Annotated in this window: 110 protein-coding genes, 4 pseudogenes and 1 other annotated feature (1 of these 115 only partly in view); of the genes and pseudogenes, 57 read left to right on the top strand and 57 right to left on the bottom strand. The window is 61.1% G+C overall.

The annotated features are described in order from the left end of the window. The 3 genes from HJB83_RS26070 to HJB83_RS34790 form a co-directional block, all read left to right on the top strand. On the top strand, window positions 1-12 hold the final stretch of the coding sequence (locus tag HJB83_RS26070) for a helix-turn-helix transcriptional regulator (protein WP_259671412.1). The gene continues 504 nt to the left of window position 1, outside the view; only the last 12 of its 516 coding nucleotides appear in the window; its start codon lies off the left edge, out of view; it ends in the stop codon at window positions 10-12. Window positions 13-1,028: 1,016 nt separating this feature from the next. Continuing rightward, window positions 1,029-1,229 carry a hypothetical protein gene (locus HJB83_RS26065; protein WP_207580823.1) on the top strand — a complete coding sequence of 67 codons (201 nt, stop codon included), beginning with the start codon at window positions 1,029-1,031 and terminating at the stop codon, window positions 1,227-1,229. Between the two features lie 294 nt (window positions 1,230-1,523). After that, a complete protein-coding gene (locus tag HJB83_RS34790) occupies window positions 1,524-2,546 on the top strand; it encodes a GlxA family transcriptional regulator (RefSeq protein WP_207580824.1) in 1,023 nt (340 codons plus the stop codon). 62 nt (window positions 2,547-2,608) lie between these two features. Here HJB83_RS34790 and HJB83_RS26055 read toward each other — a convergent pair whose 3' ends face one another. Both HJB83_RS26055 and HJB83_RS26050 read right to left on the bottom strand, forming a co-directional pair. Then, entirely contained in the window at window positions 2,609-3,940 is a 1,332-nt protein-coding gene (locus tag HJB83_RS26055; protein ID WP_207580825.1) for a diguanylate cyclase, read from the bottom strand. A gap of 183 nt (window positions 3,941-4,123) precedes the next feature. After that, a complete protein-coding gene (locus tag HJB83_RS26050) occupies window positions 4,124-4,954 on the bottom strand; it encodes a response regulator (protein WP_037078243.1) in 831 nt (276 codons plus the stop codon). Window positions 4,955-5,357: 403 nt separating this feature from the next. Here HJB83_RS26050 and HJB83_RS26045 point away from each other — a divergent pair, with 403 nt between their 5' ends. Beyond that, window positions 5,358-6,338 carry a squalene cyclase gene (locus HJB83_RS26045; RefSeq protein ID WP_221117617.1) on the top strand — a complete coding sequence of 327 codons (981 nt, stop codon included), beginning with the start codon at window positions 5,358-5,360 and terminating at the stop codon, window positions 6,336-6,338. Between the two features lie 49 nt (window positions 6,339-6,387). On the opposite strand, the gene HJB83_RS26040 is transcribed toward HJB83_RS26045, so the two are convergent. Continuing rightward, window positions 6,388-6,912, bottom strand: a complete 525-nt coding sequence (locus HJB83_RS26040; RefSeq protein WP_221132862.1) for a DUF6428 family protein — start codon at window positions 6,910-6,912, stop codon at window positions 6,388-6,390. 42 nt (window positions 6,913-6,954) lie between these two features. Between HJB83_RS26040 and HJB83_RS26035 the strand changes: the two genes are divergently transcribed. From HJB83_RS26035 to arsC, 3 genes are read left to right on the top strand one after another with little or no spacing between them, the layout of a single operon-like run. Beyond that, entirely contained in the window at window positions 6,955-7,311 is a 357-nt protein-coding gene (locus HJB83_RS26035) for a helix-turn-helix transcriptional regulator (RefSeq protein WP_207580828.1), read from the top strand. 37 nt (window positions 7,312-7,348) lie between these two features. After that, on the top strand, window positions 7,349-8,047 hold the full coding sequence (locus HJB83_RS26030) for an MIP/aquaporin family protein (RefSeq protein ID WP_221132861.1): 699 nt from the start codon (window positions 7,349-7,351) through the stop codon (window positions 8,045-8,047). After that, window positions 8,044-8,466: an arsenate reductase (glutaredoxin) gene (gene arsC / locus HJB83_RS26025; protein ID WP_207580830.1), complete on the top strand. Its 423-nt coding sequence runs from the start codon at window positions 8,044-8,046 to the stop codon at window positions 8,464-8,466. The genes HJB83_RS26030 and arsC overlap by 4 nt, the downstream gene beginning before the upstream one ends. Window positions 8,467-8,475: 9 nt before the next feature. On the opposite strand, the gene HJB83_RS26020 is transcribed toward arsC, so the two are convergent. From HJB83_RS26020 to HJB83_RS26000, 5 genes are all read right to left on the bottom strand, one after another. Further along, on the bottom strand, window positions 8,476-8,742 hold the full coding sequence (locus tag HJB83_RS26020; RefSeq protein WP_017994411.1) for a hypothetical protein: 267 nt from the start codon (window positions 8,740-8,742) through the stop codon (window positions 8,476-8,478). Between the two features lie 112 nt (window positions 8,743-8,854). After that, on the bottom strand, window positions 8,855-11,389 hold the full coding sequence (locus HJB83_RS26015; RefSeq protein ID WP_221132860.1) for a mechanosensitive ion channel family protein: 2,535 nt from the start codon (window positions 11,387-11,389) through the stop codon (window positions 8,855-8,857). A 178-nt stretch (window positions 11,390-11,567) separates the two neighbouring features. Then, window positions 11,568-12,119: a DUF924 family protein gene (locus HJB83_RS26010; protein ID WP_221117615.1), complete on the bottom strand. Its 552-nt coding sequence runs from the start codon at window positions 12,117-12,119 to the stop codon at window positions 11,568-11,570. A 302-nt stretch (window positions 12,120-12,421) separates the two neighbouring features. Then, window positions 12,422-13,486: a histidine kinase dimerization/phosphoacceptor domain -containing protein gene (locus HJB83_RS26005; protein ID WP_207580833.1), complete on the bottom strand. Its 1,065-nt coding sequence runs from the start codon at window positions 13,484-13,486 to the stop codon at window positions 12,422-12,424. A gap of 166 nt (window positions 13,487-13,652) precedes the next feature. Beyond that, a complete protein-coding gene (locus HJB83_RS26000; RefSeq protein WP_221117614.1) occupies window positions 13,653-15,098 on the bottom strand; it encodes an MFS transporter in 1,446 nt (481 codons plus the stop codon). Window positions 15,099-15,639: 541 nt separating this feature from the next. On the opposite strand from HJB83_RS26000, the gene HJB83_RS25995 reads away from it, so the two are divergent. From HJB83_RS25995 to HJB83_RS25935, 13 genes are all read left to right on the top strand, one after another. Continuing rightward, window positions 15,640-16,965 (top strand): ABC transporter substrate-binding protein, encoded by a 1,326-nt coding sequence (locus HJB83_RS25995; RefSeq protein WP_207580835.1) that lies wholly within the window; start codon window positions 15,640-15,642, stop codon window positions 16,963-16,965. 134 nt (window positions 16,966-17,099) lie between these two features. Continuing rightward, on the top strand, window positions 17,100-18,068 hold the full coding sequence (locus HJB83_RS25990; protein WP_007629705.1) for a carbohydrate ABC transporter permease: 969 nt from the start codon (window positions 17,100-17,102) through the stop codon (window positions 18,066-18,068). Next, entirely contained in the window at window positions 18,065-19,018 is a 954-nt protein-coding gene (locus tag HJB83_RS25985) for a carbohydrate ABC transporter permease (protein WP_221117613.1), read from the top strand. Before HJB83_RS25990 ends, HJB83_RS25985 begins: the two co-directional genes overlap by 4 nt. Then, window positions 19,015-19,227, top strand: coding sequence for a hypothetical protein (locus HJB83_RS25980; RefSeq protein ID WP_162117324.1), 213 nt, complete (start codon window positions 19,015-19,017; stop codon window positions 19,225-19,227). The genes HJB83_RS25985 and HJB83_RS25980 overlap by 4 nt, the downstream gene beginning before the upstream one ends. Window positions 19,228-19,230: 3 nt before the next feature. Next, window positions 19,231-20,328 carry an ABC transporter ATP-binding protein gene (locus tag HJB83_RS25975; protein ID WP_221132859.1) on the top strand — a complete coding sequence of 366 codons (1,098 nt, stop codon included), beginning with the start codon at window positions 19,231-19,233 and terminating at the stop codon, window positions 20,326-20,328. Then, the gene (locus tag HJB83_RS25970; protein WP_207580838.1) at window positions 20,321-21,349 is read left to right on the top strand and encodes an ABC transporter ATP-binding protein; all 1,029 of its coding nucleotides are present in this window, start codon (window positions 20,321-20,323) and stop codon (window positions 21,347-21,349) included. The genes HJB83_RS25975 and HJB83_RS25970 overlap by 8 nt, the downstream gene beginning before the upstream one ends. A 53-nt stretch (window positions 21,350-21,402) precedes the next feature. Further along, window positions 21,403-23,043 (top strand): dihydroxyacetone kinase subunit DhaK, encoded by a 1,641-nt coding sequence (locus HJB83_RS25965; RefSeq protein ID WP_207580839.1) that lies wholly within the window; start codon window positions 21,403-21,405, stop codon window positions 23,041-23,043. A 47-nt stretch (window positions 23,044-23,090) separates the two neighbouring features. Then, window positions 23,091-23,711, top strand: a complete 621-nt coding sequence (gene dhaL, locus HJB83_RS25960) for a dihydroxyacetone kinase subunit DhaL (RefSeq protein ID WP_207580840.1) — start codon at window positions 23,091-23,093, stop codon at window positions 23,709-23,711. Continuing rightward, window positions 23,708-24,106: a dihydroxyacetone kinase phosphoryl donor subunit DhaM gene (gene dhaM, locus HJB83_RS25955; RefSeq protein WP_207580841.1), complete on the top strand. Its 399-nt coding sequence runs from the start codon at window positions 23,708-23,710 to the stop codon at window positions 24,104-24,106. The genes dhaL and dhaM overlap by 4 nt, the downstream gene beginning before the upstream one ends. Next, a complete protein-coding gene (locus HJB83_RS25950) occupies window positions 24,106-24,462 on the top strand; it encodes an HPr family phosphocarrier protein (RefSeq protein WP_207580842.1) in 357 nt (118 codons plus the stop codon). Before dhaM ends, HJB83_RS25950 begins: the two co-directional genes overlap by 1 nt. Then, window positions 24,446-26,023 (top strand): putative PEP-binding protein, encoded by a 1,578-nt coding sequence (locus HJB83_RS25945; protein WP_207580843.1) that lies wholly within the window; start codon window positions 24,446-24,448, stop codon window positions 26,021-26,023. The genes HJB83_RS25950 and HJB83_RS25945 overlap by 17 nt, the downstream gene beginning before the upstream one ends. A 1-nt stretch (window position 26,024) precedes the next feature. Then, window positions 26,025-26,432, top strand: coding sequence for a hypothetical protein (locus HJB83_RS25940; RefSeq protein ID WP_221132858.1), 408 nt, complete (start codon window positions 26,025-26,027; stop codon window positions 26,430-26,432). 48 nt (window positions 26,433-26,480) lie between these two features. Then, window positions 26,481-27,473, top strand: a complete 993-nt coding sequence (locus HJB83_RS25935) for a dihydroxyacetone kinase subunit DhaK (RefSeq protein WP_221117607.1) — start codon at window positions 26,481-26,483, stop codon at window positions 27,471-27,473. 16 nt (window positions 27,474-27,489) lie between these two features. On the opposite strand, the gene HJB83_RS25930 is transcribed toward HJB83_RS25935, so the two are convergent. The 4 genes from HJB83_RS25930 to HJB83_RS25915 all read right to left on the bottom strand — a co-directional run bounded on the left by HJB83_RS25930 (window position 27,490) and on the right by HJB83_RS25915 (window position 30,948). Continuing rightward, the gene (locus HJB83_RS25930; protein ID WP_207580846.1) at window positions 27,490-28,218 is read right to left on the bottom strand and encodes an esterase family protein; all 729 of its coding nucleotides are present in this window, start codon (window positions 28,216-28,218) and stop codon (window positions 27,490-27,492) included. Then, window positions 28,215-29,174, bottom strand: coding sequence for an acetylxylan esterase (locus HJB83_RS25925; protein WP_221132857.1), 960 nt, complete (start codon window positions 29,172-29,174; stop codon window positions 28,215-28,217). The genes HJB83_RS25930 and HJB83_RS25925 overlap by 4 nt, the downstream gene beginning before the upstream one ends. Before the next feature lie 198 nt (window positions 29,175-29,372). Then, window positions 29,373-30,146, bottom strand: a complete 774-nt coding sequence (locus tag HJB83_RS25920; protein WP_207580847.1) for an alpha/beta fold hydrolase — start codon at window positions 30,144-30,146, stop codon at window positions 29,373-29,375. Between the two features lie 190 nt (window positions 30,147-30,336). Further along, a complete protein-coding gene (locus HJB83_RS25915; RefSeq protein WP_207580848.1) occupies window positions 30,337-30,948 on the bottom strand; it encodes an O-methyltransferase in 612 nt (203 codons plus the stop codon). A gap of 267 nt (window positions 30,949-31,215) precedes the next feature. Between HJB83_RS25915 and HJB83_RS25910 the strand changes: the two genes are divergently transcribed. From HJB83_RS25910 to HJB83_RS25900, 3 genes are all read left to right on the top strand, one after another. Next, the gene (locus HJB83_RS25910; RefSeq protein WP_221132856.1) at window positions 31,216-31,989 is read left to right on the top strand and encodes a siderophore-interacting protein; all 774 of its coding nucleotides are present in this window, start codon (window positions 31,216-31,218) and stop codon (window positions 31,987-31,989) included. 133 nt (window positions 31,990-32,122) lie between these two features. Next, window positions 32,123-32,614, top strand: a complete 492-nt coding sequence (locus tag HJB83_RS25905) for a MarR family winged helix-turn-helix transcriptional regulator (RefSeq protein WP_221132855.1) — start codon at window positions 32,123-32,125, stop codon at window positions 32,612-32,614. Window positions 32,615-32,641: 27 nt separating this feature from the next. Then, window positions 32,642-33,055 carry an NUDIX hydrolase gene (locus HJB83_RS25900; protein WP_221132889.1) on the top strand — a complete coding sequence of 138 codons (414 nt, stop codon included), beginning with the start codon at window positions 32,642-32,644 and terminating at the stop codon, window positions 33,053-33,055. Window positions 33,056-33,100: 45 nt separating this feature from the next. Here the strand turns inward: HJB83_RS25900 and HJB83_RS25895 are convergent, their stop codons facing one another. The 3 genes from HJB83_RS25895 to HJB83_RS25885 form a co-directional block, all read right to left on the bottom strand. Next, window positions 33,101-34,399, bottom strand: a complete 1,299-nt coding sequence (locus HJB83_RS25895; RefSeq protein WP_221132854.1) for an epoxide hydrolase family protein — start codon at window positions 34,397-34,399, stop codon at window positions 33,101-33,103. A 126-nt stretch (window positions 34,400-34,525) separates the two neighbouring features. Next, window positions 34,526-35,599, bottom strand: coding sequence for a DUF3095 family protein (locus HJB83_RS25890; protein ID WP_221132853.1), 1,074 nt, complete (start codon window positions 35,597-35,599; stop codon window positions 34,526-34,528). Window positions 35,600-35,704: 105 nt separating this feature from the next. After that, complete coding sequence (locus HJB83_RS25885) at window positions 35,705-36,100, bottom strand: Ohr family peroxiredoxin (RefSeq protein ID WP_221132852.1); 396 nt, start codon at window positions 36,098-36,100, stop codon at window positions 35,705-35,707. Window positions 36,101-36,356: 256 nt separating this feature from the next. On the opposite strand from HJB83_RS25885, the gene HJB83_RS25880 reads away from it, so the two are divergent. Further along, entirely contained in the window at window positions 36,357-37,154 is a 798-nt protein-coding gene (locus HJB83_RS25880; protein WP_221132851.1) for a class I SAM-dependent methyltransferase, read from the top strand. Between the two features lie 15 nt (window positions 37,155-37,169). On the opposite strand, the gene HJB83_RS25875 is transcribed toward HJB83_RS25880, so the two are convergent. Beyond that, entirely contained in the window at window positions 37,170-37,793 is a 624-nt protein-coding gene (locus tag HJB83_RS25875) for a hypothetical protein (RefSeq protein ID WP_221132850.1), read from the bottom strand. A gap of 166 nt (window positions 37,794-37,959) precedes the next feature. Between HJB83_RS25875 and HJB83_RS25870 the strand changes: the two are divergent. Further along, a pseudogene (locus HJB83_RS25870) lies at window positions 37,960-38,704 on the top strand (M20/M25/M40 family metallo-hydrolase). A 104-nt stretch (window positions 38,705-38,808) separates the two neighbouring features. Here the strand turns inward: HJB83_RS25870 and HJB83_RS25865 are convergent. From HJB83_RS25865 to HJB83_RS25850, 4 genes are all read right to left on the bottom strand, one after another. Further along, the gene (locus tag HJB83_RS25865) at window positions 38,809-39,156 is read right to left on the bottom strand and encodes a CAP-Gly domain protein (protein WP_221132849.1); all 348 of its coding nucleotides are present in this window, start codon (window positions 39,154-39,156) and stop codon (window positions 38,809-38,811) included. Window positions 39,157-39,292: 136 nt separating this feature from the next. Then, the gene (locus HJB83_RS25860) at window positions 39,293-40,606 is read right to left on the bottom strand and encodes an extensin family protein (RefSeq protein WP_221132848.1); all 1,314 of its coding nucleotides are present in this window, start codon (window positions 40,604-40,606) and stop codon (window positions 39,293-39,295) included. A 206-nt stretch (window positions 40,607-40,812) separates the two neighbouring features. Beyond that, window positions 40,813-42,381 (bottom strand): heme peroxidase family protein, encoded by a 1,569-nt coding sequence (locus tag HJB83_RS25855; protein ID WP_259669670.1) that lies wholly within the window; start codon window positions 42,379-42,381, stop codon window positions 40,813-40,815. 496 nt (window positions 42,382-42,877) lie between these two features. Beyond that, the gene (locus HJB83_RS25850; protein WP_221132847.1) at window positions 42,878-44,695 is read right to left on the bottom strand and encodes a methyl-accepting chemotaxis protein; all 1,818 of its coding nucleotides are present in this window, start codon (window positions 44,693-44,695) and stop codon (window positions 42,878-42,880) included. A 289-nt stretch (window positions 44,696-44,984) separates the two neighbouring features. Between HJB83_RS25850 and HJB83_RS25845 the strand changes: the two genes are divergently transcribed. Further along, the gene (locus tag HJB83_RS25845; RefSeq protein ID WP_164012065.1) at window positions 44,985-45,371 is read left to right on the top strand and encodes an acyl-CoA thioesterase; all 387 of its coding nucleotides are present in this window, start codon (window positions 44,985-44,987) and stop codon (window positions 45,369-45,371) included. Between the two features lie 19 nt (window positions 45,372-45,390). Beyond that, window positions 45,391-45,975: pseudogene (locus tag HJB83_RS25840) on the top strand (hypothetical protein); the annotation flags it as partial. A 133-nt stretch (window positions 45,976-46,108) separates the two neighbouring features. Here HJB83_RS25840 and HJB83_RS25835 read toward each other — a convergent pair. From HJB83_RS25835 to HJB83_RS25795, 9 genes and pseudogenes are all read right to left on the bottom strand, one after another. After that, window positions 46,109-47,293, bottom strand: coding sequence for a DUF1501 domain-containing protein (locus tag HJB83_RS25835; protein WP_221132846.1), 1,185 nt, complete (start codon window positions 47,291-47,293; stop codon window positions 46,109-46,111). Window positions 47,294-47,304: 11 nt separating this feature from the next. Beyond that, window positions 47,305-48,816 (bottom strand): DUF1800 family protein, encoded by a 1,512-nt coding sequence (locus HJB83_RS25830; protein WP_221132845.1) that lies wholly within the window; start codon window positions 48,814-48,816, stop codon window positions 47,305-47,307. Between the two features lie 121 nt (window positions 48,817-48,937). Continuing rightward, window positions 48,938-49,285, bottom strand: coding sequence for a DMT family protein (locus tag HJB83_RS25825; RefSeq protein ID WP_164012071.1), 348 nt, complete (start codon window positions 49,283-49,285; stop codon window positions 48,938-48,940). A 391-nt stretch (window positions 49,286-49,676) separates the two neighbouring features. Beyond that, window positions 49,677-50,486: a class I SAM-dependent methyltransferase gene (locus HJB83_RS25820; protein WP_221132844.1), complete on the bottom strand. Its 810-nt coding sequence runs from the start codon at window positions 50,484-50,486 to the stop codon at window positions 49,677-49,679. Window positions 50,487-50,633: 147 nt separating this feature from the next. Beyond that, the gene (locus HJB83_RS25815; RefSeq protein WP_221132843.1) at window positions 50,634-52,100 is read right to left on the bottom strand and encodes a SulP family inorganic anion transporter; all 1,467 of its coding nucleotides are present in this window, start codon (window positions 52,098-52,100) and stop codon (window positions 50,634-50,636) included. A gap of 69 nt (window positions 52,101-52,169) precedes the next feature. Then, window positions 52,170-52,225, bottom strand: a sequence feature (sul1 is cis-regulatory element that is thought to sense ions involved in sulfur or methionine metabolism; They are found in Alphaproteobacteria). A 178-nt stretch (window positions 52,226-52,403) separates the two neighbouring features. Beyond that, on the bottom strand, window positions 52,404-52,655 hold the full coding sequence (locus HJB83_RS25810; protein WP_207580864.1) for a hypothetical protein: 252 nt from the start codon (window positions 52,653-52,655) through the stop codon (window positions 52,404-52,406). A 55-nt stretch (window positions 52,656-52,710) separates the two neighbouring features. Continuing rightward, window positions 52,711-53,091 carry a response regulator gene (locus tag HJB83_RS25805; RefSeq protein ID WP_221132842.1) on the bottom strand — a complete coding sequence of 127 codons (381 nt, stop codon included), beginning with the start codon at window positions 53,089-53,091 and terminating at the stop codon, window positions 52,711-52,713. A 444-nt stretch (window positions 53,092-53,535) separates the two neighbouring features. Beyond that, window positions 53,536-54,324 (bottom strand): thioredoxin family protein, encoded by a 789-nt coding sequence (locus tag HJB83_RS25800; protein WP_221117601.1) that lies wholly within the window; start codon window positions 54,322-54,324, stop codon window positions 53,536-53,538. 191 nt (window positions 54,325-54,515) lie between these two features. Beyond that, window positions 54,516-54,860 (bottom strand): annotated as a pseudogene (locus tag HJB83_RS25795) (adenylate/guanylate cyclase domain-containing protein); the annotation flags it as partial. A gap of 233 nt (window positions 54,861-55,093) precedes the next feature. Here HJB83_RS25795 and HJB83_RS25790 point away from each other — a divergent pair. Next, window positions 55,094-55,861, top strand: a complete 768-nt coding sequence (locus tag HJB83_RS25790; RefSeq protein WP_207580867.1) for an adenylate/guanylate cyclase domain-containing protein — start codon at window positions 55,094-55,096, stop codon at window positions 55,859-55,861. Between the two features lie 142 nt (window positions 55,862-56,003). Here the strand turns inward: HJB83_RS25790 and HJB83_RS25785 are convergent, their stop codons facing one another. The 4 genes from HJB83_RS25785 to HJB83_RS25770 form a co-directional block, all read right to left on the bottom strand. Beyond that, window positions 56,004-56,381 carry a hypothetical protein gene (locus HJB83_RS25785; RefSeq protein WP_207580868.1) on the bottom strand — a complete coding sequence of 126 codons (378 nt, stop codon included), beginning with the start codon at window positions 56,379-56,381 and terminating at the stop codon, window positions 56,004-56,006. A 137-nt stretch (window positions 56,382-56,518) separates the two neighbouring features. Next, window positions 56,519-56,908 (bottom strand): hypothetical protein, encoded by a 390-nt coding sequence (locus HJB83_RS25780; protein ID WP_207580869.1) that lies wholly within the window; start codon window positions 56,906-56,908, stop codon window positions 56,519-56,521. Window positions 56,909-57,009: 101 nt separating this feature from the next. Next, entirely contained in the window at window positions 57,010-57,234 is a 225-nt protein-coding gene (locus HJB83_RS25775) for a DUF982 domain-containing protein (protein WP_246762760.1), read from the bottom strand. Between the two features lie 422 nt (window positions 57,235-57,656). Then, complete coding sequence (locus HJB83_RS25770; protein ID WP_207580870.1) at window positions 57,657-57,998, bottom strand: hypothetical protein; 342 nt, start codon at window positions 57,996-57,998, stop codon at window positions 57,657-57,659. A gap of 228 nt (window positions 57,999-58,226) precedes the next feature. Between HJB83_RS25770 and uvrB the strand changes: the two genes are divergently transcribed. Continuing rightward, window positions 58,227-61,259 (top strand): excinuclease ABC subunit UvrB, encoded by a 3,033-nt coding sequence (gene uvrB / locus HJB83_RS25765; RefSeq protein WP_221132841.1) that lies wholly within the window; start codon window positions 58,227-58,229, stop codon window positions 61,257-61,259. 68 nt (window positions 61,260-61,327) lie between these two features. Here uvrB and HJB83_RS25760 read toward each other — a convergent pair whose 3' ends face one another. Continuing rightward, window positions 61,328-62,026: a hypothetical protein gene (locus tag HJB83_RS25760; RefSeq protein WP_207580872.1), complete on the bottom strand. Its 699-nt coding sequence runs from the start codon at window positions 62,024-62,026 to the stop codon at window positions 61,328-61,330. A 70-nt stretch (window positions 62,027-62,096) separates the two neighbouring features. Further along, a complete protein-coding gene (locus HJB83_RS25755; protein WP_207580873.1) occupies window positions 62,097-62,819 on the bottom strand; it encodes an SOS response-associated peptidase in 723 nt (240 codons plus the stop codon). A 257-nt stretch (window positions 62,820-63,076) separates the two neighbouring features. Between HJB83_RS25755 and HJB83_RS25750 the strand changes: the two genes are divergently transcribed. From HJB83_RS25750 to HJB83_RS25730, 4 genes are all read left to right on the top strand, one after another. Next, window positions 63,077-63,463: a GNAT family N-acetyltransferase gene (locus HJB83_RS25750; RefSeq protein ID WP_207580874.1), complete on the top strand. Its 387-nt coding sequence runs from the start codon at window positions 63,077-63,079 to the stop codon at window positions 63,461-63,463. Window positions 63,464-63,857: 394 nt separating this feature from the next. After that, complete coding sequence (locus tag HJB83_RS25740; protein ID WP_405049176.1) at window positions 63,858-67,769, top strand: metal-binding protein; 3,912 nt, start codon at window positions 63,858-63,860, stop codon at window positions 67,767-67,769. A gap of 75 nt (window positions 67,770-67,844) precedes the next feature. Beyond that, complete coding sequence (locus HJB83_RS25735; protein ID WP_207580875.1) at window positions 67,845-70,631, top strand: cadherin domain-containing protein; 2,787 nt, start codon at window positions 67,845-67,847, stop codon at window positions 70,629-70,631. A 230-nt stretch (window positions 70,632-70,861) separates the two neighbouring features. Next, window positions 70,862-71,329, top strand: coding sequence for a DUF3828 domain-containing protein (locus tag HJB83_RS25730; protein ID WP_164012128.1), 468 nt, complete (start codon window positions 70,862-70,864; stop codon window positions 71,327-71,329). Window positions 71,330-71,430: 101 nt separating this feature from the next. On the opposite strand, the gene HJB83_RS25725 is transcribed toward HJB83_RS25730, so the two are convergent. Then, the gene (locus tag HJB83_RS25725; protein WP_221132840.1) at window positions 71,431-72,519 is read right to left on the bottom strand and encodes a preprotein translocase subunit SecY; all 1,089 of its coding nucleotides are present in this window, start codon (window positions 72,517-72,519) and stop codon (window positions 71,431-71,433) included. 722 nt (window positions 72,520-73,241) lie between these two features. Here HJB83_RS25725 and HJB83_RS25720 point away from each other — a divergent pair. Further along, window positions 73,242-73,454, top strand: a complete 213-nt coding sequence (locus HJB83_RS25720) for a cold-shock protein (protein ID WP_003540801.1) — start codon at window positions 73,242-73,244, stop codon at window positions 73,452-73,454. 183 nt (window positions 73,455-73,637) lie between these two features. Further along, window positions 73,638-74,639 carry a tRNA dihydrouridine(20/20a) synthase DusA gene (gene dusA / locus HJB83_RS25715; protein WP_207580877.1) on the top strand — a complete coding sequence of 334 codons (1,002 nt, stop codon included), beginning with the start codon at window positions 73,638-73,640 and terminating at the stop codon, window positions 74,637-74,639. An 18-nt stretch (window positions 74,640-74,657) separates the two neighbouring features. Here the strand turns inward: dusA and HJB83_RS25710 are convergent, their stop codons facing one another. Beyond that, the gene (locus HJB83_RS25710; RefSeq protein WP_207580878.1) at window positions 74,658-75,617 is read right to left on the bottom strand and encodes a S1C family serine protease; all 960 of its coding nucleotides are present in this window, start codon (window positions 75,615-75,617) and stop codon (window positions 74,658-74,660) included. A gap of 498 nt (window positions 75,618-76,115) precedes the next feature. Between HJB83_RS25710 and HJB83_RS25705 the strand changes: the two genes are divergently transcribed. The 3 genes from HJB83_RS25705 (at window position 76,116) to HJB83_RS25695 (ending at window position 78,414) form a co-directional block, all read left to right on the top strand. Then, a complete protein-coding gene (locus tag HJB83_RS25705) occupies window positions 76,116-76,952 on the top strand; it encodes an alpha/beta fold hydrolase (RefSeq protein ID WP_207580879.1) in 837 nt (278 codons plus the stop codon). A gap of 553 nt (window positions 76,953-77,505) precedes the next feature. Then, entirely contained in the window at window positions 77,506-77,721 is a 216-nt protein-coding gene (locus HJB83_RS25700; RefSeq protein ID WP_207584331.1) for a hypothetical protein, read from the top strand. A 210-nt stretch (window positions 77,722-77,931) separates the two neighbouring features. Continuing rightward, window positions 77,932-78,414, top strand: coding sequence for a BA14K family protein (locus tag HJB83_RS25695; protein ID WP_207580880.1), 483 nt, complete (start codon window positions 77,932-77,934; stop codon window positions 78,412-78,414). 95 nt (window positions 78,415-78,509) lie between these two features. On the opposite strand, the pseudogene HJB83_RS25690 reads toward HJB83_RS25695, so the two are convergent. From HJB83_RS25690 to HJB83_RS25680, 3 genes and pseudogenes are all read right to left on the bottom strand, one after another. Beyond that, a pseudogene (locus HJB83_RS25690) lies at window positions 78,510-79,210 on the bottom strand (DUF3313 domain-containing protein). A 380-nt stretch (window positions 79,211-79,590) separates the two neighbouring features. Beyond that, window positions 79,591-80,943 (bottom strand): HAMP domain-containing sensor histidine kinase, encoded by a 1,353-nt coding sequence (locus HJB83_RS25685; protein WP_221132839.1) that lies wholly within the window; start codon window positions 80,941-80,943, stop codon window positions 79,591-79,593. Further along, complete coding sequence (locus HJB83_RS25680; RefSeq protein ID WP_207580883.1) at window positions 80,943-81,614, bottom strand: response regulator transcription factor; 672 nt, start codon at window positions 81,612-81,614, stop codon at window positions 80,943-80,945. Before HJB83_RS25680 ends, HJB83_RS25685 begins: the two co-directional genes overlap by 1 nt. Window positions 81,615-81,753: 139 nt before the next feature. On the opposite strand from HJB83_RS25680, the gene HJB83_RS25675 reads away from it, so the two are divergent. After that, the gene (locus tag HJB83_RS25675; RefSeq protein ID WP_207580884.1) at window positions 81,754-81,900 is read left to right on the top strand and encodes a hypothetical protein; all 147 of its coding nucleotides are present in this window, start codon (window positions 81,754-81,756) and stop codon (window positions 81,898-81,900) included. A gap of 20 nt (window positions 81,901-81,920) precedes the next feature. Here HJB83_RS25675 and HJB83_RS25670 read toward each other — a convergent pair whose 3' ends face one another. Further along, window positions 81,921-82,454: an NADPH-dependent FMN reductase gene (locus HJB83_RS25670; RefSeq protein ID WP_207580885.1), complete on the bottom strand. Its 534-nt coding sequence runs from the start codon at window positions 82,452-82,454 to the stop codon at window positions 81,921-81,923. 202 nt (window positions 82,455-82,656) lie between these two features. Between HJB83_RS25670 and HJB83_RS25665 the strand changes: the two genes are divergently transcribed. From HJB83_RS25665 to HJB83_RS25655, 3 genes are all read left to right on the top strand, one after another. Then, entirely contained in the window at window positions 82,657-83,658 is a 1,002-nt protein-coding gene (locus HJB83_RS25665) for an ATP-binding cassette domain-containing protein (RefSeq protein WP_207580886.1), read from the top strand. 137 nt (window positions 83,659-83,795) lie between these two features. Then, complete coding sequence (locus HJB83_RS25660) at window positions 83,796-84,596, top strand: ABC-2 family transporter protein (protein ID WP_221116788.1); 801 nt, start codon at window positions 83,796-83,798, stop codon at window positions 84,594-84,596. Between the two features lie 2 nt (window positions 84,597-84,598). Beyond that, a complete protein-coding gene (locus HJB83_RS25655; RefSeq protein ID WP_221116787.1) occupies window positions 84,599-85,402 on the top strand; it encodes an ABC transporter permease in 804 nt (267 codons plus the stop codon). Window positions 85,403-85,414: 12 nt separating this feature from the next. Here the strand turns inward: HJB83_RS25655 and HJB83_RS25650 are convergent, their stop codons facing one another. Further along, window positions 85,415-85,936 (bottom strand): helix-turn-helix domain-containing protein, encoded by a 522-nt coding sequence (locus HJB83_RS25650; RefSeq protein WP_221132837.1) that lies wholly within the window; start codon window positions 85,934-85,936, stop codon window positions 85,415-85,417. Window positions 85,937-86,026: 90 nt separating this feature from the next. On the opposite strand from HJB83_RS25650, the gene HJB83_RS25645 reads away from it, so the two are divergent. After that, a complete protein-coding gene (locus HJB83_RS25645) occupies window positions 86,027-86,668 on the top strand; it encodes a dihydrofolate reductase family protein (protein ID WP_207580890.1) in 642 nt (213 codons plus the stop codon). Between the two features lie 29 nt (window positions 86,669-86,697). On the opposite strand, the gene HJB83_RS25640 is transcribed toward HJB83_RS25645, so the two are convergent. Both HJB83_RS25640 and HJB83_RS25635 read right to left on the bottom strand, forming a co-directional pair. Beyond that, window positions 86,698-86,997, bottom strand: coding sequence for an AzlD family protein (locus HJB83_RS25640; protein WP_221116784.1), 300 nt, complete (start codon window positions 86,995-86,997; stop codon window positions 86,698-86,700). Then, the gene (locus HJB83_RS25635; RefSeq protein WP_207580892.1) at window positions 86,990-87,685 is read right to left on the bottom strand and encodes an AzlC family ABC transporter permease; all 696 of its coding nucleotides are present in this window, start codon (window positions 87,683-87,685) and stop codon (window positions 86,990-86,992) included. Before HJB83_RS25635 ends, HJB83_RS25640 begins: the two co-directional genes overlap by 8 nt. Before the next feature lie 189 nt (window positions 87,686-87,874). Here HJB83_RS25635 and HJB83_RS25630 point away from each other — a divergent pair, with 189 nt between their 5' ends. After that, entirely contained in the window at window positions 87,875-88,333 is a 459-nt protein-coding gene (locus HJB83_RS25630) for an Lrp/AsnC family transcriptional regulator (protein ID WP_207580893.1), read from the top strand. A gap of 301 nt (window positions 88,334-88,634) precedes the next feature. Further along, window positions 88,635-88,838 (top strand): hypothetical protein, encoded by a 204-nt coding sequence (locus tag HJB83_RS25625; RefSeq protein WP_207580894.1) that lies wholly within the window; start codon window positions 88,635-88,637, stop codon window positions 88,836-88,838. 26 nt (window positions 88,839-88,864) lie between these two features. On the opposite strand, the gene HJB83_RS25620 is transcribed toward HJB83_RS25625, so the two are convergent. Further along, a complete protein-coding gene (locus HJB83_RS25620) occupies window positions 88,865-89,740 on the bottom strand; it encodes a helix-turn-helix domain-containing GNAT family N-acetyltransferase (RefSeq protein WP_207580895.1) in 876 nt (291 codons plus the stop codon). Between the two features lie 141 nt (window positions 89,741-89,881). Between HJB83_RS25620 and HJB83_RS25615 the strand changes: the two genes are divergently transcribed. Together HJB83_RS25615 and HJB83_RS25610 are read left to right on the top strand one after the other, a co-directional pair. Then, window positions 89,882-90,694, top strand: coding sequence for a hypothetical protein (locus HJB83_RS25615; protein ID WP_221116783.1), 813 nt, complete (start codon window positions 89,882-89,884; stop codon window positions 90,692-90,694). 77 nt (window positions 90,695-90,771) lie between these two features. After that, window positions 90,772-91,344, top strand: coding sequence for an AAA family ATPase (locus tag HJB83_RS25610; protein WP_221116782.1), 573 nt, complete (start codon window positions 90,772-90,774; stop codon window positions 91,342-91,344). A 74-nt stretch (window positions 91,345-91,418) separates the two neighbouring features. Here HJB83_RS25610 and HJB83_RS25605 read toward each other — a convergent pair whose 3' ends face one another. Next, on the bottom strand, window positions 91,419-91,571 hold the full coding sequence (locus HJB83_RS25605; RefSeq protein ID WP_221116781.1) for a hypothetical protein: 153 nt from the start codon (window positions 91,569-91,571) through the stop codon (window positions 91,419-91,421). A gap of 248 nt (window positions 91,572-91,819) precedes the next feature. Here HJB83_RS25605 and HJB83_RS25600 point away from each other — a divergent pair, with 248 nt between their 5' ends. Beyond that, window positions 91,820-93,280 carry a YwqG family protein gene (locus HJB83_RS25600; protein WP_259671410.1) on the top strand — a complete coding sequence of 487 codons (1,461 nt, stop codon included), beginning with the start codon at window positions 91,820-91,822 and terminating at the stop codon, window positions 93,278-93,280. 37 nt (window positions 93,281-93,317) lie between these two features. On the opposite strand, the gene HJB83_RS25595 is transcribed toward HJB83_RS25600, so the two are convergent. After that, entirely contained in the window at window positions 93,318-93,476 is a 159-nt protein-coding gene (locus tag HJB83_RS25595; protein ID WP_221132836.1) for a hypothetical protein, read from the bottom strand. A 344-nt stretch (window positions 93,477-93,820) separates the two neighbouring features. Beyond that, entirely contained in the window at window positions 93,821-94,288 is a 468-nt protein-coding gene (locus HJB83_RS25590; protein WP_221132835.1) for an Lrp/AsnC family transcriptional regulator, read from the bottom strand. A gap of 124 nt (window positions 94,289-94,412) precedes the next feature. Here HJB83_RS25590 and HJB83_RS25585 point away from each other — a divergent pair, with 124 nt between their 5' ends. Continuing rightward, window positions 94,413-95,627, top strand: a complete 1,215-nt coding sequence (locus HJB83_RS25585) for an argininosuccinate synthase (protein ID WP_221132834.1) — start codon at window positions 94,413-94,415, stop codon at window positions 95,625-95,627. Window positions 95,628-96,056: 429 nt separating this feature from the next. On the opposite strand, the gene HJB83_RS25580 is transcribed toward HJB83_RS25585, so the two are convergent. Further along, complete coding sequence (locus HJB83_RS25580) at window positions 96,057-96,647, bottom strand: TetR/AcrR family transcriptional regulator (RefSeq protein WP_207580899.1); 591 nt, start codon at window positions 96,645-96,647, stop codon at window positions 96,057-96,059. Between the two features lie 111 nt (window positions 96,648-96,758). Between HJB83_RS25580 and HJB83_RS25575 the strand changes: the two genes are divergently transcribed. The 3 genes from HJB83_RS25575 to HJB83_RS25565 all read left to right on the top strand — a co-directional run bounded on the left by HJB83_RS25575 (window position 96,759) and on the right by HJB83_RS25565 (window position 99,638). Next, window positions 96,759-97,589 carry an SAM-dependent methyltransferase gene (locus tag HJB83_RS25575; RefSeq protein ID WP_207580900.1) on the top strand — a complete coding sequence of 277 codons (831 nt, stop codon included), beginning with the start codon at window positions 96,759-96,761 and terminating at the stop codon, window positions 97,587-97,589. Between the two features lie 335 nt (window positions 97,590-97,924). Beyond that, complete coding sequence (gene ubiA, locus HJB83_RS25570; protein WP_221132833.1) at window positions 97,925-98,839, top strand: 4-hydroxybenzoate octaprenyltransferase; 915 nt, start codon at window positions 97,925-97,927, stop codon at window positions 98,837-98,839. Window positions 98,840-98,861: 22 nt separating this feature from the next. Then, window positions 98,862-99,638 carry a phosphodiester glycosidase family protein gene (locus tag HJB83_RS25565; RefSeq protein ID WP_207580902.1) on the top strand — a complete coding sequence of 259 codons (777 nt, stop codon included), beginning with the start codon at window positions 98,862-98,864 and terminating at the stop codon, window positions 99,636-99,638. A gap of 38 nt (window positions 99,639-99,676) precedes the next feature. Here HJB83_RS25565 and HJB83_RS25560 read toward each other — a convergent pair whose 3' ends face one another. The 3 genes from HJB83_RS25560 to HJB83_RS25550 form a co-directional block, all read right to left on the bottom strand. Further along, window positions 99,677-100,492, bottom strand: coding sequence for an alpha/beta hydrolase (locus tag HJB83_RS25560; RefSeq protein WP_221132832.1), 816 nt, complete (start codon window positions 100,490-100,492; stop codon window positions 99,677-99,679). Between the two features lie 28 nt (window positions 100,493-100,520). Continuing rightward, the gene (locus tag HJB83_RS25555; protein WP_221132831.1) at window positions 100,521-101,117 is read right to left on the bottom strand and encodes a demethoxyubiquinone hydroxylase family protein; all 597 of its coding nucleotides are present in this window, start codon (window positions 101,115-101,117) and stop codon (window positions 100,521-100,523) included. Between the two features lie 101 nt (window positions 101,118-101,218). Beyond that, entirely contained in the window at window positions 101,219-103,102 is a 1,884-nt protein-coding gene (locus HJB83_RS25550) for an ABC transporter ATP-binding protein (protein WP_221132830.1), read from the bottom strand. A 237-nt stretch (window positions 103,103-103,339) separates the two neighbouring features. Here HJB83_RS25550 and HJB83_RS25545 point away from each other — a divergent pair, with 237 nt between their 5' ends. Then, on the top strand, window positions 103,340-103,741 hold the full coding sequence (locus tag HJB83_RS25545) for a GFA family protein (RefSeq protein ID WP_207580906.1): 402 nt from the start codon (window positions 103,340-103,342) through the stop codon (window positions 103,739-103,741). Window positions 103,742-103,826: 85 nt separating this feature from the next. On the opposite strand, the gene HJB83_RS25540 is transcribed toward HJB83_RS25545, so the two are convergent. Continuing rightward, window positions 103,827-104,300, bottom strand: a complete 474-nt coding sequence (locus HJB83_RS25540) for a VOC family protein (RefSeq protein WP_207580907.1) — start codon at window positions 104,298-104,300, stop codon at window positions 103,827-103,829. Window positions 104,301-104,565: 265 nt separating this feature from the next. Between HJB83_RS25540 and HJB83_RS25535 the strand changes: the two genes are divergently transcribed. After that, window positions 104,566-105,168, top strand: coding sequence for a histidine phosphatase family protein (locus HJB83_RS25535; RefSeq protein ID WP_207580908.1), 603 nt, complete (start codon window positions 104,566-104,568; stop codon window positions 105,166-105,168). A gap of 169 nt (window positions 105,169-105,337) precedes the next feature. Here HJB83_RS25535 and HJB83_RS25530 read toward each other — a convergent pair whose 3' ends face one another. After that, complete coding sequence (locus HJB83_RS25530; protein WP_221132829.1) at window positions 105,338-106,342, bottom strand: carbon-nitrogen hydrolase family protein; 1,005 nt, start codon at window positions 106,340-106,342, stop codon at window positions 105,338-105,340. A 180-nt stretch (window positions 106,343-106,522) separates the two neighbouring features. Beyond that, window positions 106,523-106,951, bottom strand: coding sequence for a VOC family protein (locus tag HJB83_RS25525; protein WP_207580910.1), 429 nt, complete (start codon window positions 106,949-106,951; stop codon window positions 106,523-106,525). A gap of 196 nt (window positions 106,952-107,147) precedes the next feature. On the opposite strand from HJB83_RS25525, the gene HJB83_RS25520 reads away from it, so the two are divergent. Together HJB83_RS25520 and dapB are read left to right on the top strand one after the other, a co-directional pair. Further along, window positions 107,148-107,363, top strand: coding sequence for a hypothetical protein (locus HJB83_RS25520; RefSeq protein ID WP_207580911.1), 216 nt, complete (start codon window positions 107,148-107,150; stop codon window positions 107,361-107,363). 129 nt (window positions 107,364-107,492) lie between these two features. Further along, a complete protein-coding gene (dapB, locus tag HJB83_RS25515) occupies window positions 107,493-108,263 on the top strand; it encodes a 4-hydroxy-tetrahydrodipicolinate reductase (RefSeq protein WP_221132828.1) in 771 nt (256 codons plus the stop codon). A gap of 200 nt (window positions 108,264-108,463) precedes the next feature. On the opposite strand, the gene HJB83_RS25510 is transcribed toward dapB, so the two are convergent. Together HJB83_RS25510 and HJB83_RS25505 are read right to left on the bottom strand one after the other, a co-directional pair. Then, window positions 108,464-109,396, bottom strand: coding sequence for an ornithine cyclodeaminase family protein (locus tag HJB83_RS25510; protein ID WP_207580913.1), 933 nt, complete (start codon window positions 109,394-109,396; stop codon window positions 108,464-108,466). Between the two features lie 196 nt (window positions 109,397-109,592). Beyond that, complete coding sequence (locus HJB83_RS25505; protein WP_207580914.1) at window positions 109,593-110,105, bottom strand: GNAT family N-acetyltransferase; 513 nt, start codon at window positions 110,103-110,105, stop codon at window positions 109,593-109,595. A 1,229-nt stretch (window positions 110,106-111,334) separates the two neighbouring features. Here HJB83_RS25505 and HJB83_RS25500 point away from each other — a divergent pair. Beyond that, a complete protein-coding gene (locus tag HJB83_RS25500; protein WP_221132827.1) occupies window positions 111,335-112,750 on the top strand; it encodes an aspartate aminotransferase family protein in 1,416 nt (471 codons plus the stop codon). Window positions 112,751-112,965 lie beyond the last annotated feature (215 nt).

Below are 112,965 nucleotides of genomic sequence, written 5' to 3'. Positions count from 1 at the left end.
TCATCTACTTGACCACTCCCGCAGCCCGCCTATGAAAGTGGGAGAGGCGGCTGGATCAACTGTCATACGACCCGGACTTGATCCAGCGCGTCGGTGAAAAGAGCGGGATCGAAGTCGCGGCACCTCAGGCGGTGGTGGGCCGGGTGCGTGCTCAAGCACAACACCGGTGCAAACTCTCGCGGGTAGGACATGTTCAGCGACGTCGGAAAATTGGCCGAGGTCGAACAAGCGTTCTGTTTTAACTGAACCGACAACTGACGCTTACCTCGGCCCACGTGTCGACCTAGGGGAACCTCCGGGAGGGAGACCGCATACCCGAGCGTCGGTTCGAGGCCGACTCTTGCCCCCGCGACGCCCAAGTTGGACTTTGTGCTGAGCAAGTGCGCCACCAAGTACCCGACCCAGGGTGCCGGCGAACCCGGAAATCCCTTTCCTTTACAGAAAATCGCAATTAATTTTCGTGCGATTGCTCGGTTGGAACAGCGAGAGCGTCGGGATGCTCCAGGACGATGATATTTCAAGATACGCCTTAAACAAGCGCTTCAAACATCGCAATTTTGTTTGGCTACGGAGTACCAGTTCGTCGGTGCCGACATGAAGTCCGGAATTTTGCCTTTCGAGCACCAATTCGTTGATGCCTCAGTAGAAAAACGATTCACACCCGACCGGTCCGGGATTGATTGTCCTCGGGATGCAATTCAGCAAGGGTTCCAACAGGTTTAATTGGTGACAATTACGCAACAATGGAGATTTGTCCCGTGGAGAAAGAGCAATAACTGGAAATACTTACGCCATCCAAAAGTGCCATTTGAATTGTTTTTTTGATGAAATGAATAAATGTGAACTGACGCTATAGCAGCGGTCAGCTCTTCCGATCGGCGGGCGCACGGCGATCGTTCAATATCTCTGATGTTATCCATAAACTCTATTCGTTTGAATGATGAGTTCCGGGAGCCCATATTGTGATTACGGACATGGACGAAACCTCCCATCGAGACCATGCCCCTGACCCAAGAAAGGATCTGGACATGACCACGCTCATCTATCGGGGTGCTGGCAAGACCCTCACCTCCGGCGAAGGCCGCTTCGATCTGGCACATTATGCCCGCAGGCTTGTGCTCGCTTGGACGCGCTGGCAGACGGCTCGCGAAATCGAAGCCATGCCCTTCGACATCCGCAAGGACATCGGCTGGCCGAGCACGGACGACAACAAACACCGGACCGTGTAATGAATGCGACATTTCTCCCAAGATGAGGCGGCGTCTGCCTACTGCAACGCCGCCTTTCTCATGGGCTGACCGTCCATTCCCAGGCCGTTTTCGATCTTGAATTTCAGATGCCTATCAGCCTGTTCGTTGCCCTTCCCACGCCCCTTCCGGGGGTTTGACCGGCTAGATCTCAGGCGATGTCGCATATTTGCTCTTCCCGGCCGCATTTTTCCATGCCAGTGTCGCTTTCAGGACATCGGCGCGACGCAATCCGCGCAACGAATGTGTCATCGCCCCTCGAGCATGGATTTCGCGATGAACAGGATGCAGATCAAGAAGCGTTCGCTGGTCTTCTTTATGGTACCGCAATTCACCATGCTGCCCTTTTCGGCGGCCGTGGACACCTTACGCATCGCCAATCGCATGCTCGGCTATCAGGCCTATACCTGGCGGCTCGCCTCCCTCGACGGGGAGAAGGTCTATTCCTCCTGCGGCATCGGCGTCGAGGCGAATTCCTCGCTGGCCGAGGAGCGCCGCCATCTCGGCGGCGAAAACCGGCCGGGCATGGTGCTCGTCTGTTCCGGCATCGATGTCGAGCAGTTCAACAACAAGTCGGTCAATGCATGGCTGCGCGAATGCTATAATCGCGGCGTTGCCGTCGGCAGCCTCTGTACGGGCGCGCATGTGCTGGCCCAGGCCGGCCTGCTGAACGGCAAGCGCTGTGCCATCCACTGGGAAAATCTGCCGGGCTTTTCGGAAGCCTTCCCGCAGGCCGAGGTCTATGCCGATCTCTACGAGATCGACGGCAATCTCTATACCTGCGCCGGCGGCACCGCCTCGCTCGACATGATGCTCAACCTCGTCGGTGAGGATTTCGGCGAGAGCCTCGTCAACCGCATCTGCGAGCAGCACCTGACCGATCGCGTGCGCAATCCGCATGACCGCCAGCGCCTGCCGCTGCGCGCCCGTCTCGGCGTGCAGAACGCCAAGGTGCTGTCGATCATCGAACTGATGGAAGGCAATCTGGCCGAGCCGCTATCGCTGATCGAGATCGCCGATGGCGCCGGCCTCTCACGCCGCCAGATCGAGCGGCTGTTCCGCCAGGAGATGGGCCGCTCTCCGGCCCGCTACTATCTGGAAATCCGCCTCGACCGCGCCCGCCACCTGCTGGTGCAATCCTCGATGCCTGTGGTCGAGGTTGCCGTCGCCTGCGGCTTCGTCTCGGCTTCGCATTTCTCCAAGTGTTATCGCGAACTCTACCATCGCTCACCGCAACAGGAGCGTGCCGAGCGCAAGATGACCATGGCGACCGCGCGCCAGCAGCCGGTCGCGGCCTGAGAGTTTGAAAAAACAGAGACTGCCGCCTGAAATGAAACGGCGGCGGCTCGCCCAGGATGGCTCTACTGCGCCGCCTCTTCCGTCATCTTGGCGTCCGAATAGACCTGGTTGCGGCCCCGGTGTTTGGCCATGTAGAGGAATTGGTCGGCGGCGTTGAGATAATTCTCGAAGGTCTCGTAGCCGCCGATCTCGGCGATGCCGATCGAAATCGTGACACCGAGTTCCTCGTCGTCTGCCGTGACCTTCAACCGAGAAATATCCGAGCGGATCTCGTCGCAGAGCTTGGTCGCCGCAAGGGAATCCATCTGTGGGAAGAGGATGGCGAATTCTTCCCCGCCAAGCCGCGAGAGAAGATTGTCGCTGCCTTCGAAGATCGTGAACAACCTGTTTGCGACAGCCTTCAGCACCTTGTCGCCGATCTCGTGGCCATAGGTGTCGTTCAGTCGTTTGAAATGGTCGATATCGAGAATCGCCACCGAACTCGGCACTTTCAGCCGCAGGCACTCGTTCACCAGCTTCGGGCCATTGTCGTAGAAATAGCGGCGGTTATAGAGGCCGGTCAGGTAATCGCAGGCCGCCGCCGCCCTGAGTTGCCGCATCTGCGCCAGCGTTTCGGCATTGTTGGCGATGCGGCATTGCAGTTCTTCGGCGACGAAGGGCCGGTAGACGAAATCGCTGGCGCCGGCTTTGAGGAAACTCGCCGAAAGCATGCGGTCGTTGGAGGAGGAAACGCCGATGACGCGCAGCCTGTCCGAACCGAAGCGATGGCGGATACGCCGCGTCAACTCGTAGCCGCTCATATCGGGCATGTGGTGGTCGGTGACGACCAGTTCGATATCGCTGTAGGCCTCAAGTGCGGCCAGCGCCTCGAGCCCCGAATTTGCCTCGACGACGAGATATTGCTGCGCCTTCAGGAGGTCAACCAACACCTGGCGCACCGAGACGACATCATCGACGACGAGCACCCGCGTCTTGCGGTTGGAGATCGCCCGTCGGACGGTGGCAACGAGATTGTCGAGCGCGAATTCATTGTCCTTCAGCACGTAATCGATGACATTGCGCTCCATGATCCTGTTGCGCGTATTGACATCGAATGTCGCGGTGAAGACGATCGCCGGGATATCGTGCTCGATCGTACAGTCGAGCGCTTCGCCATAGGGCGAATCCGGCAGGTTGAGGTCGACCACGGCCATGGTGTAGCCGTGACCGTCCTCGGCAAGTTCTTTGCGAAGAGCCTTCAGCGACGGGCAGGATTTGACCGCAAGGCCAAGCTCGGTCTGGAACCGATGGCAAAGCACGGCGGAAAACATCCGGGAATCTTCAACCAGAAGTATTTTGAGCCCGCCGGAGCGCAGCCCGATGCCATCTCGCTGAAAATCCGCTTGAAAAGCCACAGCCGCTACTCCCCCATGCGTCCGATGGCCTCGACTCGGCCCTCTCCCCGGCGGGGCGGACGATAACCGAGAGGGCTGCGCGCGTGAAGGGGGCAAATCGCGGCGTTACTTGTAATTGCAGAAATTCGACGACGGCCTGTTTCCGTCATCTCCGCCCCTATGGCGATGATACTGGAAGGGCCTTCAGGCAACCGCCCGCTCCCTGCGCATCGACTGGATTTGCAGCAGCGTATCGAGGTTCTGGTTGACGCGGCAGTAGAACTCCTCGTCGATGAAGGGACGCAGCATGAAATCATTGCCGCCGGCCTTCAGGAAACGCGCCGAAAGCAGCCGGTTCGACGAGGAGGAAACGCCGATGATGCGCAGCTCGTGCGAGCCGATACTGGAGCGGATACGCCGCGTCAGCTCGAAGCCGTCAATGTCGGGCATATTGTAGTCGGTGATCATCAGGCCGATATCGCGGTTGGCCTTCAGGATCTCCAGCGCCTTGCCGCCGTTCTCGGCGACGCTGACACGGAAATTATACCGCTTCAACCGGCTCGACAGCAGCGCGCGGGCCGTCGCGCTATCGTCGACGATCAGCACGTGGTGACGATGATTGGTCAGGAACCGGCAGATCGATTCCGCCAGAAGGTCGACGGCGAAGATATTGTCCTTGAGGATATAGTCGACGATATCCTTGGCCATCAGCTTGTCGCGCATGCTTTCATGGAAGGTGCCGGTAAACACGATGGTCGGGATGGAAAGATCGACCAGATATTCGAGCGCTTCGCCGTTTTCGGCGCCGGGCAGGTTGATGTTCGAGATTGCCAGCGTGATCGGATCTGAAGACTTGTCATAGGAAACCTGCAACTCCTCGAAGCTGCGGCAGATCTCGACGTCGATGTCGAACAGCTCCTTGAGGCGTTTGCTGATCATCGAGGTGAATACGTTGGAATCTTCCGCGACAATAATACGCGCGCCAGCAAACATTTCCCCGGAATATTGCATCCCCGAAATACCTAGAAACGCCATAGCAAACCTTTGATGTAAATTCTGTCCCCGGATCAAATTGGTACATCAATTGATTTGAATAATTCTTAATCAGCACGGCTGGATATAAAACGAAGAAGCAGCCCGATGGGGCCGCCTCCGTTTTCTTGCAAATATGATTAAGAAAGTAGTCGCGAAGCGCCGCATTCTCGGTATCGAACGGGCTCCCGTCGCCACAGTCGCTCGGCACGCCGATCAACTCTCCAGCCATACGGCACACCGAACAGCCCTCATCCCGAGGTGCCCTGTGGGGGCCTCGAAGGACGGCGGCGGATGACTGGTCGCAGAGGTGAGACGCCCACTCCCGCGCGCCCATTGGCTGGCAGCGCCCGGCCGAAGCGATTATAAACGGGCCATCAAACCCGACCCGCCGAGAGGTTCGCCCATGACCCAATCCGACCCGGTGATCGAATGGCTTCTCGATTCCGACCCGTCGATCCGATGGCAGGTGATGCGCGATCTGCTCGACGCCCCGGATCGGAAGTGGATGGCCGAGCGGGCCAGGGTGGAGACGGAGGGCTGGGGTGCCAGACTGCTTGCCTGCCGAGACGAGGACGGGCAATGGGCGGGCGGCGCCTTCCTGCCCGCCGGTTTCGACCCTCGCGAGTGGCATGAGCACGGCCAGCCATGGATGGCAACGACCTTCTCGCTGTCGCAACTCAGGGAATTCGGTCTCGATCCCGCCTGCGCGCAGGCCAGGCACACCGTCGCATTGATCGGCGCCAATGCCCGTTGGGAAGAAGGCGGCCAGCCCTATTGGGAAGGCGAAGTCGAAGAATGCATCAACGGCCGCACCGTGGCCGACGGCGCCTATTTCGGGATCGACATCTCACCGATCGTCGACAGGCTGGCCGGCGAGCGCCTCGCCGACGGCGGCTGGAACTGCGAGCGAACCCGTGGCTCGGTTCGGTCGTCTTTCGCTACCACCATCAACGTCCTGGAAGGGCTGCTGGAATTCGAGAAATCGACCGGCGGCACGCCCCGATCCCGCGAAGCGCGCGGAACGGGCGAGGAATTCCTGCTCGAGCGCAGCCTCTTCCGTCGCCTCGGAACCGGCGAGCCCGCCGACAAAAATTTCCTGCAGTTCCTGCACCCGAACCGCTGGCGCTACGACATCCTGCGTGCGCTCGACTATTTCCGCGCCAGCGCTATCCTCACCGACACCGCTCCCGACCCGCGCCTCAGCGAGGCGATCAACCACCTTCGTACCCGACGCCTTGAAGATGGCCGCTGGCCGCTCGACCGGAGCCCGCCGGGGCGTGTGTGGTTCGAAGTCGACGACGGACAAGGTAGGCCCTCACGATGGGTGACGCTCCGGGCGCTGCGGGTGCTTAGATGGTGGGGTACCCAAGCATCAATCGCTTGACGCGGCTAGCCGCTGCCTTGCCGAGCACAATGGTGAAGTGTGAAGCTCTCTAGGCGCAGCAGCGGCTCCGTACCGTGTTGGGGCCGCAGCAGGCGACGTCCGTTTTGCTTTCCTCCTCCAGCCAACGATCGCGCGGCTTGCAGCTTGCCGGCCGCGGTAAAAGCATGACGTGGACGGCACCAGCACTGAGAACCGGCCTCGCTGCGCGATAGAGCTGCATCGGCCGCACGCCGTCGCTGACTTCGAAGGTGAGCTTGGCAGAACCGTCGAGCTGCACATGCTCCGTCACCTTGCGGACGATGGAACAGAACTTGCCGGCCGGCATGTGCTTTCGGTCGCCTTCATCGATGTCCCAGAGCTGGATGAAGATTTCGGTCCAGGCCTCGGGATTGGCGCCGCAATCGAGGCCCGCGAATTGGCCCGCCTTGACCTCGGTGACATGATAGCCTGATTTCACCGCCCGACCGTCATAATAGAAAACCAGCGGCGCGTCCTTTTCGTCGGCGAGCATATCCAGCAGGAGGCCGAGACTGATATCATTCTCTCGGATTTTTCCGTTGTCGATCGTGTCCATATCAGTTAATCCTCATTTCAACGATTCAAGGATTATTGAAATATGGATCAACGTCAAGCCCTCGCCGCTTTCAGTGCGCTTTCGCAGGAAACGCGCCTGCAGATCATCCGCATGCTTGTTGTATCCGGTCCGGACGGCATGGCGGCGGGCGCCATCGCGGAAAAGGCGGAGGTCTCGCCGTCCAACGTCTCCTTCCATCTGAAGGAGCTGGAACGTGCCGGCCTCATTGCCCAGCAGCGCGAATCCCGCTCAATCATCTACACCCCCAATTACGAGGCGCTTGGCGGCTTGATCCGTTTCCTGATGGAAGATTGCTGCGGCGGAAACCCTGAGATCTGTGCGCCGGCTGCTGCCGTCGCCGCGTGTTGTGCACCTGCGATGAAGGAGGACCTGCAATGACCACAGGCACGACCGCAAAACCGGTGACGGCCGATTGATGGCGCCGTTCGATCTGCCGCGCCGGCTGGTCGCAGAGGCCATCGGCACCGCCATGCTGGTCGCGACCGTCGTCGGCTCCGGCATCATGGCGACGTCGCTGACGCAGGATACAGGGCTTGCCCTGCTCGGCAATACGCTCGCGACCGGCGCCATTCTGGTGGTGCTGATCACCACACTCGGGCCGATCTCCGGCGCCCACTTCAATCCCGCCGTCTCGCTGGTCTTTGCAATGTCACGTTCGCTGCCGAAACGCGACCTGACCGGATATGTGCTGGCACAGATTGCCGGCGGCGTGGCCGGGACGATCGCGGCTCACCTGATGTTCGAACTCCCGCTCGTGGCACTCTCCAGCAAGATCCGCACCGGCGGCGCGCAATGGTTCTCCGAAGGTGTGGCGACCTTCGGCCTGGTCGCGGTCATTCTTGCCGGCACCCGGTTCGAGCAGAAAGCGGTGCCATGGCTGGTCGGCCTCTACATCACCGCCGCCTACTGGTTCACCGCCTCCACCTCATTTGCCAATCCGGCCATTGCGCTCGCCCGTTCCCTGACCGACACCTTCTCCGGCATCCGCCCGATCGATCTTCCCGGCTTCTGGCTCGCCGAAATCGCCGGCGCGCTCCTTGCGCTCATTCTTTTCACCTGGCTGCTGCAGCCGGCCGAAACATCGTCAACCCTATCCTCTGAGGCGAAGCTATGAACGTCACCATCTACCACAACCCGGCATGCGGCACCTCGCGCAATACGCTGGCGATGATCCGCAATGCCGGCATCGAACCGACCGTCGTCGAATACGTCAAGACTCCGCCCTTGCGGGAGGAACTGTCTCGGATGATCGCCGATTCCGGCCTCACCGTACGCCAGGCCGTTCGCCAGAAGGATACGCCCTATGCCGAACTCGGCCTCGATAATCCTGACCTCAGCGATGACCAGCTTCTCGACGCCATGCTCGCGCATCCGATCCTGATCAACCGGCCGTTCGTCGTGACACCGCTCGGCACGCGCCTGTCACGGCCCTCCGAGTTGGTTCTGGAAATCCTGCCGGAAACCCACAAGGGCGCCCTCGCCAAGGAAGACGGCGAGAAGGTGCTCGACGCCGGGGGCAAGCGGATCGTCTGATCCGCCCACCTACTTGACGACGGCCGAGCCCTTGACGATGTCGATCGTCTCGCCGCCGTCGAGCCCGATACGGTCTCCGTCGGGCGTAGTCATGAAGCAGCCGGAAGCGCAGAGGTTTTCCGAAGCGCCGGCATCGACCACGACTTCGACGCGCTGGCCGCTCTCGGTGATGACGAGCACCACGGCTGCCGGATCGGTGTTGGTGATGGATGCTGCTTCAGCCGCGGGCGCGGCGAGCAGCGGGACAAGCAAAACGGCGGCAAACCTTGCCATCATGTGCGGCGGCGCGGACGCGCCCTCCCCTCGAACGATCGGTGCTGCCCGCGGCAGCAATCCCGATGGTGGAGATCATGCACATAGACCTGTGAATGATGGCTGAATGAGCCGTTCAGCTCTTCAGGCTGCCATCCGCCGTCCGCCCGCGCAACTGCCGCACCGGCCGCTCCTCGTCCTCGATGGGCTTGTTCTTTGGATCGTCCTGGCCGTCCGTCTGCTCCTTGACGGCATTGGCAAGGACCGGCGCGGCATCGCGATGGATGGTGAGATCGCTCTGCGGCAGCGGGATCTCGATGCCCTCGGCCTTGAAGCGCCGGAGGATCTCCATCCTGAGATTGTTGCGCACCGTCATGCCGTCGCCCATGTCGGCGAGGAAGAAGCGCAGCTCGAAATCCAGGGAATAAGGGCCGAAGCGCAGGAATTCGACATGCGGCTCGGGATTGCGCATGACGAGCGGTATCTTGGCCGTCAGCTCGAGCAGGATATCCATCACCTGCTGCGGATCGGCGTTGTAGCTGACGGAAACCGGAATTTCCGATCGGCCGATCCTGTTGCGATGCGTCCAGTTGCCGACCAGGCCGTTGATCAGCTCCGAATTCGGTACGATGATCGACTGCTTGCGAAAAGTCTCGATCTCGGTGGCGCGCACCGAAATACGTTTGACGATGCCCTCGGCGGTGCCGGAAACGACATGATCGCCGACCTTGAACGGCCGCTCGACGAGCAGGATCAGGCCGGAGACGAAGTTGGAAACGATGTTCTGCAGGCCGAAACCGATGCCGACCGAAAGTGCCGACGCGACAAGCGCAAAGCTCGAGAGATCGATGCCGGCGGCGGAAACGCCGATGATCGCCGCGATGCCGACGCCCAGATAGCCGATGCCCGTTTTGACCGAATTGCGCACGCCGAGATCGACATGGCTTCGCGCCATCACATTGCCGTCGAGCCAGCGCTGCAGCCAGCGCGTCAGCAGGTAGACGCCGGCAAACAGCAGGATGCCGGTGCAGATGCCGAGCAGCGAGATGCTGATGCCGCCGAGCCTGACCTCGGTGAACAGCCTATAGGCAAGGATCTGCAGGTCCTGCACATGGAAACCCCAGAGCAGCAGGATCAGCGGGATGCCGACGAGAAGCGCCACGGCATAGATCGCAAGGCCGACGAGCAGACCGGCCTGGTCGATTGCCACCGGCCCCAGCTTGAAGCGGCGCGTCAGGAAGCGCGCGAAGAAGGTGTCGCCAAAGCTTTCCTGCCTGGATATCGCTTTGCCTGAGAGCAGGCCGATATACATGGTGACGACGACCGCGCCGGTGACGATGAGCTGCGTGGCGACGAAGCGCGCCAGCCCCACATAACCGCTCAGCGCGGTGAGGATGAGGCCCCCGCCGACGACGCGCAGGATGATCGCCATGCCGCGCGGCCAATGCCGGCCCGGCGCATCCGGATCGCCATTCTTCGCCAGCATCGGCTTGCCGAACGAGACCGAGATCAGGATCAGGCCGATGATCAACGCGGCAATCAGGCTCCTGACCACGGTCAGCACCAGCGGCGAGCCCATCGTCTCGCCGACGGTCCCGAACAGATAATCGAGCGCATTGACGACGGCCATCGCCAGCAGGCAATAGCCGATCGAGCGCGCGCCGAGATTGGAAAGATGAACGAGCCGCCAGCGCGGTTCGTTCGGCGCGAAGATGGCGTTGACGAAGCGACCAACGAAATAAACGAGCCCGATCGCTCCGAACAAGGCCCCGATGACAGGTGCGATGTCGGGCCGCAGAACGTTGAAACTGTTGAGAAAGAAGAACGAGGTGACGAGCAGCACCGAAAGCGCCAGGGTCCGGATCAGCGTCGACCAGAAAGCGATCGACAGCCGACCGATATAGGACGGGTTTTCGACAGCTTCGTCGCGGCGCAGATACGAGCCAAACAGCCGGTAGCTGCCGGAGAGCAGGATCAGGGCTGAGGCGAGCGACAGGAAGATCGCGGCAAAAAGTGGAAAACGCTTGAATTTCCAGACGAAGGTGGCCCAGCTCGACAGGGCTTGCATGAACTCGCTGGCCTCATGCACGAAGGCGCTGACGGCATCGTCGAGCACCGAGACCGAAATTTCCGTACGCCTGAGCAGCGTATCGGCAAACAACCGTCGGCGCATCTCGGTGATCTCGTTGACGAGCTTCGTCACCGTGATCGACAGGTTTTCCGCGTCGCCCGTCACCGCGTTGATCTGCGCGCGCTCACCGGCGAGCGCGTTACGCTCCTGGGTGACGATCCCGGCCTCCGGCGGCTGCCCGTCCTTCGGCGGATCGCCGATCTCGCTAAGCCGGTTCTTGATCTGGTCGAAACGCGGCCTGAGATTGACCGATATGGTGATGACGGCGCGGCTAAGTTCGTCGGCCTTGGTCGCAAGGCCGACCAGGGCATCGTCATCCTCGGCATTCTGCTTGACGCCCTCCTGGAGTGCCGTCAGTTGGACCTTGGCCTTGTCGATCTCCTTCGTCGCCTGGTCGAGCGGTGTGTCGGCAAGCGGCGCCTGCGCGGCTGCCGATGCCTGCGGCTCCTGCGCGAAGGCCGCAGCACCCTTGAAATGCGCGCCGGCCACCGCCAGCATCAGCAGAAGAATGGTGCGAAGCAGGATCGGTCTCAGCCGCAAAAGCGCCTCCGGAAAGATTATCGTCGGGATAGAATGCCAGCTTGTCATAGCAAAGAAAGGCGACAGAAAGGCGGAAGCTCCTGGAAAGGGTTAAAGCATGTCGCAGCGGTTGCGATAACGACATGCGTAGAACAAAGAACGAAAGCGCGACAAGTGAATCCGAAAGATCGCGACGCGCTTAGAAACCCGCGCCTGGCGTCGAAAGATAGTCGCGTTCCCTGGCCGTCGACTCCCGTCCTAACATGGCATTGCGGTGCGGAAAGCGGCCATAGGCGGCGATCCCGTCGCGATGGCGGATCGCATAATCCAGATATTCCGCGTCGCCGAGAGCGGTGAACAATGCCACCGACCGTTCCTGCTCGCCAAGGTCTTCGGCATGTTCGAACGGCAAATAGAAGAAGGTACGGCAGGCGATCTCGACCGCCTGATCGCCACCGGCGGCAAGCGCGAGCTTAGCCTCCCGAAGCGCCAGCCCGTCGGTCGCGAAGGCCAGCGGGGTGCCGCGATAGATGTTGCGGGGAAACTGGTCGAGCACGATAATGGCCGCCAGCCGGCTTTCCGCATCGGCCCGCCATTCGTCGCTGACACCCGCGGCAAGGGCGAGATGCGTATGGCGGAAGCCTTCGCGGATCTCCACGTCGAGTTCCGGCGGCGGGCGGAACCACAGCTCCCGGCCGCATCGGACGAACCAGAAATCGTAAACTTCCCGCGGCGTACGGATCGTCGTCATCTTCGCTCTCCCTAACGTTAGGCACCTTATGTAGCTTTAGTAAGTTATTGGAGAAGTTGGCGAACAGTGTGCCAAGCAGCCCCTCATCCGCCTGCCGGCACCTTCTCCCCGCCTGCGGGGCGAAGGGGGATAGCGGCAACCCCTCTGTTCCTCACCAGCATTTCGCAGGGCACGTCCCCTCTCCACGTCAGAACGGGGGTCCGAAGGACGGGTCGAGACCCGCGGCTCGGCCCCGGCAGTTAGGGTGAGGGGCAGGCTTCTTGAACTATGGCCGCATTGCGCAATTGCGGCTGCGCAAAACCCTACTTCCCCTCATGCAACGAAAACACCAGCGTCGCCTTCGTACCATCATGCCCGGGATCATAGGCGAAATCCGATTTCAAGCTCGCAGCCATGGCCGTCAAAATACGCGCGCCGAGCCCCGTTCCCCTCGCCGGGCTCTCCGGATCGAACCCCGCCCCATCATCCTCGACGACAACCCTCAACCCCTCGTCCGTCTGATCGACAAATACCCGGATCTCGCCCGGCACGCCGTCCCGATAGGCATATTTGAAGGCATTGGTGACGAGTTCGCTGACGATCAGCCCGAGCGTGATCACCTTGTCGGTCGCCAGATTGACCGGCTCAGCGGTCAGCACGACGCGGTGCGGCCGCTTGTCGTCGCGCATCGAGGCTTCGAGTTCGGTGAGCAGGCTGTTCAGATATTCATCCACCTGGACAGATCCGACCTGCCGGTTGGTATAGAGCCGGCGGTGCACGCTGGCGATGGCGTTGATGCGCATCTGCGTTTCGTGCAGCGCGTCGATCGCCACCTGGTCTTTGGTCATCGAGGATTGCATGCGGATCAGCGCACCGACGAGGCCGAGGCTGTTGGCAATGCGGTGATTGACTTCGGCAAGCAGCATTTCGGCAAGGTCGCGCTGCTGACGGATCACCTCCTGCGCCTGCGCCGTTTCGCGGCGAAAACGCGCCCGCTCCAGCGCCTGTTCGAGGGCAGCGGCGAGCAGGTCGAAATAATCGGCCGAGATTCCCTTGAGCATGTAATCGTCGGCGCCGGCTTTGAGCGCCGCGACCGCGATGCTGGTATCGTCCGAGCCCGTCGCATAGATGACCGGTGGATGATCCGGCAGCGCCGTGATGCAGGGCAGAATGTCGAGGCCGGTCTCGTCAGCCAGGACATGATCGAGCACGACGGCGTCGAAGCCGCCTTTGCCGAGTCTGGCAAGGCCGGCCGCACCGTTCTCAGCCCATTCGACCGAAAAGCCGCGTTGGCCAAGGTTCTTCTGCATCAAGAGGGCGAGCCCCTCGTCGTCGTCGATATAGAGGATGTGGATCAGGGCATCCGCATCGCCGCTAGAATTGCTCATTCCGTCTCCCGGCTTTTTCTCGCAGCGACGACCGCCGGCAAGCGTCCGAGTCGTCCGCATGGCAATGTCGTATTGCATTGGCCGCCCGAGGTAAACAGCGGTTATCCCTCACTCTTGTCGCAGGCGGCGCGGAACGGGACTGGGGCCGATTGTTTCACAGTGGAGGCTAATTTTTCAGGAATTTCCGGTGTCCGGATACTTCAGCTCCCGCCTCCGCCGGCAATTGCAGGAAACGCAGCACCGAGACCATGCCGATCGCGCCAACCACGACGAAAGCCCAGCGGAAATCGGCAAGAACGGGATTGTCGGCGCCTCTCAGAGCCGCGGCGATATTGAGGACGGCCGCCGCCACCGCCACGCCGAGCAGCATCGATACCTGCTGCAGCATGCTCGACAGCGTCGAGGCCGAACTTCGTTGCGCCGGGCCGATATCGGCGAAGGCGAGCGTGTTCAGCGCGGTGAATTCCATCGACCGCGACAGGCCGGCGAGGAAAAGCAGCGCATAGGTGAAAAACTGTGGCGTTTCCGGCGAGAGGAAACCGCAGGCGGCGATCGAAAGTGCCGCGATCAGCCCGTTGAACACAAGCACGAAGCGGAAGCCGAAGAAGCGCAGGAGCGGCGTCGTCACCGTCTTCATGCCGAGATTGCCGAGGAAATAGACGAGCAGATAGGCGCCGGCGGCAATCGAACTCAGCCCGAAACCGAGCTGGAACAACAGAGGCAGCAGGAACGGTGTCGCATTGATCGCCACCCTGCAGGCCGTGCCTGCCGACAGCGTCGACATCGAGAACGTCTGGATGCGGAAGGCCGAAAGCTCGAGCAGCGGATTATCGACGGTGAGGAAATGCCGTGTCGCCATGACAGACAGCACGACGCCCGCCGCCAGCATTGATATGACCGGCAAAAGCCCACCTTCCCATTTGATCGAAAGCTCCAGGGCGGCGAGAAGAAAAGTCAGCCCTGCCGCGCTCAGGATGAAGCCGACAAAATCCAGCCGGCCGGGATCGGCCTCGCGCTGCTCCGGCACGAAGCGCAGCACCAGTGCCATGCCGAGAATGCCGATCGGGATGTTGATGAGGAAGTTCCAGTGCCAGCTGGCATAGGTGGTGATGAAGCCGCCGAGCACCGGGCCGATCACCGGCGCCGTCAGCGCCGGCCAGGTGATCAACGCGATCGCCTGGACGAGTTCGGACTTGCGGGCGTTTTTCAGCACGATGATGCGCCCGACAGGCGTCATCAGTGCGCTGCCCGCCCCCTGGACGGCGCGCCACAGCACAAATTCCGCCAGGCTGCCGGACAGCCCGCAGAACAGCGAGGCGGCGGTGAAGACGGCGATCGACATCAGGAAGATACGGCGCGCACCGAACCTGTCGCCGAGCCAGCCCGACAAAGGAATGAAGGCTGCCATCGTCAGCATGTAGACGGTGATGCCGATGCTCATCGACACCGGCTGTACATTAAAGCTTGCCGCCATCTGCGGCAGCGAGGTGGCGACGATCGTGCCGTCGAGGATCTGCATGAAGAAGGAAACGGCAACAACCAGCGCCACGATCTTCGCCTGGCGGCCGCTTGCCGCCTCTTGCCGATTCTCGCTCGTCTCTGCCGTGGTCATCGATCTGCCAATGAAAAGTCTGGATGCCGCGGCAGGAAAACGGGAAGGAAGCCGATCGGAGATCTGCCGCGCGGGAGAACGCGGAAACACGCCGCGCACTGGCTGCATACGCTCGTTGCGCACGGCCGGAAAGGCTAAATCTCGCACTGCTCGGGAATATTCCCGACGCGGCGGGCGGCGCGACCTTAAGAAAAAGGCCCCGCCGGAGCGAGGCCAAGTTTGAACCGCTCCCGGGAAAACAGGAGCGGCGTCGAGGTCCATATCCTGCGGCCAATCTCGCCGCGAGGTCAGATTTCCCCGTATCGGTACGCTCGCGAACGAAATTTCCAAGAAGCGCTGAGATTGGTCCCGCAAACTCCCCGCCCGCTTGGCGAGCCACCTGTGCAGTGCAGCAACGATTGCCGCTTGCAATGTTTATATAAATTGCTATTACTAAACACATTGCTAAACATGATGATTGAGGAGTTCATGTGAGCATTCTCTGAAATGGGTGAACATGCGACGCCGGCGGGGAGCCGGCCCTTGGTTCTGGGAGGAACTTATGCAGAAAACATCGAAAGCCCTTTTGGGGCTCGCCACGGCATTCGTCATGTCGTCGGCATTGCCCAATCTCGCCAAAGCCGATGAACTGACGCTCTGCTGGGCCGCATGGGATCCCGCCAACGCGCTCGTCGAGCTGTCGAAGGATTTCACCGCCAAGACTGGCACGCAGATGAAATTCGAATTCGTTCCCTGGACGAGTTACGCCGACCGCTTCCTCAACGAGCTGAATTCCCATGGCAAGCTCTGCGATCTCATCATCGGTGACAGCCAGTGGATCGGCGGCTCGGCCGAAAACGGCCACTACGTCAAGCTCAACGACTTCTTCGACAAGGAAGGCATCAAGATGGATGACTTCGTGCCGGCGACGGTCGTCGGCTACTCGGAATGGCCGAAGAACACGCCGAACTATTGGGCGCTGCCGGCCATGGGCGATGTCGTCGGCTGGACCTACCGCAAGGACTGGTTCGAGAAACCGGAACTGCAGAAGGAGTTCAAGGGAAAATATGGCCGGGATCTGGCCGCCCCCAAGACCTATGATGAGCTGAAGCAGATCGCCGAATTCTTCCAGAAGCGCGAGATCGACGGCAAGACCGTCTACGGCGCCTCGATCTATACAGAGCGCGGCTCTGAAGGCATCACCATGGGCGTTACCAACGTCCTCTACGACTGGGGTTTCCAGTACGAGAACCCGAAGAAGCCCTACGACATGGAAGGCTTCGTCAACTCGGCCGATGCGGTGAAGGGACTGGAATTCTACAAGTCCCTTTATGATTGCTGCACACCGCCCGGCAGCTCGAACGTCTACATGGTCGAATCCGCCGATGCCTTCAAATCCGGCCAGGTTGCCATGCAGATGAACTTCGCCTTCACCTGGCCCGGTCTTTACAAGGACGAGAAGGTCGGCGGCGACAAGATCGGCTTCTTCCCCAATCCGGCTGAAAAGGCGCATTTCGCCCAGCTCGGCGGACAGGGCATTTCGGTCGTCTCCTATTCCGACAAGAAGGACGCAGCACTTCAATACATCAAGTGGTTCGCCCAGCCTGACGTTCAGGCCAAGTGGTGGGAACTCGGCGGTTATTCCTGCCTGAATTCCGTCGTCAATGCGCCAGGCTTTGCCAAGAGCCAGCCCTACGCCCAGGCCTTCCTGGACTCCATGGCGATCGTCAAGGATTTCTGGGCCGAACCAAGCTATGCCACCCTCCTGCAGGACATGCAGAAACGCGTCCATAACTACGTCGTTGCCGGCAACGGCACAGCCAAGGAAGCGCTCGACGGTCTGGTGAAGGACTGGGAAGAAGTCTTCAAGGACGACGGCAAGATTTAGTGTCCGACCACAGGACAGGCGGCACCCCTCTGCGCGCCATCCTTACCTGGATGGCGGCCCGGATCGGCAGACGAGCCGGGCCGCCAGATCTCCCATATCCCAAAAGACCCACATCCCAAAGATCGGGTGAAAACTTGACCATTTCCCATTCCTCCATAGTCGAGAATGCAGTCGATGCGACAGCAAGGGCAACGCCGGTCTCGGTCGCCCGGCGCGTCCGCGGCCTCTCCGACAGGGCGATCGCCTGGCTGTTTATCGCTCCGGCGATCATCCTGCTGCTGGCGATCAACATCTTCCCGCTGATCTGGGCAATCTATCTCTCCTTCACCAATTACCGCGCCAACCGGCCGAATGCGCCGGTTCAGGGCGTCGGCCTTGGAAATTACCAGCGCGTTCTGAACGACCCCGATATCTGGCAGGCGATGCAGACCACCGCGCATTTCGTCTTCTGGACCATCCTCCTGCAGACGGTGATCGGCTTCAGCCTTGCCTATCTGATCGACCGCAAGTTTCGCGGCCATGCCTTCTGGACAACGATCATCCTGATCCCAATGATGCTGTCGCCCGCCGTCGTCGGCAATTTCTGGCGCTTCCTCTACGAGCCGCAAATCGGCCTCTTCGCCTATGCGGTGTCGCTGGTATCAGGCATTCCAACCTCCGATATCCAGATGCTCGGCAATGTCACTCTGGCGCCCTGGGCGATTATCATCGTCGATACCTGGATGTGGACGCCTTATGTGATGCTGATCTGCCTCGCCGGCTTGCGCTCGATCCCCGACTATATCTACGAAGCGGCCGAGGTCGACCGCGCCTCGCCGTGGCGCCAGTTCTGGTCGATCACCGTGCCGATGGCCCTGCCCTTCATCATGCTCGCCGTGCTCTTCCGTGGCATCGAGAATTTCAAGATGTTCGATATGGTGACGCTGCTCACCGGCGGCGGGCCGGGCTCCGTCACCGAGGTTGCCTCGATCACGCTGAAGCGCGTCGCCTTCGAAAGCTGGGCGACCGGCCGGGCCTCGGCTTTCGCCATCGTCCTCTTCGTCGCGGTGTTCGGCCTCGCCAACATCTATGTCAAGGCATTGAACAGGGTGAAGCAACGATGACCGCCGCCAACTCAGCCCATTCGGTCGTCGAACCGAACCGTTCCAGCAAGCGCATCGCCGGCACGATCGTCATCCTCTATGCGCTGATCACCCTCATCCCGCTCGTCTGGATCTTCCTGACCAGCATCAAATCGCCGCCGGATTCGATCAGTTATCCGCCGAAGATCGTCTTCACGCCGTCGCTCGAAGGTTATTGCAACCTGTTCACCACGCGTACGCGGCAGACTCCCGACTATATCGCCTCGCTGCCGGCGCCGGTCGGCACCTGCGAGGAGGTGACGCGCAAGCGCAACATGGTGATCGCCGGCCCGTCGAATTTCCTGCCGCGTTTCATCAATTCGCTGGTAATCGCCTTCGGCTCCACCTTCCTCGCGGTCTTCCTCGGCACGCTCGCCGCCTATGGCTTCTCGCGCTTCAAGGTGCCGCTTGCCGATGACCTGCTGTTCTTCATCCTGTCGACGCGCATGATGCCGCCGATTGCCGTCGCCATCCCGATCTACCTGATGTATCGCGAGCTCGGTCTGTCGGACACGGCCGTGGGCATGATCCTGCTCTACACCGCCGTCAACGTCTCGCTCGCCGTCTGGCTGCTCAAGGGTTTCATCGACGAAATCCCGCGCGAATACGAGGAAGCGGCGATGATCGACGGCTATACGAGGCTGCAGGCCTTCCGCAAGGTGGTGCTGCCGCAGGCCACAACCGGTATCGCCGCCACCGCGATCTTCTGCCTGATCTTCGCCTGGAACGAATATGCCTTCGCCGCCCTTCTGACCTCGGGCGAGGCGCAGACCGCGCCGCCCTTCATCCCGACGATCATCGGCGAAGGCGGGCAGGACTGGCCGGCTGTTGCCGCCGGCACGACGATCTTCCTGATCCCGATCCTCGTCTTCACGATTCTTCTGCGCAAGCAGCTGCTGCGCGGCATCACCTTCGGAGCCGTCCGCAAATGACCCACCTGATCGAAACACGCACCCCTGCCCGCCCAAAACGGCCGTTCTTCCTGCGCCGCGGCCCGATGGAGACCATCGCAACCGTTCTGATCGGGCTCGGCTTCCTAATGCTGTTCCAACCATTCCTACTGGTGCTCTACACCTATTCGCTGGTCACCCTGCTTGCAGGCACGGTGATGTTCATCATCGTCTCAAAATTCCCGGAGTGAACCATGGCGGACATCCGGATCGAAAATCTCCGCAAGGAGTTCGGCAGCTTCGTCGCCGTGCAGGATTCGAGCTTTACTGTTCATGACGGCGAGTTCCTGGCGCTGCTCGGGCCTTCCGGCTGCGGCAAGACGACGACGCTTCGCATGATCGCCGGTCTCGAGCTGCCGAGCAGCGGCAAGATCTATCTCGACGGCGAGGATGTTACGTTCAACCGCGCCAGCGCCCGCGACATCGCCTTCGTCTTCCAACTCTTCGCACTCTACCCGCATATGAACGTGCGCAGGAATATCGGCTTCCCTTTGCTGTCGCAGGGCATGGCCAAGGCCGAAATCCGTCAGCGTGTCGAAGAGACCGCTCGGCTGCTGCAGATCGATCATATTCTCAACCGCTCGGTATCGGGCCTGGCCGGCGGCGACCGGCAGCGCGTGGCGCTCGGCCGTGCCATCGTCCGGCGCCCGAAATGCTTCCTGATGGACGAGCCGCTCGGCACGCTCGACGCCGAGTTCCGCGAGATCATGGTCCACGAGCTGCGTGAACTGCACAACCGAATCCACGCGACCACCGTCTACGTCACCCACGACCAGCACGAGGCGATGGCGATGGCCGACAAGATCGCCGTCATGAACCATGGCGTCATCGAGCAGTTCGGCACGCCGCAGGAGATCTATGCCAAGCCCGCAACCATGTATGTCGCCGATTTCATCGGTTCGCCGCCGATGAACTTCATGCGCTTCACCTCGGGCCTGAAAAGTGGCGACCGCTCCATCCTGCTCGACGGCGCCGATGTCGCCGTTCCCGAGATCCGAGAGGACATGGCCGAAAGCGAGCTGGCGCTCGGCGTGCGGCCGGAACATATCCGCTTCAGCGACGCCTCGGCGCTCCGCGGCGCCATCTACGGCAGCGAATATCTCGGCACCAATCAGGTCGTGGCTGTGGAAACCCCGGGCGGCCTGATCAAGGCCCGTGTTCCCGCCAATCGCAGCTTCCGGATCGGCGAAACCGTCGGCCTCGAATTCAACCCGGAAAAACTCACGCTCTTCGACTGCACGTCGGGCCGTGCGGTGGCATCCTCGCTCTATCAGGAGACCCGGCATGGCTGATGTCATCCTCAGGAACCTCGCCAAACGCTTCGGCGATACCCAGGCCTTGGCCGACCTCGATCTTTCGATCCGCGACGGCGAGTTCGTCGTGCTGCTCGGTCCCACAGGCGCCGGCAAGACCACGACGCTGCGGCTGATCGCCGGCCTTGAAAGGCCGGATGGCGGTCGCATCGAGATCGGAGGCCGCGATGTCGCCGCCGAAGCACCCGCCGAGCGCGACGTCGCCTTCGTCTTCCAGCAATATTCGCTCTATCCGCACATGACGGTTTACGAGAACCTTGCCTTCCCGCTGAAGGCGCCGGTCCGTAAGCTGAGTGCGGTGGAGATCGACCGTCGCGTCCGCGAGGTCGCGCGTATGGTCCGCATCGACCACAAGCTGGAGAACCGCTCGACCAGGCTTTCCGGCGGCGAGATGCAGCGTGTCGCGATCGGCCGCGCGTTGGTCCGCCGGCCGGCGATCTATCTGATGGACGAGCCGCTCTCCTCTCTCGACGCGAAACTGCGCGCCGAACTGCGCCTGGAGCTGAAGCGCATCCAGAAGGAACTGGGCTCGACGCTGCTCTATGTCACCCACGACCAGGTGGAAGCGATGACCATGGCCGACCGCATCGGCATCGTCGCCGAGGGGCGGCTGATGCAGGTCGGAACGCCGCGCGAGATCTACGGCAATCCCGCCAACCTGCATGTCGCCGCCCGTCTCGGCCAGCCGCACATCAACCTTCTGCCGGCGGACCTGCTCCCGGGCGGCCAGCCGCCGGCCGGCACGAAGACGGTCGGCGCCCGCACCGAACATCTCGACATCATCGTCGGCAAGGAAGCCAATGCCGCCATCGACTGGATCGAGCATCTCGGCGACCAGAACCATCTGCACATCAGGGTTGCCGATCCCAAGCAGCCCGCGCGGGATCACAAGCTCGTGACACTTGCTGATCCATATCTGGCGATTGCGCCGGGTGACCGGATCAGCCTGACGCTGCGCGATCCGCTTTATTTCGATGCGGCTGGACAGCGCCTGTCCTGACCGGCAAACAGACGTGACGATGGCATGAAAAACGAACAGACGGGTCTCGATCGATGAAACACTTCTTCAACCGCAGAGAAAGCATCGTTACCGAAGCTCTGGACGGTCTGCTCCTGACGAGCGGCAGCGGTCGTCTCGCCCGCCTCGACAGCTTTCCCGACATCAAAGTGATTCTGCGCGCGGATTGGGACAAGTCGAAGGTGGCGATCATCTCGGGCGGCGGCGCAGGCCATGAGCCCTCCCATGCCGGCTTCGTCGGCAAGGGCATGCTGACGGCGGCCGTATCCGGCGAAATCTTCGCCTCGCCGAGCGTCGATGCCGTGCTGACGGCGATCCGCGCCGTGACCGGCCCGAAGGGCGCGCTGCTGATCGTCAAAAACTACACCGGCGACCGCCTGAATTTCGGCCTCGCCGCCGAAAAAGCGCGCGCCGAAGGCTTCGACGTCGAGATGGTCATCGTCGCCGACGATATCGCCATCCCCGACATCAACCAGCCGCGCGGCGTCGCCGGCACGCTGTTCGTCCACAAGATCGCAAGCTATCACGCCGAAAGGGGCGACGACCTGAAGACCGTCGCGGCCCATGCCGCCTCAGCAGCGGGCGACATCGTCTCGCTTGGCATGTCACTCTCCACTTGCAGCGTGCCCGGCCAGGCGCATGAGGATCGTCTCGGTGCCGACGAGGGCGAACTCGGCCTCGGCATCCATGGCGAGCCGGGCGTCGAGCGCATCACGCTGCAGCCGGTTGCCGATATTGTCGCGACCATGGTGGCGCGCCTGTCACCGACATTGCGCGAAGGAGCAAGCCACGCCCTCCTCATCAACAATCTCGGCGCCGTGCCGCCGCTCGAAATGGCGGTCATTGCCAATGCCGTGCTCTCCTCGCCGCTTGGCCGCCGCGTCCGGCTGATCATCGGGCCGGCGCCGATGATGACCGCGCTCAATATGAACGGTTTCTCGCTGTCGCTGATCCGGCTGGATGCCGCTCGCGAGGCGGCGCTGACGGTGGCGGTCGAACCGCATGCCTGGATGCCTGCCGTCGAACGCCACGAGATCAACGTCATCGCCGCACCGAGGGCGGCGGCCGGCATGAATGGCGCGGCCGCAGCCGGGGAAAACACGCGCAACCGTCGCCTGATCACGGCGCTCTGCGAGCATCTGATCTCGCAGGAAAGCGAACTCAACAGGCTGGACGGCCGCGTCGGCGACGGCGATACCGGCTCGACAGTGGCGACAGGCGCCCGCAGCGTGCTTGCCCGCCTCGACACGCTGCCGCTCGACCGGCCGGCGGCAACGCTCGCCTCGCTCGGCGATATCCTCGGCACCAGCATGGGCGGGTCGAGCGGCGTGCTGCTGTCGATCTTCTTCACCGCGGCGGCAAAAGCGATGGCTGACAAAGCCGACATCGCCGCTGCCCTTCTTGCCGGGCTCGATAGGATGACGTTCTATGGCGGCGCCGGAGTCGGCGACCGGACGATGGTCGATGCCTTGGCACCCGCCTTGAAGGCCTTTGCATCCGGCGATATCGCCGCCGCAGCGAGGGCTGCGGCAGCCGGTGCCGAGTCGACGAAGACGATGATGAAGGCAAGAGCCGGACGCGCCACCTATGTCGGCGAAAGGGATCTGGCGGGCGTCGCCGATCCCGGCGCCGTCGCGGTTGCCGGCGCGTTCGGGGTGGTGGCAAGCCTCGTCTGACCGGAGTAAAGTTTGAGAGCCGCGTGGCAGGCGCGGCGACAGGGAGGATGGCAGTGCAGGCGGAACCGGTGCTAGTTGCGGGATTGATCGAGGTGTGCCGCGCGGCAATCGCGGAAAACAGCGATCACCTCTGCGCGCTTGATCGGGCCATCGGCGATGGCGACCACGGAACCAATATGCGGCGCGGCTGCGAAGCGGTGAGCGCCGAAGGCGAAAGCCTGTCCAGCCTGCCCTTCCCCGACGCCGTGGAAAAGATCGGCCTGACGCTGGTGATGAATGTCGGCGGTGCCGCCGGGCCGCTCTACGGCACGCTGCTGATGGAGATCGGCCGTGAGCTTCGCAAAAGCGAGGCGAAGGCCGATTTTTCGCTGGTGCTAAAGCAGGCGATCGACGCGGTGGCAAGGCGCGGACGGGCGCATGCCGGCGACAAGACATTGCTCGACGTGCTCTATCCCGTGCATGCGGCACTCGCCCGCCGCTCACCGCTCGGCACGATCGCCCGCAAGGCCGAACGTTCCGCCAGCCGCACGGCTGATATGAAGGCGATGCGCGGGCGCGCGGCCTATCTCGGCGACCGTTCGATCGGCCACGTCGATCCCGGCGCCTCGAGCTGCGCACTATTGACCACGGCGATCTGCCGTTATCTCGGGGAGCACCGTCCGGAATGAATGGAAAGACCGCAAATGTGGGCATCGTGATCGTCTCCCATTCGCCGCTTGTGGCACGGGGCATCGCCGACATGGTGCGGCAGATGGTCGGCGACTGCGTGCCGCTCTCCTGGTCGGGCGGCAACGTCCATGGCGAGCTCGGCACCGATGCCGGCGGCATCCTCAGAGCGATCGAGGCCGCCTGGTCCGATGCCGGGGTTGCCGTCTTCGTCGATCTCGGCGGTGCCGAAACCAACAGCGAGATGGCGATCGAAATGCTGGGCCTTCCCCGCTCGGCCCTCGTCTCCATCTGCAACGCCCCGCTGGTCGAGGGCGCCGTCATCGCCGCCGCCGAGGCGTCGGGGGGCGCGTCACTGGCCAAGGTGGTCGCCACAGCCGAGGAACTATCGCCCTGATGACGAGCGGATTGCGCATAGAGAAACAGGAGCCCGAGCGATTGCCCGAGCCATCTAAGGTGAATTGCCAGACGGAGGTCGAAGTCAAGCACGGTGTCGGGCTGCATGCCCGCCCCTCCGTCACCTTCACGCGGCTTGCCAAGTCCTTCCCTTGCTCGATCGAGGTCGCGGTCAACGGCAGCGATGTCTGGCTGAACGGCAAGAGCATCATCAAGATCATGGGCGCGAGAATCCGCAAGGGGTCGATCCTCAGGATCCGCGCCGACGGCATTCTTGCAGAAGAGGCGATCCGCGCCCTGAAGGGACTCATCGAGCGCAATTTCGATGAGGAAAAGAAACATGGCCGGACCGCTTAGACTGAAAGCGAAGAGCGCATCCCCGGGCATCGCATCCGGCCCGGCCTTTCTGGCCGAGCGGCCAGGCGCTCCCGCCGCGCCTCGGACCGCCGGCGGATACGCCGCGCTGGAAAAGGCGATCGACATCTCGATCGGCGAACTCGAGCGCCTTGCCGAGGGAGCCGACGCCGAAAGCCGCGATATCATCGATTTCCAGATCGAGGTGCTGCGCGATCCGACGATCGCGGAAGCGACCGGCGCCCGCATGGAAACCGACGCGAACGTCGTCTTTGCCTGGGTCGCCACCCTCGACGCCTATATCGGTGAACTCGAAGCGGCCGACGAGGAGCAGATGCGGGCGCGTGCCGTCGATATTCTCGACATCAAGAACCGCGTGCTCGGCGCGCTCGCCGGCACCCCGATCGCCGATTTCCCGTCCGGCTCCGTCTTTGTCGGCAAGGACATGGAGCCCAGCCGCTTTCTCGCCCATGACTGGTCGAACGGCGGCGGCATCGCGCTGTTTGCAGGCAGCACCGCCGGCCATGTCGCCCTGCTCGCCCGGGCGAAATCGGTGCCGATGGTGGTTGGCACGGGCCGCTTTTCGGCCGTGGACGGAGATCCTGTCAGCGTCGACGGAAACGCCGGTGCGGTCGTCCTGCAGGCGGGCAGCATGCTGATCCCGCCGCTCGCACCCGCACAAGCGCCTGCCGGCGACACACAAACCGCTGGCGGTGAACTGCGCACGGCGGACGGCGTGCCGATCCTGCTCTCGATCAACATCAACGAGCCCGCCGAGATCGATGCGCTCGATCCGGCAACGGCGGGCGTCGGCCTGATGCGCTCGGAATTTTCAACTGCCTCGGTCGCCGATGCAGCCAACGAGGAGCGGCAGCTGGCAATCTATCGCCGCGTGCTGGAGCAGGCGGGCGAAAGGCCGGTGACGATCCGCATGCTCGATATCGGCGGCGACAAGCCGCTCGCTGGCCTCGAAGACCTGCCGGCTCTCGCCTCGGGCTTGCGCGGCATCCGACTGCTGCTTGCCCAGCCGGAAATCGCCCGCGTCCAGGCACGCGCCCTGCTGCGCGCCGCCGTCTTCGGTAGGCTTTCGGTGATGCTGCCGATGGTGACCTTTCCCGACGAAATCGACAGGATGCGCGAGATATTCCGCGAGGAGGCCGAAAAGCTCGGCCGCCGTTCCCTGCTCCACCGCATGCCGCCGATCGGCATGATGGTGGAGGTGCCGGCGGCGGCATTGATGCTCGACACCTTCGGATCTGCGGCATTCTTCTCGTTCGGAACCAACGATCTCACCCAATATCTTGCCGCCTCCGCCCGAGAGGACGTCGACGCCGATGCCGGCAAGGCAGCACCCGCCGTGCTCCGGCTGATTGCCGAGGCGGTGAAGCTTGCCGCTGGCAAGCCGGTCAGCATCTGCGGCGACATGGCCGGCGATCCCAGCTATCTGCCTGCACTGCTCGCTGCCGGCCTCCGGCATTTTTCCGTGGCGCCGGCCCGGCGTCCCGCGATAAGATCGGCGATCATCGGCCTCAATGCCGATGGCACAAGGGCAGCCGGAGAATAGAATGGCGCGCGAAGACACCGAAGACGCCATTATCGCCTACAAGTCCATTCTGGCGCAGATCATCGACAACAGGCCATCGGGCACGCGCCAGCGCCTGGCGACGGCGCTTGGAAAGCATCGCAGCTTCGTCACCCAGATCACCAGCCCGACCTATGCGACGCCGCTGCCGGCGCGCCATCTCGCGACGATCGTCCGCGTCTGCCACTTCAGCGCCACCGAACAGGAGCGCTTTCTCGAAGCCTATCAGGCCGCCCATCCCGGAAAGCTGCCGGATGTCGGCCACACAGAGAAATTGCGGCACCTGTCGCTGATGGTGCCTGATTTCGGTGACGACAGGAAAAACCGCCTTCTTGAAGAGGCGATCTCCGATCTGGTGCAGAAGATCGTCGCAATATCGGACGCGGAATGACGAGTGAGCCGCTTGACGTAACGTAATGCTTTTGGCCTTGGGGGCTTGATGAAGAAGTTCATGAACACTGCGGAAACCATGGTCGCCGAAAGCGTCGAAGGCTTCGTGCGCGCCCATGAGGCCTTCGTGGTGTTCGGGCCCGAGCGCAGATGCATCCGCCGCCGCCATCTCACCCCTGGCAAGGTGGCGCTGATCTCCGGCGGCGGCGCCGGGCATGAACCGATGCATATCGGCTTCGTCGGCCACGGCATGCTGGATGCCGCCTGTGTCGGCCATATCTTCACCTCGCCGACGCCGAGCCAGATCATTGCCGCCATCGAAGAGGTCGATACCGGCGCCGGCTGCCTGCTCGTGGTCAAGAATTACGACGGCGACCTGATGAATTTCGAAATGGCCATCGAGATGGCAGGCGACCGCCATAACCTCGACATGGTCGTCGTCAGCGACGACATCGAGACGTCGAGAACCGGTGATGGCCGCGGCCGGCGCGGTGTTGCCGGCACGCTCATCGTCGAAAAGATCCTTGGTGCTGCGGCCGAACGCGGCATGTCGCTCGCCGAGTTGAAACAGCTTGGCGAGGGGATGAACACACGCATCCGCTCGATGGGTGTGGCGCTGAACGGCGTGACGGTGCCGCAGACCGAGCGCACGACGTTTACGCTCGGACCCGGCGAGATGGAAATGGGCGTCGGCATCCATGGCGAACCCGGCCATGCCCGGCAGCCCTTCGCTGCCTCCGACGCCATCATCGGCCATCTCTGCGAGACCATCTTTGGCGACATCTCAGTGACGCCGGACAGCAAAGCACTGCTGTTCGTCAATGGCCTCGGCGGCACGCCGCCTGCCGAACTCTACCTCGCCTATAATGGCGCCCGCCGTTTCATCGAGGAGAAAGCCATCCCGATCGAGCGCTCACTGGTCGGAACCTACGTCACCTCGCTCGACATGCAGGGACTATCGATCACCCTCGCCTTGCTGACCGACGAGGAGATCGCGCTCTGGGACGCGCCGGTGGCGACTGCAGCGCTGCATTGGCCATAAGGGTGTACCACAGACGTCAGATGTAAAGCGCCGCCATCTTCCGCCAGGCCCCGGCGCGGTGGGCGCGGCCGTCCCAGACATGCAACTGATGGCGAATATTCTTTTCGCCGAGCAGCCGGCTGAGATAGCGGTTGTTATCGAGGAAGGGATCGGCATCGCCGATGGTGAGAACGATGTCGCGCTCACGTAGCCTGTCGAGCCGCCAGTCGGAGCCGAGGCCGGGCAGGAAATGCGTCGGCGTGTGGAAATAGACGCTGTCATCGTAATAGCCGTCGAACAGGTCGCTAAAGGATTCTACCTTCATCGTGAGGTCGTAGCGTCCGGAAAAGGCGACGAGCTTGCAGAAGAGATGCGGATGGCGAAAGAAGAGGCTCGCCGCCTGGAAGGCGCCGAGGCTGCATCCATGCACGATGGTGCAGTCATGCGGGTTCTTCGCCGCCATCAGCGGCAGCACCTCGTTGAGGATATAATCCTCCAGTGCGACATGTCGGCGGATACGCTCGGCCGGATGGCGGTCAGAGCCATAAAGGCTCTCGGCGGCCAGTCCCTCGATGCAATAGAGTTGGAGTTGGCCGGCCTGCAGTTTGTCGGCTAGGCTTCCGACCAGGCCAAGCTGCTCATATTCCAGGAAGGTCCCTTCCCGCGTCGGAAACACCAGCACCTTGGCGCCGGCATGGCCGAAAACCAGCATCTCCATGTCTCGATGCAGACGCTGACTGTACCAGCGCAGGTATTCGCGGTTCATGGCACCCTGAAGAACTGTCCGATCTTGTCGCGGAGAACCGCCTCTTGCTCAGCACTTCCAGGGTAGTCGAAATGCCCGGCGTCCAGGATGAAGATTTCATTAAATTTCGGTATCGAATTGGCGACAGCGAACTGGCAGGGCGGCGCCACCGAAGGATCGAAAAGCGCCACTGCCGTCAGCATCGGCACCTCGATCCGCCGTGCTGCGGTCGCCGCATCGTAGAAGCTGAGCGTTTCGAGCACATTTCCATGCTCTGCCTGATATTCCTGCACCGATTGTGCGCTGCCGACGCTCGGCAGGTCGAGGCGCAGCGGCTGGTGCCCAAAACTCGGCAGCGCCAGATGGCCGCGATCGATGCGCTCGTCGTAGGCGATCGCTATTGCCCCGACGCCGCCGCCGAAGCTGATGCCGCTGTAGCCGATATTCCCCGAGAGCCAGGGATAGAGCGCGTCAAGCGTCGAGACGGCTAGCCAGATATCCTCGACGCAGCCGCCGATGATATAGGAGTCCAGCTTGTCGATATTGTACAGCACATGCCAGGACGGGTTTTCGGAAATCGGCGGATGGGCGCTGAGCGACAGCCCGCGGCAGCAGGGAAAGATCAATGCCGTTTCCTTGACCGGTAGGTCGAAATCCGGATGATCCCGCCCGCCGTAACCGTGCCCGACGACAAGGCCGCGCCGCACCTGCCCCTGACGCGGCAAGATGAGCCAACCGCCGATCCGGAACGCATCCGTGGAGACATAGACGAGATCGAGCACATGCCAATCTGGATGGGTGATCTCGCTGCGGGAAAGCACTGGCTGCGGATCGACCGTCAACGCCTTGCGATAACGCCCCTCCCAGAAATCGTCGAAACCATCAGGCGCTTTGGGCGGCTTGACCGCAAGAAGCTCTTCGAGCTGCATGCCGTAGGTCGGATCGAAGGAGAATGGGTGGGTTGTGGGGATACTCATCTGGACTTTGTCGCGTGAAAGCACCGGTCGCGCAAGACGATGTGACGGCTACTTTCCCACCCGCTCTCGCCAGCAGCGCTCATGCGCAGGCCAAAGGCCGGAGCCTCGAAGGGCGGGGGCGGGTGACGTGCACTACGACGGTGCATCCGCTATGCACAGAGTAACCGTCCCATAGACACCACCGCCCGGCGTCGGAAATTACTGCCCGGCCGCCTCCAGGATCAGCTGGGTGATCTCGTCGGGATGGGAAATCAGCGAGAGGTGGCTGGCCTTCACCTCGACCGTCTTTGCCCCCATGCGCTTGGCCATGAAACGTTCGAGATCGGGATTGATCGTCCGGTCTTCGGTCGAGACGGCATACCAACTCGGCTTCGAACGCCAGGCGGCCTGCGTAGTCTTGCCGGTCAGCAGCGCCTTCTGGAATGGCTGCTGCACGGCATAAAGTACTTTCGCCCTCGCCTCCGGCAGGTCCCCGGCGAAATCGCGAAGGAAGGCCGCTTCGTTCAAGCGTCCCTCGTCGCCGTCGAAGACGATGCCGGCCGAAGCCGGCGGCGTCGGGAAGGTCTTCGCAAGCGCGGTATAATCCTCACCCGCATCCGGCGCCCGCGCAGCGACATAGACGAGCGCCGAAACGTTGGGATGAACGCCAGCCTCGGTGACCATCATGCCGGAAAACGAATGCCCGACCAGAACCGTCGGGCCATCCTGCCGGTCGAGCACCCGCTTTACGGCGGCGACGGCGTCGGGCAACGTCGTCAGCGGGTTCTGTGCAGCCGTGGCGTTCAGTCCGGCAGCCTGCAGGCGCGCGATCACCTCGGTCCAACACGAGCCGTCGGCAAACAGCCCATGCACCAGCACGACATTGCGCGCCTTCACCGGAGCCGATGTCGCGGCCATGCCGCGGCTGGAGAGAAGAGTGGCGGCGGCGCCGGCAACGAGGGCGGCCGAGAAAGTCCGTCTGTTCATCATCATGATCTGGTTTCCTCACATGTTGAGACTGTCGAAGGGGCAAGAGCATGGGTTCGAGATCGGGGATCCGGACCCGGTGAAAATCGGTTAGTCGATAACACCGTGTCGGATCGCTCATCTGAGGCGCGAGGTCATCCGCCTCCCGGCATTCGACGCAGCCGGCCTGATCGCTAAAACCAACCTCGCCTCAACCTCAGTCGAAATGGCTGACCTCGAGCCCGTTGCCGACCGGCAGCAGCACACTTGATATGCCCGGCTTGGCGCGGATGGCTTCGCCGTAGCGTCCGACATCGTCGCCTCCCGGACGCAGCATATTGTCAGCGACGATGATCGCGCCCGGATTGAGTTTGGGATAGAAGGCCTCGAGGCAGGGAAGGTAGAGATCCTTCCAGAGATCCACAAGCACGAAGTCGATGCCCTGAGAAAGCGCGCCGATCATCTGGACTGCGTCCCCGACCTTGAATTCGACGTGGTCGGCAAGACCCGCCTTGACGGCCATGTCGCGCGCATAAGCCGACTTGTAATCGTGCATTTCCATGGTGATCAGCCGGCCGCCGGAGGCACGCGCGGCGTCTGCCAGCCATATCCCTGAATAGCCGAAGGAGGTGCCGAGTTCGAGAATGGTCGGCGCCCTGAGGCTCCTGGCGATGATATTGATGAACTGTCCGGTCTCTGGTCCGACCGCGCGCAGCCGCTGGTCCTGTCCGCCATCGCGGCCGCCCGGAGGCAGCTCGCGCGGGCTGTTGTGCTCCGTCTCGATCATCGCGTGATAGATGCTGAGCACTTCCTCGATCCTGCTGTCCATCGGGCCCGCCCTTCCGTCCTTGCGATTGATGGCCGACTTTGCCCGACCGAATTGGCTGCGAAAAGTTAAACTTCGGCATTCATCGGATTTCGCAGCCGCCATGCGGTTGCACGCGCCGCCACCGTCGGCTACATCAAACCCGTCAATGGCCGGGTCACCCGGCCACGTAAGCGTTAACGTCACTCAACGCGTATGATCGAACGGCTTTGCGGCTTCGATCTGCGCGACTGTGTCCTGCGGATCGAGTTTCAAAGCTCCTGAGGACACATGGACAACAATCAACCCAAAGACCAGACGTCGCCGGCCCCTGCCATCGAGCGGGTGCGCCACGACACGCCACGGCGTACGCTGACGGCCGAAAGCGTCGTCGATATCACCCCCGGCATGCGCCGCATCACGTTGACCGGCGACGATCTTGCCGATTTCATCAGCCTTGCGCCCGACGACCACATCAAGATTTTCGTACCGGCCGCCGATGGCGGAGAAGAGCGCCGTGACTACACGCCGCGCCGCTATGATAATGCCGGGCGGAAATTGACCATCGATTTCGCCTTGCACGAGGCAGGCCCGGTGACGCGGTGGGCGATCGGCGCCCGCCCCGGCGACAGGCTCGAAATCGGCGGGCCAAGAGGCTCCGCCGTGGTTTCCGCGAACGTCAAACGATGGCTGCTGATCGGCGACGAAACGGCGCTCCCGGCGATTGGCCGCCGGATCGAGGAGAGCCCCGCCGGAACTATCATCACCACAGTCGCAGCCGTCACCGGCCAGGTGGAAGAGCAGACCTTCGACACGTCAGCCGAATTGCACGTCCACTGGGCGCACCGGCCTCTCTCCAAGGCAACCGATGCCGCAGCCCTGCTGAAACTGCTGGCCACGGTCGATATCCTGCCGGAAACTTTCATCTGGGTCGCGGCGGAAGCCTCGGTGACACGCGATATCCGCGCCTATCTGCTGACGGAAAGAAGCTACCCGCTCGGCTGGATCAAAGCGTCCGGTTATTGGGTGTTCGGCAAGGCTGATGCGACGGAAAAGTTCGCTTAAGCCGTAAGACCCCGACACTGGCCGCCGCTCCGGAAATTGGGGCGACGGCCCGACAAACCCACTGCCGTCGCCATTGCGATTTAATCGGATACGATATATATTGCGTTGATAGATGCCGAAACAGGATAGACCCATGCCCGCGCCTAAAGCAAAACAGCCAGCATCAAGCTCCCCCAAGACTGACGGTGACGGCCGTAAGCTTTCGAACTTCCTGTGCTTCGCGGTCTATTCGGCCAATCTCGCCTTCGGCCGCGCCTACAAGCCGGTCCTGGACGCGATCGGCCTCACTTATACCCAGTATATCGCCATGGTCGCCCTTTCCGAGGAGGACGAACAGACGGTCAGCATGCTGGGGGAAAAACTGTTTCTCGAATCCAACACGCTGACGCCCATTCTCAAGAAGCTGGAGTCAGTCGGCTTTATCACCCGTCATCGCGATCCCGCCGACGAACGGCAGGTGCGGGTGAGCCTGACGCCGGCGGGACGCGATCTTCTCGAAACCGATCCCAGCTCGGCCCTGATCGACGCCGTCGGCCTCGGCGAAGATTTCCCCGTCGTACAGAAATCGGTCACGCGGCTGCGTGACAACCTGCTACGGGCGCAAGCCGAACCGGAAAAATCATGATCGCGTCACATGTCGGCACCTGGTGACATCCCCGAGATTGCAATCGGCGCATTGATTGAGAATGGGAGTGTTCTTCTCGCAAGGCGAAGTTCCGAACGCAAGACGCACCCGGATCGGTGGAGTTTGCCGGGCGGTCATGTCGAGAGCGGCGAAGACGCCGAGACGGCGATGCGCCGGGAATTGTTGGAAGAAATCGGCGTGACGCCGCAGCACTGGAAATTGGCAGGAAAGCTCGTTTCGGAAAGCCCGCCCGGGGCATCCGCCACCATCCACGTCTATCACGTCGATCGATGGCAGGGCTCTCCGCGACTTATCGGTGATGAACACACAGCGCTCAGATGGTTTACCGCCGCGGAAATAGAATGCGAAACCGAGCTGGCGCCGCCTAAGCTCGGTCAAATCCTCGCAAAGCTCGTTTTGCAGCAGAGCCGCAAGGAGTGAAAGCGCGTCGCGCGAAGCCGGTTCGGCACAACGCGCTTTTTTGCCTTACTGGCGCAGAGATCGGAATGCCGTCCTCAGCTCAGCCGTCATGGCCATCGGCTGTTCCCAGGCGGCAAAGTGGCCGCCCTTATCGAGCCTGTTGTAGTGAATGAGCTTCGGATAAGCCTTCTCCGCCCAGCTCTTTGGCGCCGCATATATCTCATCGGGAAAGGCACTCACGGCAACCGGAATCTTGATGCCTCTAGGGTCGAAGAAGCCTCCGCTTGGAAAATGCGCATTGTCCCAATAGAGCCGCGCCGAAGAAATTGCGGTATTCGTCAGCCAGTAGAGCGTGACGTTGTCGAGGATATCATCCTTCGTCAGCCCCTCGGACTTTCCATCGAAAACACGAGCGATCATCTGGTAGCTGCGAATGTCGTGGTCGAGCATCCAGGCGGCTAGGCCGACCGGCGAATCGACGATCCCATAGAGGGTCTGCGGCCGATTGTTCATCTCGATGGCATAGCCCAGCCCGTTCTTGTAGAAGTCGTCGAGCTGGTCCCAGGCCTGTTTTTCCTCAGCAGAAAGGCCCGCGGGCGCCGGCCCGCCGGCTGCGAGCGCCTTGGCGATATCGGCCGGAACCGTAGCCGCCATGTTCGTGTGGATGGCGAGCAATCCCGGCGGTTCCTGCAAAGCCATCAGCTCGGTGACCGCGTTCCCCCAATCGCCGCCCTGCGCCACGAACCTTGTGTAGCCGAGGCGCTGCATCAGCGTCACCCAGGTGCGGGCAATGCGAGGAGGATTCCAACCCGGCGCCGTCGGCTTGCCGGAGAAGCCATAGCCTGGCAGCGATGGGATCACCACATGAAACGCGTCCGCTTCGCCACCGCCATGCGCGGTCGGGTGGGTGAGTGGCTCGATGATCTTCAGTTGCTCGATGATCGAGCCAGGCCACCCATGGGTGACAATGATAGGCAGCGCATTTTCATGCTTGGAGCGGACGTGGATGAAGTGGATATCCAGCCCATCGATCTCGGTGACGAACTGCGGCAGCGCATTGAGCCGCGCCTCCGTCTTGCGCCAGTCGTAATCCCTCGCCCAATGGTTCGCGAGCTTCTGGATCGTCTCGTACCGTACGCCCTGGCTATCATCCATGACGGTCTCTTTGTCCGGCCAACGGGTCGCCGCGACGCGCCGGCGCAGATCGCCGAGTGCCTCCTCGGGGAAGTTGACGCTGAAGGGGCTGATCTCCTCGCCATTCGCCTCGGCGCCGCGCGTTCCGGCAAGCATTCCGATGGCCCCGGCTACGGCGGTTGCGGCCAGCAGTTCGCGCCGGGTGGGCATTGATAGGGATGTCGGTGACATGTCGCTTTCCTCTCCGTTCGATCTGCAGGAATGGACGAGGATCGACTGGCCGACCTCGTTGCAACAGTAGGTCCTTCGCGTCTGCCCGGACTATGCGCCCGGGCTATGGAGGGGTCAATTACCCTGTCAGTCTATGTCTCGACCGCCGCGAATGGGCCTCTCAGGCTGACGCGATGCGACGGCGAGCGCACCCTCCTCCATCATCTCGGCCGCCTTGGCATAACCGCCGCCCGCTCCGTCGAGGAAATGCAGGTGCGAATCCGGGCTGCCGGATGGCACGAGGCAGGTCATCAGCGCATGAGATTGGCGATGCAGACCGAAGCTGATCTCGCCGCGCGCTCGTGCAGCAACGAGGATGGCTTCGACGCTGTCGATCTGCTCCGGCGTGCAGTCCAGCGTCAGGCGCAGGCCGTCGTCGAATTTGCGGAAATCCGAATTGGAGGCGACCTCCGGCCAGCGCGGAGCATCGACCCACTTTCCGCGGTCCCTGTGGACAGCCATATTTCCGGAAAGCGGATGAGACCGGCGCGGCGCCGCATCGAAAACCGCAAGCACGCGCTTCGCCAGCGCTGCAAAGACCTCTGGGCTGGTATCGTCACGAGGCTCGACCAAGAGCGACAGGATCTCGCCCCGCTGGCTAGGGAACGGCGCCCAGTCGCAGCTCAGGCCGGTCAGGTTAGGCCTCATCGCATAACGGCCGGGCTTCACCAGATAGCGGCCATTCTTGATCTGCCGCTCCGCCCATTTGAGCCCGCCTCCCGCAAACATTGCATAGGTCACACTCTCGGATGCGGCATAGCGCGCAATCCTGACATCACGTCCGTTCGCGCGGATTTCGCCGGCGGTGACGAGCCCGACACGCAGGTCGAGATGAAGATCGGTTTTGGCAAAGCCCGCAACATCACGCAAGGCCGATGTCGCGGCCATGATGCCATTCGCCGGCAAGGCGAAGGCGGCTCCGTCTCCGCGAAACACGAAGGGGAAATCAAACGAGCCCCAAGCATTGCCGAGTGCGGCGATGATCGATGCGCCAGCATAATTGACGTCTTCATAGCGCCCGGAGCGGATCGCCGCGGTCGAGCTGACGACGTCGGTGATGCCGATCAGCCAATCGTCAGGCAGCGGCTCATAGACATCGGGATCGAGCACTAGCGAAAACTCGTCATAGGCCTGGCGCGGCTCTGGCTCGCTGTGGATCATGGCACTTCCTCCGATCGGCAGGGTTGCTGCCAGCTCAGAAACGGGTCTGCCGCCGATCGGCAGACCCCCGCTTGAAGATGTCGGCGCGAGGCCGGCCCTTCCCGTTCAGACGAGCTTGGTTTCGACGTCGATATTGCCGTGCACCGCCTTGGAATAGGGGCAGATGCCATGGGCTGCCTCGATCAGCTCCTGCGCGATCTCGCGATCGATGTCTGCCAAGCTGACATTGAGCCGTGCACGTAGGAAGTAGGAGCCGTTGTCGCCGTTGAGCGTAATCTCAGCATCGACTTCGGGACCGGCCGGCAGCGTGATCTTCCGCTGCGCGGCGGCGAGCTCGATGGCGCCGATATAGCAGGCCGACCAGGCGGTGCCGAACAGGTTTTCGGCCGCCGGATGCGGCTGCGGCAGCTTGATATCGAGCGTGCCGCCGCTGCTGCGTGCGTAGCCGTTGCGGCCGCCGGCGATGTGGGTCTTCCCGGCGAAAAGAAGCTTCTCAGTCATTGTCATGCCCTTTCGGCTTGATGATCTTCATCGCATCCGATTGATTCGGATGCGATCTAATATGCCGAACTGAATTCGATGTCAACACCATTCCGATTTAGTCGGATACGATTTATTTTTCTCATAGCATAAGGCTTGAGCCAGCCGCGCAGGCAAGCTCGACCGGTTGCGCATAGTCACGTCTTGTCCAGGAACGACGCCCTCTATAGGCTCTGCCTGGATGCCCGAGGCTTCACGAGAAAGGCGGAGAGTTGAGATGTCCTCCATAACTGAAGGCAATGCCGTGCAGTATGGCGACAGCCGCAAGCTCGCCGCCCGGGCCAGGCTCCATACTGAATATACCATCGCCGAAACGGGCTGGTTTCCGTGGGTTGCCGCGCATCTGCCCCTGAAACCGGGAGATCGCGTCCTCGATGTCGGCTGCGGGCCGGCATGGTTCTGGGCGGCAACGGCAGGTCTTCTGCCGGAGGATCTGCAGCTGACACTCGCCGACCTTTCGCCAGGCATGGTCGACGAGGCGGCGGCGCGCTGCGGCGCACTGCCCTTCGGTTCCGTTCAAGGCCGCCAGGCCGATGCAGCTGCACTCCCCTTCGAAGACGGCGCCTTCGATCTCGTGATCGCCATGCACATGCTCTACCACCTGCCCGACCCGGCCGCCGGCATCGCGGAGATGTCGAGGGTGCTGAAGCCGGGCGGCTTTCTCGCGGTCACCACCAACGGCATCGGCAACATGCGTGAGGTCTACCAGCTGACGACCGTCTTCGGCAGCGCGCCGACCGATCCTGCGGCCGAAGCCTTTGGATATGACGCCGCCGAAGGAATAATGCGGTCGCAATTCACAAACGTCGCGATGTCGCAGTACCCTGCAAGCATGCGGATCACCGAGCCCGAGGATGTCTTCCTGGCGCTGACCTCCTATCCGCCCGGCGAAGGCGCCGACGAGCCTCAGCTCAGCCGCTTCCGCCAGGCCATCGCCGATGCCTTCAGGCAAGGCAGCGGCGCGCTCGATGTCAGCAAGGAGACTGGGCTATTCCTCAGCAAGAAGACGGCCTGATCGGATCACCGCCTTTCAGGATCGCGACCGGCCGTCGTCGAACAGCGTGGCAAGCCACTGGTAGTAGCGCGGCTGGTTGGTTCTGAGCTGGCTGCGTGAATAAGGCGGCCGGTCGATATCGTCGAACAGATAGACGCTTGCCGTCACAGCGAAGAATTCGCGGTCGTTGCTCATCATATAGGAATCGCTCGGCCAGAGCGCCCGACCGCTATTGAAGAATTGTTTGACGTCGGAATTGCCAAATCCGCCCGGGAGCATCCGGTCGTTATAAGCATGCAGAAACTCATGCAGGATGATCGGCTTGTCGGGCTCGAGCCCCCTGACGCGCAGGTCGATACCGGTCTTGCTGCTGTAATGGCCAGGCCCGAAACTCGCAGCAGCGGGATTGGCCCAGATTCGGATTGTCTGCATGAATTTGAGGATGTCGGGCTTCAGATCGACATGCTCGACGATGTCGAGCTGCCGCTTGACGGCCGTGACCATCTCCCGATCGGGTTCCGCACCCCTGGCATTGGTGAGATCGACCTGCCATCCGTGATAGTTGAAAACGAGCGGATCAGCGGCGTCCGCTCCCGTCGCTGCAATAGCAAAACCGATGGCGGCGCAAAGCGACGCCAGCACGTTCCAAACCGGCCTCATGGTCTCTCCTCCGCATCTTACGCACGGACTGTCGCACAGACAACCGGACTGCACAATCGCGTGCCGCCGCGTGGCGTCTTCGGCCCAAACGCGGCAAAAGGGCGATGACACCGGACGAAGACAGACAGGCCGTTTCGATGAAACCGGCATGATGTTATGCTGCGGCATGACACGCGAAGCCGCCATAGCAAGAGCAGAGGCCTATTTCGATTCCGGATCGTTCCGGACCGATCTGGCGCGCCGCGTCGCCATGCCGACAGAGCGCCAAAACCCTGACCGCAGTCAGGTGTTGCTCGATTATATCGAGACAGAGCTCACACCGACCTTCGCAGCGCTCGGTTTTACCTGCCGCACGTTGACGGAAGGCGGCTGGCTTTTTTTCTTCGCCGAGCGCATCGAAGATTCCGAGCGGCCGACTGTGCTTGGTTGGCCACGGTGACGTGATCCGCGGGCTCGATGACGGCTGGGACGAAGGCCTGTCGCCGTGGAGGATGACCGAACGTGACGACAGTTGGTATGGGCGCGGCGTCGCCGACAACAAGGGGCAGCATAGCATCAACATCGGTGCCATCCAGGCCGTGCTGGAAACACGCGGCAAACTCGGTTTCAACGCCAAGTATCTTATCGAGATGGGTGAGGAGCGGATACCACCTGGCTTGCGCGAACTCGCCGTCACGCACAAAAAGCCGGCTATCCTGCCGAACCTCGGCGCATCGTTGCCGAACGACACCTTCTCCGAGACCCTGGAACTCCCGACGATCTGGGTTCCCCATTCCTATCCGGGATGCTCCCAGCACGCCCCGAACGAGCATCTTCCCCTATTTACCGCCCGTGAAGGCCTCGCATTGATGGCCGGCCTCTATTGGCACCTCGACGAACCCGGCGTGCCGGTCGGCCGGCAGACAACCTAGACGCCGCCGACCATTCACGCCTCCGCGCCCGAAGACATGCTGAGGAAAAAATCGAGGAGCGGGCGACGTGTCCACGGCTACCTGATCAGGCTGGCAGAGCGGCGCTAGACCTTCTCTTTCTTCCTGACCTTTTCCTTCGGTTCCACCGGTGCATCCGGCGTCGGGGCCAAAAGCTTGCGCAGCGATGAAATCTTGTCCTTCACAAGCGGCCGGAAGCGCGTCGCTCGATAAGGCATGTCGGCCGCACCGTAACCTTCCGGCCCGTCGTCGTTGCCGCGATTGATTTCCGCGAGCTTCACCCCGATGAACGTGCCGTCGATATAATGGGTATATTCGCCGACCCAGCGGATCGTGTAGATCTCGCCCTTGCGGATAAGTTGGTCGATGCTGACATGCTTGAAGGTATCGTTGATGCAGACGACCTTCTGGCCGACATGGAAATCATAGCTCATGGATCAAACTCTCGAACGGCAATCCGCCTGACAGATCTATAGCGCGCCGGAAGGCAGGGATGAACCACTTTCTGCCAGTGGTTTTTTTGCCGCGACAAAAGCCGCACCTGCGCCGCACGGTTCAAGGCGAAATGCATCAGTCGCAATAGGCCTTGCCGCTCTTGCGGGACCGCAGATCGAAGTGGAAGTGGTTCCAGTGTTCGGGGTTGCTGCCGGGGCCGAGCACGGTGTTGAAATAGCGGCAGCTGTCGCTGCGCACCGCCTTCAGCAGCCGGCCTTCGCGCAGCGAAAAGAGACCCTTTTTGCGCACGTCGATCTCGTGGCCGTTCTTCAGCACGAACTTGCCGACGTCGATCGCGTTGCCGCGAGCGTGTTCCGACATCGGATTGTATTTCTGCCGGCTGTTGTTCATGCGCCGGCAGGAATAGCCGCCGAGCGGCTGGATCGTCTTGATGCCGGTCCAGTAGCGGTAGCGGGCAGACGGTGCCAGCTCGTTCTTCACCCATTTGGCGAAGGCGAGCGTCACCTGGCAGTTCAGCGTCACCGCCGGCTGCACGCCGATATTGCCGGAAAGCCCCTTCAGCGACACCGGATAGGGCACCTGACAGGCGGGCCCGTTGGAAATCGGCGGCTTTTCGTCGAAAAGCACGCCCATGCGCTTCAGCTCGCGCCGGCAGGCAAGCTCGGAGGTCGGCATGACGCTCGGGTCAACGGGTGCTGCCGGTTCGCTCATCATCGGATTGTTCGGCCGCAGCATCGCGACCTCTTCGCTTTCGTCCTCTTCCGGAACGCGTGACGGCGCCACCACAGGGCTGCCGTCGTTCCAGGCCGGCGCCCGGCTCATCTGCCCCTGTGCCGCCGGCTGCGGCATCGCCCGCGGTGCGGGCTGGCGTAGCGGCCGGTTCACCTGCGTAGGGCTATCGGTGCCGATTCCGTCAACGACCGGCTCCGTCGCATCTCCCTCGGCGATCTGCTGCTGTTGTTCCTGCACCAACCCGACGACCGGCTCTGCCCCAAGCTCGTCATCCATGTTGACGCCGCCGGAAGGGACCGCAAGGTTCTGCGTGCCCCCCCAATTGCCGCTCGGCTGGCCCGCCGCCAGCGCTTCGTCGCTGTCGATCATCGGCAGGCGCCCCCCGCGCGCCGTCGGCGCGGCATGGCCGGTGCCGGCAAGGTTCGGCGTATCGAGGTAGTCGATGGATCCCTGGCTATTGCCGGTAGGCGCACTGGAAACTGGATAGGAGGCCTGGCTTTCCGCGGGCGCAAGGCGCTCCGCACGCGCCATTCGGACCGAGGGCGCCATGCGCGCCGCCGGCGAGATCGAGCTGACCCTGGTGCCGTTGTCGACATTGGCCGGCGGCACAAGCCCATCGCTGATCGAACAGGTGGTCAGCGACGCAGAGAGCAGCAGGGGCAAAAGGGCTCGCCAAGGAAAGGAAACAAACGCCATACTCTTATCGCTTCCGCAGGCCGACTGGGCAGTGACAGAAAAAACTCACTCCAATTTTAATTAAAAACGGTGAATGAAAACTTACCGGCACAATCTGAACGCGACGGAGATGAAATAGGCCGCTTTCGCGGCCTTGAGATTGGCGATAGATGCAACTTTTACTCGGCATCCTCCCCGGCCGCTCCCGCAGCCTTGATCGACCTCGGCTACCTGTTGGTGAAATTGACCAGGTCGGCCATGGTGAAATGCCGCGCCTCGGCGCTCGGCAATGTCGGCCGCCATTTCGGCCATTGCGCTAGGAAGGAATGCCGATCCTCGCGGATCAGGCCGGCGATGACCTCGGCGATGATCGTGCCGCCGACCGGCCCGAGATGCTCGCTGTTTCCAAAGATCTCCGCCTCGCGCAGGATGTAGAACCACAACGGCGCGTTATCCTTGAAAATCCCGGGGTGATCGCTCAGCAACGCGCCGCGCGCCCGCTTCCTCTCGGCATCCTCGCTGTCGAACAGCTGCTCATCCGACAGCGCCTCCATTTCCATATGGCGCGCCACCGCCTGGCCGGAAGGCAATCCGAGCCGCCAGCCGCGCAGCAGGTTCAAGGCGGCGAGCGCCCTGCGGATATGGATGGGCTCCCTTTGGTGATCGGGCAGGCTCGTCAGCGGATCGACCAACGTCGTATCGAGCTTGTAGGAGGGCTGCGGCAGGACTGCGCCAGCCGGCGGCGTCCCTTCGGGCGCGACCCCGTCGAAGAAGAAGGCCCAGTCGATCGCCCAGAAGTCGGGCAACTCGCGAAAACCGTTCAAATTTGCCCGCGGGTGCTGGATCACGTCAGTCAGAGAGAAAATCGGAATGCGATTGAACTTTGCCTTTTTCCCGTTGAACCGCTGCTCGATCGGGTCGGGCTTCGTGACGGTTCCGTTCAGCGAATAGCTCGGTCTCACCATTGTATGACCGTATCGGTACGCCGCCACCGAGAATTCGACGGGGATGAAGGCGAAGCGGCCCTGTGGATTGTAGAAGCGGATATTCGGCTTTTCGCCTCTGCCGACGATGACGCGCTCGTAGGTCTCCTTGCCGATGATACGGGGCAGGAAATCATGCAGGACAATCCACTGGTAGTGCCAGCGCACCGTCTGCTGACAGAGCCCGAAATCGGGGGTGCGCAGCGTATCGACGACCTTGTTGTGAAATCTGAGGAAGGTGGCGTGGAGTTGCGAGACGATCACGTTTTCGTCGTTGCGCTTGTCGCCGAGCAGCGCGCGCCGGATCTTGGCCGCGTTCCTCGGCAGGTCGGGGCGGTTTTTCCTCGCGCCGTCAAAATCCTTGTCGTCCCCGAGCAACAGATGAAGCTCGTCATCCTCGTAGAGGAAAGGCTGGTCGGCCGGTCCCGATCCGTAGACCGAATCTAGATCCAGCCGCGGCGTGCGGAAATCCTGCAGGGCATCGGGATCGTTGAAGCGGTCGAGCGACGAGACCGGATCGAATGTGATGTCATGATCGAGAAACTGACCGAAATAGGTGAAGCCTGCAGGAATTGCCGGGTTCTCGTCTTCGGGCTCCCGCTCGTCAAGCGCGACGTCGACGGGTTTTCCCTCTTCGATCTTCTCGGCGAACTCCCCCTGGAACATCGTTTTCGCAAGATCGGTGAGTGCGTCCTCGGTAAATGCGGCGGCCGGCAGGTTGCGGAACATCCTCCCGAACCTCTGGTCGCGAACACTCGAATGCGCGACGCTATCCATGCCTCTTACTGGCGAACCATGCTTGCTGCGAGCCATTTCGGCCTCCCTCGGTTACTGAACTGGAATGCGGCAGCGGTGCGATGAGGGCAGCGATGTTCGATGCGGAGGACTGAGATCCTCGAATTCGGGGAGACACACGGCGGCCATGCCAAGGCCGCCGCGGCCATGGTCCCGGATAGTTTGCCAAATTGGAGAATTATGGTGGCTTCCGCAACGACAGCAATCGCTATCTTCGAAATACCCTGCCCTCACCTACAACCTTAATGAAGCATAGCGTAAGGTAAATTGCAATGATATTCGCTTGAGGATTGAATCTGCTGCTTTTTATCAAACCCATCTGCCAGGTATATCAGCCTGAAGATCTTGGAATTCCGCCGGCCCACGATCCTCTCTACTCGAAAGGATCATGCTGCGTCGCGATCCGTGCATCTGACCGCGATGACGGCGCCACAACGAAAAGAGCCGTCGTTGCGGCTCTTTTCCTGACGTTCCGGTCTGAAGCTGTTGTGAGGCCGTTACTTCGCTCTTGCCTTCACGCGGCCCGCGTATACCTCGTCTCGGCCCGCGGCTCGGCGCGCAGGCGGAAATTCGAAAGCAGCGTTTTCAACTGGGTGCTCTCATCGGCGAGCGTGCGGCTTGCCGCAGTCGTCTCCTCGACCATTGCCGCGTTCTGCTGCGTCATCTGGTCCATATGATTGACGGAGCCGTTGATCTCGTTCAGCCCGGTCGACTGCTCGCGGGCCGCCGTCGCAATCGATACCACGTGGTCGTTGACCTGGTTGACCAGCGCCTCGATTTCCAGCAGCGCCTCGCCCGTCGAGCGCACCAGCGCCACCCCGCCCTCGACTTCCGTTGCCGACCGGCTGATCAGCTCCTTGATCTCCTTGGCTGCATTGGCTGAGCGCTGGGCAAGTTCGCGCACCTCTTGGGCGACGACGGCAAAGCCGCGGCCCGCCTCGCCCGCCCGCGCCGCCTCGACGCCGGCATTCAGCGCCAGCAGGTTGGTCTGGAAGGCGATCTCGTCGATGACAGAGATGATCTGGTTGATGCGGCTCGACGATTCCTCGATCCGGCCCATCGCCGTCACCGCATTGCGGACGATATCGCCGGAGCGGCCGGCGCTGGCTTTGGTTTCGGCCACCATCGCGCGCGCCTCGTTCGCCCGCTCGGATGCCGTCTTGACCGTCGCAGTGATCTCGTCGAGCGCTGCCGCCGTCTCCTCGAGGGCTGCCGCCTGCTGTTCCGTGCGCTTCGACAGGTTGCCGGTCGCCTCGCTGATGTCGGAAGCGCTTTCATTGACGACGTGGCTCGATTCGGCGATTGCGTGGATAACGCCGTTCAACGCGTCGACGGCGGCGTTGAAATCGCCCCTCAGCTTGGCGTAATCCTCGCCGATATCGTCGATCGCAACCGTCAGATCGCCGCCGGCGAGCTTTTCCAGGCCAACGCCGAGCGCCTGCATTGCCCGGTTTTGCCGGTCGGAGGCCGAGCGCAGGCTTGCCTCGTTGCCGCGTCGCTCATCCTCGATCTGCCGCTGCCTTTCATCTTCCCGTCCGCGCAGCGCGCTGCGTTCGTCGACGGAGTCGCGCAGCACCAGCAATGCCTTGGCCATCTGGCCGATCTCGTCGCGCCGGTCGCTGCCGGCGATCTCTACCGATGCCTCCTCGGCGGCGATCGCGTTCATCGCCGCCTTCAGCCGGGCGATCGGCGCCGTGACGCTGCGCACGATGGCGTAGGCGATGGCAATCGTGGCCGCGGCCCCGAGCAGGCAGAGCACCGCCGCCCAGATCGCGTTCTGATGATAGAGCGCGGCAAGGTCATCAGCATAGACGCCGGTGCCGACGATCCAGCCCCAGGGCTCAAAACCGGCGACATAGGAATATTTCAGCACCGGCTGATCGGCGCCCGGCTTCGGCCAGTAATAGTCGACGAAGCCCTTGCCATCCTTCTTCACCTTGCTGACGAATTCGACGAACAGGAATTTGCCGTTCGGGTCCTTCATCTGCGAGATATCAGTGCCATCAAGCTTCGGCTTGATCGGGTGCATCACCATGGTGGGATGCATGTCGTTGATCCAGAAATAACCGTCGGCGCCGTAGCGCATCGCACCGATCACGTCCTTGGCGGCCGCCTGCGCCTGTTCGCGGGTCATCGTGCCCGCCTGCTCCATCTTGTAATATTTGTCGAAGATGCCGAGCGCCGTCGCATCCATCTGCGCCAACCCCACCTTCCGCTCCGCTTCCAGCTCGGAATAGGAATAGTTCAAAAAGAAGATCATCGTCGCCGCTAGCACGGCAAGGGTGAATCCGACGAGGCAGTAGAGGCGGGTGGAAATCTTGACGTTGCGCATGAGGTTCCCGGCGATTCTCGTAAATGAGGTAGACCCATCTTGAATTGCCGGAATTACTGGAGCGTAAAGCTTAATTAGAAGATGATTAAATACCGTGAGGGAAGGCCGAAGCACTCGAAATCAACTGTTTGAAATCGAATGAAATTTCAATCGGCAACGGCTGCAATATATTTCCCGGCGGTTAGCTGCAGCGCCCGGCCATGCCGTCTTTTACAGCCCACAGCCTTTGCACTAGGCTATCGTCCAGTGAATCGCCGGCCGATGGCCCGCACCAGATGGAGAACCCTTGATGACCGATGCCGCCAAGCCGAGAGGCGAACTAACGCTCAGGACGCTCGCCATGCCGGGCGATGCAAATCCGGCCGGCGATATCTTCGGCGGCTGGGTCATGGCGCAGATGGACCTTGCCTCAGGCATCCGCGCCACCGAGCGCGCCAGGGGCCGCGTCGTCACCGCCGCCGTCAAGGAAATGGCCTTCGAGCTACCGGTCAAGATCGGCGACACGCTGTCGGTCTATACCGATATCGATCGCGTCGGCCGCACCTCGATCACGCTGATCGTCGAAGCCTGGGCGCACCGTGCGCGTTACGCCAAGATGGAAAAGGTGACCGCCGGCACCTTCATCATGGTGGCGCTCGACGAAGACGGCAAACCGAAACAAGTCCCCGAGGCGTGACAGACCAGGGGTCGAGAGCATGGAAACGGTCGGCTCGCCGGAGGTCTTCCTTCACATCAAGGTGGTGATGGGCATGGTCATCAGCCTTTCGCTTGCCAGAATGCTGACCGGCGTTGCCGGCATCGTCCAGCATCCCGCCAAGGCCAAAGTCTATGCCGTCGATCTTGGCTGGGCGCTGTCGATGTTTCTGTTCATCATCCATATCTGGTGGTGGGAATATCGCCTGCAGGCCGTGCCGGCCATCGGCTTCGGGATCTACCTATTCCTCGTCTGCTTCTGCAGCCTGTTCTTCCTGCTCTGCGCCCTGCTCTTTCCGGCGAGCCTCGATGAATATGGCGGCTACGAGGAATATTTCATTTCCCGCCGCAAATGGTTCTTCGGCATCCTCGGCCTCACCTACGCCGTCGATATTCTCGACACGGCGATCAAGGGCCATGAGCGCATCCTCGCGCTCGGCTGGGAATATCCCGCCCGAAACATCGTCTATATCCTCCTCTGCGCCATCGCCGCCTGGACCCCTAACCGTCGCTTCCATGCCGCCTTCATCACCGCCAACCTCGTCTATCAGGTCAGCTTCATCTTTAGGCTTTATGATGTGCTGGGTGAGACGCGATCCCGCAAAGCGGGAGCAATCGATCCAGTGAATCGATTGCAGCGTCGAACGCCCTGAGCCCAAGCGAAGGGCCGGGCAACGGCTTGCTGCCTCCTATCCCCAGCGGGAGAAGAGGTGCAGCCACTCACCCACGCAAAAACTGCGACCCCTTGTCAAACCCCAACCCCGGAAAGATCTTCCCTGTCAGATCATCCACACCGACATCGAACTGCCGATACAACATCGCCGCGGCGAGTTCGCGCACATCGGCGGTCGGCATCAGGTCGCGGTCGTCGAGCAGCTGACCGTCGCCGATGCCCGGCCAGCGGCCAAGGATGCGGCCGCCGTTGATGGCGCCGCCGGCAAGCAGGGCGCATCCGCCGGTGCCGTGGTCGGTGCCGGCGGAGCCGTTCTGGCGGGCGGTGCGGCCGAATTCGGTCATGGCGAGCACCACCGTCTTTGCCCAGATTTCGGCCCCAAGCGTCGTCTTCAGCGTGTTGATCGCCTGCGCCAGATCCTGCACCGGCCGCTTGAACTGGCCGGCCTGGCCGATATGCGTGTCCCAGCCGGTGACCGAGAAGCTGGCGATGCGGTAGTCGTCCTTCAGCATGTTGGCCGCAAGCGCTGCCACGTCCGCGGTCTTTTCGCCGCGCTGGCCATCCGGCTCGACCATCATCGAGGAGGAGTCGGCCCGCGTTGCTTCGGCAAGTGCAGCGGCAAACGGCGGATCACCGGCATAGAGCCGCGTCAGGAATTGCATCTCGTCGCGCGCCGGCGCCAGATTGGAATCCGACGCCCAGACGTCGACGTCGTTCGGGCCGGAGAGGATCAGCTCGGTCGAGGTGTTGACGTCGATCGCCTTGCGTGCATCCGAGCGCGGAATGACGGCGAGCGCTCGGTTCAGCCAGCCGGTCTTTTCCTCGGCGACATGTTCGCCGCCGGATTCCAGCATGTCCTGCCCGTCGAAATGGCTGCGCTGGTCGCGATAGGGCGTCGACACCGCGTGCACGAAGGCAAGCTCCCGGCTCTTCCACAGCGGCATCAGGTCGGCAGCGGCGGGATTGAGGCCGAAATGCCCATCGAGATCGAGAAGCCCGGTGTCGGGCGTCAGCGCCAGCGTCGGTCTGAGCGCGGCAAAACCCGCATCGCCATAGGGCTGCACCAGGTCCAGCCCGTCCATCGCGCCGCGCAACACGATGGTGACGAAACGGTTGTCTCCCGGCATCGCCGCGAAGGTGACCGGCGTGAAGACGGGGGCAGCGGCCAGACAACAAGCGGACGCTAGAAAGCCTCTGCGGGACAGTGAAATCCGGTTCATCGACAGCGTCATGGGCGGGCCTCCTATCGGCGGTTGAATTCGGGCGATGCCAGCACCAGCGTCAGGCCGCTGATCTTGTTCGGCGCCTGCGACACGACGCGGATCGTCTCGTCGCGCGCCGCATCGGCAAGCGTCGATTTCAGAAATTCGCGCGGATCCTCGTCGCGCCCAAATTGCGCCGCCGCCCGCCTTGCCCAAGCTAGCCGCTCGGCAAGCTGGCTGCCGGTAATCCAGGTGGAGAAGCCTTCCTCGAAGCCGGCCGGGCTCGGCGGCTGCCAGGTCGGCTGGCCCATGCGCTTCAGCGCCCCCTGCCCCAACGCTCGCGCCGTCCGGAAGGCCTTGAGCCGCGTGTCCCTCGCCTCGCCGGGAGGACCCGTCGCTATAGGCGAACCTGCCATTCCAGGCGTATTCGCCGCCATGTCGCCCTCATCAGTGCCTTGCTGGTTGGCCGCCAGAAAACTGCCGACGACGCCGTTGACTGGCCCCGCATTCAGCGCCCTCAGACCTGCAATGACATAGTCGAAAGGCTGGCGCGCCTTGGCCCCTTCGTTACGCCAGGCGGCAGGATGGTCGAGCATGGCGGTGTAGACGGCTGTGAGATCACCATCCGTCGTCTTCCAGACCATGGCCATGTCGGACACCATCCCCTCGTCGGGCTGGTCGGAGATAAAGTGCACTGCAAGCTTGCGGCTGATATGCGCCGCCGTCTTCGGGTGGACGGCGAGATCGTCGAGCATGTCGAGATAGTCGTCGCGCGAGCGCCGCCGCCCGCCATAGCTGACGCCGAGCACCTCATGCGTACCGGGCTCTGAGATATTCGGCCGGAAGGCGATGTCCATCTCCTTGCGGTCGATGGTGAGCCCCGTCAGCACCATGGCCGCCGCCGTGACATCCGCCTGGCTGTAGCCGCTGCCGGCGCCGAGCGTGTGCAGTTCCAGCAGTTCGCGGCCGAGATTTTCGTTCAGTCCCTTGTTGCGCTTGATGCCGCCGGCTGAATCCGGCCCCAGCGAATCCGCCTGGTCGAGATAGATCAGCATGGCCGGATGGGCGGTGGCACTGCGCAGCAGATCACCGAACCGGCCCGACATGAACGGCCGGATCGCCTCGGCCTCGTAGAGCGGCACGATGAGACGCATCGGCAAGCTCTTATTGGCGCTGGTGGAGAAATGATCGGTCCAGAAGGTCGCCAGCCGCTCGTAGAAGCCGTACGGCGACAGCACCGCCTGCATCAGCCGCAGATTTACATCGTGCTGAAACTGCTGCTGCGCTTGCCGCTGCACGCCCTTCCGCATCTCGCGCTGCGTCGTATCGTCGGTCACCGACTTGGCGTCCTGGCGGATCTGCTTCAGCTGCTCCTGCAGGCTGAGGATCGCGCGGTGGCGCGTCTCGGGACCGCCGAGCGGAAAGTCCGGCGTTGCCGCTGCCCCCTTGCTGAGCTGGCCGATCAGGTCGTCCTTGCTTTGCGGCGGCGCCTCACCCGGCCGGAAACCATAGCCGAACCGGATCGCCGCCATCGTCGGGAAAGAGAGGCTCATGGCCGGTCAACTCCTGATCACGTGGTAGTGACAAGCTGCCAGCCGATTGCGACGCCAATCTGTAGGAAATGTGGCGATTTCCAGACATGGACGATTTGTAATCTGTTGAAAAAACTGAAGTTTATGCCCGGAAGATAAAGGATGCCCCGATCGCGATGAGCGCGAAGCCGATCGCATGATTCCACGTCAGGTTCTCGCCGAGCCAAAAGATCGAGAAGCCGGCAAAGACCAGCAGCGTGATCACCTCCTGCATCGTCTTCAACTGGGCCGTCGTATAGACTGCCGAGCCGATACGGTTGGCCGGTACCGCCAGGCAATATTCGAAAAAGGCAATGCCCCAGCTGACCAGGATGGCAAGGAAGATGGCACTGCCCTTGTGCTTGAGATGCCCGTACCAGGCAAAGGTCATGAAGATGTTGGAGGCAAACAGCATGACAACGGGCCAGAGGGCGGCGGGAGAAAACGACATGGAATAACTCGGGGCTGTGGAGGGGAAATAGCTGATCCGGAGAGATACCGGCGGGCCTTACGTAGCACGCCGCCATCTGACGGCAAGCCCCAAGGCTCGGGCCAATCGTCTCACGCCACCGAGATGTCGCCGGCCGGCCTTTGCTTGTGCCTTGCCGCCGGCCTCCATCGCGATTGGCATGGTCGGGGCGTCGCACCACGGCTCTGGGGCCGCGGCATCCGCGCAGCCCGAGAGGGCGGAGCCTCGAAGCACACGCCAACATTACTTCTTGCATTCATTCGGTGCCGGCGCGCCCGCCTCGTCCTTCGAGGCCCTGCCGGGCACCTCAGGATGAGGCTCTCCGGGGCGCCGGCGCATGCTCGCTGTCTCAGGGGCCGTTATACCGACACACCTAACCGCCGCCCGGCACCCTGCCCCGGCACGCCCACGCCACCGATGCGAACGACCGCGGGCCATCCGGCTCGCCGGCATCGTAAGCGGCCCTGACGGCTGTATCGACCGCTTTTCGCTTCGCCGGGTCCAGCCCCGCAATATACTTGCCGAGTGGTCCCTCGCCGGCGGCGATTGGGTCCCAATAGTCCCCAAAGGAAAGATATTCCATCCGGATCAGCAACGAAGTCTCCTCGACATCGGCAAGACCCTGCGCGATGAAGCTCTCCTTCATTTCCCCCGGCCGCATCATCGGCTGGAAACAATATTTGCGGCGTAAGGGCAGCGCGTTTTCGTCAAGCATCGCCACCGTATCCCACATCATCCTCATGCCGGACATGCCGCCATAATGGTCCCAGACGGCGGCCGCGACCACGCCGCCCGGGCGCACGACACGGGCCATCTCGGACACTGCCTTTCCCGCCTCGGGCACGAAATGCAGCACGAGCAGCGATATCGCCCTGTCGAAGCGATTATCCTCGAAGGGAAGCGCGCAGGCATCGCCCTGCCGGATCGTGATCCGCCGATCGGTGTTGCGCCGCGTTGCGGCCTCGACGAAAACCGGCGAATAGTCGACACCGACGATCTCCTGCAAGCTCGGCTTTTCCGCCAGCGTAAAGGTCAGGCTGCCGGTGCCGCAGCCGACATCGAGCACGCGATCCCCATCCGCCAACCCGGCGAAATCGATCAGCATCGGCGCCAGCCTCTTGCTCCAGCGCCCCATCAGCCGTTCATAACCATCCGCACTTTCGACATTGAAACTCGACGGCATCGAAGCCTCCCCTTCAAGGACGATGCGTGTCAATATGGACCCCCGACGGGCCGGCGCAAGCGGATAGTCATTCCCATACTTGTTATGGAATCCGCGCGCTGATTTTTCTATCCGGCAAAGCCTATGCTCCGCCTACCCTTGCCGCCGTCACACCCCCTCCAGCACCACCTTGCCATCGAGGCTTTCGATCAGCGTCGAACTCGCCTGGTTGAGGCCGGCAACCTCCACGGCGATGCCATGCGCCCGGAAGCGCTGCACGACCTTGTCGAGTGCGGCAACGGCGGTGATGTCCCAGAAATGCGCCTCGGAGACGTCGATCAGCACGGTCTTGCCAACAGCGTCCTGAACGTCGAACGCCTCGACGAAGACGTCGGCCGAGGCAAAGAACACCTGGCCGGACACGCGGTAGATGCGTTGCCCGGCGGCTTGATCGGGCGCCACCTCGATGCGCAGCAGGCGGGCGACCTTGAAGGTGAAGAACACGCCGCTGAGCAGCACCCCGACCGTCACCCCGAGCGCCAGGTTGGCGGTGAAGACGGTGGCGACGACGGTCGTCACCATGACGGCGCTCGACATTCGGGGATGGACGACGACCGCTTTAAGCGACGACCAGTCGAAGGTGTCAATCGATACCATGACCATGATCGCCACCAGCGCGGCGACGGGAACCTCGGAGACCCATGGCTTCAGCAGCACCATCAGGATCAGCAGGAAGGCGCCGGCAAACAGCGTCGAGAGCCGGCCGCGCCCGCCGTATTTCACGTTGCTCACCGTCTGGCCGATCATGCCGCAGCCGGCAATGCCGCCGAACAGGCTCGCGGCGGCATTGGCAAGGCCAAGACCCGTGCATTCGCGGTTCTTCGAACTCGGCGTATCCGTGAGATCGTCGACGACGCTCGCCGTCATCATCGATTCCAGCAGCCCGACCATCGCGATGGCAAGTGCGGGTCCGGCGATGATCCTGAGGGTTTCCAGCGTCAGCGGCACCGCCGGCCAGCCGAACACCGGAAGCGAATCCGGCAGTTTGCCGAGGTCGGCGACGGTCAGAACGGGAAGTCCGAACCCGATCGAGGCGACGGTCAGGATCAGAACGCAGATCAACGGCGACGGGATCGCCGTCGTGATCCGCGGCGTCAGATAGATGATCGCAAGCCCGGCACTCAGCACGGCATATTCCGTCCAGCCGGCGCCGATGATGTGCGGCATCTGCGCAGCAAAGATCAGGATGGCAAGCGCATTGACAAAGCCGGTGCGCACGGATTTCGACACGAAGCGCATCAGCACGCCGAGCCGCAGCAGGCCGAACACGATCTGCATCAGCCCCGCCAGCAGCCCGGCCGCGAAGAGATAGGGCAAGCCGTGGGCATGCACCAGCGGTGCCGCGACCAGTGCGACCGACCCGGCCGCCGCCGAAATCATCGCCGGGCGTCCGCCGGTGAACGCAATGACGATGCCGATGACGAAAGAGGCAAACAGGCCGACCTCGGGATCGACCCCCGCCACGAATGAAAAGGCGATGACCTCGGGGATCAGGGCGAAAGTCGCAACCGCACCGGCAAGCATTTCGCGCGTGGGATTGGCGGACCAATCACGACGGATGGAGGAAAGCAGCATGGATAGAGTCTCGCAAAGCATGGCCGGGCTCGCTCTATCGAGCGGTCGTGTCGCGACATGCAGGTTTTGCGTTATCTGGCGGATCGGCGGCCAGAAGAGCCACCCGGGGTCTCACCGGGTCCGTGGTGAATGTCCGTGGTATAGACGAGATTTTTGCTGCAGCGCAACATTCAATTTCGCAGGGATGAAAGCGAAAGCTGCGAGCGAAATTGATGCGCCGCTTGCGATCGTGCCGGACGGGGCGATGAAAACTCGCCGCGAAGGTCCTCCTGCGCGATGGCGCGACTGGAGCCGAAGCCACCCTCACTGCCAGAGAAAGTCCGGGCCTGTGCTCTGGGACGTAAGCTTGAGTGTGCCGTCCGGCTGAACCACATAGCTTTCGAAAACACGGTAACCGAATTGACCGAGAAAGGTATGTTTGACCACAGTTCCCGGACGATAGGGTGAATGAATGACCTTTCCCCGATAGGTGAGGCTACCCGAAAGAGGCTGCGGGTCTTGCGCGCTGGCGCAGGCCGTGAGGGTGAAGAGAATGGCAACGAGTGTGTGCTTCATCCGGATCATCTCCCTGGAAGGTCCAGCGACGTGCACGACGTCAATCTCCTTCTTATCAGATCGCTGCCCTGCTGCGGTCGAAATCTTTGCGTCGGGCCGCCTCTGCCCGCGAGAGCGCGCTGACAATCCTTTCCTCGGAGAAAGGCTTGGAGATCACATCGAACGCTCCAGCGATACCGTTGCCGACACTCTCAGGACTGCCGGTCACGAAAATAACGTCCACGCCGAAGCGGTCGATCAGCCGACGGGCAAGCTGAGCGCCGCTCCGCCCGTCGGAGAGGTTGAGATCGACCAGCGCCACATCGCTTTTCTGAGCATAGGCGAGAGCTTGCTCAACCGTCGAAACCGGCCCGATTGTCTGGTGCCCGGCCTCTTGCGCAATGCGTTCGAGCTCCAACGCAATAGTATTCTCATCTTCAACGATCATGACCTTCATGGCTAAGCCTCCTCACCAAAGCCGGGTGCTCGGGCACACTGCCGGTAACGGGTACAACGCCGTCGACCCAAAATGTTTCCACTCTGCATTGAATTTCTTTCGGACATCAGACGCCGCCGCTGGCTAATCCTCCACTGCAGCAGCAGAATGCCGTCCAACGGCGCTTCGCCGTAGGAGACAGCCCGGAACACATCACAGAGGACGAAGGCGCAAAAGTTCCAGCCGCACCGGGCTCGATACGGCAGTGAGCGCTCTTCTGTCAGGTGTTTTTATGGTGGCGCTGCTGAATGCTGGCGGAAAGCGGATTTGTGCCGAGTCGGCGGCCCACCTGCCCGCCACCTTGACCGGCAAGGCAACGTCCCATGGCGGGAGATCCAATGATTTGACAGCGCCTTGCGGCGGACCGAAGCCCTTGGCCTCCGGTCCGCCGCAACTCGACCTCGCTCACGGTTTCGTATTTGCACTTTCGGCCCGGAACGCCGCCTCGCCGGCGTCGGAGACATCGACCCACTTCTTGTCCGGCTCGGCGTCTGCCACATAAGCGTCGTTCCAGTTCCACCATTTGTAGGTCGGGGTCTGAGGATAGCCCTCGGGCGAATCCTCCCAGACTTCCTGGCGGCCGAGTGGCGTGATATCGAGGTAGTTCCAGGTGCCGCCCATCTGCTCATCGCCGCGGTTGTTGATGAAATAGGTGCGGAAGATGCGCTCGCCGTCGCGGTAGAACACGTTGGTGCCGTGCCACTCGTCGACGCCGAAATCCTTGTCGAAACTGTCGGTGATCGTCACCCATGGTATCGTCCAGCCCATCCGCGCTTTCAGCCGGGCGATGTCGGCCTGCGGCGCGCGTGAGGCAAATACCAGCGTCGTATCGCGGGCGTTGAGATGGGCGACGTGAGCCACTTGATCGGCCACCATCGAGCAGCCGCGGCAGGCATGCTCGGGCCAGCCGAAGACGCCTGGCTCGTAGAAGGCGCGGTAGACGATCAGCTGGCGACGGCCCTCAAACAGTTCGGGCAGGCTGACCTTGCCCTGGGGTCCCTCGAACGCATAGGCCTTTTCGACCGCCATCCACGGCATGCGCCGGCGCTCGGCGGCCAGCGCATCGCGCGCACGGGTCTGCGCCTTTTCCTTTACCAGCATCTGCTCGCGCGCCGCCTCCCAGGCCTCCAGCGCCACGACCGCCGGTCTCTGCATGCTCTGTCCTCTCTTTCCATTTTCGGCTGAAGCAGTCATGGCTCAATCTCCTCGTTGGGGCGAATTCCCGCGCCTCGAAGCCCGGCTCATCGCGCGTTGTTCGGACATAGTCTCGCATCGGAAATCGAACAGTGGGAGTAACAAGTGTGACCGTATTCCCATTGCCCCGATCGCAGCCGCAGCGCCGGTCCGGATGATGCGTGAACAGGTGCTGGATGGAGCGCGTCAATGACGCCGTCGCCCTGGATGTCTTCGCCCTCGACGATGATATCGCCGAGATGGATGCCGATCCGGAACTCGAGCCCGTGCTCCGGAAGGGCCACGGCGTTGTGCGTGGCTTTCCGCTGCTGGACCTCCACCGCGCAACGCAAGGCATCGACGACGCTCTGGAATTCGACCAGCGAACCATCGCCCATGGTTTTGACCAGCCGGCCATGGTGACGCTCGATCGCCGGCTCGAAGACATCATTCTGGTCCGCCTGAAAACGCGCACGCGTGACCTCTTCGTCGATCTGGCTCAATCGACTGTAACCGACGACATCGGCGATTAGGATAGCTGCAAGACGGCGCTCCATCCCCGGTCTTTCCTGGAGAGCGAAGGTATTGTTAACAACATCCTATAGTAGGTCCCATCGCGATGCTATCGTCGCACCCGCGCAATAGTCGAATTGGCGGCGAGCGGTCCGATAAGAATGGCGCCAGACGGAATACTTCAAGCCATCGCAGCCTTCGACTATCAGCAGAGTTGCCAAAAGCAGGCGAGTATCGGAAGCTTGTTTTTTGGCTATAAGGCGACGGATTGTTCGATATGACCACAGCCTCTTCCAGTCGGCAGACCAGCCACGGCAGCGCCAGGATCTGCCGCGGCTGCTGGGACCAGATGCATATGCCGATCCCGATCGGCGGCCCGCTCGCCTTGCCGTTCCGCGCCTTGGGCATCACCCGCAGCAAGATGAACCCCGATATCTGCACGATCTGCGAACGTTCCTTTCAGTACGTCAAGAAGCAGCGCCAGATCACCGTCGACGCGACCATCCTGTTTGCCGATATCAGGGGCTTCACGGATCTGTCGGAGCGCATCGAGGCTGTGCAACTGAGCGAGATCGTCAGCCTGTTCCAGGATCGCTGCGCCCAGGCGATCTGGGCGCATGACGGCATCGTCAACAAGCAGATGGGCGACGGCCTGATGGCGATCTTCAATTTCCCGATCGTCCGCAACGATCACGCCGTCGCCGCGATCCGGGCCGCGCAGGAGATCCAGCGAAACTGCGCCGCGGCGCTGAACGGCCTGGTGCTCGACACATTGCCCGGCCGCACCCTCGGCGTCGGCGTCGGCATCCATTCCGGCGAGGTGCAGATCGGCGAATTCTCGAGCTTCCGCAGTGATTTCACCGCGATCGGCGGCATCGTCAACCAGGCGGCCAGGCTTGAATCCCAAGCCGCGGCGGGCGAGATTCTGATCTCTGCGGAAACGGCGACGAAGGCTCCCGACCTCGCAGCAGGCGCCGAAACGCGCATGCTTGCGCTGAAGGGCATCGAACAGCCGGTGCAAGCAAGCGTGCTGGTGAAGGGCTGAAGTACCGCACCTCTTTTTTCACGCTTTGATTGCTGGGGGAACCGACTGTAAGCGGGTTAACTCAGGAACAAGCGAAGGGATCTCTGGTTCTGACGACGCCCGAAAGGTGCTCGGCGAGGCTGCCAAGCGCCCCGCCGCTTCCTCAGTACTTCATGTTGCGTAATTCCGGAAAATCATAATAACGCAGCAGCTTATCATGGCAGCGATAGTCGTTCTTTTTCAGGTACAATATCATGTTGTGTTGCAAGCCCAGGCCGATATAGGACCAGTTCGGATTGCTGCGTTCCGTCGTGCGCGTGCAATAAGCGTATATCTGCTTTTCCGGATTCAGCAGAACCACGCTGGAAATCTCCGCCTTTACGAAGTTCCCCGGTTTAATGGTTCCCCGCAGAGCGTCGATGTACTCGCGTCGAACTGCGCTGGAAGGCGGCCGCTGGGAATCTGTAACGGACTGCGGCGCTGGCGTTTGGCAGCCGGTCAGCGCCAGCAGAGCGGCGCAGACAAGGAATTTGTTTTTCATTCAGTTGGATCTTCCTCTATTAAAATCGATAGATCGAGCTTTCCGGATGGCGGCGCTACCACGACGCTGGAGGCATGCCGCGCCGCCGGTCAACAAGGCCTGGAACGGCGACGCGGCCCGAGCCCTCGTCTCTTTCGTCAGGTCTTCATGCCGTTCATCTCAGGAAACGGGTAGTAACGCAGCCGCTTGTCGCGGCATCGATCGTCATTCGCCGTTGCGCCCAGCACTTTGCCCTCTGTGAACGAGACCCCGAGATAGGCCCAGTCTCCCCAGCTGTGCTTCGGCACCACCCGGACACAGTAAGCATAGATCTGTTTTTCGGGATCGAGCAGAACGACGCTGGATATGCGCGCCCAGACGACTTCTCCTGCTTCGTGTCTATAGCTTCTCTTGAACACAATATTGATGAAGTTCTGCCGGACTTCATTTGAGGGCGGACGCTGGGACTCTGCCACGGATTGCGACACCGGGGCGTTGCAGCCGGCGAGCGCCAGCAGAGCAGCGCAAACAAAGACTTTTATTCTCATTTCTTAAAGTCTCCAAAGAATCGGAGCGCATGTACGCTGCCTATTCCCACAAACACAGCGGGAATAATATTTGCAATACATGGCAAGAAATATCGTTGGCGTCACCGGCTGTCGACCGCATGACCGGCATCGTCCTCATGATCATCGATCGGCACGCCGGCTTCCAGCGCCGCAAGGATAAAGGCCTGCCTCACCGTCTCGGCCGGCATGCGCCCGGCAAGCCAGGCGCGGCAGAAATCAATCGTTCTCTGCTGATGGACGCCGCCATGGATCGGCCAGTCCGAGACGAGGGCATAAAGCGCATCCTGCGGCGAGCGGAGAACCAGCCGTTCGCCGATTTCAAGATCGATGGAAATCGGTTTTCCCCAGAAGGACGGATGGTCGCTAATGGCAATAACACCTGAAGCTGAATTGACCAGGAATAACTGCGGAAGACCGATCTCGGTTCCAGTGTGCGCCCGGATGGTATCACTATTGAAAGGCCGGGTACGCCGACATTGGAAGGATGCAAGAAGCAGCGTTGCGGCGCGTCCTTCGAGGCTCCGTCCGATGGACTGCGCACCTCAGGAAGAGGAGCGTTGGAGGATGCCGCGCCAGCGCTCAAGAGAGATCTTGAGATAACCGCCGGCGCCCAAGAGAGCCTTATCCTGAGGTGGCCCGCAGGGGCCCCGAAGGACGATGCGGGTGCGCCGGCTTAGCGGCGCCACGTCCCTAGGTGCCCTGGCAACGAAGCCGCGGCCGCCCGTCGTCAGGCGGGCAACTTGCAGCCCTTGCTCATACCAGCGGACTGCATGGCGGAAACCTTGCCTTTCGACGCGGCAATCTCGCCTTCCTTGTCTCCCCCCGCAACGCTGCCGATTGGGACGCCGACGAGAAAGACGCCGAAGGCATCGCCGTTCGCCGCACTGATCTGCTGCTTCGACAAGTCGTCCAGCTTAGCTCTCTCCTTTTTCAGTTCGACAGCGAGAGCTTCGCAGCCAAGGTTCGTATAAGCCGCCATCGGAATATCGACCTGCACGATGGCGTCAGGACGTTTGGCGCAACTGGCCAGTGCAGCGGTCGCCGCGAATGCGATAATGATCTTTTTCATGAATGGTCCCCGATTCCCGCAATAGCTGTAACATTGCCGCCCTCAGCGCGGGAGGTGATCCGCTTTTCAACCACAGACTTTTTATTTATGTACTCGGGAAAACCTCATTGCAGCCTCTTTGCCAACATTCCGCGCCCAACATTATTCGCCAATCTGAACGATTCATTCGTTTCCCTTTTGTACTCTTTCCCTCTTCCCTTTCGCGCTAACTCTCTCCATATTCCCGCCATGGCCAAATCTCCGAAGAAATCCCCCGCCCCGAATGGCTTCGAGGAAGCCCCGCAATCGTCCTTCGAGGGCGCTCCGCTGTCGGGTTCCGTCGCCGATTGGGTAAAGCAGCTGGAGGCAGATGCCGAAAGCTCCGGCGTCGAGTCGCAGCGCGAAATCGCCTCAAAGGCGGGCAAGCACCGCAAGAAGGTGGAAAATGAGGCGCGCAAGCATTCGGAGGCCGTCGGCGTCAACAAGAAGGTGGAGATTGCCGCTTCAAAAAGCGCCCGTGGAACTTCGATGGGCGGTTCCACCGACCCGAAGACGCGCGCCGCCGCCGGCCTCAACCCCGTCTCCGGCATGGATACGACGCTGGAGGAAGCCTCGTCGTTGCAGGCCGGCACCGCCGTCACCGCCACCGTCGAGGCGCTGTCGGCGCTGATCGAGAGCGGCAATCCGCTGCACAAGAACGGCAAGATCTGGACGCCGCACCGCCCTGCCCGGCCCGACAAATCCGAAGGCGGCATTACGATCCGCATGCAGTCGGATTACGAGCCGGCCGGCGACCAGCCGACCGCCATCCGCGATCTCGTCGAGGGGCTGGAGAACGGCGACCGCAGCCAGGTGCTGCTCGGCGTCACCGGCTCGGGCAAGACCTTCACCATGGCCAAGGTGATCGAGGCGACGCAGCGCCCGGCCGTCATCCTGGCGCCGAACAAGACGCTGGCCGCCCAGCTCTATTCCGAATTCAAGAACTTCTTCCCCGACAATGCGGTGGAATATTTCGTTTCCTACTACGATTATTACCAGCCGGAAGCCTACGTGCCGCGCTCCGACACCTATATCGAGAAGGAAAGCTCGATCAACGAGCAGATCGACCGCATGCGCCACTCGGCGACGCGCTCGCTACTCGAGCGCGACGACTGCATCATCGTCGCCTCTGTTTCCTGCATCTACGGTATCGGCTCGGTCGAGACCTATACGGCGATGACCTTCCAGATGTCGGTCGGCGACCGGCTGGACCAACGCCAGCTGCTGGCCGACCTCGTCGCCCAGCAATATAAGCGCCGCGACATGGATTTCACCCGTGGTAGCTTTCGGGTGCGCGGCGATACGATCGAGCTTTTCCCCGCCCACTTGGAGGATGCCGCCTGGCGCATCTCGATGTTCGGCGACGAGATCGACGCCATCACCGAGTTCGACCCGCTGACCGGCCAGAAGGTCGGCGACCTGAAATCGGTGAAGATCTACGCCAATTCGCACTATGTCACTCCGCGCCCGACGCTGAACGGCGCCATCAAGTCGATCAAGGAGGAGCTCAGGCTTCGCCTGACCGAGCTGGAGAAGGCCGGCCGCCTGCTGGAGGCGCAGCGCCTGGAGCAGCGCACCCGCTACGATATCGAAATGCTCGAAGCCACAGGCTCCTGCCAGGGCATCGAGAATTATTCCCGTTATCTCACCGGCCGCGACCCCGGCGATCCGCCGCCGACGCTGTTCGAATACATCCCCGACAATGCCCTCGTCTTCATCGACGAAAGCCATGTCACCGTGCCGCAGATCGGCGGCATGTACCGAGGCGACTTCCGCCGTAAGGCGACGCTGGCCGAATACGGCTTCCGCCTGCCCTCCTGCATGGACAACCGGCCGCTGCGTTTCGAGGAATGGGACGCCATGCGCCCCGACACCATCGCCGTCTCGGCGACACCGGGCGGCTGGGAGATGGAGCAATCAGGCGGCGTCTTCGCCGAACAGGTGATCCGCCCGACCGGCCTGATCGACCCGCCGGTCGAGGTCCGCGCGGCCCGCAGCCAGGTCGACGACGTACTCGGCGAAATCCGCGAAACATCCGCCAAGGGTTACCGCACCCTCTGCACCGTGCTGACCAAGCGCATGGCCGAGGACCTGACCGAATATCTGCATGAGCAGGGCGTGCGCGTCCGCTACATGCACTCCGACATCGACACGCTTGAACGCATCGAAATCCTCCGCGATCTGCGCCTCGGTGCCTTCGACGTGCTGGTCGGCATCAACCTTTTGCGCGAAGGCCTCGACATTCCCGAATGCGGCTTCGTCGCCATCCTCGACGCCGACAAGGAAGGTTTTCTGCGCTCCGAGACCTCGCTGATCCAGACCATTGGTCGTGCCGCGCGTAACGTCGACGGCAAGGTCATTCTCTATGCCGACCAGGTCACCGGCTCGATGAAGCGGGCGATGGAGGAAACCAGCCGCCGTCGCGAAAAGCAGATGATCTATAACCAGGAGCACGGCATCACCCCGGAATCGGTCAAGGCCAGGATCTCCGACATCCTCGACAGCGTCTACGAACGCGACCACGTCCGCGCCGATATATCAGGCGTCTCCGGCAAGGGCTTCGCCGATGGCGGCAACCTCGTCGGCAACAACCTGCAGACCCATCTCAACGCCCTCGAAAAGAGCATGCGCGACGCCGCCGCCGACCTCGACTTCGAAAAGGCCGCCCGCCTGCGCGACGAAATTAAACGCCTCAAGGCAGTGGAACTCGCCGCCATGGACGACCCGATGGCCCGCGAGGAAGCGAAGGCGATGGAGGGCAAAAGCGGCCGCCCCAATGGTAAGAACAAAGCAGCGCGCTCGAGTAACAGCCCTCATGGTGAGGAGGCCCAGGGGGCCGTCTCGAACCACGAGGGCGGGCGTGGAACCTCCTACTTCGCCAAACCCTCGATCGACGACATGGGCCCAGGCACTGACACCGCCACTCCGCTCTTCCGCAAACCCGCCCTCGACGACATGGGCCGCGACATCGCCGAACCCGCCAAGAAGGGCCTGTTCCGCAAGAACGACCTCGACGAAATGACTGTCGGCCGAACGGAAAAGCCAGTCATCGGGCATGTGCCGGAAAAGCCGGATGCCGCCAAGGCCACGAAGCGGTTTTCACCGTTGCTTGAGGGGCAGCCGGAGCGCGATGACGTGCGTCCGGTCGTACGCGGGAAGAGGGGTGTGGGGAGCTATGAGGATCCGGGCGAGCAGAAGCGCAAGGGACGGACGAAGGGGAAGACTGGGCGGCCGGGGCGGTGAGGCAAGCGCAGCGCCGAGTGACCGTGCCCACTCCGCAAATTTACGAACACGGCGAACACCACCTCCCTTCACCCACACCCCGTCCTCCCCGTCCCCGCCACCAGCGCAAAATAAATCCGCTCCACCCGACAGGCAGCACTCCTGGCGCTCGCCTCAAACCCCGCCGCCGGCCATCCGCGTCGAGGGCTGCCGTCGGCCGCGATCAGCCAGTACCAGCGCTCGTCTGACCCCGTCAGATCGATCTTGAAGATCCGCCCCATGCAGACATCGCCATGGAACCCGATGAAATCGTCGCCGGCCTTCTCCTTCCAGGAGTGCCGCCATCTTCCCCTCGGCGTCTCGCCGCTGATGACCATCTCCCAGCTCTTCCACCCGTTATAGTCCGATTGCGCCGTCAGCGAGCCATCATAGGGTTTCGGCTCGATCTGCAGGCACCTTTCCAAAAACTCCGCGACCGAGTTGCAAACGGTGCTCCATGCCTCGTCATTGTGCCAGGTCAGCTTGTAGGCGAACTCATCGGAGACATTCTTCAAGGCTGCGGCGACGGCAGAGGCGACGCCTTCCCTGCTCGCCGGTTCGCCGTGCAGCCTGATGTGGAGATAGGTGCAGAGAAAATCTGCCGTATCTCGCGCGATCGGCTCGATGACATCGAGCTTTCGGCGCTTGCCAACCTCATAGCCGCCAAAATCCCGAATACGACGCTGAGGCTGTTTGCGAAGGGCATTATTGAGGAACGACCTTAGGAGCGTTCCGATATCGTCTTGCATGCGTTTCCTCTCCTCATGAGGATGTCTCTGCCGCATGGTTTCGTGAATGGCTCCGCCCGAGCCGGTAAAGTCAGATCAGCGTCGGTTCCGGATCGTCCTCGACTTCTTCGATGATCTCCGGCCTGTCGTTCTTCGGAGAGCCGACATCTCGGCCGATCTTCCACATCGTCATCAGCTCCGCCGGGAAGGGTTTCAAGAGATGGTTCGGGTCCGGCTCAGGCGACAGCCATCTCTCGTAATCCTCGCGATGCAGGATGACGGGCATGCGGTCATGAATCGTCGCCATCATCTCGTTCGGCTCACAGGTGACGACGGCGAAGTTGCGGATGGACGCGCCCTTCTCATCCGTCCATGCTTCCCAGATGCCGGCGAGCGCAAAAGGCGAGCCGTCCGTCATGGCGATGGCATAGGGCTGCTTGTTCTTGCCGGTCCCGTGAATGTCCTTCCATTCGAAGAAGCCATTGATCGGAACGAGGCAGCGACGCAACCGGTAGGCAGAGCGGAACATGCCGTTGGAGCTGATCCCCTCGCAGCGGACGTTGACCGGCGGCGGCCTGCCGCCGGGCTTCGCCCAGGAAGGCATCAGACCCCAGCGCGCGGTCACGAATATGGGGCCTAACGTATCGGGTTCGCGCACGATATCCCTGATAATAATAGGATAATCTTGCGACGGCGCTCCATTCCATCGGGGAAAGCGATTTCCCAGCCCGTCGATATCCCCGCCCTTCACCGCAAAGGCGAAATTGCTGATCAATTCTTCAAGCGAAGTTTTAACGAAGATGCGTCCGCACATTGCGCTCTCTGTCGATGGAGTATTAGATGTTCCGATTATGTTCTCGACAGAGACGTCGTCAACGAAGCGTCAGTTGTGTCCATTCAGGAATGCCCCTTCGCGGCCATGAGGACACAGAAATGAAGGATGAGAAGTGGGCGCCCTGACCTCAAGGCTGAGAGGAGGCCTGCCCCAGCCATCGGTCTATTGCGAAGCAAGCGGAATTGGCGGAGAAAACACGTCCGGCAAGCGGCGCGACTACGAATCGGAAACCACCCATGCCCGAACTCCGCATCGACCCCTTCCCCTCGCCCGCCGAACTCAACGCCCTCTGGTCAGCCGCCTGGAGCACGCCGAAAGCACCGGATTTCTCTCGCATCCTGCCCCGCAGCCTCGCCCATATCGGCGCCTATCACGACGACACACTCGTCGGCTTCGTCAACGTCGCCTGGGATGGCGGCATTCATGCCTTCATTCTCGACACCTCAGTGCATCCCGACACGCGCCGGCAGGGGATTGCGACGCGGCTGGTCAGGGAAGCGACGAGAGTTGCGCAGGAGCGCGGCGCTGAGTGGCTGCATGTCGATTTCGAACCGCACCTGACCGGCTTCTACCGCGGCTGCGGATTTTCCCCCACCGCGGCGGGCCTCATCAAGCTCGCATGAGAGGTCTCAACAGGCCGCCCTCAAACGGCAGGCGCCAAGCCCGTCATCAGGCGGAATAGCGACGCCGACGGTCAGGCGCCGACGCGCAATGCCAAAGCGCGCCAAACGAATACAGTTTTTCACGCTTATACCGCGAGCTTATGTCCGAATAGGAGGGGTATAAATTAAAAGACTAAAATACGCCTTTTGGTTTGCAAATTCAAAGTCCTTTCCCAGTATTTCAGCCTTACTTTTTCGTTAAAAGACCAAGAAAAAATCACAATTTTTCATTGAAAACTTCATTAATGGTTGGCATAGATCCCCGTGGGGTTGTCGTCGGCCGAGCCGATAAACAGTTCTTTCGGGGATTTCTCATATTTCAGAGTAAAACGCATCTTTTGGGGAAGATTAAAATATGGCCTTGAATATTCTGGATACAAACGGCGCCCCAATGGCCAACACCGGCGCCGAGTTCGAAGCCTACGACGTTATCCGCTACTCTGAAGCCAATCCTTCCGGACCTGTCTCCCTCACCGTCTCCGACTCCTCCACCGCGGACCTAGCTGACGAACTGGGCTCGGTATCGGCGGATGTGACCGGCTCGAGCGGCGACAACACGATCACGACGGGTGCCGGCAACGACATCCTCTCAGGCGGCGACGGCGCGGACACACTGACCGGTGGCGCCGGCGACGACATAATCTACGGCAATGCCGGCAACGACAAATTGGTCGGCGGTGATGGCAACGATCGAATCACCGATGGCGGTTTTAACTTTGGACCTGAGGGCCCGCTGCCGGAAATCCTGAACATCGACGCAGGCAACGGCGACGACGTCATAACCATAGACAGCTTCGCTGCGTTTACGTCGGGAACGATTGACGGCGGTGATGGCATCGATGCGTTGCGCACCTGGTCGCTCCACGGCCTGACGCTCAACAATTTAGAAAACCTTGAAACGGCAGCATTTCAGATTAGCGGTTCGAGCGCAGAGTTCGAGAGCTTTGATAGGATCGTAAGGTCAACTGACCCCGTCTTCAGTTATGACCCCTCGCTGGTGGTGATGGACAGCGCCCACCTCGATCTTTCCGACGAACTGGGAGATCTTGGCACTCTTGTCCGCGGCTTCTCCGGTATTGACGTCAAAACCGGCGACGGCGACGATGAGTTTGCCGGCAGCAACGTCAACGACATTTTCGACGGCAGCGGCGGTAGCGACCTCATCAATGGCAACGACGGCGATGATAAACTGACCGGCGGCGCCGGCAACGACACCATTGATGGCGGCGCGGGCATCGACACGGCTGCATTTGCAGGCAATTTCGCTGATTACTCCTTCGCGGTCGACAATGGCAGTCGCGTCGTGACGAGCGTGCTGGAAGGCACGGATAGACTGACAGACGTTGAATTCGCGCGCTTTGCCGATGGCGTCTACGACTTCGGGACGGAAACCTTCACGGTCAACAGCACCGAGCCGGGCACCCCGCTGAATATTCTGGACACGAATGGCGCGACGATTACCAAAATCGGCGCTGAGTTCGAAGCCTACGACGTCATCCGCGACTCCGAAATCAATCCTCTCGTCCCGGTCAACCTAGTCATCTCGGATTCAGGCACTGTAGACCTTTCCGACGAACTGGGCTCTGGCTCCGCCAATGTGATCGGCACAAGCGGCAACGATGTGATTACGACAGGCGCAGGCAACGACAATATTGCAGGCGGCGACGGCGCAGACACGCTGAACGGCGGCGCAGGATACGACAGCCTCAATGGTGGCGTTGGCAATGACACGCTGAATGGCGGTGACGGCAATGACCACATCTCTGGCGACGTCGGGAACGACGTGATCAGAGGCGGCGCTGGCAACGATACGATTGACGATGGTGAACTTTTCGGCCTAAGCGCGGAAGTCATTGACATCAATGCGGGCGACGGCAACGATTCCATAAGCGTAGGAACATTGGCTCCGCTGAATTCCGGAACGATTGATGGCGGCGATGGGATCGATACGCTGCAAGCCGCTTCGCTCCGGGGCTTGACGATCAAAAACATCGAAGTCCTTGAGACGGCAGGATGGTCGGTCGCCGGATCGAGCGCACAATTGGAAAGCTTCGATAAAATCGTCTGGTCGACCGATCCGTTTGGCGACTTTCGCGCCGCAGTGACACTGACGGACAGCGCCCACCTCGATCTCGCCGACGAGTTGGGAGATCTGGGAGCGTTCGTCGACGGCGATGCCTTCGGCATTGACGTCAAGACCGGCGGCGGTAACGACGAGTTCACCGGCACCGACGGCAACGACATTTTCGACGGCAGCGGTGGCAACGACATCCTCAATGGCAATGCCGGCGACGACAAATTGACCGGCGGCGCCGGCAACGACACCATTAATGGCGGCGCGGGCATCGACACGGCGCTGTTCGCAGGCAATTTCGTCGATTATTCCTTTGCGTTGAACAATGGCGATCACTTCCTCACAAGTGTTGCGGAAGGGACGGATACGCTGACAGGCGTCGAATTCGCCCGCTTTGCCGATGGCCTCTACGATTTCGGCACGGAAACCTTCACAAGCAATGATACCCAACCGAATGTGCCTTTGAATATCCTCGATACGTATGGCTTCATAACGACCATGACCGGCGCCGAGTTCGAAGCCTACGATGTCATCCGCAACTCGCCAACCGATCCTCTCGCCCCCGTCATTCTGTTCCTTTCAGATTCCGGGACGGTAGACCTTTCTGACGAACTGGGCTCGGCCGTCGCAGATGTGACCGACTTCGGCGGAGGCGATTCGATCATCACCACCGGCGCAGGCAGCGATAAAATCGCAGGCGGTTACGGCGCCGATACGTTGAACGGCGGCGACGGAAACGATTGGATCCATGGTGGAGATGGCAACGACACTCTGAACGGCGGTGATGGCAGTGATTTGCTCACGGGCGGAGATGGCAATGACATTCTGAATGGAGGCGACGGCGATGACCAGCTCTCGGGCAACACCGGGAATGACGTCATCAGAGGCGGCGCCGGCAACGATTTTATCTCGGATGGTGAACTGTTCGACGTTACCCCTGAGGTCTACGACATCGATGCGGGCGAGGGCGACGATGCCATAACTATTCAAAGATATGATTCACTGGCTTCCGGAGCAATCGACGGCGGTGCCGGGATTGATACCTTGCAAGCCTCCACGCTGACAGGCCTGACGATCAAGAACATCGAAACCCTTCAAACGATTGGCCTGGTTGAGGGTTCGAGCGCGCAGTTCGAAAGCTTTGATAAGATCATCTGGTTGACCGATCCGTTCGACAGTTCGCGCGCGTCATTAGCTGTGACGGATGGCAACCATCTCGACCTTTCCGATGAGCTGGGAGATGTCGGGGCGTTCATTACCGGTTACACCTCCGGCATCGACGTCAAGACCGGCGGCGGCGCCGACGAGTTTGTCGGCACCAACGGCAACGATATTTTCGACGGCAGTGGAGGCAACGACCTTTTCAATGGCCGTGCCGGCGACGACAAATTGATCGGCGGCGCAGGCATCGACACCGCGATCTTCTCAGGCAATTTCGCCAATTATTCCCTGGCTTTGAACAATGGCGATCACATCCTGACCAGCGCCGAGGAAGGAACCGATACGCTGACAGGCATCGAATTCGCGCGTTTTTCCGATGGCGTCTACGATTTCGCCACGGAAACATTCAAACTCAACAATACGGCACCGACCAATATCCAGCTCTCGAAAACCTCCCTCTCCGAGGATACACCGATCTGGACAACGCTCGGCCTGCTGAGCGCCAAAGACTCAGACGGCGACAAGCTTACTTACAAGCTCATCGACGGCGCCGACGATCACTTCCGCCTCAATGGCAATCGCATCGTTACCTCGAAGGCCTTCGACTACGAGACGGACAAATCCCACACGATCAAGGTTGCCGTCTCCGACGGCAAGGTCACCGTCGAAAAGGCCATCACGATCAACGTGCTCGACGTCAACGAAACGCCGATCAACCACGCTCCGATCAAGCTCTCGTTCTCGCGCAGCTCGGTCTCCGAGAACGTCGCGATCGGCACATCGGTCGGTCTCCTCTCAGCAGTCGATCCGGAAGGCGGCACGGTGAAGTGGCGGCTGACCGATGATGCGGACGGCATCTTCAAGCTCGTCGGCAACAAGATCCAGACGAAGGCCGCGATCGACTTCGAAAGCAACCACAGCCTGACCTTCACCGCCGAAGCCTATGACGCGGCTGGAAACACCACCAGCCACGACTTCACGTTCGCCGTGAAGGACGTCTTCGAGCCATCGTTTTCGAGCCTGCTGCACTAAGCGCTGATCTAACCTCAACATGATCGCTCCCAGATTCAGGGATGCGTCGCCAACCTCTTTTTTGAAAGTTTGAATATGGCCTTGAACATTCTGGACACCAACGGCGCTACAATTACCAAGACCGGCGCTGAATTCGAAGCTTACGACGTTATCCGCTACTCCGCCGCTAATCCTCTCTCCGCCGTCGCCCTCACCGTCTCAGATTCCAGCGTGGCAGACCTCGCCGACGAGTTGGGCTCGGTTTCCGCGAGCGTCAGGGGCTCGAGCGGCCCCAATACGATCACGACGGGCGCCGGCAACGACACCATAGTGAGTGGTGGTGGCGCAGACACGCTGAGCGGCGGCGCCGGTAACGACTTGCTCAATGGTGAAGCAGGCAATGACACGCTGAATGGCGGCGATGGCAATGACGAGATTTACGGCGGCGTCGGCAATGACGTCCTCAAGGGCGGCGCGGGTAATGACACGATTAGCGACGGAGATTATTTTTCCGATGTCGCTGAAACCTTCAATATCGATGCCGGCGATGGCAACGACAAAGTGATTTTGTTCACCGGCTCTTTCGCCAAGATATCGGGAACGATAGACGGCGGGGCCGGCACCGACACGCTGCAAGCCAATGATCTGACAGGCCTGACGATCAAGAACGTCGAGATTCTCCAGCCTGCGACATCCAGCGTGACCGCATCGACGGCACAATTCGAATCCTTCGATAAAATCATCGGTACCGGCTCCGATTCTTCCGTGCAGCTGGTCTTGACAGACGGCGCCCATGTCGATCTTTCCGACGAGTTGGCAGGCAAGCTAAACTACATCTTTGGCGGCCCTAACGTTTCCGGCATCGACGTCACGACCGGGAGCGCTCGCGACCTTCTCACCGGAACTGCCGGCAACGACATCTTCGACGCCGGCGACGGTAACGACTACATCAACGGCAATGGTGGAAATGACCGGTTGATCGGTGGCAAGGGCGACGACGTAATCGTCGATGGTGATGTTTCGAGTCTTTCATCAGAAGTCTTCAATATCGATGCCGGCGACGGAAACGATATCGTAACCCTCCAGACACAGTCTCAGGGGCTTTCCGGCACGATCGATGGCGGTACCGGCATTGATACACTGCGCGTATCCAGGATAGCCGGGCTGACGATCAAGAATTTCGAAATTCTTGAAACGAATGAGTATGGCTTTACCGGTTCATCCGCGCAGTTAGAAAGCTTTGACAAAATCTCGGGAACGAAGGACGCTTTCGGCTCCTCCATCGCCATCTTGAGATTGACGGACAAGGCCCATGTCGATCTTTCCGACGAGCTTGGAAACAGTCGGGCTAGTATATTTGGCACGGTCTCCGGTATTGACGTCAAGACTGGCGGCGGTGACGACATATTTACGGGAACCGACGGCAACGATACTTTCGATGGTAGCGGCGGCAACGACACGATCAACGGCAATGCCGGCAACGACAAATTGACCGGCGGCGATGGCAACGATCAGATCTTCGGCGGCGTCGGAAATGACGTCATCAAAGGCGGCGCGGGCGACGATAAAATCACCGATGGCGATAATATGTCGACCGCCCCTGAGGCCTTCGATATTGATGCCGGCGATGGCAATGATGCCATCAACTTGCAGTCACACTCTTCCGCGCTTTCCGGAGTAATCGATGGCGGCGCCGGCACGGACACGCTACAGGTCATCAAACCTACTTTAGGCCCGGGGCAGGAATCCATCGGGCTTGCCGGCCTGACGATCAAGAATGTTGAAATTCTTGAAACGGCGGGAGCCGAGGTTCTCGCTTCGGCCGCCCAGTTCGAAAGCTTCGACAAGATCGTCAAATACGACAAGCCGGGTTACGAGAACGATGTCCTCGCACTGACGCTGACAGACAGCGCCCATGCTGACCTCTCCGACGAACTGGCAAACCGCCACGTCGACATCTATGGCACCGCCTTCGGTATCGACGTCAAGACCGGCGGTGGCGACGACTATTTCTTCGGGACCGATGGCAACGACCGATTCGAAGGTGGCGCCGGCAATGACGCACTGTTTGGCGGCGCTGGCATCGACACGGCGGTCTTCTCCGGCAATTTTGCCAATTATACCTTCGCGATGAACAATGCTGATCATATCCTGACGAGCGCCAAAGAGGGTACCGATACGCTGCGTGATATCGAAATCGCTCGTTTTGCCGATGGTGTCTACGATTTCGCCAAGGGCACCTTCACGGCTGACCATAATGCCGCGCCGACCAATATCCAGTTATCGAAAACCTCCCTGCTGGAAAATACCCCGATCTGGACCACGCTCGGCCTGCTCAGCGCAAAGGACGCCGATGGCGACACGCTTACCTACAAGCTAATCGACGGCGCCGACGATCACTTCCGCCTCAATGGCAATCGCATCGTCACCTCGAAGGCTTTGGACTACGAGACAGCCAAATCGTACACGATCAAGGTGGCGGTGTCCGACGGTAAGGTCACGGTCGAAAAGGACATCACGATCAACGTCCTCGACGTCAACGAAGCCCCAGTCAACAAGGCGCCGATCAATCTTGCCTTCTCGCGCGGCTCGATATCCGAGAATGTCGCGATCGGCACCTCGGTCGGCCTTCTCTCCGCCGTGGATCCGGAAGGCGGCGCGGTGAAGTGGCGGCTGACCGACGACGCGGACGGCATCTTCAAGCTCGTCGGCAACAAGATCCAGACGAAGGCCGCGATCGACTTCGAAAGCGACCACAGCCTGACCTTCACCGCCGAGGCCTATGACGCGGCTGGAAACACCACCAGCCACGATTTCACGATCGCCGTGAAGGACGTCTTCGAGCCGTCGTTTACCAGCCTGTCGCATGAAGCGTTGATTTAATCGCGATACGATCGCCGGTGGACGCAAGATGCTTCACCGGCGATCCCGACAAAGAGAGGCCGGACTCCCCGCCTCGCTACGAGCGGCCGACTTTCCTGGTAATCGCCCGCAGACACCGGCCGGAGACTGGCAAGGCCAGCGGCCGTGCCCGGGCAATCTCCTTTCAAAAATGCAGCTCCACCTGGACGTCCGTTTCGGTTATGATTTCTGCTCATCCGAGGAGAGCCCGCATGCGTCTTCCCACATTCATCCTGGCCCTTGCCGTGTCGGCGCTTGCAGCCTTGCCCGCATCGGCCGAGACCTACAAGACACCGAAGGCGTTGCTCAAGGCGCTCTACAGTTACAACACCGACAATAGCGACGCCGAGGCGCCCTCGCCTTATTCGATCTTTTTCTCCGACCATCTGAACGAGCTGCTCCAGGCCGATCTCGACAACACGCCCGATGGCGATGTCGGCGCGATCGACTTCGATCCCGTCATCGCGGGCCAGGACGGCGCGGCGAGCGACGTCAGGATCGGTCAGCCCATCCTGCTGGATAATAAGGCCGAGGTGGAAGTGCAGTTCGAAAACGGCGACGAGGTGACGCTCTTCTACACGCTGGTGCGGCAGCACGGCGGCTGGAAGGTCGACGATATCGCCAATCAGAAGGGGAATAATCCGTGGAGCCTAAGCGCTTTGCTGGGTGATGCGCAGTAGCGGTAGCTATAGCACCGAAAGAGCAAGTGCCGCACCCTTTACTCGAGCACTAACGAGGGGAACTGGCCGAGAGAGCTAAGCGTTTCCGTGAGTTGAAGCGATCATGAGTCAGTCTGGGCTGAGACATGAGGTCTCAATGAGCCTTCCACTTTGACTTTATCCCGGTCCTGAAGCCCAAGGGCTGTGACCGTCAAAACGATGACTCCGATGGCGCCTGGGCTGACTGGAAGCTGAATGAATGCACTTACAATAGCGCCGAAGACGAGCAGCAATATCTGGATCAAGGCGATAATGATTGCGATCACAATCAGACGAATATTCGCGACCTTGAGTCTCCTAATATAAGAGAAAACAACGAGCGGGATCAGGATCGATGCTATTGCGAGAACGATAACTTGCAGGGTCGCCCCTTGCGCTGCAGCAGCAAGACTTGGGGCAATGAAGGCGATGACGCCCAACACATAAACTGCAGCGGTGATAGCAAGGACCGGCGGCCAGATGAGAATTTCCTTGGGCTCGACCGCTTCTCCTTCGACGACGCCAGTTTCACGACATGCCGATCTCCACAAGACAGACGTTACAACCACGGCCGCGACCGACATCACGAGATAAACCGCGACGATCAGCCATTGCGTCGAAGGCACGGCTCCGGTTCTCGTCATTTCGACTGACATGATTACGTTGTTTGGTAGGCCTAACAGGATTGGAATCGAATAGACCGGCCAGAAGCCGTCGCGCAGGCCCGCGATCCTTATCCGGTCGGAAAGAAAGATCGTAAACGCCGTCGCGCCCATGTAGGATGCAATCGTGAGGATGGTGAAATTAGTCACCTCGTCATCGACGAGAGGCGTCGCGGCCAAGCCGCCTGATATGCCGCAAGCCTGCATAGCCGCAACGACTAGCGCGATCACAACGACAACAGCTCCTGGGCCGATGTTTCCGCTTTGCTTGTCCTTCCGCTTGAGCCAAGGAAAACCGATCAACCGTGCAATTTCCGCAAGTCCCAGCGCGGCGTAGAGGGGCATCAGTCCGAGGGCTAGGATCGATACACGAGAGAGCATGCCGGAATCGACAGTGTAACTCTGGCCGGTAAAGGCATCCAAATCGATCCCAGGGAGTGGGACGTGCAAACCCAGCACGTAAACGATGCCGACAAACGCGAAGGTGATGACCGTTTGCCGCGAATCCATTCGACTTCCTTCGGTCACCGATCTTGATGGTTCGCGTCTCGCGAGTGCCATCCATAGCGTGTAGTGAGTCCGATCATGCGAAGTCAAGGACTTCCGAATCGGACTTAAGCACTCCTTGCATTCTGGCCACCAACCGGTAGCGCTCCATGATTTTCTTCCAAAGTGCCCGGCCTGACTATTTGGCTAGCCAGCACTCCAGCTTGGCCGAGTTCCAATCAATTTTCGTGGAGCTTCGACCACTCGGTCCAGCTTGGTCCTCTCCCGTACCCTCTCGGTCACGTTCCGAAAGTCTCCAAAATCTGAGGCTTGCGGGCTGTGACCAAATCCTGTTTGCCGACGCCACCACCGCTCATCCCGTTTCGGAACGGAATCCCGCTCTGGCACAGCCATGCAAGGAACCGCTAACTCTTCCTCAAGTATCTGAATCTTCGACATTTCCTGCCATCGATGCGGGCATGCCAAAATAATCCCACTTGCTTTTTGCCCGAAAAGCTGCCACCAATTTGATACTCGGGCATTTGCATGCCGGTGACTGGACAGATGTGGTAATCCCTTCCGTTTGGAAGGCGGCGCGGGACTACCCGCCTACGTAGACGTTCTTTCCCCGTACGTGACTTCTCCGACTGACCCTTCGTCCCCATCGATCGGGGCGAAAGCTAAAGCCGTCCGCTTCCTCTCGGGGGCGCGGATACTACACAGACTAAGGGAAAAGGACGATCCCAATGGCCACCAAGGGCACCGTAAAATTCTTCAACCAGGACAAGGGTTTTGGTTTCATCACGCCGGACGGCGGCGCAAAGGACGTTTTCGTCCATATCTCTGCGCTGCAGGCTTCTGGCATCCAGTCGCTGCGCGAAGGCCAGCAGGTTACCTTCGACACCGAGCCGGACCGCATGGGCAAGGGCCCGAAGGCCGTCAACATCTCGGCTTCGTAAGTCAGACTTCCGCTTCGGCGGCATGAACGGCGCTCCGCAAGGGGCGCCGTTTCTGTTTGCAGCGTCACCGTCATTTGTCGATCGCACCGCCAGATGTTATATGCGCGCTGAAGAGATGGTCCCGCCCCCGCGGCGGTGCGGGGCCCTTGCGGCACCCAGAGAACAACGAATTATGGAACGTCGATGACGCAGAAGAGCCCGATTTTTGCGGTCGCCCCGATGATCGATTGGACGGATCGGCATTGCCGCTATTTCCATCGCCAGATCAGCCGGCAGGCGCTGCTCTATACCGAGATGGTGGTGGCCGATGCGATCATCCACGGTCCGCGCGACCGGCTGCTCGGCCATGACGCCGCGGAACATCCGCTGGCGCTGCAACTCGGCGGATCGGACCCGGCCAAGCTTGCCGAGGCGGTGAAGATCGCCGAACCCTACGGCTACGACGAGATCAATCTCAATGTCGGCTGCCCCTCCGACCGCGTGCAGTCGGGCACCTTCGGCGCCTGCCTGATGCTGACGCCGGAGACGGTGGCCGAATGCGTCGGGGCGATGAAGGCGGCAGCGACCGTGCCGGTGACAGTGAAATGCCGGATCGGCGTCGACGAGCAGGAGCCGGAACAGGCGCTGCCGGCGCTGATCACCCGCGTTCTAGATGCCGGCGCCGACGCAATCTGGATCCATGCCCGCAAGGCCTGGCTGAAGGGCCTGAGCCCGAAGGAGAACCGCGAGATCCCGCCGCTCGACTACGACATTGTCTATCGGATGAAGCAGCGCTGGCCCGACATCTTCATCGGCATCAACGGCGGCATCCGCACGCTTGATGAAGCCGCCGCCCATCTCGAACATGTCGACGGCGTCATGCTGGGCCGGGCCGCCTACCAGAACGCCGCGATCCTTTCCGAAATCGACCAGCGCTTCTTCGGCGCGCCGGCGGGCGAACCGGATTGGGAAGCGCTGCGTGATCGGATGATGGCCTATGCCGAACGCCACATCGCGGCCGGCGGCCGGCTGCAGCACGTGGCCCGCCATATGGTCGGCCTATTCACCGGCCTGCCCGGCGCCAGGCGCTACCGCCAGATCCTGTCGACCGATGCAGCCAAGAGCGGCGCCGGGCCGGAGGTGCTGGCGGCGGCCTTTGCGGCTGTCGATTTTTCAGGGACGGAGCAGGAGGCGGTCAGCGCCTGACGTGAGGTGATGTCTTTGTCAGGGCGTCCGCGCCGTCGGCAGCAGGGTCTTCTTCACGATCCGGCCTGCTACTGAAAACACCAGGATCTCGGTATCCCTCTCGATTCTGCTGCCATCCATCAATCGGACGATATCATCGACGCCGCCGACCGGACTGCCGTCGATAGCGAGGATATAATCGCCCTCCTGCAGCCCTCCCTTTGCCGCCGGCCCTTCCGGCTCGACGCGGCGGATGCGGACGGAGGTCGTCTGCACCGTGCCCGCCGCCAGTGCCACCCGGCGCGGCAGCACGATCGTATCGCCTGAAATACCGATGAAGGCGCGCCTCACCTGGCCGTAGCGGAGAATTTCCGAAACAACGAAATTGGCCGTATTCGACGCCACGGCAAAGGCGATGCTCTGCGCGCCCTGGATGACGGCGGTGTTGACGCCGATCACCTCCCCGCTGGAAGACACCAGCGGTCCGCCTGAGTTGCCGGGATTGAGCGCCGCATCGGTCTGGATGACATCCTCCATCAGCCGGCCGCTGGCTGCCCGCATCGACCGGCCGAGCGCTGAGACGATACCGGCGGTGACAGTCCACTCGAAACCGAGAGGATTTCCGATCGCGATGGCGATATGGCCTCGGCGCAGGCGTTGGGAATCTCCGAGCTTCGCCCAGGCGCCGGTGCTTGTATTGGCGCGAATGAGGGCGATATCGGTATCGACATCGCGGCCGAGCACACGGCCCTCGGTGACGAAGCCATCGGGCGTGGTAATGCGAACGACCTTGGCGTCGTCGACGACATGGCTGTTGGTGATGATCAATCCATCAGGCGAGATGGCAAAGCCCGACCCGTGCCCCTGCCGGCCACCGACCCTCTCGATCCGGCTGACGGCCGGCCCGACCGTGTCGACTGCTGCCGCGATCGATTGCGAATAGACATCGATCAGCGCCCCGTCATTCTGAGGCGCTATCGCCTTGTCCATGTAACCCATGATTTAATCCTCAGGCGGGAGTAACGGTCGTCCGCGGCCAAAGCGGTCTCGGTTGCGACGGTTCGCCATCATACTGTTGTTGAGGATTAGATGGTTGGGCGTCGACCGGCGTTCAAGTGAGCGTGGGCGGCTGCCTGAAATTGCGGGAGCACGCGAACATAACTAGCCGGACAGATATATCGAACTACCCGGACAGATATCTTGAACGAACGGAAAAAAACTGGCTCATTGCAGACGTTCGCCCGTGAAATCAGCTGCCGTCGCGACGCCATCAAGCCTGTTGCGGCGACCATCGCACCGGGCCATACAAACTTCTGTCATATCAACATAATAGAAAAGGGTATTCAATAACAACATCAGCACATTCCGCCGGTGTTACCTCACGCCCCAGCTTCTTGCTCAAGCCTTCGGGGCAACGGCGCTCGTAGTCTTGCCAATTCCGCCGGCGACGGCGCAAACTTCCGACCGCATCAATCCAATCAACCAAGGAGCCATGACATGAGCACAGTCACGACTAAGGACGGCGTCGAGATCTTCTACAAGGATTGGGGGCCGAAGACTGCCCAGCCGATCATGTTCCATCATGGCTGGCCGCTATGCTCCGACGACTGGGACGCCCAGATGCTGTTCTTCCTCGAGAAGGGCTACCGGGTCGTCGCCCATGACCGGCGCGGCCACGGCCGCTCTACCCAGGTGGGCGACGGTCACGACATGGATCATTACGCCGCCGATGCCGCAGCCGTCGTCGAGCATCTCGATCTCAGGAATACCGTCCATATCGGCCACTCCACCGGCGGCGGCGAAGCGACCCATTACGTCGCCCGCCATGGCCAGCCGCAGGGCCGCGTCGCCAAGCTCGTCATCATCGGCGCCGTGCCGCCCATCATGGTAAAAACCGATGCCAATCCCGGCGGCCTGCCGATCGAGGTCTTCGATGACCTGCGCAGGCAGCTCGCCGCCAATCGCTCGCAGTTCTACCGTGACCTGCCGGCCGGCCCGTTCTACAGCTTCAACCGACCGGGTGCGAAAGTATCGGAACCGGTCATCAACAATTGGTGGCGCCAGGGCATGATCGGCGGCGCCAAGGCGCACTACGACGGCATCAAGGCCTTCTCGGAAACCGACTTCACCGAAGACCTGAAGATCATCACCGTGCCGACCTTCGTCATGCACGGCGACGACGACCAGATCGTGCCGATCGCCGACTCTGCGTTGCTCTCGTCCAAGCTGCTGCAGAACGCCACGCTGAAGGTCTACGAGAAATTTCCGCACGGCATGTGCACGACCCATGCCGACATCATCAATCCGGACATCCTCGCTTTCATTAAGGAATGATCCGTCATGCCGCAGGCGCCGGTGAGGCGCCCGCGGCATGACTTGACCGCCACGACAGATTTGAGCACCCGTCGGCTGCAATAGACGGGCGACGCCGACCACCTCGATTTTTTGAGAGCGGCTCCCTCGTTTTCTCATGAAACCGTTTTCGCCGATTTGCGTTTAGCGGCCATGACAAGAGAACGTGAACCCTCATCAAAGGCTTACCGGCAGGATCGCTTCGAAAACACCGAGCGAGCCGCCAAGGAAACCATCGAAGCAGAGCAGCGGGCTCGCCGCGAGAAAACCAAAAGGCTGAAAGAACTGCGTCTGTCGCAGCAAAGCGGCAAGGACCCCGCAACCAGGTAGATTTCCATGCTCGCGCTGCCTGTCAGGCCGACACGACCATCGGTCTCATACCCATGCGCACTGCCCTCGTCCGTATCCTTCCGGGCGTGGGCGCCCCGAATTGTTTTTGAATATCGGACGTTCGCCCATCTTGCAGAGCAAGGATCACGAAATTATCTTTTTTTCACCGATAGCGATTCACGGCATCGAAAGAGGGCAGATTGCGATGTCAGACAAGCTGTTCAGTACGCGTGACGAACCGCTCGCATCCGAAGATCTCGATGTGTGCAGGCGTGTCCATGAAGCGCTGTGTAGAGAGCTCCAGATTGACCGATCAGGCGAGGAAGCCGCCCGTCTAGGCGCACTTATCATCGAGCTCTACCGGCAAGGCGTGCATGACGAGAACCAGCTTCGATTGCTGGCCGGCGGGAAGCGAACCTGATAACGCGCAACCCGCTATACGCTCGAACGCAGCATTCTTTCCGGTCTCCGGCAGGCCGCGACCCACCGCATCGACCGCCGTTGGCCGAGCCCCATTTTACCCCGCTGCGTTAGCAGATGCGCACATACATCGCGCCTTTCATCCCAAAATGAAACCAAACCCCTTCCCCTGCGTTACCCCCTCGAACATCCGTTACCCAAGGTGAGAGAAATGAACAGATTCGCCATCATTGCCCTGTCGATAGCGACGGCTTTCTCCGGAATGCCGGCCTCGGCAGGCCCTGCCTTCGTGCCGAGTCCGGCGCAATCGGCGCAACCGGCGTCTCAAAGTGCCGCCCATATCATGACCGTCGGCTGCAACAACTTCACCAATTGCCCTGGGCAGTTCGGTAATGATCACAGGTGGTACCGAAACCGCCACCACTATCGCGATGGCAGCTACTACCGCGACGACCGCTATGGATGGGATCGTGGCTATAATCGTCACTATCACCACCATGACAATAGCGGCGCCATCATCGGCGGCCTCGCTGCCGGCGCGCTCATCGGCGGCATCATCGCCTCGCAGCCGCGCGCCTATTCTTCACGCGCCTACAGCTCGCATGCCGACTATTGCTACAGCCGCTACCGGTCTTACCGCGCCTACGACAATACCTTCCAGCCGAGCTACGGCCCGCGCCGCGAGTGCCAATAAACCGATCCACCCGTCAACAGCGAGCCTCGCATGAAAATGCGGGGCTTTTTGATGCCGCACGGGCAGCGCCTGGGGCAAGACTGAGCGTGTATCTCTCAGTAGGTCGCCGCCGGTTTCGGCTTCTTCTCGGTCCATTGCGGCGGCGCGCCGTATTTGGCGGCCACAGCTCCCATCAGTCCGGGCGACCGGCCAAAGGCGTCGCAGGCGGCGTATTTCGGTTTTCCGCCGAGCCAGGATTTCATTCGCTGCCCCGACGGCAGCGAGATATCCAATCCCTTCGGTTCCTTGCCTTTGATCAGCATGCGGGAAAATTCGCTGCTGAATTTCGACGCCAGGCCATAGGCGTCGCCGACTTCGGAAACGCGGGGAGTGTTCTGCAGCGAGTTTGCCCCGCGCGACCAGACGATCGCCGTCCGCTGCACACCATCGCGGTCGACGGCCTCAGCCTCGACCGCCAGTCCACCGAGGCCGGCCGGCAGCCGCGGCACGCCGACGGGCAGCACGAAACCGGTGCCGTCACAACGGTGGAAACACCCGCCATCGCCTTATTGGTCGGTACAATGTCGGTGACAACGGAGCGGATCGTCAGGTCCGCCGGTTGGCCTGAAGAGACCAGCTGATATTTGTCGCTGAGCGAAATGCAGAGCGCCCGGTCCAGCGCGTTCGCCACCATCACCCGGTCGGCGTCCGATTTGACGCGGGTCGCGGCGCTGAAAGCGAAGGTTGTCGGCACGATATTCACCGTCTTTGCCGGGCTAAGGCGCGTCCCATCGACATAGACGCGCGATTTCGACAACTTGCCCTTCGGCGGGCCGAGATTGCCGTAGAAGGAAAGCGTGCCGGCCCCCTTGAGGGGCACCGAGCTGCACCCTGCCGCTGTCATGGCAAGCGCCACCGGCAAGGCGAGAGACAAGCCCCTCGGAGCCTGTAGGAAAGAAAATGAAAATGGATTGCTGCGCACGCTGTCTGGCCTCCGTCGCCGATAGCGCATAACCCCGAAAATCGAAATCGATTTCCGGAAAGGATTATGCGCAGGTTTAAAGCGCTAGAGCGTCCTTGGCGCGTCTTGTAAGACGCGCCGCGCTCTAGTCTCAGGCGAAAGTGGCGGTCGAGAATTGCCGCAACATTACAGGTCGCTTCCGGCGGGCGGTTGCGGCTCAAGCCAGCCTGACCTACCTATGCGAGTTCGATCATCACTCGTGTCCCGGCTGCACTGCTCTCGATGCTGACCGCGCCGCCATGGTTTGCGGCGACCTGCTTGACGAGGCTGAGGCCGAGACCGGCGCCCTTGCTTCTTGGAGTGACGCGATAGAAGGGCTCGAACACCAGTTCGCGATGTTCGGCCGGAATGCCTGGCCCCTCGTCGGCGACGCTGATCCTGCCGCCGCCGGAAGCCGAGCGCGATACCGCGACCGTGATCATGCCCCCATTGCCGCCGTGGTCGATGGCATTGCGCACCAGGTTGCTGACCGCCCGCGGTAAGGCGGAAGGGCTGCCGCGGCGTTCAAGGCTCTCCACCTCGCTTTGAAAGCAGATCTGGTAGCCGCCCGCGATTGCCAGTGGCGCGAGGTCGGCAACCACAGTGCGGGCGATGCCGACGAGATCGACCGTTTCGTCAAGATCGGCCGCCTGGTCGTTTCGCTCGAAATCGAGCAGCTGTTCGGCCGCCTCGGCCAGCCGCGCCACGTCGTCGAGCAGCCGCTGCCGCTCGCGGCCATCGGGCATGCCGTCGATACGCGTCTGCGTGATGGCGATCGGCGTCCGCAGCTCATGCGCCGCATCGATCAGGAAGCGCTGGCGTTTGCGGAATTCATTCTCCAGCCGCTCCAGCGTACTGTTGAAGGCGGTCACGAGCGGCGACACTTCCCGGGGAATGCCGCTCACGGGAAGGCGTGCGCCCTGCCGGCGCGGCTCGATTGCCGCTGCGGCACGCGCCACGTCGCTGATCCCCCTCAGCGCCCGCCCGACAATCCGGGGCACAGCAAAAAAGACCGCCGGCAGAGCGACCGCCAGCAGCGGCACATAGATCGGATAGGTCTCTGTGAGCATGGTCAGGAAGGTGGCGCTCCGGCTCGGGTTGCCGCCATACATCACCCGGAAAGGCCCGATCCCCGTCTCGACACTGTCGATCGAGGCGCTCTCGCCGGTAAAGGCGGCACCGCGTATATCGGCCTCCTTGATCAGGTGCACATAGGGGCCAAGCACCTGATAGGCCTCCGGCACGGCGCCATAGGAAACAGTCTGCCCGTCCGGCGCAGCTACGACGAACCAGAGCCTGTCGCTCTCGGCCTTGAAGGCGCTAAGGCGCGGGCTGTCGACGATGACGAGCTTGCCCTGCGTATCGCGGATCAGCGCCTCATCGAGCGCTGCGGTCAGCCTGTATTCCATGGCGACGTTCGGCGAGAGGATCATCGCCCCGTAAACGCAAAGGCCGACGATGACAGCCGCCACCACGGCGACGAAAACGATGCTGAGCTGCCAGCTGAGCCGCCACCAAAGCGACGGATTGGCGTATTGCACCTTGGCCATCATTCTTCCTTCATGAGATAGCCGACGCCGCGGATATTATGGATCGCGACACCGGCGCCGGCATCGATCAGCCGCTTGCGCAGCCGCGAAATATGCGCATCGAGCGCATTCGACTGGATTTCCTCTTCGTAATTATAAACCGCCGCCTCCAGTGTCGAGCGGAGCACGGTCTTCTCCTTCCTCCTTGCAAGGGCGGCCAGCACCAGAAGTTCGCGTCGCGGCAGGTCGAGCGGCACCGTTGCGACAGTGACGCTGAGATGCAGCGGATCGATCACCATCCGCCCGGCGGTAATCTGCAATTCGGCAAGACCCGGCGCCCGCCGCAGCACGGCCCGCAGCCGCGCCATCAGCTCTTCGACCAGGAACGGCTTGCCAAGATAGTCGTCGGCGCCCAGGTCCAGCCCTTCAACCCGTTCCTTCGGCTCGTTGCGCGCCGTCAGCACAATGATCGGCGTATCCTTCCCCGTCCGCCTCAGCTCTGGAATGAAGCTCAGCCCCTCTCCATCGGGCAGGCGCCGGTCGAGCAGGATCGCGTCGTAGAGGTTCTGCCGCGTCAGCTCGACGGCATCGGCCAGGTGCATCGTGTGGTCGGTGACGATCGCATGTTTGCCAAGCGCTGCCGACAGCGCCTCGGCCAGCTCCCGCTCGTCTTCTATCAACAATATCCGCATCGCCCGCCTGTTCTCTTGACCTTCCCTCTGTCCGCCACAAGGGTTGCGGCAGCATTGCGGAGCTTGCAAGGCAGCCGGTCATGCTGCCGCAATTGTTGAGGTCCAGTACAAAGGACATCCGCGGCATCTGGAGATCAAGATGATCCGACCTATCCTCCGTTTCCTCAAGAGGCATTTCCTCTCCGCCTTCATCCTCGCCGCGCTGCTCGCAGCCCCGCTCGTGATACTGCACACGCTCCAGGAAAAAACAGCGTTCGAGAGCGGCCTGCTGATGGAGATCCGATGACCGGGCGGACCTCAGGCGATTTAGCCGGCTGCCTTGCAATAGGCCGAGAAGGCCTGAAGATAGGCCTGCACCCTCAAACGGTTCTCCACCGTCGCGACAGCCCGAAACACCTCGGCCGGTTCCAGCTTCATCAAAGGAAGCCGCAGAAAGATATCGTCCGCGAAGCGGTCGGTGATGGTCGCAAGGATCGTGCGCAGACCTGCCAGCATGTCATCGCCCCGATGTGATGCGTGCAGCAGTGCAACGGGCCTGTGGACGATCTGCTCTCCTGACACCAGCCAGTCGATCGCATTCTTGAGGCCGCCGGGAATGGATCGCACATATTCCGGGCTGGCGATGATCACCCCGTCGCTCCGAGCGATCACGTCGATGAAATCCCGCACCGCCGCCGGCAGGGATTCCCCCTCGAGATCAGGCGAGAATACCGGCAGGTATCCCACGCCATCGAAGATCGCAATCTCGATCTCACTTGGTGCGACGACGCTGATGGCCCGCAGCATGGCCGTATTGGTGGAATCGCGCCGAGCGCTGCCGGATATTGCGAGAATCTTCATGACCCCAACAGCGATCGATTGATCACCCTGTCAACGCAAAAGGCTGCGGCGCCGCGCGTCTTTTCGGATGCGCGAAGGATGCCGCAGCACTTTGAATTGGGCGATTGAGTGACAGCCAAAAGCGACTTTTGCTTGCACTGGCCGAGCCCGGCGTTAGCCTGGGTTCCAATCCTCACAGCTGCCGAGTCGGCGGGAAATACATATGACGGCTTTGATCGAAGCCCGGGGCGTCAGCAAACGCTTCCGGCAGCACAAGAGATTTCCGGGCTTTCTGGGCGCGCTAAAGACGCTGGTGACGAGCGAATATACAGAGGTTCTGGCCGTTTCCGACATCGATTTCGACGTCGCGGCCGGCGAAGCTGTGGGGTATCTCGGCCCCAATGGCGCCGGCAAATCCACCATGATCAAGATGATGACCGGCATCCTGGTACCGAGCGCCGGCACGCTTACCGTGCTTGGCCGCACACCGCATCTCAAGCGAATGGACAATGCGCGCGAGATCGGCGTTGTCTTCGGCCAGCGCAGTCAGCTGTGGTGGGACCTGCCGCTGGTCGACAGTTTCACCTTGCACCAGCGCATCTACGATATATCAGCCGCCCGCTATGCCGATAACCTCCGGCGCTTCAGCGAGCTGCTCGACCTCACGCCCTTTCTCGACCGCGCGGTGCGCCAGCTCAGCCTCGGCCAGCGCATGCGCGCCGAGATCGTCATGTCGCTGCTGCACGATCCGAAGATCCTCTTTCTGGACGAACCGACCATCGGGCTCGACGTGGTCGCCAAGGATGCGGTGCGGCGCTTTCTTGCGGAGATCAACCGCGAGCGCGGCGTCACCATCATCCTCACCACCCATGACCTGCAGGACATCGAAACCATCTGCCCGCGGCTGATCATGGTCGATCACTCGAGGCTGATCTTCGACGGCGAATTGAGGAGCCTGCGCGGGGCATTGGGCTCGGCCCGGCGACTGACACTCGAATTTGCCAGCGATCCGGGACCTTTGCCGCTCAAAACGGCGTCGCTGGTCAGCGACGAGGGCCTGCGCAAGAATTATCTGATCGAGCGCGAAGACATATCGCTGGTCAAAATCCTTTCGGAGGTGGGAAGCGAGCGCGACCTCAAGGATGTGGCGCTGCACGAGCCCGACATCGAAGAGGTCATCCGCACCTTCTACCAGGGCCGCGACGCCCGGGCGCGAGCATCATGAGCGCTTATTTCGCCTTCACCCGCAGTGCCCGGGCACGGACACTATGAGCGCCTATCTCGCCTTCACCCGCAACGCCCGGGCGCGGACACCATGAGCGCATATCTCGCCTTCACCCGAAACGCCCGGGCGCGGGCACCATGAGCGCTTATTTCGCCTTCACCCGAAGCGCCTTCCACGCGCAGCTTGCCTATCGCAACGAGGTCTGGGCCAACATCTTCGGCAAACTGGTGCAGGTCGTCGCGCGGGTCGCCATCTGGCTGGCCGTTTATGCCGGCGTCGGTGCAACCGTGGTCGACGGCGTCTCGCTGCAGCAGATGGTGACCTATGCGCTGCTCGGCGGCGCAGTGATGGGCGCCACCCGGCCTGAGAGGATCATCGGCGAGATCGGCCGGTCGCTCAAGACCGGTGATATCGCTGTCTGGTTGCTCAAGCCGCTGTCCTATCCGCTCTATCTGTTCGCCAATGAATCCGGCAGCTTTTTCTATCGCCTGGCTACGCAGGTCATCCCGACCGTCGCCTTCACCGCATTGTTTTACGGCATGCTGCCGCCGGCAAGCCTGTTTGATGGCCTGATGTTCATTGCCTTCTGGGCGCTGTCCTTCGTGCTCGTATTTTTGATGTCGGCGGTCTTCGGGCTCGTCGCCTTCTGGCTGATGACGAGTTTCTCGCTGGACTGGATCCTCGGCGCCTTGCTGCATCTCTTCTCGGGCCTGCTGGTGCCCTTCTGGTTTTTCCCCGAACCGCTGGCGACGATTGCCCGCCACCTGCCCTTCGCCTGGGTCGTCTATTATCCGAATGCCGTCTATCTCGGCAGGCTTTCGGCTGCCGACACCTGGTTTCATCTCGGCCTTGGTCTCGGCTGGGCCGGAATGTTCCTCTTGGGCGTCCTCTGGCTGTGGCGCTCAGCCTCCCGCCGCATCACCGTGCAAGGAGGCTGATCGTGCTCATTCATTACCTCCGCGTCATTCCGCTGCTGGTGCGGATGCATGTCCGCTCAAAGATGGAATATCGCGGCGCTTTCTGGCTCGATCGTTTCGCGCAGATCCTGTCCTATGGCAGCGTCTTCGCCACCATTGGCATCCTGCTCGCCCGCTTTCACACGCTGGGCGGCTGGACCTTGCCGGAGCTGGCGCTGTTGTTCAGCTTCCAGCTGCTCGCCTATTCTCTCGGCGCCGCGATGAGCTTCGTGCAATTGCGCGACCTTGAAGAACTGGTGCGACTCGGCACTTACGATACGCTGCTGGTCAAGCCATTCAGCCCCTGGGCCTATCTGGTCTTTTCCGGCCTCAATATCGGCTATGCCGGCCATGTCATCCTCGCGGCGGCGCTGATGGGCTGGGCCATTCTGTCGGTCGACTTCACCTGGTCGGTTTGGTCCGTGTCGTTCCTCATTGCCACGCTCATCAGCGCGACGCTTTTGACCGGTGCGCTGATCACCATGATCGGCGCGACGGCGCTGATGTGGGTGCGGTCCAACCATTTGTTTTCGATCTTCTTCGGCTTTTGGGAACTGACCCGTTACCCCCTTAACATCTTTCCCGGCGGCATCCAGATCACCCTCATCACCGCGGTTCCGTTGGCCCTGACCAGTTCGGTCCCGGTCGGCGCCCTGCTCGGCAAATCTATCCCGCTCCTTGGGGACTGGGCCGGGCCAGTGGCGCTCGCCGCCGGCCCCGTTTGGGTGTTGATATCGATCGCTCACTGGCGATACGCCACCGGCAAATACCAGGGCGCCGGCGGTTGACCTTTCTCGAAATCAGGAGACCGGCGCCGACGATTTTGCGCGGACCTCGAGGAACGCCGCCGTCAGCTTCGCCAGCACCGCCGAAGTGCACGTGCCGTTGGCTCCACCGATCGGATCGACGATATGGATCTGCCGGAGATCCTCCATGAATTCGTCCCAGAGCGGCGGCCCGCCTTCTTCGAGAAGCTGCGCGCGGATGCTCAGTTCCTCGCTGACAGGCAGATGGCGCCGCCCCCAGGCGCCGATCATGGCGAAGACGGGAACAAGCTGGATGGCCGGCTCCTCGAGGCTGTAGATTGCTTTCTGGCTGTGGCTCGGATCGTCCCGCTTGCTGATAAACCCGAGCGAGAGCAGGCGCTTCAGCCTGGCTGCTAGAATGTTGGAGGCGATCCCCTCCTCCGAATGGGTCAGCAGATCGCGGAAATGGCGGCGGTTGCCAAACATGATGTCCCGGATGATGATGAGGGTCCACCTGTCGCCCAGCACTTCCATCGTCAGGTTGATCGGGCAGCCCGAGCGCAGTTCGATATCCACCAGGCATCTCCTTCAAAAAACTGGTTGCATTATAGGATCACTTATGCGACAAAACAACCAGTTTTAATTTGCAATCAGATGGAGGAAACCATGTCCAAGGTTCGTGTCGCAGCATTTTCCCTTTCCGTGGATGGTTTCGGCGCCGGGCCGGAGCAAAGCATGCAAGATCCACTCGGCAAGCGCGGAACTGAGATGTTTCAATGGTTTTTCCATACCCGCACGTTTCGCGCGATGCAGGGAAAGGACGACGGCTCGCAAGGAATTGACGAGGATTATGCCGCCCGTGGCATGGCCAATTTCGGCGCCTTCATCCTCGGCCGCAACATGTTCGGCCCCATCCGCGGCGATTGGCCTGATAAGGCCTGGAAGGGCTGGTGGGGGCCAAACCCGCCCTACCATGCGCCAACCTTCATCCTGACGCACTATCCCCGCGAACCCCTCGTCATGGAGGGCGGCACGACCTTTCACTTCGTCACCGGCGGCATCGAGGACGCCCTTGAAAAGGCGAAGGCCGCGGCCGGCGGCAAGGATGTGAAGATCGGCGGCGGGGTCAGCACCGTGCGCCAATATCTTCAGGCCGGCCTGATCGATGAATTGCATTTCGCCCTCTCGCCCGTCGTGCTCGGCAAGGGCGAAGCAATGTTCACCGGCATCGACCTGCCCGCTCTCGGCTTCCGCGTCGCCGAGCATGTCGCCACCGAACACGCCACGCACATCGTGCTCGCAAAATAAACGAGCCGCCGATCGGAATCGGCATTCGTTCACACCAGCGCGTGCCGCAGGATGCCTGCGGCGGCAATGGCGATGATGACGGTCGGCAGCACGGGCAGCCGGGCTGCCGCCAGCATCGTCACCGCAAGAGCAATCAGATCCGCCGGCCGGCCGGTGACGAAGTCGGGTGCGATGACAGTGATCAATACGCAGCCCGGAGCACTCTCCATGACGATGCGCAGGCGCGGGCCGAGCGCGCGGTTGCGCAGGAAGAGATAGCCGCCGATGCGGGTGAGATAGGTGAGCGTCGCCATCAGCACGATCGCGGTGAGGTAAAGCGGATCAGCCATCGGCGCGCGCCATCAGGAATGCCGCGGCAACGCCGGATAGCGCGCCTGCCGGAACATACCAGGCCCCCGGTAGCGCCAGGTAGGTTGCAGCCGCGAAGAACAGGCTGACGAGCCAGGGAAGTGCTGCTTTCGCGCCCTTCCACATGCCGGCGAGCATCACCAGGAACACGGCCGGAAACGCCATGTCGAAACCGTATTCGGTGACGTCGCCGAGGATCGGTCCGACCAAGACGCCGATGGTCGTGAAGATGACCCAGCAAAAATAGAGGCCGAGCGCCACGCCGAAGAAATAACCCAGGCTGAGATTGGCCCGGGCCTTCCTCGCATCCGCCAGTCCCATCGCCCAGCTCTCGTCGCACATGAAGAACAGCGCCATCAGCGCCTGTCTTTTCGACAGATGGCGAATGAAGGGGGCAAGTGCTGCTCCCATCAGCAGATGCCGGCTGTTGACGAGAAAGGTGATGGCGGCGATGAGAAGCACGTGCGGCGGCGAGGACCAAAGCTCCACAGCGGCAAACTCCGATCCGCCGCCGAAATTCAGCCCCGTCATCAGCGGCACCTCAACGGCCGTAAATCCCTTGCCGGCGGCCTGCGCGCCGAGCACCAGCGCAAACGGCACGAAGCCCAGCATGATCGGGATCGCCGCCTTCAGGCCGCGCCATGCCTCGGATCGCCCTTTTGCGGGCATGCTGATGTCTTCAGAGATGCAGTCCGTCACCTCGGTAACCCTTGTTATCGAAAGCGTGCCGCGAACAGCGGTGCGTCGCCTGAATTATTATCGCAATCCCGAGAGCGATTGGTTGCGTTCTCAAATATGTATTGCCATTTTATTGGCATCCCGTGCCAATGACTAGCCAATCACGAGCAGAGGACGCCAATGAAGCTGGATTCCATAGATCGCGCCATACTCCGCGTCCTGCAGCAGGACGGCAGAATCCAGAACACCGAACTGGCCGCCAAGGTCGGACTGTCTCCGTCACCGTGTCTGAGGCGCGTCAGGATGCTCGAAGAAGCCGGGATCATCAGACATTACGTCGCATTGCTGGACCCGGTGAAGCTCGACATGGGCTTCAGCGTATTTGTCCGCATCTGGTTGTTGGCTCAGGACGAAGAGACGACGGCGGCCTTCTGCCGTGCGGCGGAGAAGCTGCCCCAGATCGTCGAATGCCATCTGATGGCCGGCGACTGTGATTTCATCCTCCGGGTCGTGGCTCCAGATCTGGACGGCTACAGGCGCTTCCAGATGGAACACCTCGGCCGCATCGAAGGCGTCCGCAACATCAAGACGGAAATCCCGATGCAGAAGATCAAGCAGTCATGGCAGGTTCCGGTCTGACGGCCGTGAGAAAAAGAACAAGGCGCCGGCATTCTTCAATTCGCGCGCATGTCCGTCGAGATCTACGAACGCTCCGAGGACGCATTCCTCGAAACTTTCTGTCTTGAGCATGATGCCGATCGACAAGCTCAGATTGCCAGAGGATACGGGCGTCCGGCCGGGCAGGCACCAAACCGTGTCAGAGAAATAGCGGTGGTGTAGCTGGGGAATGAGCGTAGAGTGAGCGCCATCGGCCCATCGGCATCGGCACTTCCGCTTGAGAGACCATAGGTGCTCTTGCCGCTTTTCGGATGGCACGACGATGCTCCTATCGCTCATCTCACTCAATGATGATGAAATAACAATCGTCACCGATGCAGTTCGGCTATGGTGCTGCGAGAGGAAGCTCGACATCGACAGCATCGAAGGGCGCCGCGCCATCACCATTGCCGTCGATCTCATCCAGATGAACACTGACCGCGACAGGCTTTTTACCGAGCTGTCGAAGCAGTTGGACCACCAGTAGGACCCGACGGCGGTGGCTCGAGAGGCTTAAAGTCGCTTTTCAAAAAACGTGTCGGGATATGGGTCGTCATTGAACCGGTCGATCTCATGCCAGCCGGTTCCGCGATAGAGCTGTTGCGCCTCGGAAAGCGCACTGTTCGTATCCAGACGGAGGAGCTTGACGGATAGCTCGCGGGCGATGGTCTCGGCGGCAAACATGAGGCGTGTTGCGAGCCCGAGGCCACGCGCGGAGGGGGCGACCCAGAGCCTTTTGATCTCCGCGACCTCGCCACCGCTACCCTTCAACCCGACGCAGCCGATCGGCAGGCCATCGGACAAAGCCACCAGGAACGCACCGCGCGGACGGGTCATATCCTTGGCGTCGGGATCGCGGGACAGCGATACATCGAAGCCCTTCTCAAACCTGCGTGAAAGTTCGCCGTAATATTCGCTCAGGCAATAGCTGGCGTCCTCGTGCCGAGGGTCCGTCTCCTCGATCACGATCTGGTCGCGCCTCAGCGAGGAAGCAACGATGTCCATGGCGCGTAGGAGTTCTTCCGGGCGGCGATGGCGTGCCAGAAATCCCTCCGCCTGCGCATTGGAAAGCGCTTCATAAGCCTGGAACTCGGACTGACCGATTTTGGTCAATCTGGCGATGCGGCGACGCGCGTCCTGAGGGTTCGGCACCGTCTCGATGAGCCCCTCCTCTTCCAGACTGCGCAGCAGACGGCTCATCAAGCCCGAGTCCAGACCGAGGTAATCGCGGATCACGGCAACATCCGATTGTCCCCGTCCGATCGAATTGAGCACGCGGGCAGCCCCGAGCGGACGCCCGCGCCCGAGGAAAGAGCTGTCGAGAGCGCCGACTTCGGAAGTGACGGCACGGTTGAAGCGACGGACGCGGGAGACAGGATCGCAAGCCATATTATCTGACTTAAGTCAGATAATTGATCCTGTCAATTCTGAGATCAAAAGCAGAGGTCTCGCCGGTCGGCGGTTTGCAGCCATCTTGCGGATCCCCATCCCCTCGCCTAAGGGATGGTAACGTCCCGCAAGGCCTCCCCCGTGTTCCGTTTTGCTCTCCACGTCCTGATCGTTCTCCTTCTGACGCTGCTCACGCAGATCGGCGGCATCGCCTATCTCATCGCCTTGGCCGCGTCGCGCGCCTGGGGCATCCGGCGCTTTCTGACGAAGCTCGCCATCTTCCTGTTTTGCTATGCCGGTGCGACATTTGCCGCGAGCCTCGCAGCCCCGATGGTCGGGCGGGTACCCCTCTCCTGCATATCAAGTGCCACAGACAGGCTCGTGGTCCGCTCCCCGATCTATTGCCTGCTGAACCGCAACTACGTCACCCCTCACCTGCGCGATCTGGCAAAAGCGCTTGCCGCCCACATGAACGAGGAATTTCCCGGTACCGTCACCGTCGCGCTGGATGCGAATTTCCCCTTCGTCAACGGCTTTCCGCTGCTGCCGCACCTTTCGCATGCCGACGGAAAAAAGCTCGACTTCGCCTATTATTACAAGGATGCGGACGACGCTTTCCTGGATGGCGTCACCCGCTCCCCGATCGGTTATTTCGCTTTCGAGCAGCCCGCGCCGGGCGACGAATTGCCATGCCAAGGGCGCAATGACTGGCTTACCACACGCTGGGATTTCGACGCGCTGCAGCCGTTGTTTCCGGCCTATGGCATCGAGGAGCAGCGCACATCGGCCGCGGTCGCCTGGCTGACGAGCGAAGGCGTGGCGCGCTTCGGCCTGCAGAAGATCTTCATCGAGCCGCATCTGAAGAACGCGCTTGGCATTACCGACAGCCATGTCCGCTTCCAAGGTTGCCGCGCCGCCCGCCACGACGACCATATCCATATCCAAGTTGAATGAGCGTAAGCTGCAAGGATTGAAAAGCCCTATTGCGCCACACGGACTATGTCAGACGAGAGTGGGGAGGTTTGCTCCGTATGAATATTTTCATTCTGCTGATCGGTTTTCCAGGCGTCGGGAAACTCGCGATCGCCAAAGAATTGAGCCCCCTTTTTTCCGCAAAGATTGTCGACAATCATTGGTTCAATAACCCGATACTGCGCCTCATCGATGATGACGGGACATCTCCCCTCCCAAACGGAATATGGGAATACACCGGAAGAGTTCGGCAAGCCGTCTTGGATGCGATCGTCGCCTATAGCGCTTCCTCGGCAAACTTCATCTTCACGCATGCCGGTATTGACGGCGATCAGCGTAGCATGCGCACTTTTCAACAAATTGCTGCCGCGGCTCAACAGCGCCAGGCCTTGCTGGCGCCGATCCGATTGCTATGCGACGAGGATGAGTTGGCACGCCGCATTTCTACACCCGCACGCCGCGTCCACTTAAAATCAATAGATGTAGAAGCCTCGAGAGAACGCAGCCGACGAGCTTCTGTTCTCGATCCGCGGCATCAAAATACGCTCGTCTTGGACGTAACATTCGCATCACCTGGGGAAAGTGCGGCCGCTATTCGAAATCATGTTTTGAACGTCGCAGGCAACCCCTGAAGTCGGTGCTTTGCAGCCAAGCCGCCCAGTCGATGAGGAATCTGTCGTGAATGAACGTGCGCTGCTTCAGATCCTCAGGCGCGTCCCGCCGATGCACGCTTGAGGAAGCCGCGGCTGCGGACGGGAAAGACCTCTTTCGCCGTCAGGAATTCCAATGTCAGCTCCGGATAATTAGCGTCCCGCGCGTTGTGATAGTTGACAGGGTTACCCCAAAGCTTCGGGGCCAAATCGGCGCCCGCGCTCTGGCTTCCGCAGCGTTGCGAAAGAACCTTTTGCGAGACGCGCTGGACGCGGCGGATGTGGTTGAAACGCACCGGCCGGCCAGCGGCCTAATGCCACACAGAGCGGCACGCCAACGGCTGAACAAGTTTACGATTCTTGGGCACCGTTGAGATAGCGTGCAACGCTCAGCCGGCACTGACTTGAAGGATCCACGCCCGCAGGCACTTATCTGCAAAGAGTCGGAAAAATCATAATGATCAATCGAACGGCGCCCACAGTTACAATCGAGCAGGCGGCTGCACTGATGCGCCCTCACCGCACGAAAAGCATCAGGTTGGACCGGGTTTGGCCACCGAATGAAGCTCTGGGGCTCTTGTCACAGATCGGAGGAGAACCGAATCTTCCGCCGAGCCTCGATTGGCCCACGATCGAATTCGAGGATGGGACAAAGGCATCGCTGGATTTCCTGGCGCAAATCAATCTGGAGGAACTGCCTGAAATCGAGGCTCGCGGCGCGCTTCCGAAAACGGGGGTGCTCTATTTCTTTGCCTTGGCGGAATCCAACGAGCCGCTCCAGACCTACGGTTCGGATGCCTGGCGTGTTCTCTATTACCCTGGCAACGCCGCGGATTTTCCCAGCCGCTCAGTTCCTGAGGACGCCGGGTGGAGAATCGATCATCTAGATTACGGTGAAACACCGGGAAGCAACTATCGAAATCCAGAGAGCCCGAAAGGCGAGCTTTTCCCGAGGTGCACCGTTCGCTTCACCGTGATCGATTTATGGGACATCCCACGATTTTCAGGATCAGACGATCCTCGGGTCCGGCCTTTTGAGAACGCCATTGCCATGGAGCCGGCCGATTTCGACGAGCCAAATGGCATTCCGGATGCCATCCGAAATTTTTGGACGAGGATAAATCCGTTCAAGCTCCAGGCGCCGAAGACACTTGAGACCTCTCAAAAGCAGCCTCCCCAAGCTCGCGTGGATGTCGAAATGTCCGACATCAGCGACCTGGCATATGACTGCCTTTCAATGCTGCGGAGAGAAGAGGGAGAAAACTGGTATCACTCTAAAATCCAGCTGAAATCATGGAGCCTGCCATACCGCGTGGAAGACGCGGTCATGCTTTTGAATGAAGCCAGAAATGAGTGGTGCGAAAATGCGCTGCCGCTGGATGATGTTCTTGAGCACTGGGGTGAACCCTCCGACACCTTGATGCAGGCCTACGACGGTTGGAAGAAGCAAGCGATGGCGCTGACTGGCAGCCTCACCGCATTGGGCAGAGCAACCAAGCTTTCCCCCGAACTTCGCGAAAAGGTTCTGAACGTCGTGGAAGAGGGCCGTCAACTACGAAAACAAGCGGGAGACTACGGATTGCACCCGCATCTCGAAACGGCCTTCCGCGCATCTCTGACGACCCTTCTTACCGATTTTCCCGGCATTGCTGAAATGGAACCGGAATTGGTTGCTGCCGGAAATCCCGCCAATCAGGCCGAGCTGAACGGGTACTTGTCACACCGCATGGTGGGAACCGGCGACGGGTTACAATCCGACCTCGAAGACGATGCAATTCTCCTGCTTCAACTCTGCAGCGATTCCGAGGGCCCACGCTTCCAATGGTGGGATGTTGGAGTAATCCGATTTTCGATCAATCGGGAAGCGTTGCGGACCTGCGAGTTTCATCTGGCCGAGGCTGAAATCGAGGGCTACTGACCCCTGGAGCAACAGTCTCCTGAACGGCGCTCCTTAATCACGCCTCAGCCGATCTGGAAACCGCCTTCTTGGCGCGGCCGGATCGGCAAGCGTTCCAGACCCACCGTCCCACCCGAAACAGAGCGCGGAATGCGTAGAAGATAACAAGGATCAGCAGGGGTGCGACCGCCAGCAGAAGAGCGATCTCGGAATCCAACTCCCAGATTCCTTCGACAATAGCTTCCAATCCCGACTGAAAATCATGAAAGAATCCCCCATTGCTCGGCTTCTGCTCCCGGTCGTGCATGGCTGCTCCGTTACCCGTTTCAAGGGCACGTGGGGATGCGATGAACATGTTGCAACCGTTCGCCCAATCACCCGCCCTCGTCCTTCGAGGCTCCGGCTTTCAGCCTCCGCGCCTCAGGATGAGGGCTGACCGATGTGACCCTGTATCAGCACGGCCCTCTCTCCAGCCTCATCCTGAGGCGCCCCGCAGGGGCCTCGAAGACGGGGCTGGCCACCCGTCGGCACCCATCCGACGGGCAATGAGCCACGCGTGACCTATCGCAACGGCAGCTCGTAGCTTCGCTTCAGCGTTTCCATCGGCACGTCGGTCTTGACGCTGAGGACGCTCGGAATGCGGGTCAGGTGGTCGGCCTGAAAACGCCAATAGCTGTGTAAATCGGTGGTGACGATGCGAAGCACGGCGTCGCACTCGCCCGTCGTCAGGTAGCACTCCATCACCTCGGGAAACCGTCTCACGGCTTCGGCGAAGCGCAGGGTGACCTCGGCATCCTGAGTTTTGAACCATACGCGGGCGAAAACCGTCAGCCCCGCCCCGACCTTTGCCGGATCCAGCACGGCGACATAGCGATCGATGATCCCGGCTTCTTCCAGCAGCCGCACGCGGCGCAGGCCGGGCGAAGGTGACAGGCCCACCTCCTTTGCCAGCTCGACATTCGAAATGCGCCCGTCGCGCTGAAGTACGCGCAGAATATGGCGATCGATCGCATCGAGCCCTGTCGGCATGTTATAGCTCCAGTTTCCATACAAATGGCAGAATATGCCAATTATTTGCAATTTTGAGGACGCTTCGCAAGCTCATTGCGCAAGACATGACCTATGGTTCCAAACATCGATGTGGAGATGACCAATGGTAGGAAAAATGAATAAAATCGTGCTCGCTTATTCCGGCGGGTTGGATACCTCGATCATCCTCAAATGGCTGCAGGAGAGCTACGGATGCGAGGTCGTCACCTTCACCGCCGATCTCGGCCAGGGCGAGGAGCTTCAGCCGGCGCGGGCAAAGGCGGAGATGCTTGGCGTGAAGGACATCCGCATTGTCGATCTACGGGAGGAATTCGTCCGCGACTTCGTCTTTCCGATGCTGCGGGCCAACGCGCTCTATGAAGGGCAGTATCTGCTCGGCAGTTCCATCGGCCGGCCACTGATTGCCAAGCATCTGGTCGCCATAGCCCGCGAGGTCGGCGCGGATGCCGTCGCCCACGGCGCGACGGGCAAGGGTAACGACCAGATCCGCCTCGAACTCGCCGTCAATGCGCTCGATCCATCGATTAGGGTCATCGCTCCCTGGCGCCGGTGGAACTTCCGCTCCCGCATCCAGCTACTGGAATATGCCACGAAGCATCAGATTCCGGTGCCCAAGGACAAGCGCGGCGAAGCGCCCTTCTCGATCGACGCCAACCTGTTGCACACCTCGACCGAAGGCAAAATCCTCGAAGATCCGGCCGAGGTCGCGCCCGAATACATCTACCAGCGCACGGTCGACCCTATCGACGCTCCCGATACCCCCCAGACCGTCACCATCGGCTTCGAGAGCGGCGATCCGGTGTCCGTAAACGGCGAAGCGATGACGCCGGCCACCTTGCTCACCGAGCTCAACAGGATCGGAGGCCGACACGGCATCGGCCGGCTCGATCTCGTCGAAAACCGTTTCATCGGCATGAAATCGCGAGGGGTATACGAGACGCCAGGAGGAACGATCCTGCTTGCGGCCCATCGAGGCATTGAATCGATTACGCTTGATCGCGCCGCCTCCCACCTGAAGGACGAGATCATGCCCCGCTACGCCGAGCTGATCTACAACGGCTTCTGGTTCGCCCCCGAGCGGGACATGCTGCAAGCCCTGATCGACCGGAGCCAGGCCTTCGTCAGCGGCGAAGTGACGCTAAGGCTCTACAAGGGATGCGCCTCGGTCATCTCTCGCACCTCCCCTCGCTCGCTCTATTCCGCCGACCTCGTCACCTTCGAAGAGAGCTCCCTCGCTTACGACCACCACGACGCCGAAGGCTTCATCAGGCTGAACGGATTGCGGCTCCGAAGCTGGGCAGCCCGCAAGGGAACATGAGCGGTCGGCCTTGCATCCAACGGCGAATTGAAAGCTTCCAGCGCAGAACCAAATTTCAAACGATTTTAAAAATCCCACCCGAAAAGCTAATCGATTTTAATTTTATTATTAAAATTTTCTTGTTGCAGCGCAAAAAAATTTAACCATTATTTCTGTAGACGCTCAGGTTGTTCGTTGGAGAAACTCGCATGACTGTGACATTTCCGCTATCCGAGAAGCGCGACGCAGAGTTATTGCTGAAGCACTTGACGTTGCACAAACTCAGCTGTCCGGGAAACTGTGTCGTGTCGCTCAAGGCGTACGTCGCCCACGTTTCGTCCTCTCATACCACGGCACTCGGTACCGCTCGTACCGCTTGGTAATGATCGAATGTCTTGGGCTCCTTGCCGAATGTTCGTGCCTTTCGCTTTTGCTCAAGGCGTCGACCGCCTATCTCGCTGCAGGCAGCCTCATGCCGGCGAACTTCAGGATATCCTCGATCTTCGTGTCGAGATCCGCGTCGGGTTCGACCTGGCCGTCTATCATCAGCAAGGCAAGGCCGTGCGTCAACGACCAAAGAAAGAGCGCGGCAATCGGCACATCCTCAGGCGTCAGCCGTTTTTCCAGATCGTCCTTCATCTGCCGGTAAACCCGCGCCCGCGAGGCGCGGATCGCTTCATTTCCTTTGGAATAGGCCTGAAAACTCTCCCCGAACATCAGCCGATAGAGGCCCGGATTCGCGCGGGCAAAGGCGACATATGCGATGCCGCCGGCAAGCAGGTGTCGCCGGGGACCATCCAGGGCGGCATCAATGGTTTCGCTGAGTTCGGCAAAGCCTTGTTCGGCAAGTGACGCCGCGATGGCGTCAAGGCTGTTGAAATAATGGTAGGCCGCCGGAGCCGAGACCCCGGCGCGGCGACCGATTTCCCGCATGCTGAGCGCCGCCGGGCCTCCCTCCTCGATAAGCGCCCTTGCCATCGCCAGTAACGTGGGGCGCAGATTGCCGTGATGATAGCGGGTCGCTGTTTTATCCCTAGTCATGTCTTGATCTAATCTTTACATCGTTAAAATCGTGTTTTAACCTGCCCGCGATGACAAGGGTCAGCTACGGTCCGGGCGTCGGGACCAAGGTTTACAGACAACGAGGCTTTCATGCGAGCATCGGAACCAAGCCGCACCGCGCTGGGCGCTGCAGCCTACAGGGCGGCGCACCAGAACGTCGATGGCGGCGCAATCTTCTTCGACCCCTACGCTCGCCGGATACTCGGTGAGGAGGCGAGCGCCGAGGCTGACCTGAAAGCCCGGGACCCCTCTACGCGATCCTTTCGCCTCTTCATGGCGGCACGCAGCCGATATGCCGAAGACTGCCTTGCCCTGTCCGTAGCAAGAGACGTCCGGCAGGCAGTTATCCTCGGCGCCGGGCTCGACACCTTTGCACTGCGCAATCCCCATGCCGGCCTGAAGGTCTTCGAAGTCGATCATCCTGCCACGCAAAGCTGGAAGCAGACGCGGCTGAACGAAACCGAGCTGACGCACGCCCCGCCGACATTCGTTCCGGTCGATTTCGAGCAGGAAGATCTCAAAGAGTGCCTCGTCGCGTCCGGCTTCAAGCTGGAAACGCCATCCTTCTTCATCTGGCTCGGCGTCGTGCCCTATCTCAAGGAGGCGTCGGTCTTTTCCCTGCTGCGCTTCGTCGCCGGCCTGCCGAGCGCATCCGTCGTCTTCGACTACAGCGAACCCCTCGAAAATTATTCACCCGAACGCCGTGCCCGCGCGGCGGAAATGGGATCGCGCACGGCTGCGGCCGGCGAACCGTGGCTGACACACTTCGATCCGAAGGAAATCTCCGAGCGATTGCTGAGCCTGGGGTTCGTATCTCTGGAGGATCTCGGCCCCACCGAAATGGCAAAGCGCTTCTTCGGCCTGCCAAGGGATGCACCGGATCGCGGCGCTGGCCCGCACGTCATATGGGCGGGGAGATAGGAATAGTCGTAACGATTGAATTGCGACACTTGGACCTCAGCGTTGTAGAGGACAGCATCCAGCCGGCTCACGCATAACCGGCGTATCCATTCGGCAGGTCATGCGGGCGGGGATGTTAAAGCATGTCGCGGAAAAGTTTGCAGCGGTTTTGCGGCAACGACATGCGTAAAAACAAAGAGCTAAAGCGCAAGGAGGGAATCTGAAAGATCGCGACGCGCTTTAGTCACGGCAGACTGCCGTTGCAGTGCTTGCAAAAATTCCTATTCTCGGCGTCACCGATGGCGATGAAAAGCTGAGGCATCCGGTTTATTGCGATAGGAATTTTAGATCACATCATGACGACACTCAGCCGCCCTGATCTCAGCGACATCAACCATGGCGACTGGGTGGATCGCCGGTTACCGGCCGCATGGCGGCCATACACGCGACTGGCGCGGCTCGATCGCCCGGTCGGAATCTGGTTGACGCTTTTCCCATGCTGGGCCGCCCTCATCCAGGCATCGCACGGTCTGCCGAACTTCTTGCAGTTGGCGATCTTCTCTCTCGGCGCCGTGCTGATGAGAAGTGCCGGTTCCACGGTCAACGACATCGCGGATCGGAAGTTTGACGGCCATGTGGAACGGACTCGCTTCCGGCCCCTTGCAAGCGGGGAGCTCCGCACCCTGCACGCCTTCGTCTTTCTGGCCGTGGAACTCGTGGCTGCGGCATCGCTTCTACTCTTCCTGACACCCTATACGTGCCTGGTGGCAATCTCGGTTCTGCCGCTGGTCTTCATCTACCCGCTCTGCAAGCGCTTCACCCACTGGCCCCAGGCCGTCCTGGGTGCAGCGTTCAATTGGGGGATGCTGATGGCATGGGCCGAGCTTGCAGGCCATATTCCGGCCGGCGCCGTCTTGATGTGGGGCGGGGCCATCGCCTGGCAGATCGGTTATGATACGGTCTACGCCTATGTCGATCTGAAGGATGATACCCGCCTCGGCCTGAAGTCGACGGCAATCCTGTTCGGCAGGGACGGCAAGATGTGGATCGGCTTGTTCTATGCTCTGGCCGTCGGGGCCTGGTCGCTCGGCGGCTGGCTGCTGGACATGTCGCCGCCTTATGCAATCGGAATGCTGGTCATCGCCGCTCATCTCGCCTGGCAGACCCGGCGGATCGACCTTGCCCGCCCCGACCTGAATTACCGCCTCTTCCTCGCCAATATCCTGACGGGCGTGCTACTCGCCTGCACGGCTTTGTCGGGCACATTTTGACGAGGTCGAGACCGTGAGACCAATGACCTATCTGAAACAGGGCATGCTCGCCGCGGCCATGATGCTGACAGCAATGATGATGTCCCCACATCGAGCGCATGCCGGACAATGCGAGCGGGAAACCTTTGAAGATGCGGCATACGTCGTCTGCACGTTGGACCTTGAAAAAGCCGACCTCCGCCTGTTCTGGAAGGGCGCCGATGGCGCACCGTACCGCACCTTTTCAAGCCTTGCCGAAGCCGTTCACGCGGCGGGGAAGACGCTGGTGTTGGCCGTCAACGCCGGCATGTACCGGGCCGATTTTTCGCCGATGGGACTGTATGTCGAAAACAGCAGGGAATTGAAACCCGCCAATACCGCAAAGGCCGAAAGCTCCGCCAGCCAGGTACCCAATTTCTACAAGAAGCCGAACGGCGTGTTCTTTCTGAGTGAAACCGGCGCAGGCATCCTCCCTACAGATGAATTTCTGAAGCTTGCGCCCAAAGTGCGGTTCGCTACACAGTCCGGCCCGATGCTTGTCATCGCCGGCACGCTGAACCCGATCTTCATCCCAGGCTCGACGGATCGAACCCGCCGAAGCGGTGTCGGCGTCTGCGCGGCCGGCACGGTTCGCTTGGCGATCAGCGAAGACGGGGTGAATTTCGACGATTTCGCGCGGCTCTTCCGCGATAATCTGAAATGCCCCGACGCCTTGTTTCTCGATGGCGGAAACGGTGTCGGGCTTTACCATCCGGCAATGGGCCGCAACGACCGCTCCTGGCACGGCGGTTACGGCCCGATCCTCGGGCTTGTCGAATAGAACCGGTATTCATTGAGGCGGGCGTTGAGCCTTGTGCCTCATCTATCATCCGGCCGGTCACCAAAAAACCTTGCCGTGGCCGTGATCAGCCGGTCCAGCATATCGACGTTCTTACAAGTGTTGAAAATGTGATCCATGGGAGCCTCCCAAACTTGGTGTGCCCCCTTATGCGCCCGAGCGAACTTTGCCGCTGTTCCCACAGGAATGGCGGTATCCAGGCTGCCTTCGGCAAGGAAAACCGGTCCATCATACTTAGCAATCTCGTCCAGCGGATCCAGGCTTTCGACCTCGGCAAAGAAGTCATGGCCGAGAGTTATGGACGAGCCCCACGGAAGTTGAAGCTTGGTGGGCGATCGGTTTTCGAGCGCCCGTTCATACACATCACGCCCAATCAAGGCTGGAAAGGATAGTTTCGGCTCGCCGACAGGGGCCCAGAGCGCGACCGCCGCTGGTCGATTTGTTCGGCCCGCCGCCACGGCAGCAACCAGGCCACCCTGGCTCCATCCCAGCAGAAAGATCGCATTCGGACCACCCGACGGCAGATCGCTGACGAAGTCCATGGCGGCGATGCAATCCTCGATTTGGCGATTATATGTCGTGTCCTGAAAGCGTCCGCCGCTTTCGCCGACACCTCGAAAGTCAATCCTTAGGCTCGAAAAACCGAGAGACGCGAGCTTCTCCGCCGTATGCGTGAAGATACCGGTGCCGGTCTGAGAAATCATGAGTTCGTGCCGCGTTCCTCCGAACCCATGGAGAAGCACGACAATCGGTGCGTTTGCCGAGGCCGTCAGACGCAATGTTCCGACAACATGATCCCCACCGACCTCAAAGTTTACCGTTGCCTCTGCCGCCATTGCTTCCTCCGAACCTCCCCGTCAAAGCCTATCCCTTCCCCGCACGTGTCATTTCGGCGCGCATCCAGCTCGAGTCACCCCAGGTGGAGAGCCAGATCATCAGATCGGTCAGAGAGCCGATGATGGGCAGGAGCAAGGCGTGGTTCAGGCCCTGTCTCCTTTGACTGTCCTCAGCCTTCCTCAGATGCGCCAGCTCCTGTTCCTGTATCGAGGCGATCAGGGCGTGAAGCTCGGGATCGCGCTTGGCGAGGAAGGCCAGTTGGTCTTCGAGATGGCGATGGACCGTGCTTTCAACGGCCTCTGTGCAGATCCAGATCATGTTGCGCCCGCCAAGCGCCGTCAGGATGCCGAGTACGGAACCGCCGAGGCTCCAGAAGGCCATGACGCGGCAGGGCCTGGCGCTCCTTGCAGGCATTGCCTCGCGAAACAGCCGGCAATGGTCGATCTCGTCCTCACGCATCTCTTCAAGCGCCGGCACGATGTCGGGAAACAGCCGCCGGGCCATCAGGATCTGGGCGCCATAGATCCTGATAGCACCGAACTCGACCGCATGGTTGACCTTGAGAATGCGACGGATGGTGACATCGGCGTCGCGCATTCCCGAGTTGCTCGACGGATTGATCATGACCACCCTGCCCCGGTTCCCTTGCAGGCAATAGGCAGGAGTGCCGCCGTGATCGTCAAGGGTGCGTCGACTCAGTCTGCCGCGACAAAAAATTCAACGACTCAGTCAGCCCTGGGTGAGGCCGGAAATGCTTCAACGATGTCTTCGGGAATGAAGCCGCCGGTCTGGCGTTTCCACAGGCGGGCAAACAGGCCGTCGCCTTCGGCCAGTTCGTCCGGACTGCCCTCCTCCACGATCCGCCCGCGATCGAGCACGACGATCCGGTCCATCCTGGCGATGGTCGACAGCCGGTGGGCGATGGCGATCACCGTCTTTCCCTCCATGACGAGGTTCAACCGCCCCTGGATGGCGGCTTCGGATTCGCTATCGAGCGCGGAGGTCGCTTCGTCGAGCACCAGGATCGGCGCGTCCTTCAGCAGAACGCGGGCGATAGCGACACGCTGGCGCTGGCCGCCGGAGAGCTTGATGCCGCGGTCGCCTACGAAGGCGTCATAGCCCCTGCGGCCCTCGCTGTCAGTCAGATCAGTGATGAAGGCATCGGCGCTCGCCATCTTCGTCACCCGTTCGATTTCGTTCTGCGTCGCCTCTGGACGGCCGTAGCGGATATTGTCGCCGACCGACCGGTGCAGCAGTGCGACGTCTTGTGCGATCACCCCGATCGCGCGGCGAAGGCTTGACTGCGTGACCGCCCGGATGTCCTGCTCGTCGATCAGGATCGAGCCGTCGCCGATGTCGTAGAAGCGCAGGAGCAGATTTGCGAGCGTGGTCTTGCCGGCGCCGGAGAGGCCGACCAGACCCACCTTCTCGCCGGGCCGGACCGTCAGCGACAGGTCGTTGATGACAGGCTTGCCTGACTTGTAGGCGAAGTGGAGGTTCTCGAAACGTATTTCGCCGCGCTGAACACTTAGCTCGGTCGCATCCGGCCGGTCGGTGATCGTCGGAGGTGTGGTCATGACGGGCATGGCGTCCTTGATCGTGCCGATCGCCTGGAAGATCTGCTGGCCCATCTGGAGGAAGACGAAGATCTGCGACGACAGCCGGTTGAGGATGTAGACCGCGCCGACGAACTCGCCGACCGTGAGGAAGCCTTTGACAAGGCCGGAAAATCCGATCGACAGCATGGTCAGCCACAGCAGCGTGTTGAGAATGACGACAGTCACTTCCGACGAGCGATAGATACGCTGTTCGCTGTGCTGCGTCTGCACGGTCCTCTGGATGATGCGGCGGATGGCGCCGGCCTCGCTGTCTTCGGCCGCAAACTGCTTGATCATCTGCATGTTGGTATAAAGATCGGTGATGGCGCCGGCGACCAGGCTGCGCTGCTTGGCGGTGCGGCGCGAGCGCTCGACGAAGGTTGGCACGATCCTGGCGGTGAATGCGATGTTGAGCGCGATCCAGACGACGACAGGCAGGGCAAGCTGCCAGGCGAGTGCGCTCAGCAGGATCACAGAGCCCACCAGCTGCATCAGGAAGCGCGGGATGGACTGGAAGCCGGCAAGGATCTGCTGCTGGACGGCGGAGGATACCTGCGAGAGGCGTGAGGCAACCTGGCCGGCATAGAGATCATGGAAGAAGGCAAGGTCTTGCCGCTCCACCGCCTTATGTCCCTGCCATTGAATGGCAGCCGGCATGCCGATGCCTAAAGTATGCGAGTTCAGCGTATTCAGCATGAACGACACGATCGGCATGACCGGAAAGATCAGGAAGCCGAGAACGGTCAACAGCAGCCATTCATTGTGCAAGAAGGCGGCGGCGCCCTGTTGCGTCACGCCATCGACGATGACCGAAAGCCCCCAGACGATCGTCAGGTTGATCAACTCGAACACCATGGAGCAAAGCGCAAGCGCGATCAGCACGCCACGGAACATCGAGATGAAGTGCAGGAGCACCGTCACCGGACCTTTGGAAGGCAGCGGCCGGTAGGGAATGTCGAGCGGCCGGATCAACGTTTCGAAGGGACGGTAAATCGCATCGGAAATCGACATGGGCCGCTCGGATCAAAATTGGGAGGAAGCGTGGACTCGGACTACGCCAAGTCGTATGGGATCATCTTTTGGCCGCCATCTCAACTAGAACTTTTATAAATTGACCAAACGGGAATATCGCCAAAACAGAGCCTGGCGAGCGCGGGACAGCGAGCGCCCGAAAGCCCCAATTGCGGTCGTCGCGCCATTGAGGCAGGATGCCGTCCTTGAACAAGAAGCAGGATTGAACTGACGCTCATGCTGACGGGCTCATGTCATTGCGGCAAGGCGAGTTGGACACTTAGAGGTGATCCCGGCTCGATCACCGCCTGCAACTGCACTCTCTGCCGCCGCTACGGCACGCTCTGGGCCTATGATTACGAAGGAGAGCGTATCGCTCTCAGCGGAGAAACCGCCTCCTATACCCGCTCCGGCCGGGAGACCTCGTCCCTCGAAATCTTGTTCTGCCCATCCTGCGCCTGTGTCTTGAGCTGGCGCGGCCTGCGGCTTCAAAAGGATGGCCGCCGGCGCATGGCGGTCAACATCCGGCTTGCGCCGCCGGATCTGGTCGCCGATCTGCCAATCGATCACTTCGACGGCCTGGATACGTTCGAAGATCTTCCGTCCAAAGAGCGCTGCGTGCGCGATCTCTGGTTTTGACAGCCTGTCCCGTTTCCGAAGGACCCTGGAAATGTAGGTCAATCTCACCGGACCCGACACTCCGGAAAACCTACTGCGTGAAGGTTCAGCCGCGCCGAGCCGCCTCGAGCGCCGCGACGTCGATTTTCCTCATGGTCATCATCGCATCGAAAACCCGCTTTGCCTGGTCGCCACCTGCCGCGAGCGCTTCGGAAAGGATACGTGGCGTAATCTGCCAGGACACACCCCATTTGTCCTTGCACCAGCCGCACTCGCTCTCCTGGCCGCCATTGCCGACGATGGCGTTCCAGTAGCGGTCGGTTTCCTCCTGGTCGTCGGTTGCAATCTGAAATGAAAAGGCTTCGTTGTGTTTTAACGCGGGACCGCCGTTCAGGCCGATGCAAGGAATACCCGCAACGGTGAATTCAACGACCAAGACGTTTCCCTGCTTGCCATCCGGATAATCTCCCGGTGCACGAATGACGGCGCCTACGGCACTGTCTGGAAACGTCGCGGCATAAAAGCGGGCAGCCTCCTCGGCGTCTTTGTCATACCATACGCAGATCGTATTCTTCGCCATTGCGCGGTCCTTTCGCTCTTCGTTTCGCATTTCCTTCATTAGATATGAGGCAAACCGTCTTTCTCCAGCCCATGGTAGCAATTTCTCGGGAAGGACTGCCGAGCGCTGCCAAGCGGACGCAAAGAGCCGATAAAAGAGGTCCTGGCTCTCCCGGATCGCGCCAATTGCAGTCATCATTGATCTGTAGCATGAGCGAGCTGCTGCACCGTCCTCTTCGCTTCAATAAACCCCTCATTGTTGCATTGATTTGCCTGGAACAACGCTGATGATTTTCCTGCTTCGCCATGGCGAGACCATTTGGAACAGCTTAGGCCGCTTCCAAGGCCAGAAAGATTCATCCCTTACGGAGCGCGGTATCGAACAGGCCGAACAGGCGGCGAAGCTTCTGAAAAAGGAAGTCGCAGGCACCGAGCGTTCATTCCAACTCCAAGTTAGCCCGCTAGGTCGAACGAAAGAGACTGCGGCTCGAGTGAAACGGATATTGCCTTTGGAATCCCACCAGGAACCGCGGCTGATGGAGGTGACCATCGGCTGTTGGGACGGCATGACCAAGTTCGAAATCGACAACGAGTTTCCGGGAATGCTGGACGGGTCCGACGCTTTTGATTGGTATTTCAAATCTCCCGACGGAGAAAGCTTTGATGCTGCCTGTGCCCGGGCGAAGGACTGGATCTCAGGCATACGCGGACCGACAGTCGCGATTTCTCACGGGCTGTTTGGCAGATTGGTCCGCGGTGTCTATTCTGGCCTTTCAAAACGAGAGATGCTGGAACTGCCCGTTCCCCAATACGGATTCTATCGCCTTCGCGACGGCGAGTTCAGTCTGGTAGGCGCTTCGGCCGAAACGATATCCGACGTCGTTGCGTAACAAGGGTTCATGCCTGGTGACCGCCGCGGCCCGCCAAAATTCATTGCGGATTTATAGCGCGGCTCAATGTCGGAGATCGACACCTCCGACTTGCAGCAGCGTCTCGGGCACGCCTCACCCCTCGAGGCCTTGCTGGCCGCCTCGGGGTGAGGTTCGACACGACGTGGCTCTAAAACATATCCCGGCCGTCGCTGCGCGGGTCGCCGGCAACGCGATGCGGTTCGTAGAGCCCGCTCCGCGCCTTGCGCCGCCAAGGACGGGAAAGATCGCCGGGATTGTCGTCGATATCGGCGACCGATATCGCGGCCGTGCCATCCGTAGGGCATTGCGCCGCCCATCGGCCGCCAGGCGCGACGATCGCTGAAGAAGCAGGATCAGCCTGACCGGGATGGGCGGGGATCGAGAAACTGACCCAGTAACTATTGCTCGCCGCATGCCCTTGCGCCTCTGCGGCGAAAGACGGTTCAGTAGCCGGTGAACCGCCTGTCGTCGAAAACAGCACGCAATGGACGTCTAGCCGCTCGTATTCGCTAAAAATCTCTGGATAGTGGCATTCCATGCCGAGCGCGCAGCCAAAGCGGATGCCGTCGACCTCGAAGGTCACAGGAATCGACCCCGGCACGTACATGAAGGAAATTTTGGTGTTGGACAGCAGGCGTTCGTCATAGCGCGTCACCAATTCGCCGTGGTCGGAGACAACATAGAGGCTGTTGTGCGGTCGATGCGGTTCCGTCAGCGGATGTACTGAGCCGATGACCGTCCAGAGCTCGAGTTCGCGCGCCAGCCTGCGCGTTGCATCCAGTTCCTCACGCAGCACGGCCCATTCGAACCGCCGCCAATCGGATGGCCCGATCTCTCGCGGCCCGATTTCCGACATGATGCGCTTGTTCGGCGCTGACGTCGCACCTTCGGGAAAGTGCACGAGCCGTGCCCCCGCCTGCCGCGCCTGCCGCATCAGCAGGCGAATCTCCTGACCACTGCGGCGGAGCTTGTCGATGTCACGGGGATCGTCTGCATGAGTGGTCTGCGCCACAGCGAGACGCAGGCGCCTCACCTCGGGCGCTACGTCTTCCGCCGAGCTGGGCAGCAGATGCATGCGGGCGGTGGTATAGGATTCACCCGTCTTGGCGGCGCGCGCACGCACCCGCCGCTTGAAATTTCCATTCTCAGTCATATCAGGGCCTCTCACGTTCCGGACATCGTTCCCCAGCAACAGGCCCGAAACATCAGGACCAAAGTAACGACCCGAGACGAAAACCCCTTTGCCTCCGGTTGAAGACCCTGCTGGGGAAGGTCTGGGGAGGTTCGGCGTTAGGCCACGCCGAGTTAAAGATGCCGAGGCGACCGCGATTCGTCAATTCGGGGAGCGGCGGGGATCCCTCGGCGCCGAAGCCCCTACTTCGGGCCTGCCTTGATCCACTCGCCACGGCGGATCGACGCGGTTCGATCCGGCGAAATAAAGGATGATGCGATTGCTGCCGGGGTCGAGCAGCTCCGCCTCGCGCCAGAGCCAGCTCTTGTCCTCGGGTCCGCTCACAAAGTGAAGGCCGGCCTCACTAAGGCGGCCGACCGTCTCGTCTAGGTTCTCACACTCGAAATAGACTGTGGTTCCCCCACCGCCGCTTTCACCCTGATGCAGGGAGAAGGTGCTGTCCCCGTCGGGACAGACGAAGCGCGCATACCGAGGACGGGCGTCGACGACGGGCCTGAGACCGAGGACGCAGTAGAAGTCCCAGCCCGCATCGAGGTCAGGCATCGTAACGGTCACCTGGTTCAAGCGCATGATCTTTCCTCACCGGTCGAGTTCGCTCAAAAGTATGCGCCGCTTCTGGCACCAAGAAATTCATAAAAACAGAGACCTAAAACCATCGCATGAATCATATTCTAGACGACACGCTTTTTGTGTCCTCGACACAAAACTCGTGTCAGACTGCTCAAGCCACGGGTAAGCCTGCGCGCCGATCGAGAGGGCAGAAGCCATGCACAAGTTCACCGTATCAATCACCCGGGAGATCGAGGCAGATACTGCCGAGGAGGCTGCACTGCTCCTATATCAGGAACTATCAAGAGGACCGGTCCCTGACCGCTATGCGGTCACCGACGAGACAAGGGTGACCAGGGAGGTGAAGCTGGATCGGGAAAAGGCCGATGAATTCGCCAGCATTGATCACACCGCCGACCCCGGCAACTGGTAACGTCAGGCAGCCACAGGAGACCCGGCTTTGCGCCGGCAGCCGAATGCGGTAGTTGCAAATCCCCTTCTCCGGCGCGAATGCCGGATGCAAACAGCCCTCCCGTCGGAAATATCGCAGCTAGGAAAGACCGTGAACTCATCAATCAAAATAGCCGTCGCTGGTGCGAACGGCCGCATGGGTCGTGCCATCCTGCCGCTGCTGGCAGCCGATCCGACTTTTGCGTTCGTCGGCGGCATCGGTCGTGAGGGCTCTGCAGGCGCCGGGCTGATCGACCGATCGGATGCGATCGCGGAGGCCGATGTGATCCTGGATTTCACGACGGCAAGCGCTGCCGCCGAACTTGCCGGCTTGTGTGCATCAGCCGGCGGTCCGGCACTGGTGATCGGAGCGACGGGTTTCGAGCCGGATGACCTCGACCGGATCGCAGTGGCTGCCCGGACGATTCCGATCCTGCGCTCTGGTAATTTCTCCATCGGTTTGAACATGCTGGTCGGTCTCGTCGCTCAGGCAGCCCGCGCCCTTCCCGCGCATGGCTGGGATATCGAAATCCTCGAGGCCCACCACAACAGGAAGATCGACGCGCCGTCCGGCACGGCACTGATGCTCGGCGAAGCGGCCGCCGAGGGCCGCGGCGTTTCCCTGGCATCCGTCGAGCGGCGCGGGCGCGACGGCATCACCGGCGAGCGGCCGCCCGGCGAGATCGGCTTCGCCGTCTTGCGCGCCGGCGGGCTGGTAGGAGAACACAGCGTGCTGTTTGCCGCCGCCGAGGAAGTCATAACACTTTCGCATTCGGCTCTCGATCGCGGCATGTTTGCCCGCGGCGCGCTTGCCGCCGCCCGCTGGGTCGCAGGACGCGCGCCCGGCGAATACGGCATACGGGATGTCCTGGGTCTGGAGTGAAGGAGCGAATGGACAGGGTGAACAGAGGCTTGAAGCGCGTCCTTGAATCAGATTCTGAGCGCATCTCTGGTTGCCGCACGGCCAGACGTTGGAGGATGTCGTGCCCTCTTATTTGACGTCGTAGATATCCCTGCCTCGCCTCTTACTCAACGATAACATGAATAAAAACAAACGCTTAAAGCCGCGCCCCGAATCAAAGCCTACACCGACACCCCTAACCTATCGAGGATTGCCGAGGCGACGACGACTTCGGTTCCGGCCAGGCCGACCGAGCAAAACAGCGTCGTCTCTCCAAGCGATCCTCGCCCCGCCGTCCTCCCGGCAATGATGTCGGCAAGGTCGGCCAAACGATCTTCGTTGCCGGAACCGGCGAGGAAAAAGGGCGAAGCGTAGGCGTGGGCCTGTTCGGGAGAATCCGTCGCGATTACCGCTGCGGCATCAGCGACATCCAGGCCGAGCTCGTATCCCCGAAGCGTTTTCGGGCCGACGGTGTTGACATGCACGCCGGGCTTCAGATCCCGCGCATGGACGACGGGCGTTTGGCTCGTCGTCGCGCAGATGACGATGTCGGCGTCATCGACGGCTTCGCAAGCGTTACCGACAGGGTCCACCTCCAGCCCCAGGGCGTGCTGCATTTCGGCCGCGAAGGCGGCGCGATTTTTCTCGTCGCGGCTATAGACGCGGGCACGGTCCAGTTTTCGAACGGCGGCGGCTGCGGCAAGCTGAGTTCGCGCTTGCGCGCCGCTGCCGAGGATCCCAACGATCCTGGCATCAGGCGCGCTGAGATGGCGGATGGCGAGACCTCCGATGGCGCCGGTCCTGAGGTTGCCGAGGCGTTCTCCGAGGACGATGCCCTTGAGCCTGGCATCGTCGGCCGACCACACCGCGACGATTTGCGAATGCTCCGTCCCGCCGAATGTTTCATAGACCCGAAAGCCCGCGAGCGGTTTGTCGCCAAGGATACCGCCGACGGTGAAGACGAGATCGCCTTGATCGGGAAAGGACACATGATGCCGGGGCGGAGAGACCAGCCGATTGCCGGCTCTCGCGAGAAAAGCGGTCTCGAGCGCATCCATCGCCACGCCCATCAACGCACTGCCGGCCAGATCCTCGTCTCTCAGAATCTTCGTCACGGCAAACCTCCAGCCCAAAGCATGTCGCGCAAAAGTGTGCAGCGGTTTTGCGGCAACGACATGCGCAAAAACAACGAGCTAAAGCGCAAGGAGCGATTCTGAAAGATCGCGACGCGCTTTAATGCCGGCATCCTGCGACCCCAACCGCGCTTGAGGTCAATAGATGAGGTAAAGGGGTTTGAGCTGAATTTCCCCGTCAGGCCCAATCGACCAGACGGCGAGCCATTATAACGTCGTCGATCTCCCTGCCCTCCTCCAGAACCCCGCCGGGGATCCTGCCGATCTCGGAGAAGCCCTGCCGCTGGTAAAAGCGGATTGCCGCGGGGTTTTCCGCGCTGACGAACAGTTCCAGTTGCCGAATGCCGAAGTCGCCTGCGTGATCGGAAACCGCCTCCAGCAGCTTTCCAGCGAGACCCGTTCCGCGCAGGTGGGCGCGGATATAGACCATGATGATCGTCGCGCGATGGGCCATCTTGCTCGAGCGCTGCCGCAGCAGGCCCATTATACCGACGGGCTCATTATCCTGAAACGCAATGAAAACCGGCTCGTTCAGGCGATTGCGCCACTCCTCGTCGGGCAAGATCTCCCAATCTTCGTAGCGGCTCGCAAAGGAGGACGGCTCGGCGCGTAGCGCTTCCAGGCGAATACGCCGGAAAGCCTCCACTTCGTCTGCCTGGATAAGCCTGATCGTCACGCCGCTCGCATCCATCGGAGACCTCCTCGGATATCTCAGCTACGTCATTACAGAGGGCTCCGGCCGATGCAAGCCGACGCGATGACTTCGATTCCTGCTCCTATTGCGCCACCCCTCGCGCCAGCGCCAGAGAGAGCGTCATCCTGAGGCGCCTGCACGGCTCGAAGGACGAGGCGGGTGCACTGACGTGGAAAGAATGCAAGAAGCCGCTGCGGTATGTCCATCGAGGCTCCGCCCTATGGGCTACGCGCCTCAGGATGAGTTGGAGGATGCCGCGCATATGCTAGCCGGCGCAGAAGGATGCACGCGCCTCCACGGAGACCTCACTCTGAGTCGCGCCCCGCGAGAACCTCCAAGGGCGAGGCCGATGCTCCGCTGGCGATTACTCCGCCGAAGTTCCGACCCGGCCGCCCTTCCGGACGCCCGATTGATTGAATGGCATGACCACCGGTTGGTTCGATGGCCGGAGGTCCCATTGATCCGGCGGCTGGACGGCTGGTTGGTCGGTCGCCGGTTCGCGCGTCGACCGAACGACCAGCTCATCCGGCTGTTCGCTCGGCCCAGTCGCCAATTGATCGGCTAACCTGGTCGGCGATTGATCGGCTGACCCAGTCGCCGGCGTATCGGCTGACCCGGTCGCCGATGTAGCGGCTGACCAGGCGGTCGCTTGATCGCTGAGTCTGTCCATTTTGAAGGGTGCAATCTGATGGATGAAGACGAGAAGAATTATCCCGACCATAGAGCACACCAGCGCGTAGACAACGAAATACTTCAATGCATATCCCTCGCTGATTGGCAGAGCGGCCTTGACAGCGGCGCGAATGATATTTCCACATTATTGAATGATACTTGGCAAAATGCAATAGATTTTAAGCATACGTTAATAATTTTCAGAAATGAACAGCAGATGGTAGGGTGGTTATTGGAGAGAATAAGAAAGCATCTCCCGCTATGCTCGATTTATCTTAAGCATCCCGGTAAAGGCGAGACGTGCGCCGAAGGCGGCTGCCACTCAAATCCTCCTGTATGTGCCAGGACTTCGCGGGGCTACAGCTCTCGCACTCGTAGCAACGACGATTTCGGGCAGTGCCCTGGGCAGGAGCGCTCGGCATACTGTGCGCCAACCTCAATATGCGTCCTCGAGGCGCGCAACGACAGCGCCGGCGATATCGGCTAAACTGCCTTGATAGAGCAGTTCGCTTTGAGCGGCGGCCCTTCAGGATCGACGACAGAAGGGGATCCGCATGTCGGCAATCGCATCTCTGTTTCAGGAAGCCGCTCGGCTTGCGGCCGCGTTCCGGCAAGCAGCGCCCGCCCGCCATGTGCCCACGCACGACTACGCCGCCTCCCTCGCCGCTTTCGACGAGCCGCTGTCGGCCGCCGGTTCCGATATGCTCGATGTCATCCGGCAGCTCTCGGATGGCGCCGAGCCCGGCCTGCACGCGACGACCGGCCCGCGTTTTTTCGGCTGGGTCATCGGCGGCTCGCATCCGGTCGGTGTCGCGGCTGATTTCCTTACCAGCGCCTGGGGCCAGAATGCCGGAAATCATACTGTCGCTCCGGCCGCGGCCGCCGTCGAGACCGTTGCTGCAAGATGGCTTCTCGATCTCCTGAAGCTGCCGGCCGAAAGCTCGGTCGGCTTCGTGACGGGCGCGACCGTGGCGAACTTCACCTGCCTTGCCGCCGCACGCGGCGAGGTGCTGCGCCAAGTCGGCTGGGATGCCGATGCCAATGGCCTGTTCGGCGGGCCCGAGATCACCGTGCTGATCGGCGACGACGCCCACACGACGGTGTTCTCGGCGCTGCAATTCCTGGGCCTCGGCCACGATCGCGTGCTGCGCGTGCGCACAGATCCAGTGGGGCGGATCGACCTGGCCGCGCTGACAGGCACGCTCGATACGGTCTCCGGTCCCGTCATCGCCATTCTCCAGGCCGGGCAGATCAATACCGGCGCCTTCGACGACTTCGCCGCCATCATCCCCCTCTTGAAAGCGAAAGGCGCCTGGGTGCACGTTGACAGTGCTTTCGGCCTCTGGGCGCAGGCGTCAGTGAAGACCAGCCATCTCAGCCGCGGCATCGAAGCGGCCGACAGCTGGGCGACCGACGGCCATAAATGGCTGCAGACGCCCTATGATTGCGGCTATGCGATCGTCCGCAACGAGCTCGCCCATCGCCGCGCCATGACGATCGCCGCAAGCTATCTGCCGCTCGCCGGCGAAGGCGAACGCGATCCCTCCCATTACGTGCCGGAGCTTTCGAGGCGCGCGCGCGGCTTCGCCACCTGGGCGATGCTGAAACATCTCGGCCGCGAGGGTGTGGCCGCCCTCATCGACCAGTGCTGCGCCTCGGCGCGGCTGGCAGCCGATCTGCTTGCTCGCGAGCCCGGCATCGCCATTCTAAACGAGGTGACGCTGAACCAGCTCGTCATCCGCTTCGGAGCCGACCTGCCCTCCGAAGAAGGCAACGCCCTGACCCGAAAGACGATCGAAAGGATCCAGGCCGACGGCATGATCTTCGCCGGCGGCGCCAAATGGCGCGGCCGCGACGTGTTGCGCCTCTCCGTCACCAATTTCCAAACGACATCGGATCAGGCAGAACTGGCGGTGGAGAGCATCATCACCGCGTTCAGGAGTGTCAGCGGCAATTCCTATCCGCGCTAACCTGCAATTGCGTCCGTCGCCAATCCATTGCCTTGCAGAGTCTGGCCCCTGGCACGGCGCGGCGACACAAGCCGCACCCTCTCTCCCACCTTGTATCTGCACGTTAGAGATTTTGTGCGATGGAAGCGATTGAGCCTCTGGCCGGGTGGCCACCCGGCCAGAGGCGTGACGAAGTCGCCCGTTCCCCCTCTGGTTACAACCGTGGATGAGCCTGG

The organism is Rhizobium sp. NZLR11 (assembly GCF_019685115.1).
GTDB lineage: Bacteria > Pseudomonadota > Alphaproteobacteria > Rhizobiales > Rhizobiaceae > Rhizobium.
This window is presented reverse-complemented; position numbering and strand designations above follow the sequence as displayed.

Coding starts and splice junctions, on each gene's coding strand:
- HJB83_RS26065 (WP_207580823.1), top strand. CDS start 1,029: ATGACCACGCTCATCTATCGGGGTGCTGGCAAGACCCTCACCTCCGGC.
- HJB83_RS34790 (WP_207580824.1), top strand. CDS start 1,524: ATGAACAGGATGCAGATCAAGAAGCGTTCGCTGGTCTTCTTTATGGTA.
- HJB83_RS26050 (WP_037078243.1), bottom strand. CDS start 4,954: ATGGCGTTTCTAGGTATTTCGGGGATGCAATATTCCGGGGAAATGTTT.
- HJB83_RS26045 (WP_221117617.1), top strand. CDS start 5,358: ATGACCCAATCCGACCCGGTGATCGAATGGCTTCTCGATTCCGACCCG.
- HJB83_RS26040 (WP_221132862.1), bottom strand. CDS start 6,912: ATGGACACGATCGACAACGGAAAAATCCGAGAGAATGATATCAGTCTC.
- HJB83_RS26035 (WP_207580828.1), top strand. CDS start 6,955: ATGGATCAACGTCAAGCCCTCGCCGCTTTCAGTGCGCTTTCGCAGGAA.
- HJB83_RS26030 (WP_221132861.1), top strand. CDS start 7,349: ATGGCGCCGTTCGATCTGCCGCGCCGGCTGGTCGCAGAGGCCATCGGC.
- arsC (WP_207580830.1), top strand. CDS start 8,044: ATGAACGTCACCATCTACCACAACCCGGCATGCGGCACCTCGCGCAAT.
- HJB83_RS26020 (WP_017994411.1), bottom strand. CDS start 8,742: ATGATGGCAAGGTTTGCCGCCGTTTTGCTTGTCCCGCTGCTCGCCGCG.
- HJB83_RS26010 (WP_221117615.1), bottom strand. CDS start 12,119: ATGACGACGATCCGTACGCCGCGGGAAGTTTACGATTTCTGGTTCGTC.
- HJB83_RS26005 (WP_207580833.1), bottom strand. CDS start 13,486: ATGAGCAATTCTAGCGGCGATGCGGATGCCCTGATCCACATCCTCTAT.
- HJB83_RS26000 (WP_221117614.1), bottom strand. CDS start 15,098: ATGACCACGGCAGAGACGAGCGAGAATCGGCAAGAGGCGGCAAGCGGC.
- HJB83_RS25995 (WP_207580835.1), top strand. CDS start 15,640: ATGCAGAAAACATCGAAAGCCCTTTTGGGGCTCGCCACGGCATTCGTC.
- HJB83_RS25985 (WP_221117613.1), top strand. CDS start 18,065: ATGACCGCCGCCAACTCAGCCCATTCGGTCGTCGAACCGAACCGTTCC.
- HJB83_RS25980 (WP_162117324.1), top strand. CDS start 19,015: ATGACCCACCTGATCGAAACACGCACCCCTGCCCGCCCAAAACGGCCG.
- HJB83_RS25975 (WP_221132859.1), top strand. CDS start 19,231: ATGGCGGACATCCGGATCGAAAATCTCCGCAAGGAGTTCGGCAGCTTC.
- HJB83_RS25970 (WP_207580838.1), top strand. CDS start 20,321: ATGGCTGATGTCATCCTCAGGAACCTCGCCAAACGCTTCGGCGATACC.
- HJB83_RS25965 (WP_207580839.1), top strand. CDS start 21,403: ATGAAACACTTCTTCAACCGCAGAGAAAGCATCGTTACCGAAGCTCTG.
- dhaL (WP_207580840.1), top strand. CDS start 23,091: ATGGCAGTGCAGGCGGAACCGGTGCTAGTTGCGGGATTGATCGAGGTG.
- dhaM (WP_207580841.1), top strand. CDS start 23,708: ATGAATGGAAAGACCGCAAATGTGGGCATCGTGATCGTCTCCCATTCG.
- HJB83_RS25950 (WP_207580842.1), top strand. CDS start 24,106: ATGACGAGCGGATTGCGCATAGAGAAACAGGAGCCCGAGCGATTGCCC.
- HJB83_RS25945 (WP_207580843.1), top strand. CDS start 24,446: ATGGCCGGACCGCTTAGACTGAAAGCGAAGAGCGCATCCCCGGGCATC.
- HJB83_RS25940 (WP_221132858.1), top strand. CDS start 26,025: ATGGCGCGCGAAGACACCGAAGACGCCATTATCGCCTACAAGTCCATT.
- HJB83_RS25935 (WP_221117607.1), top strand. CDS start 26,481: ATGAAGAAGTTCATGAACACTGCGGAAACCATGGTCGCCGAAAGCGTC.
- HJB83_RS25930 (WP_207580846.1), bottom strand. CDS start 28,218: ATGAACCGCGAATACCTGCGCTGGTACAGTCAGCGTCTGCATCGAGAC.
- HJB83_RS25925 (WP_221132857.1), bottom strand. CDS start 29,174: ATGAGTATCCCCACAACCCACCCATTCTCCTTCGATCCGACCTACGGC.
- HJB83_RS25920 (WP_207580847.1), bottom strand. CDS start 30,146: ATGATGATGAACAGACGGACTTTCTCGGCCGCCCTCGTTGCCGGCGCC.
- HJB83_RS25915 (WP_207580848.1), bottom strand. CDS start 30,948: ATGGACAGCAGGATCGAGGAAGTGCTCAGCATCTATCACGCGATGATC.
- HJB83_RS25910 (WP_221132856.1), top strand. CDS start 31,216: ATGGACAACAATCAACCCAAAGACCAGACGTCGCCGGCCCCTGCCATC.
- HJB83_RS25905 (WP_221132855.1), top strand. CDS start 32,123: ATGCCCGCGCCTAAAGCAAAACAGCCAGCATCAAGCTCCCCCAAGACT.
- HJB83_RS25895 (WP_221132854.1), bottom strand. CDS start 34,399: ATGTCACCGACATCCCTATCAATGCCCACCCGGCGCGAACTGCTGGCC.
- HJB83_RS25890 (WP_221132853.1), bottom strand. CDS start 35,599: ATGATCCACAGCGAGCCAGAGCCGCGCCAGGCCTATGACGAGTTTTCG.
- HJB83_RS25885 (WP_221132852.1), bottom strand. CDS start 36,100: ATGACTGAGAAGCTTCTTTTCGCCGGGAAGACCCACATCGCCGGCGGC.
- HJB83_RS25880 (WP_221132851.1), top strand. CDS start 36,357: ATGTCCTCCATAACTGAAGGCAATGCCGTGCAGTATGGCGACAGCCGC.
- HJB83_RS25875 (WP_221132850.1), bottom strand. CDS start 37,793: ATGAGGCCGGTTTGGAACGTGCTGGCGTCGCTTTGCGCCGCCATCGGT.
- HJB83_RS25865 (WP_221132849.1), bottom strand. CDS start 39,156: ATGAGCTATGATTTCCATGTCGGCCAGAAGGTCGTCTGCATCAACGAT.
- HJB83_RS25860 (WP_221132848.1), bottom strand. CDS start 40,606: ATGGCGTTTGTTTCCTTTCCTTGGCGAGCCCTTTTGCCCCTGCTGCTC.
- HJB83_RS25855 (WP_259669670.1), bottom strand. CDS start 42,381: ATGGCTCGCAGCAAGCATGGTTCGCCAGTAAGAGGCATGGATAGCGTC.
- HJB83_RS25850 (WP_221132847.1), bottom strand. CDS start 44,695: ATGCGCAACGTCAAGATTTCCACCCGCCTCTACTGCCTCGTCGGATTC.
- HJB83_RS25845 (WP_164012065.1), top strand. CDS start 44,985: ATGACCGATGCCGCCAAGCCGAGAGGCGAACTAACGCTCAGGACGCTC.
- HJB83_RS25835 (WP_221132846.1), bottom strand. CDS start 47,293: ATGACGCTGTCGATGAACCGGATTTCACTGTCCCGCAGAGGCTTTCTA.
- HJB83_RS25830 (WP_221132845.1), bottom strand. CDS start 48,816: ATGAGCCTCTCTTTCCCGACGATGGCGGCGATCCGGTTCGGCTATGGT.
- HJB83_RS25825 (WP_164012071.1), bottom strand. CDS start 49,285: ATGTCGTTTTCTCCCGCCGCCCTCTGGCCCGTTGTCATGCTGTTTGCC.
- HJB83_RS25820 (WP_221132844.1), bottom strand. CDS start 50,486: ATGCCGTCGAGTTTCAATGTCGAAAGTGCGGATGGTTATGAACGGCTG.
- HJB83_RS25815 (WP_221132843.1), bottom strand. CDS start 52,100: ATGCTGCTTTCCTCCATCCGTCGTGATTGGTCCGCCAATCCCACGCGC.
- HJB83_RS25810 (WP_207580864.1), bottom strand. CDS start 52,655: ATGAAGCACACACTCGTTGCCATTCTCTTCACCCTCACGGCCTGCGCC.
- HJB83_RS25805 (WP_221132842.1), bottom strand. CDS start 53,091: ATGAAGGTCATGATCGTTGAAGATGAGAATACTATTGCGTTGGAGCTC.
- HJB83_RS25800 (WP_221117601.1), bottom strand. CDS start 54,324: ATGACTGCTTCAGCCGAAAATGGAAAGAGAGGACAGAGCATGCAGAGA.
- HJB83_RS25790 (WP_207580867.1), top strand. CDS start 55,094: ATGACCACAGCCTCTTCCAGTCGGCAGACCAGCCACGGCAGCGCCAGG.
- HJB83_RS25785 (WP_207580868.1), bottom strand. CDS start 56,381: ATGAAAAACAAATTCCTTGTCTGCGCCGCTCTGCTGGCGCTGACCGGC.
- HJB83_RS25780 (WP_207580869.1), bottom strand. CDS start 56,908: ATGAGAATAAAAGTCTTTGTTTGCGCTGCTCTGCTGGCGCTCGCCGGC.
- HJB83_RS25770 (WP_207580870.1), bottom strand. CDS start 57,998: ATGAAAAAGATCATTATCGCATTCGCGGCGACCGCTGCACTGGCCAGT.
- uvrB (WP_221132841.1), top strand. CDS start 58,227: ATGGCCAAATCTCCGAAGAAATCCCCCGCCCCGAATGGCTTCGAGGAA.
- HJB83_RS25760 (WP_207580872.1), bottom strand. CDS start 62,026: ATGCAAGACGATATCGGAACGCTCCTAAGGTCGTTCCTCAATAATGCC.
- HJB83_RS25755 (WP_207580873.1), bottom strand. CDS start 62,819: ATGTGCGGACGCATCTTCGTTAAAACTTCGCTTGAAGAATTGATCAGC.
- HJB83_RS25750 (WP_207580874.1), top strand. CDS start 63,077: ATGCCCGAACTCCGCATCGACCCCTTCCCCTCGCCCGCCGAACTCAAC.
- HJB83_RS25740 (WP_405049176.1), top strand. CDS start 63,858: ATGGCCTTGAATATTCTGGATACAAACGGCGCCCCAATGGCCAACACC.
- HJB83_RS25735 (WP_207580875.1), top strand. CDS start 67,845: ATGGCCTTGAACATTCTGGACACCAACGGCGCTACAATTACCAAGACC.
- HJB83_RS25730 (WP_164012128.1), top strand. CDS start 70,862: ATGCGTCTTCCCACATTCATCCTGGCCCTTGCCGTGTCGGCGCTTGCA.
- HJB83_RS25725 (WP_221132840.1), bottom strand. CDS start 72,519: ATGGATTCGCGGCAAACGGTCATCACCTTCGCGTTTGTCGGCATCGTT.
- HJB83_RS25720 (WP_003540801.1), top strand. CDS start 73,242: ATGGCCACCAAGGGCACCGTAAAATTCTTCAACCAGGACAAGGGTTTT.
- dusA (WP_207580877.1), top strand. CDS start 73,638: ATGACGCAGAAGAGCCCGATTTTTGCGGTCGCCCCGATGATCGATTGG.
- HJB83_RS25710 (WP_207580878.1), bottom strand. CDS start 75,617: ATGGGTTACATGGACAAGGCGATAGCGCCTCAGAATGACGGGGCGCTG.
- HJB83_RS25705 (WP_207580879.1), top strand. CDS start 76,116: ATGAGCACAGTCACGACTAAGGACGGCGTCGAGATCTTCTACAAGGAT.
- HJB83_RS25700 (WP_207584331.1), top strand. CDS start 77,506: ATGTCAGACAAGCTGTTCAGTACGCGTGACGAACCGCTCGCATCCGAA.
- HJB83_RS25695 (WP_207580880.1), top strand. CDS start 77,932: ATGAACAGATTCGCCATCATTGCCCTGTCGATAGCGACGGCTTTCTCC.
- HJB83_RS25685 (WP_221132839.1), bottom strand. CDS start 80,943: ATGGCCAAGGTGCAATACGCCAATCCGTCGCTTTGGTGGCGGCTCAGC.
- HJB83_RS25680 (WP_207580883.1), bottom strand. CDS start 81,614: ATGCGGATATTGTTGATAGAAGACGAGCGGGAGCTGGCCGAGGCGCTG.
- HJB83_RS25675 (WP_207580884.1), top strand. CDS start 81,754: ATGATCCGACCTATCCTCCGTTTCCTCAAGAGGCATTTCCTCTCCGCC.
- HJB83_RS25670 (WP_207580885.1), bottom strand. CDS start 82,454: ATGAAGATTCTCGCAATATCCGGCAGCGCTCGGCGCGATTCCACCAAT.
- HJB83_RS25665 (WP_207580886.1), top strand. CDS start 82,657: ATGACGGCTTTGATCGAAGCCCGGGGCGTCAGCAAACGCTTCCGGCAG.
- HJB83_RS25660 (WP_221116788.1), top strand. CDS start 83,796: ATGAGCGCTTATTTCGCCTTCACCCGAAGCGCCTTCCACGCGCAGCTT.
- HJB83_RS25645 (WP_207580890.1), top strand. CDS start 86,027: ATGTCCAAGGTTCGTGTCGCAGCATTTTCCCTTTCCGTGGATGGTTTC.
- HJB83_RS25640 (WP_221116784.1), bottom strand. CDS start 86,997: ATGGCTGATCCGCTTTACCTCACCGCGATCGTGCTGATGGCGACGCTC.
- HJB83_RS25635 (WP_207580892.1), bottom strand. CDS start 87,685: ATGCCCGCAAAAGGGCGATCCGAGGCATGGCGCGGCCTGAAGGCGGCG.
- HJB83_RS25630 (WP_207580893.1), top strand. CDS start 87,875: ATGAAGCTGGATTCCATAGATCGCGCCATACTCCGCGTCCTGCAGCAG.
- HJB83_RS25625 (WP_207580894.1), top strand. CDS start 88,635: ATGCTCCTATCGCTCATCTCACTCAATGATGATGAAATAACAATCGTC.
- HJB83_RS25620 (WP_207580895.1), bottom strand. CDS start 89,740: ATGGCTTGCGATCCTGTCTCCCGCGTCCGTCGCTTCAACCGTGCCGTC.
- HJB83_RS25610 (WP_221116782.1), top strand. CDS start 90,772: ATGAATATTTTCATTCTGCTGATCGGTTTTCCAGGCGTCGGGAAACTC.
- HJB83_RS25600 (WP_259671410.1), top strand. CDS start 91,820: ATGATCAATCGAACGGCGCCCACAGTTACAATCGAGCAGGCGGCTGCA.
- HJB83_RS25590 (WP_221132835.1), bottom strand. CDS start 94,288: ATGCCGACAGGGCTCGATGCGATCGATCGCCATATTCTGCGCGTACTT.
- HJB83_RS25585 (WP_221132834.1), top strand. CDS start 94,413: ATGGTAGGAAAAATGAATAAAATCGTGCTCGCTTATTCCGGCGGGTTG.
- HJB83_RS25580 (WP_207580899.1), bottom strand. CDS start 96,647: ATGACTAGGGATAAAACAGCGACCCGCTATCATCACGGCAATCTGCGC.
- HJB83_RS25575 (WP_207580900.1), top strand. CDS start 96,759: ATGCGAGCATCGGAACCAAGCCGCACCGCGCTGGGCGCTGCAGCCTAC.
- ubiA (WP_221132833.1), top strand. CDS start 97,925: ATGACGACACTCAGCCGCCCTGATCTCAGCGACATCAACCATGGCGAC.
- HJB83_RS25565 (WP_207580902.1), top strand. CDS start 98,862: ATGACCTATCTGAAACAGGGCATGCTCGCCGCGGCCATGATGCTGACA.
- HJB83_RS25560 (WP_221132832.1), bottom strand. CDS start 100,492: ATGGCGGCAGAGGCAACGGTAAACTTTGAGGTCGGTGGGGATCATGTT.
- HJB83_RS25555 (WP_221132831.1), bottom strand. CDS start 101,117: ATGATCAATCCGTCGAGCAACTCGGGAATGCGCGACGCCGATGTCACC.
- HJB83_RS25550 (WP_221132830.1), bottom strand. CDS start 103,102: ATGTCGATTTCCGATGCGATTTACCGTCCCTTCGAAACGTTGATCCGG.
- HJB83_RS25545 (WP_207580906.1), top strand. CDS start 103,340: ATGCTGACGGGCTCATGTCATTGCGGCAAGGCGAGTTGGACACTTAGA.
- HJB83_RS25540 (WP_207580907.1), bottom strand. CDS start 104,300: ATGGCGAAGAATACGATCTGCGTATGGTATGACAAAGACGCCGAGGAG.
- HJB83_RS25535 (WP_207580908.1), top strand. CDS start 104,566: ATGATTTTCCTGCTTCGCCATGGCGAGACCATTTGGAACAGCTTAGGC.
- HJB83_RS25530 (WP_221132829.1), bottom strand. CDS start 106,342: ATGACTGAGAATGGAAATTTCAAGCGGCGGGTGCGTGCGCGCGCCGCC.
- HJB83_RS25525 (WP_207580910.1), bottom strand. CDS start 106,951: ATGCGCTTGAACCAGGTGACCGTTACGATGCCTGACCTCGATGCGGGC.
- HJB83_RS25520 (WP_207580911.1), top strand. CDS start 107,148: ATGCACAAGTTCACCGTATCAATCACCCGGGAGATCGAGGCAGATACT.
- HJB83_RS25505 (WP_207580914.1), bottom strand. CDS start 110,105: ATGGATGCGAGCGGCGTGACGATCAGGCTTATCCAGGCAGACGAAGTG.
- HJB83_RS25500 (WP_221132827.1), top strand. CDS start 111,335: ATGTCGGCAATCGCATCTCTGTTTCAGGAAGCCGCTCGGCTTGCGGCC.